This is a genomic window from Pseudomonas sp. Q12-87, from assembly GCF_001269755.1.
Lineage (GTDB): Bacteria > Pseudomonadota > Gammaproteobacteria > Pseudomonadales > Pseudomonadaceae > Aquipseudomonas > Aquipseudomonas fluorescens_S.
In genome coordinates, this window is the sequence record NZ_LHVI01000033.1 from 57,672 (window position 1) to 172,374 (window position 114,703).

Consider the following 114,703-nt stretch of genomic DNA (forward strand, 5'->3'; position numbering starts at 1 on the left):
CCGATTCAAGGTCAATTCCAGCCCGTGGAGGCTGGCGCCACGGTCAAATTGCATCGAGAGATGCCTACCGCTGCCCAATCCCAACAAATACCCACCAGCAAACCCCGAACCTGTCGTAATCTCGTCCACCAGAAGCGTTCACACCCGCAACCGGCCGAGACCTCATCCTGATGCCCTCCATTTACCAACTCAAACCCGCCTTCCAGAACCTGCTGCGTCCCACCGTCCAACGGCTTTACGACAAGGGCGTCACCGCCAACCAGGTCACGCTGCTGGCCGGTGTCATTTCGGTGTTGGTGGGAGCGGTGATCGCCTGGTTTGCCGGTCACCCGTGGGTGTTTGTGCTGGTGCCGATCTGGATGTTCCTGCGCATGGCATTGAACGCCGTGGATGGCATGCTGGCCCGGGAGTTCGGGCAACAATCGCATCTGGGCGCCTATCTCAATGAGCTATGCGATATCATCGCCGACGCCGCCTTGATCCTGCCTTTCGCCCTGATTCCCGATGCCAGTCTGTTGCTCGTGCTGTTGGTCACGCTGTTGGCGTTGTTCAGCGAATACGCCGGCGTGCTGGGGGCGATGGTCGGGGCTTCGCGGCGGTATGACGGGCCGATGGGCAAAAGCGACCGGGCCTTTGTGTTTGGCGTGTTGGCCACCGGTATTGCCCTGGGTTGGCTCGGGGCGCTCTGGGTCAATGGTGTGATGGCGGTGGTTGCCGCCCTGCTGGTTTATACCTTGGTCAATCGGGTGCGTCATGGCCTGGACCAAGTGAAGGAAAACGCTCCCTCAGCATAAAGGATCTTGCAATGCGCGAAGCCCAACACCGGACGTTCACCACCCATGATGGCGTGGAATTGTTCTACCAACACTGGCCAGCCGTTGACGCGGCAGCAGGTGAGCCCCGCCAGGCGGTGCTGTTGTTCCACCGCGGCCATGAACACTCCGGGCGTATTGCGCACCTGGTGGATGAGCTGGATTTGCCCGGCTTCGACTTCTTTGCCTGGGACGCACGCGGCCATGGCCAGTCCCCCGGCGCTCGCGGCGACAGCCCGAGCTTCGCCACCAGTGCGCGGGATGTGCAGACGTTCTGCGACCACATCGGCGCCACGCACCAGATCGACGAACAGAACATCGCGGTAGTCGCGCAAAGCGTCGGTGCGGTGATCGCGTCCACCTGGGTCCACGATTACGCGCCGCGCATTCGTTCCCTGGTGCTGGCGTCGCCGGCGTTCAAAGTGAAGCTCTACGTGCCCTTCGCCCGCCCGGGCCTGGCATTGATGCGCAAGTTTCGCGGCAATTTTTTCGTCAACAGCTACGTCAAGGCCAAATTCCTCAGCCATGACCCGGAGCGCGTGGCGTCCTACGACAGCGACCCGCTGATCACCAAGGCCATTTCGGTGAACGTGCTGCTGGGCCTGTACGAAGCGGCAGACCGCGTGGTCGCCGATGCCCAGGCGATCCAGGTGCCGACGCAGCTGTTGATCTCCGGTTCCGACTTCGTCGTGCACCGCAAACCCCAGGAGCAGTTCTTCGAACGCCTGGGCAGTTTGCACAAGGAAAAACACATCCTGCCGGGGTTCTTCCATGACACCCTGGGCGAGAAGAATCGGGCACCGGCCATCGCCAGTGCCCGGCGCTTCATCCTGCAAAACTTCGCACGGCCGCTGGACCGCCCCTCCCTGCTGGACGCCGATCGCCTGGGCGCGACCTGCGCCGAAGCGGAAACCCTGGCCACGCCGCTGCCGCACAACTCGTTGCGCGACCTTTATTGGCGCATGACCCGCGCCAGCATGCGCTTCGGCAGCTCCTTGTCCGCCGGGGTGAAGTTGGGCTTCGACACCGGTTTCGACTCCGGCAGTACCCTGGATTATGTCTACCGCAATCGCCCTACCGGCACTTCGGCGCTGGGCCGGATGATTGACCAGAACTACCTGAACTCCATCGGCTGGCGTGGTATTCGCCAGCGCAAATTGCACGTCGAAGAGCTGCTGCGCCTGGCCATGGGCAAATTGCGCGAAGAGGACCGCGAAGTACGCATCGTCGACATCGCCGCCGGCCATGGCCGCTACATTCTCGAAGCGTTGCAGGGCGTCAGCCCGTTGCCGGAGTCGATCCTGCTGCGCGACTACAGCGACATCAACGTGCGCGACGGTAGCGCGCTGATCGTCGAAAAAGGCTTGGGCGACATCGCCCAGTTCGTCAAAGGCGACGCCTTCGACCGTCAGGATCTGGCGGCGCTGGAACCGAAACCAACCCTCGCCGTGGTGTCGGGCCTGTACGAGTTGTTTGCCGACAACCAGATGGTCGGCGGCTCCCTCGCCGGCCTGGCCGAAGCGGTGGAGCCTGGCGGTTTCCTGGTCTACACCGGCCAGCCGTGGCACCCGCAATTGGAGCTGATCGCTCGCGCCCTCACCAGCCACCGTGCTGGGCAGGCCTGGGTGATGCGTCGACGCAGCCAGGCGGAAATGGATCAACTGGTCGAGGCGGCGGGCTTCCGCAAGATCACCCTGCGTGTGGATGAATGGGGCATTTTCAGCGTTTCGCTGGCTCAGCGAGTGCGTTGATGAGCGCCGTCATTGCCCCGGCCCGTGAGCCTGCGCTGCTGAAACCGGCGGTACTGTGGTTGCTGCTGTTGGCACCGCTGTTTTTCAGCACCTATGGCTTCGCCACCTGGGTAACGGCCCAGCGTGATGACGTCGGCACGCTGGTGTTCGACTGGGAACGCCACATGCCGTTCATGGCCTGGACCATCGTGCCGTACTGGTCGATCGATCTGCTTTATGGCCTGTCCCTGCTGCTGCCCACCAGCCGCCTGGAACTCAAGCGCCACGCCTTGCGCCTGCTCACGGCCCAGGTGATTGCGGTCAGTTGCTTTCTGCTCTGGCCGTTGCGCTTCACCTTTCCCCGGCCAGAAATGGACGGGGTGTTCGGCTGGTTGTTCGAGGTGCTGGCCGGTTTCGACAAGCCCTTCAACCAGGCGCCGTCGCTGCACATTGCGTTGCTGGTGATCCTTTGGGTTTGCTACCAGCGTCATCTGCAAGGCTTCTGGCGTTGGCTGATGCACGGCTGGTTCGCGCTGATTGGCGTGTCGGTGCTGACCACCTATCAGCACCACTTCATTGACCTGCCTACCGGAGCCTTGGCGGGTTGGCTGTGTGTCTGGTTATGGCCGCTGGACCGACCGAGTCCGCTGAAAAACCCACGCCTGACCTCGGACCCTGCCCGCCTGCGGCTGGGCCTGCGTTATGCCTTGGGTGCTGCGGCGCTGTTCATTCCGGCGTTTGCCTTGGGCGGCGCGTGGCTGTGGTTGATCTGGCCGGCGGTGGCGGTGCTGGTGGTGGCGCTCAATTACTTGGTGGTCGGTGCCGATGGCTTTCAAAAACGCGCCGATGGCCGGCTGAGCCCGGCGGCGCGTTGGTTGCTGGCGCCGTATCTGGCGGCGGCGTGGATCAATTCCCGCTGGTGGACGCGCAAGCATCCGCAGCCGGTTCAAGTGGCTGATGACGTCTGGCTGGGCCGCGTCCCTACGCCGATGGAATTAAAGGACAGCTCGTTCAGCGGCGTGGTCGATCTTTGCGCCGAGTTGTCAGTGGACAGCACCGCCGTTGCCTATCGTTCGTTGCCGGTGCTTGACCTGACGGCGCCCACTGCCGAGCAATGCCTGACGGCGGCCCGATTCGTCGAGAGCCTGCGCCAGCATGGCCCGGTATTGGTCTGCTGCGCACTGGGTTATTCGCGCAGCGCCACTGCGGTGGCAGCGTGGTTGCTGCACAGTGGGCGGGCCGCCAGCGTCGATGCGGCGATCGTGCAAATCCAGCGAGCCCAGCCACGCATCGTTTTGCATGCGGCGCACCGTCGCGCGCTGGAACACTTATCCACACCCCAGGGGACTGTCCATGATCAGTGATATGGAGCTTCACACCGTGGCGAGCCTGCTCCGGCGGGGTCATTCCCTGGATCAGCTCTCCACCGGGCTGACCCTGTTGGCGGCACTGCTGGGATTCGGGCAGTGGCTGGTAGGCGTGATCGATCCATGGTTGCTGCTGTTGAGCGCTGCACTGATCGTCCTCGGCGTACTGGAAAAGTACTGGGCGCTGCGCGTGGCGTTCGATGCCGATCTGTTCCAGCGCATGGCTGACAGCACCCAATCCCTGGCCGAACGAACCTACACCCTGGACCAAGCCCTCACCTCGCTTGGCCTGCAACCGGCCGCACGCGCCGGCCGTCTCTGGACCGAACGCCGGCATGGCGCGCTATTGCTGCTGCGCCGACAATCGCGGCTGCTGGCTGCACAAGTCGTCTTGACGCTGGGCTTCATCCTGGCCAGTCCCTGGCTAGCCTTTTCAGGATAAGGAATCCTCATGTTCGAACCCGTGGTCGCCAACCTCATCACCTCCGCCGCCCGCATGGTCACGGGTGCTCGCAGCCTGTGGCTCGGCTGTGCGCCGAAACCGGTGCAGCGAATCTACTTTGCCAACCACAGCAGCCACGGCGACTTCGTGTTGCTCTGGGCTTCGCTGCCACCAGCGCTGCGCAAGCTCACACGGCCAGTGGCGGGCGCCGATTACTGGCAGACCAGCCCGATGCGCCGCTACATCATCAACCGGGTGTTCAACGGCGTGCTGGTGGACCGCGAGCGCAAGGACCCGTCGTACAGCCCATTGCAACCGATGCTCGAGGCGCTGGAGAACGGCGATTCGCTGATCATCTTCCCCGAGGGCACGCGCAACCCCGACGAAGGCTTGCTGCCCTTCAAGAGCGGGATCTACCACTTGATGACGGCTCATCCCGAGGTCGAGGTGATCCCGGTGTGGATCGCCAACCTCAACCGCGTCATGCCCAAGGGCCGCGTATTGCCCCTGCCACTGTTATGCACCACCAGCTTCGGTGCGCCGCTGCGCATCGAAGAAGATGAAAGCAAAGCGCAATTTCTCGAACGCAGCCGCGCCGCGCTGCTGGCACTGGCCCCGGAGCACGTCTGACATGGATCGATATACCCTGATGTTGTTTGGCGGGATCGGCGCGATACTGCTGCTGGCTTCGCTGATCGGTTTCATTCTCAAGCTGCGGACCAAAGGCGCGCCGAATTCGGTCATCGACAACCTCAACGCGCGGATCAACGCCTGGTGGATCATGGTGCTGGTGATCGGCATCGCGTTCTGGCTTGGCAACGCAGCGGTTATCCTGCTGTTCTATGCCGTGTCGTTCTACGCCCTGCGGGAATTCCTGACCCTGACGCCGACCCGGCGCAGTGACTATCCCGCATTGGTCGCCGCGTTCTACCTGGCGCTGCCGCTGCAGTACCTGCTGATCTACTACGACTGGTACGGGCTGTTCTCGATCTTTATTCCGGTGTACGTGTTCCTGCTGCTGCCGATCCTGGCCTCGCTGGGCGGCGACAGTACGCACTTCCTGGAACGTGCTTCGAAGGTCCAGTGGGGGCTGATGATTGCGGTGTTCTGCATCTCGTTCGTGCCGGCGCTGCTGACGCTCGACATCGCCGGTTTCGAAGGACGGAACCTGTTGCTGATCGCCTACCTGGTGATCGTGGTGCAACTGTCGGATGTGCTGCAGTACGTGTGCGGCAAGTTGTTCGGCAAGCACAAGATCGCGCCGAACCTGTCGCCCTCAAAAACCGTGGAAGGTTTTGCCGGCGGTATTTTCCTCGCCTCGCTGATCGGCGGCGCGTTGTGGTGGATCACACCGTTCAACCCGTGGCAGTCGTTCCTCATCGCCCTGCTGATCAACCTGCTGGGGTTTGCCGGCGGCATCGTCATGTCGGCGATCAAGCGCGACCGCGGCGTCAAGGACTGGGGCCACATGATCGAAGGCCACGGCGGCATGCTCGATCGCCTGGACTCCGTGTGCTTCGCTGCGCCGATCTTCTTTCATTTGGTGCGGTACTGGTGGACCTGAGGTAGGTCAGCGCCCACTCAGTGCGCCAGCATATTGTGATGGACGCTGTACATGATCCACAGCGACAGCCCCACCAGCAGCGCAATGATCACCACGGAGAACACCAGCGCCGTCAGGTTCCAGCGTTGTTGCGGTGAGAAGTTGAGGTGCAGGAAATAGATCAGGTGCACGACGATCTGGATCACTGCGAATATCACCACGACCCCGGCCGTTATCGGCTTGGGCAGCGTGGGATACATCACCAGGGCGAACGGAATGACGGTGAGGATGACCGACAGAACGAACCCGGTAAGGTAGGACTTGGCGCTGCCATGGCTGGCCTCGACGCTGCTCTGAAGACTGCTCATTTACATCACTCCAAACAGATAGACCACGGTGAACACACAGATCCACACCACGTCGAGGAAGTGCCAGAACAGGCTCAGGCAGCCCATGCGCGTGGCGTTGACCGTGGTCAGGCCGTTGCGTTGAACCTGGAACATCACCACGGCCATCCATAGCAGCCCCGTGGTGACGTGCAGGCCGTGGGTGCCGACCAGCGTGAAGAAGCCGGTGAGGAATGCGCTGCGGTTGGGACCGTTGCCTTCGGCGATGAGCTTGTGGAACTCGTAGACCTCCATGCCGATGAAGGCCAGGCCGAGGACGAAAGTCAGGCCGAGCCAGGCCAGCACCTTTTGCTTCTGGCCGGCGCTCAACGCGAGCATGGCGAAGCCGTAGGTGATGCTGCTGAACAGCAGGATAAAAGTTTCCGTCAGGACGTAGGGCAATTCGAAGATGTCGGCGGCACCCGGGCCGCCGGCGACGCTCTGGCCGAGTACCGCATAGGTCGCAAACAACGTTGCGAACAGGATGCAGTCGGTCATCAAATAGACCCAGAATCCGAACAAGGTCATGGAGCCCGTGTCCGCGTGGCCGTGTTCTGATTCCGGTGCGGTGGCGTCTGGCTGAACGAGATTGGACATGGATCAGGCCTCCGCCAACGCCTTGATGCGTTGATTTTCGATCCGCGCCACCTCTTCGGCAGGGACGTAGTAATCGATATCGTCGTCGGCGCTGCGCCAGATGACGCCCGCGATGGTCGCGACCAGCCCCACGATGACCAGCCACCAGATATGCCAGACCAGGGCAAAGCACATGACCAGGCTGAACAGGCTGATGACCAGGCCCATGCTCGTGTTGCGCGGCATGTGGATGCTCTGGAAGTCGGCCTCGACGGCGGTCTTCTGGCCGCGCTCCTTCATGCCCCAGTAGGCATCGATGCCATCCACCACCGGTTGCTGGGCAAAGTTATAGAACGGCGGCGGCGAGGCGGTCGACCACTCCAGCGTCCGGCCGTCTCCCCACGAGTCGCCCGTCACGTCGCGGTTCTGATGACGATGGCGGATGCTGAAGAAGAACTGCAGGATCTGGCAGACGACGCCGCACAAGATGATGCCGACGCCGAGCAACTCCACTTCGAGCCAAGGCCGCCATTCTGGAACGTCGAAATGGTTCAGGCGCCGGGTCATGCCCATGAAGCCAAGGAAGTAGGACGGCATGAAGGCGAAGTAGAAGCCGGTGATCCAGCACCAGAACGCCGCCCGGCCCAGGCCGTCATGGAGCTTGAAGCCGAAGGCTTTCGGGAACCAGTAGGTCAGGCCGCACAGGTAGCCGAACACGGCGCCACCGATGATCACGTTATGGAAGTGGGCGATCAGGAACAAGCTGTTGTGCAACAGGAAATCCGCGCCCGGCACCGCCAGCAACACGCCGGTCATGCCGCCGATGCTGAAGGTGACGATAAAGCCGACCGTCCATAGCATCGGCGTTTCGAAGCGCACCCGCCCACGGTACATGGTGAACAGCCAGGTGAAGATTTTCACCCCGGTGGGCACGGCGATGATCATCGTCATGATGCCGAAGAACGCGTTGACGTTCGCCCCCGAGCCCATGGTGAAGAAGTGGTGCACCCAGACGATGAACGACAGGATGGTGATCACAATCGTCGCCCAGACCAGCGAGTGATAACCGAACAGGCGCTTGCGACTGAAGGTGGACGCCACCTCGGAGAAAACCCCGAACGCCGGCAGGATCAGGATGTACACCTCTGGATGGCCCCAGGCCCAGATGAGGTTGACGTACATCATCGGGTTGCCGCCCAGTTCGTTGGTGAAGAAGTGCATGTCCAGGTAGCGGTCGAGGCTGAGCATGAACAGCGTGGCGGTGAGGATCGGGAATGACGCGAGGATCAGCACCGACGTGCACAACACCGTCCAGGTGAACACCGGCATGCGGAACAGGGTCATGTCCGGGGTGCGCATCTTCAGGATGGTGACGAAGAAATTCACCCCCGTCAGCAAGGTGCCTACCCCTGATATCTGCAGTGACCATATGTAGTAATCCACCCCCACCCCGGGGCTATAGGACAATCCCGATAACGGCGGATAAGCGACCCAGCCGGTGCGGGCAAATTCACCGATCGCCAGGGAGACGTTGACCAGCATCGCACCGGCCACGAACAACCAGAAACTCAAGGCATTGAGAAACGGAAACGCCACGTCCCGCGCTCCGATCTGCAACGGCACGACGATGTTCATCAGCCCCACCACCAATGGCATCGCCATGAAAAAAATCATGATCACGCCGTGGGCGGTGAAGATCTGGTCGTAGTGTTCCGGTGGCAGATAACCGGCCGAACCGTCGGAGGCCATGGCCTGTTGGGTGCGCATCATGATCGCGTCGGAGAAGCCGCGCAGCAGCATCACCAGGGCGACGACGATGTACATCACGCCGATGCGCTTGTGATCCACCGAGGTAAACCACTCCGTCCACAGATAGGTCCACTTGCGGTAGTACGTAACGGCGCCGATGCCGGCCAGGGCGATCAACATCACGACCGCCAGGGTCCACATGATGATCGGCTCATCCGTCGGGATTGCCTCGAGGCTCAGTTTCCCAAACATGTCCTACTCCTTGCTCACTTGCTGCCCAGTCCCGACGGATGATTCGATGCGCCCTTGCATGTGCTCCATGCGATGCTCGACTTCACGGGAACGGTTCATGCCTTCGTATTTATCGATGATGCTTTGGAACAAGTCCGGCTGGATCGAGGCGTAGTGCTCCACTGGATGATTGAACGTGGGCCGGGCGAGTCGGGCATAACTGTCTTTGTCCAGGCGTGCCTGGCCCGCCCGGACGCCTGCGACCCACTTGTCGAAACCAGCGGCATCGGTGGCCAGTGTTTTGAAATGCATGTCGGAAAAACCCGGGCCGTTGTAGTTGGCGGCGATACCCCGGTATTCCCCGGCCTCGTTGGCGATCAGGTGCAGTTGAGTCTGCATGCCGGCCATGGCGTAGATCTGCCCACCCAAGGCTGGAATGAAAAACGAGGTCATGGCGCCGTCGGAGGTCACCCGGAAGTTCACCGGCGTGTCCAGCGGCATGGCCAATTCATTGACCGACGCGATGCCGAGTTCCGGGTAGATGAACAGCCACTTCCAGTCCGTCGCGATGACTTGGACCACCAGCGGCTTGACGTCCGAATCCAGCGGCCGGTAGGGGTCCAAGGCGTGGGTGGATTTCCAGGTGACCACACCCAGTACGATGATGATCAACAGCGGGACACCCCAGACCACCGTTTCTATCTTGCGCGAATGCGCCCACTCCGGCGTGTAGCGGGCTTTCTCGTTGGAGGCTCGGTACTTCACCGAAAAGACCAGGGCCATGACAATCACTGGCACCACCACCAGCAGCATCAATAACGTCGACAGGATGATCAAATTGCGCTGGTCCAGGCCGACTTGTCCCTTGGGATTGAATAACACCATGTCGCAACCACCCAGCAGCAATACTGCGGCGATCAGCAACGTCCTTGTCAGGTAACCAGGCAGTCTTGTACGCATAATCCGACGCTTCGCTTATGGTTGGTTTTCAAGTTGCCGGGCAATCAGATCTTTGATCGCCAGTCGTTGCGCCTTGAGTTTGCGAATGTCGTCATCTTCGACGTTACCTGCCGAGATCGACTCCGCCGCCAATACCTGGTTGTCCACATCCACGTATTGATCCAACAAGCGGTCGAGTTCCGGATCCTGTTGTCGACGCTCCTGAATGGCTTCTTTGCTGCAATTCAAATCCTGGTAAAGGTCGTGAGAAGCAGGCATGACGCTCTCCTTTAAGAAGGAATGATGGGTCCACGATTTTTTAGAATTACGCCCTTGCCCTTAGTTGAGAGAAACATCCGGATACGGTGACGAACGGCACTGCGCCCAAAAAAAGCCCACTTAACGTGGGCAAAAGGGAAGTCTTGGACGCAAGGTTGGATCAGCTTGACTGCCTGCCGGCGGCAGAAGGCATGACGGTGGAGTCGGCGCGCACCGTGGGAGCCTGGGCCACGGCCCGCTCCCATTCCCTGGCATCGTGGCTACAGAAAACCTGCACCTTGCGCTCGTGCGCCAATGCCAGTTCACGCAAGCGACTCTGGTTAAGCACGCGAGCCGAGCGGTCGGTGTCCATCATGAACTGATAGAAGCGCATCCCCGGCGGGCAATGGCGTTCGAGTTGATGGACTTCATCGTGGAAGAAGTACGCATCGCCGGCGTGGAGCATCCAGCCGTCGGTGGTACGCAGGGCAATGCCGGCGTGACCGGCGGTGTGGCCCTGCAACGGCACCAGGAAAATATCTTCTTCCTCGGCCCCCACCAGGGCACGCACCGAATCGAAGCCGAACCAGGTGTCGCCCTCGGTGGCATAGAACTCCCAGTTATCCACGCCCTGCCACTGACGCGCCTGGAACCGCCGACGCCCAATCCAACTGCTGGCGTCGCGCGCGGCGGCCATTTCATCGCGCATGACATGTACCCGTGCCTGGGGAAAATCCTGCAGCCCGCCGGCGTGATCGAAGTCCAGATGAGTGAGCAGGATGTGCCGCACATCATGGGCGTCGAAACCCAGGCGACGTATCTGATCCAGCGCGGTGAGGCGATGCTCGAACTTGATGTTGTTGAACACCCGGAAGAATCGACTCAGCCGCTCAGGGGTCTGGATATCCCGTTGGCCGAAACCGGTGTCCACCAGGATCAAGCCGTTGGTATCGGTTTCAATCAGCAGGCAATGACACACCAGGCAGGCCGTCAGCCCCCGGCTGTAACCATCGAACAACGCCCCGCCCACCGGGCACATGCAACCGCAGTTCAGATGGTGGACGCGCATGGGTGGCCTCCTTTGGCGGGCGAGCATTTGTTTCGGTTTGTTGATCGACTCTTTGAAATCGACTGGGAGGCACCGGGGGAATTCCGCAAAGGCGACGGGCGGCGAGGCACTGGTGTGGCGGGGAGCTTGCACCCGCTGGGGCGCCAAGCGCCCCTCTGAACCAGGCGCTGCGGTGTGTCAGTTAGACATATGAGGCTGCTGCGCAGCCCATCGGGGATAAATCCCCTCACCACAAAAGAGCAGCGGTCAGTCGAGGATCAGGTGCGGCAGGAACCGGCTTGAATCTTTGGTGATCAGGCTGTTGTCTTCCCGCACGCCGATGCCGGCGGCTTGGTCGCCGATGACCCACGAACCGATCAGCGTGTAGCTGTCGTCAAAGCGGGGCAATGGGGCGAATTCCTGAAGGATGAAAGGCGCGTCGGTGTAGGGGCCGTCTTCTTTTACGATCAGGCCGTCAGCGGTCTGGAGCTCGATGTTGGCGCCCTCGCGCGAAAAGAACGGCTTGCGCACCCAGCCCTTGGGCACGGCCTTGCCCGGGTCAGTGTCCAGGTGAGCGGCGAGCAGGTTCGGGTGGCCTTTGTTGAATTCCCACAGCAGCGGCAGGATGCCTTTGTTGGAGATGATCGACTTCCAGGCCGGCTCGAAAAACTGCGTGTCGCTCTGGGCAATCGCTGCGCCAAAAGGCTCATGGAAGATGAACTCCCAGGCATGCAATTTGAACAGGTGAGGAATCCAGCGCTCCTCCAGATCAACGAAACGCCCATCGCTGTTGAGGCCGATGTCTTCGACATCGATGTGCCGCGACTCGATGCCGACTTTTTCCGCGATCAGGCGCAAGTAGTCCGTGGTGCCCTTGTCTTCCACCGAGCCTTTCATCGAGGCGAAATAGAACGGTTCTTTGAGCTGCAACTGGGCAAAGGCCTGGTGCAGCTTGGTGTCGATGCTGTTGAACTGGTCGGCGTGGGCCGGCAACAAACCGCGCTCGATGCATTGTTCCAACCAGCCCCACTGGAACGCCGCCGCCTCGTAGAGGCTGGTCGGCGTGTCGTAGTTGAGCTCCAACAGCTTGGCGGGACCCGTGCCGTTGTAGGAGAAATCCATGCGCCCGTACAGATGCGGATGGCCTTCGAGCCATGAGGTACGCACCAGATCGAAGAACGGCGCGGGGATGCTCAGGCGCTCCAGCAACTCTTCGCTCTGGACCACCCGGGCCACCAGGTCCATGCACATCTCGTGGATCTCGGTGGTCGAGTCTTCCAGGTCGTCCTCGATCTGCCTGAGGGTGAATTGGTAGTACGCGCTTTCGTCCCAATAGGGTTCGTCGTCGATGGTGTGGAACAGAAAGCCGAGTTGCTCGGCCGTCTGTTTCCAGTCATGACGTTCTGCGCAATGGATCTTCTTCATGGCCCTGGTTCCTCAGCCGCCGGAGCTGCTCGAACCGCCCCAACCGCTGCGGGCGCTGGACTTGCTGCCGAAGCCACCGCGAGACGTGGAGGAAGCGACGGACATCGGCTTGCTGGTCTTGATGGAGTCGGTGTAGCTGCCGTAGCGCGCCTGGTTGGACTTGGTAAAGGTCGACCCCTGGGATACCCGCTGGCTCAGCGTCGAGGAGCCATAGTCACCGCGATCATCGCGATAGCGGTAGACCGGTTCGGAGTAATAGCTGTTGCGGTTGCCGCTGAGCATGTTGCCGATCAGCATGCCCGTCAGCAGGTTACCGAAGCCTGAACCCCCCACGTTCGCTTCCGACGCCGGCAATTGCGCCCTGGCGGCGTCCACCTGGGATTGGGTGACCTCGCCATCGGCGCTCAGCTCGAAACCACCCAGCTTGGGGATGAACTTGCCGGCCGAGTCCTGCTGGCACCAATCGGCGACGAAGTCGGCATCGCAATCGGCCTGATTGTCGTACACCGGTGCAATGCGGCGATGCTCAGTCATGGCGGTCATGTAGGCGTCGGCACAAATGTCCACCGGCAGCTTTTCATCGACACATTGCTGGACAGACTGGAAGTTGTATTTCTTCTGCAGCTTGTAGGTTTTTTCCGTTGGCCCGCAGCCGGATATCGCCAGGGCGACCGACGCGGCCAGCGAAAGCTGGACGTACTTGCTTCGTTTCATCGGGTTCTCCGTGGCGCAATCAGTTGGAGGAAGGCGTCATGCACGCGGCGTTCAACATGCCGACGCTGATGGCCACGGCGGCGATATAGATACCCGCCGCAAGCTCGCCCTTGCGGATGCGTTCGGAAGCGCCCTTGAGCACCAGGCTGGTGACCAGGAATGCCAACAATTGGACGAACGCGGCAATCACGGCCCAGACGATGAAATCCAGCATGTTGACCGAGTAGGCAATCACGTTGCTGGCCGGGATGGCGAAACCGATGATCGCGCCGCCCAGGGCCACAGCTGCGGCAACGTTGCCCGAACGGATCAGTTCAAACTCCTTGTGCGGGGTGATGCGCGTATAGATGAACTGGAACAGCGCAAACAGCACGGCGGCGCCAAGGATGTAGAGAACGAAGCCGAGCACGGCGGCTTTGTTCAGGGAAATGGAAAGCGCTTCAAGCATGACTTCTTCCTTTTTAAATGACGTTCAAATCGGTGGTGTACAGCGAAATGCCCAACGAAGTACTCAGGCTGACGCTGCCTTCGGCGTCTTCTTCGACCGAGAACAACAAGAACTCCCGGCGATCCGTCAGTCCGGTGTCGCGGGCATACAACATCGAGCGATGCTCGATGCTGTAGGACTCGTCCGGATTAGTCAGGCTTTCGCTCAACCCCACCAGTTCTGTCTGGCCAGGTTCGGTACCCCATTCGCGGGTGTATTCGACGCCGTTGTGGGTGTAGGTCGGCAGGCCGATCAAGCTGTCGGGGCCGGCCAGGCGACGCAGCTCCGCCTCGCTGTTGAGGGTGACGTAACTGAGGTAATTGAACAGGATCACCGACTCGACCTGCCCGGCGACGGCGCCGCTGGTGTGCACTTGCAGCCAGTAGTCCTCGTCGTTCATGTAGCAGCGGGTCAGCCAGTTCGACTGCCCGAGGTCGACGATGCCCAGGCTCCAGATTTCCTGGGCTCCCGGGATGATTACGGCGCTATTACCGTCGAGCAACAACTTCAACGTGGTATCGAACACCACGCCTTTGCCTGAGGCCAGGCCCAGCGGACCTTCGGCTGGCAGGTTTGCGCCGGCCGTCCGGTTGGAAGAGTTGTTCGCGTTCGGGGCCTCGAGCCCCATCAACTGTTTAAACCACCCCATGGGAAATTTCCTTGAGACGCGTGGAGGCGATGTAAAAGAGTTCGCCACCCTCGACGCGCGTGGCGCCGGGCGGATTGATCGAAGGTTGTCGGGCGCCTTTGGCGCGGTAGCCGATCAGCGTAGCGTTATGCTGTTCTTTCATCCGGGCGTACAGCTCGCCGAACGTTGCCTCAAAAGCCTCGGGCAGTTTCATCAAGTACTGGGTCGCGCCTTGGCCGACGCACAGCAATTCATTGATGACCACTGACGAACCCGGGTCTTGGGAAGAACGCACCAGCATTTCAATGGCCATGCTCGACGTGCATTCCAGGCTTGGCGCATAGGCGCTGGCGAGTGCGGCGATTTCGCTGTCGTTGAAGTGGGCGACCACATGCCCGGCCGGCCCCAGTTGATTGACCGCCAGCACGGTGGCCAGGGTCAAGTCGTCGGAGTGGGTTCGCACCAGCACGCGCTCGGCGCCCGGCACGCCGGCGCGCTGCAACAGGGCGACGGAGGACAGGCTGTCGCCCTTGATGAACGATGCCTTGCCGGGCATGGGGTTTTCTTCGAGGTCGCAATCGCAGATGACGATCAGGTTGTCGTTGGACGTTTCGTCCTGAAGCAACAACTCGATGACCCGCTCGCTCGAAGTATCTTCCCAGCCGATGAGGACGGTGTGGCCGGTCTGGCCGGTGAAATCGCCTTTGCCCTTCATGCCTTTTCTCCATACATCGATGACGCTGCTGGTGGTTTTACCGATGGCTGCCGTCAGCAGCGCAATACCCCCGAGCATGACCCAGGTCGCCACGAACACCCGTCCCGCCGCTGTCTGTGGCGCGAGATCGCCATAGCCGACGGTGAGTGTGGTGGTGAGATAGAAGTAGATAAACGTGGCGGCGGCGATGAGGTGTTGCTCGCCCAGCAGCACCAGCCCGATCCAGGCCGTGGAGAGGTGAACGCCCAGCGCAATGACCAGCCCCACCCAACCGAACCGATGGAAGAACGACGATGCGTAGGTGCGCAGCAAAAGGAAGATCGACATTCGTCCCTGACTCCGTGGGGCTTTGTTCCTGGGCGGGGTACTCGCTCTGCTGCCTGCTTGCTCGAGCGTAGTGGCCGGACAGCATTAAACCTGCTGCGGGGCTTGGATAGAAGTACCTGCACCGCAATTAAATTCGTCGGGCGGCGGACACTGATGTGGCGAGGGAGCTTGCTCCCGCTGGAGCGCGAAGCGGCCCCCATAAATGGGACTGCTGCGCAGTCCAGCGGGAGCAAGCTCCCTTTCCACAGGTCTTGTGTTCGGCCTGCCCTGATCAGCTCAACCAGCTCATTCAGCCGACTTTTTCTTCAGGCGCTCCAGGATCGCATTGGCGCTGCCTTCGTTCGGCGTGATGCCGGCGTCGCGCAGCTTGCGCTCAAGATCAGAGCCGGTCGAAGCTTCGGCCAGCTCGTCCTGGGCTTGCAGTTCTGCCGCGCGCTGTTGCTGCTTGGCCTGCAAGCGGTTGAGCGTACCGACAGCGGTTTCCAGCTTGCCATTGGCGCCGCCGCTGGCGATCGAGGCACTGACCTGGGCTTTCTGCACGCTCTCACGGGCCTTGGCCATGTCCACCTGCTGGCGCAGGCTTTTGATGCGGCTTTCGGCCTTGGTGATGTCCTTGCGCATGTTGTCAGCGTAACCGCCGAACTCAGTCGCGTGCTTTTGCTCGGCATCGAGTTCATTGGTCAGGGTCGAAATGGCTTCGGCCACTTCCAGCGCCAGGTCTTCGCGGTTGGCCTGGATCGCGGCCAAGGCCTTGGCTTCCAGATCCTTGATCTTGGCGTTGTATTCGCCGACGCGATCGGTCGCCAGCTTGTGCTTGGCCATGATGGTGACCAGCTCGCGTTTGGCGTTGGCCAGCGCACTGTCGGCGTCGCGGATTTCCTGGTCGAGGATGCGCAGGGCCTGTTGATCGACGATCGATTCGCCGACTTCGTTGGCACCGCCGCGCAGCGCGGTGAACAATTTGCTCCAGATGGACTGAGTCATTGGATAGTTCCTGTTCGGCGAATTAGATGAAGAAGCGTTCGAAGGCTTCGCTGGCGCGCTGGACGTTGTCGACGAGAGTTTTGACCTCGGTCACGACGTTGGTCAGGCTGGAATCGGAGCTCAGGGCACCGAACATGTTGTAGACGACTTGCCCGTTGGGCATGGACTCGATACCGATCGAGGACAGCGGGAACATCTCCCGGCTGCGCAAGACCGCATCATTGAACGCGGCGACGTCATTGATCGATTCCACGTCCACCAGAACGGTGTCGACGATGATCTGTTCGCCCACGACGGCGATGTAAATCGGCAAGCCGCCGAAATCGTTCATTTCCAGCTTGATGCTGGATTCCGAACCTTGAACGAGGGAAAGAGTGATGTCGTTCGCAACCACCTCGTCCAGGGCCTGGAGGGCGCTGTAGAGGCGATCGATGTTCCAGTTATTACCTGCGCTCATGAAATTCTCCGTCATGAATGAGCCAGCCAGGATCGGTTGGCGTAGCTGCTTCTCCATCTGCTTGAGCAGGCTTCGGTTTTCGGGAAGCACCCAAGCCTCGTGTTTCACATACCCGGCGCCACTCAATCCCGCCCGCATCTGCTTCATGTAGAAGCTGGATGGCTTTTTTGCGGAAGGTTTCGAGCGCTCTCCCTTGTGGCTCGCTGAATCGGTCACAGATCCGTCAGGCGGATCGGCTGGAGAGCTGCTTTGCATGGTGCGGACCTCACTGTGAAAAACTCACGCGTGAGCCACAGTACAGGCAAGTACTAAACCTCACAATAGCTCACGCGTGAGATTTTTTGTCACAAACAAAGGTAAACCTGTGGGAGCGGGCTTGCCCGCGAAGATGGCTGCACATTCAACATCAATGGAAGCTGACACACCGATTTCGCGAGCAAGCCCGCTCCCACAGGTTATAAATTTACCAACTGATACCCATCAGCCAGGGATTGCCGAGCACGGCTTTATGGGTAGCTAAAGCTCTTGACCAACGTCAGCTCACCCACCGCCCGCATCGGCACGACGAAGGTTTCCATCTTCTCGCTCGGCGTGCCCTCTTGCGTAATGATGGTGACCTGCGCCGTGGTCAGGGCTTGTTGTGCTTGCTCCACTTGCCCGCCGCCACCTTCGCCTTCTTCACCCTCTTCGCTGTCTTCTTGGTTGCGATAACCGCCGCCGTAGTAGTTCACGTACACCAGGTACTGGCCCTTGATCGGTGCGGGCATGGACGAGATTTCCGGGCCGTAGCCGGTGGTGACGTCGACATCGAGCGCTGCGCCGTTGGGGGCGACGCGGTCGCCGTACCAGATGTGCGCGCCGTCGGGGGTGATGAGGTGCAGGTCCAGGTCGGTCCCGTCGCTGTCCCAGGTCAGCAGGACCCGCAGCTTCGCCGGTGTCGCGCCGCCGCTGGTGTTGAGGAACTGCGTGCGGTGGCGCTGCTGGCCATCAGCGCTGCGCACCTCGACGCTGTTGCTGCCGTTGGGGAACGAGAACGGCCGGTCGAAGCGCCCTTCTTCATCCAGTTTCAACGGCAGGCTCACACCATTGACGATCAGTTTGCCCGGCTCGCCCGTGTCCTTGGGCGTGCCTTTGATCTGGCCGCTGATACGAGCGGTGCTGGCCTGGCCTGGGGGCGTATTGACCGACGAGGCCGGGTAGTTGACGGTCTGGCTGTAGTTCTCGCCTTCACCGCCCGGCGCACCACTGCGCCAGCCGCCGACCGGAGTGTCGAGCTTGAGGGTGTCGGCGGCCAGGGCCGGGGGCAACGCGGTCAGGGCGCAGAGCAACAGCAAGACCTGTGGATAACGGAGTGTCATGGTCTATTCCAGCAAAAGGTGACGGGCGAGCCCTTCGATATAGGTTTCGTCCTGGCCATTGGGATGAGCTTCGAAGGCCAGGTGCAGATATTCATGGGTCAGGTCGAGACGGTCTTGCAGCGACAACACGCCGCGCACATAGATGCGCTGGCGCTCGCGGTCGACATAGGGACGGCCAAAGGCGACGCGGCAGACGGCGAAAGCGCTGATTTCGTTGTAGCCCACTTCGTTTTCCAACCGCTCACGCCAGCCCCGCCGCTGCTTGAGCAGCCAATCCTGGGCGGCGGGCAGCGCTTCGCAGGACGCCACCGGATTGTCCCAGCGGCTGAGGCTGGCGCGCGGGTAGGCGTGCAGCAGGATGGCGTCGTAGCGTTGGCCGGCGTTGGCTTGCTCCACGGCTTGGGCCCAGGACAGCTTGTCCGGGCCAGGCTGGTCGGAGTGATAAGTGACATCGGTGCCGGCCAGGACCAGGTCGCTGGTCCAGGCCGCGACGGCACGGGTTTCAGGCGTCGCCGGGCGTGGCGCGACACGCTGGCGGTGGCTGCTGTCGTCGATGCTCAGGCAATCGCCGTTGCGCTGGGCGTTTTGCAGCAGGTAGGTGCGGATCGCCACGGCCAATGCCTTGGCCGCTTCGACAGGCTCGGCCTTGGCTTCACGCTGCAGGACCCGGGCGACGTATTCCTCCCGCTCCAGTCGCGCCACTAGTTTGCCGGGCGTGAGGAACAGCTCGCCGTCGCTGTGGATATCCAACTGGTTGCCGTTGGTGAATTCAACACGGTAGTCGCCGCGCAACTGACCCGGCGAGACCGGGCGATCGCCGGACATCACCCGCTGCAAGGGATAGCGGGCAAACAGGCCGACTTCCACGCAGCGTCCGGTTTCCGCCGGCCAGCGCGACGGCAGTGCCGCCGCCAAACCTTCGCCGTACCCCTTCAATACCTGCTGGCTGGTGCCGCGCCCACCGGCCCACACCGGGGTACCGTCGGCCAGCCAACCGGCGAAACCGCCCTGGCGGGACGAGGGACCTTGGTCCCCAAGCCAGCTCCAGGTCTTGACCCGCAGACGGCTGCCCAACTCGCCGGCCAGCCGGCCATCCGCGGCGCTGAGCACCACGTCCAGCAGCACCCGACGCGCCTGATCCTGGGCCGGCAATGTCGCCAGGGCCTGGAGCAGCTCGGTGACAGGCACCTGCGTCTGGGGTTGCAGGGCCTGCAAGTCAGAGAGCCATGCCGGCGCCTGTCGGGCTTGCCAATAGTCGCGCCAGTTCGAGGCTGAGAGGCCGAGGCGCTGCGGCTCGAAATACAAGCCGCAGGACTTCACCAACGCCTGGTCGCGAGCGATGCTCTGCCCGGCAGTGCAGCAGTAGACTTCTTCTTTGGATTCACCGCGGCATTCGTACACCGGTTCGTGGGCATTGGTGTCCACCAGCCAGGCATAGACGAACAGCTTCCATAGGCTGCCCAGCGGCGCCTGCAACGCGTCGGGCAGCGGCTGGCGGTCCAGCACCTGGGTCTGGCTGACCCGCAGCAATTGCCCGTCGAAGGCCAGGCGCAGCGGCTCGTCCTGCGCTGTCGCCAGCGCAGGGATCAAGCACAACAACCACCCAACCCACAGCCGACGCATATCAGTTGACCGTGACCTGACCAAGTGCCGGTTTCTGTTCCCGCGCCTGGTTCTGCGGAGCGTAGACCTGGGTGAAACGCGCCGGCGGCAAGGTGAACTGGCCCTTCTGGGAGAAGCGCACCAGGTGACGCAGGCGCAGCTCGCCACTGAGGGCATCGACCGGCACCGCATAGGCCATCTGGCCCGGCTCGAAACGAGCCTTTTCCAGGGACGTCGGCTCGCTGTCGGCTTTGCCCATCAACTGGATACCCCAGGTGGTGCGCTCCACATCCGCGCCCGGTGGCAGCGGCACTTCAAGCATGCCGTAGCGCATCGGCGTCGGCGCCTTGCTGTTGATGATCACTTCATCCAGGTAAAGGCTGTCGCTGGACAACGGTTTGTTGCCCACGGCTTCGAGCTTGAAGGTGAAGGCATCTTCGCCTGGCACCAGGCGCGACAGGCGACGGGTAATAGTCACCGGTATCGAGACCACGGATGGCTGTTGGCTCTGGAAGCTCAATGCAGCCTGCAGTGGGCGTTCCTGGGCGCCGTTGAGGGTCAGTTGGGTCGGCAACTGCGCGCCCTGCCACTGCCAGTAGGTTTCACCGGTAGGACCTTGCTGGGCTTTCCAGCCTTCGCCCGGAGCCAGGGCCACGGCCGGCGCAGCCTGTTCGATGCTGCGTTGCAGCCAGGTCAAGGCCAGGGCCCGTTCCAGGGTCGATTGTTGCGGCAGCACACGCTGCAGCAAGGCGCTGGCGCGGGCCTGATCGAAGGTTTGCAACGACATGAGCAAGGCTTCGACGAACGGCTGCGAGCTGACATTCAATTGCTGTTGCGCGGTCTCAGCCTGGCGACTGAAAGCGGCCGGCAGCGGCACTTTCGCCTGTTTGGCGAGGGAAGCTGTCAGTACGCGGGCGGTGGCCAAGCCAAGGGCTGAATCCGGTGCATTCATCACCAGGCTGTCTTCGCCGCTGTCGAGCACGCTTTCGCTGCTGTCTTCACTGGCTTTCGCCAGCTCGTCCATCAGGCCGCTGAGCAAGGTGTTCACCGGCAACTGCATCTGCTTGGCGAACGACAGGATCAGCGCCCGTTGCAACAGTGGCGTATCACCGGCCTGCTTGGCATAGACCTCCAGCACCCGCTGCCAGTGTTCCGGCGGCAGGCTCAGGTCCAAGGCCTTGCTGGCGTGCCAGTCGGCGTAATAGGCGTAGGCAGTGAGGAATGCATCCGGCTCACCGTCCTGGCCCCACCAGGTGAAGCTTGCCGATGGCCCGGCCATTTGCACCAGGCGCAAGCGGCTGTTCTGCATGATCAGCCGCAAACGGTCGCGGGACTGCGAATTCGACGCCAGGGTCGGGTACGCGATGCTCAATGGCAGCAGGCGACTGGCGGTCTGCTCGACGCCACCGTAGGGGTAACTCAACAGATCATCCAGGGCGGAGCGGAACAGCGCTTGCGGACTGTCGTCCAGGCGCAGGCGGATATCGCTGGCGTCAGCCGGCAGCGTCAACGGCGTGTCACCGGCGGCCACGTCGATGCGCTGGCTCTGGGTCACCAGCCAGCCATTGCCGCTGGCGTTCAAGTGCACGGCCAGGGCGTCCTGGGTTTCACCGTTCAACTGCAGCTGCACGGTCAGGTCGCCATTGCTCAGCTCAAGGGCCGGCAGCGCGACATAATTGATGCCATTTTTCAGGTCCGCCACCACCCGTTGCTCGGCACCGGCGTAACGGATCAACAGCTCGGCCTTCAGCGGTTTTTCAGACTGGCTGAACGCGAACAGGCCCAGTTGCGGTTTGTCGCCGGCACGGAAGCGGGTCGGGCCGCTCCACTTCAGGTACAGCGGTTTTTCCGAAGCGATGAACTGCTTCTTCTGCCCCACTTGACCGTCGTCGGCAATGGCCCGGGCCGTGATGCGCCAGCGGGTCAACGAGTCCGGCATCTTGAAGGTGAAGCGGGCCTTGCCGCTGGCGTCGGTGACCAGCTCCGGTTGCCATGCGGCGGTGTCCACGTCTTCGCGACGAGGCCGCTCCAGGACCTTGACGCCGCGTTCACTGCGGTTGGCCTTGCCCGGCGCGCCGGGGCTGCCTGGTAACGCCACGTCGTAGCTGATGAACGACAGGCTGGCGCTGGTGCGCACGTTGTTGCGACGCGGGTGATAGAAGAACTGGTCGATGGTCGGCGCCACTTCCGGTTGCAGGGCGTAGACCATTTCGTCGACGACGCTGACGGTCAGGTGCGCCGGAATCGCCTTGCCGGCGAACTGGGTGCTCAGGTCCACGGTCACCGTGTCGCCCGGCCGATAAGTCGGTTTGTCGGTGACGACGGCCACATCGATCTGCGGTGTCACCACTTTGATGCCGGCGTTCTGGAAGCTGTATTGGCCACCCTTGGTGTACAGCACCGAGAAGGTCAGGTTCGGCGCGAAGTTATCTTTCACCGGGATGCGCGCGCGATATTGGGTGTCGCTGAGTCTCTCCATTTTCAGCCAGTCGCCGCCCTTGGACAGCAGCGCGGTGGACTCGACCTTGTCGCGTTCCAATGACAGCAACGCATCGCTGATCGGCTCCGGAAAGGTGATCAGGGCGAGCGCTTCGTCGCCGGCCTTGTATTCGGCTTTATCGAGGACGATCTCGACGGTGCCGGGCACGGCCTTGATGCCTTCGCCGGTCACCGCGTGGGCGGCGGCGCCAATCACCCGGCCGTGGTCGTCCTTGAGCGTCAGGTTATAGGTACCGGGACGGTCGAAGGTCAGGCTGAAGCCTTTATCCTTGGCCGCCAGTTTGCCTTCGCCGGTGCTCTGGTCTTCCAGCCGCACCCACGCGTAGCTGCCCGGCGTCACGGCTTTGGCTTGTTCGTTGCCGCCTTCGTTGGCGTAGCTGAACGCTACCTTCTGGCCGACGGCGCTGAAACGCTGGGGCGCGCCGAGGCGGAAATTCGCCGCGCCACGGTCGATGAGGATTTCCTTGGTGGTCTTGACCCGGTACGCCGCGCCATCGCTGGCGAACACGGTGAGGGTATAACGGCTTGGTTTGTCGGCGGCCGGCAGGTCGAGGGTCGCGTTGCCCTTGGCATCGGTGGTCACTTCGCTGCTGGTCAGCTCGACCGGGAATTGCCCCAGGTATTGCAGCTCGTTATCGACCATCGACAATTGCTGCGCCCGCAGGCTCAGGCTCACCGTAGCGTTGACCACGGGTTTGCCATCCGGGTACAGCAGCACCAGATTGCCCTTGACCGGCTCGCCGGTGCGGTAGTCCTGCTTGGCCAGGTTCAGGGCGATTTCGAAGTGCGGCTTGATGTATTCGGCCACACGGAAAGCGCTGCTGTAGAGCTGGTCCTTGTAGCTGAAGCGCAGTTCATAGCCGCCGGCCACGGCGTTTTCCGGCAGTTGGAAACGGCCTTGGGTGCCGGCCTTGGAGTCCAGCTTCAGGGACAGGGTCTGCAACGCGGTGCCGGTGGCGTCCAGCACGCTGACGTTGACGTCGGCGGCGGTCGGTTGCACCGAATCGCGGGCATTCTTGAATTCACGCCCGACGATCTTCAGCGAGACCCAATCCCCCGGCCGATACAGCGGACGGTCGGTGAAGGCAAAAAGCTTGGTGTCGTAGATTTCGCTGTCGTAGTAGAAGTTTTCGGAGACGAATACACCGCCCTCCTCGTCTTCGCCAATGACGAACGAACGCTCCGGGCTGACGTGCTTGAGGCGCAGCAAGCCATCTTCATCGGTGGCACCGCTGCTCATCACGCCCAGCCCGTCGGTCCACAGCACGTTGACCTTGGGCACCGAACGCCCTTCATGCTTGCGCGCGGCCCAGACCAGCAACTCGTCGCCGGCAATCTTGCTCACCGCCACGGTGTTGGAGACAAAGACCATGGTCGTCGCGCGGTATTTGCCGATCAGTGCTTCCACCAGGTACAGGCCCGGTTTCAACTGGCCCAGCGGCACGTAGACGTTGCCCGGCGCGACACTGACGAATTCACTGGAGGAACCGGCCAGGTTGACGCCAGCCGGCGGCTGGATCGGCTTGGCCTGCCACAGCGGATAACGGAACTGGCTGACCACCGGCAAACCCGGGATCAAGGCAAATTGTGCCGGCGCGTCGTACGGGGTCGGCGCCACCAGGGCATCGCCGATCTTCAGCTCGGGCACTTCCTCGGTCACCTGTTGGCGGGACTCGTAGGAGAACGCCCGCTGCATCACCCGACGGGACTTGCGATACCAGTTGTCCCACAGGTACGCGAGGGTGTTCGACAGGCCTTCACCCTTGAACTGGCCGTCGCTGACTACACGATGGAGGTTTTTCTGGCGCTTGAGGAAATCCAGTGGCTTGTCGATGCGATAGACGCGGATATCGGCGCCGCCGTAGGGCTCCATGCGGAACCGGCGGTAATCGCGGCCCGGCGCTTCAAGGCGAACCATGGCCTGCTCGTCGCTGGCAAAGCTGCTGTCGGCCAGCAGGAAGAAGCTTTCACCGGCCACTGGCGTGTAGCCGCTGGGCTCCACGGTGTCTTCGGCGTTGACGACAGGCGCCAGCAACAGGGCAAACAACAGTGGCAATTTTGAACACAAGCGCAGCATGCGGGCACCGGTCATTGGGAGAGAAAGTTGAGTCGATAGACGCCGATGAAGTTGGGGTTGGCTGCGTCGGGTATCCATCGGGTGTCCTTCCAGTTCATGAGTTGTTGCAGGCTTGCGGAGCGCATGCCGTTGTCGGTAGGGGTTGTGGTGCCGGTGTGATAGGCGATGTAGCGACCCATCCAGATCATCAGGTGCTGGTCGTCGCCCTGGTCGAAGAACATCAGGTCGCCGGGGCGGGCCTGGGCGACATCGCGGCCCACCAGGCGACTGTTGAACTGGATCAGCTTGATGGCGTTGACGTAGGGCCCGACCTTGCCGCCGCCCTGCTGCCATTGCTGGGCGAGGCGCCGTTGCGCATCGCTCAGTGGCAATTCCGGCGGCAGGTAGCGATTGGACAGGCCATTGCTGCGCAGCCACTTGTCGTCGTGGATCTTCAGCGCTTCGTTGGCAGCAAAGCGCACCAGCCCGGCACAATCCTGTTGGTACCAGCGCGGGCTCGGGCCTTTGCTCAGTTGTTCCTGGGCAATGCGCACGAACCAGGCGCGAAACACCTGGGATTGCTCCACGTCCAGTGACGGCGCCTCGATGGCAAGCGCAGGCCTGCCCAGCAGCAACGCCAGCATCAGCAGCCATCGGGCGCTGCGAATCAGTCCTGTCACAGCGCTTTCCATTCCAGCGGCAGCCACTGCCAGTGGCCATCCGGCTCACTGCCTGCCGGCAAGGTCAGGGCGTACTTGCCGTAGCCGCCGAGGGTGCGCAGCTTCGGGATCAGGTAGGTTTGCGCGGCGTTGTAGAACACCGGCTCCATGTCCTGGGGCAGGCTGTCGAGGGTCTCGCGCTGCATCAGTTGCGCCATGGAATCCGGGCCGAAATAGATCGGCATCAGCAGATCCTTCGGCACCACGTCGGCCATCGGCGGGAAGCGCTTGTCGAGGGTGCCGAGGGCCTTGTCCACCAGCTTGTCATCGAGGGAGAACAGCAAGGTCGAACCGTGGCGCGCCAGGCTGACGCGCAAGAATGCCTTGCCAGTGATCGCGTCGGGTTGCTCCGCTTCCTTGGCCAGGTAAGGGCCGAAGTTGGAGCTGACCTGACGCAGCCACTGGTGCGTCGGGCCTTGCTGTTTCTCAACGACCGGGAACGCGTGCTCGGCGACATTGTTTTCGTAGGCGCCCACCATCGAACCGAACAGGCTGCCCAAGTCGCCATCGAGCTTGCCATCGTCTTCATTCAGGCTCGCCACCAGCAGCGGCGTGTACAACCGCGAGTCGGCGTACCAGCACAGGCCGGCGGCGCCAGCCATATGGTCGACCATGGCCTGGGCGGTTTTTTCATCGGCGCCGAGTTTCACCAACAGCGGTTTCTGCGGCTCGGCGGCCAGGGGCAAGGCAACGCAAGCGCTGGCGCCCATGGGCATGGCCTGCCAGATCGGCTTGAAGTCGAAATCCGCTTGGTTTTCCAGTTCGTCCATGGCCAGGAAGCTGTGCCAGCCCTTGTCATCCATGTCGAAGCGCAACCCGGCGAAATTCGGGATGAAACGTTGGTAACCCATGGCGAGCACGCTGGAGTTGACCGAAATGCGCTGCTTGAGCTCCGGCGCCTTGGGCGGCAGACCGAAGGCTTCGGGAAACAGTTTGTCGCCGTTGAGCAAGGCGGCCAATGCGGTGGTCGAGACACTGCCCGGCTCAACCGCTTGGCCGGCGGACGGGTCATACAGCTTCGTCGGGTTGGACAGCACGACCAGCTTGTCGCCATGGGACGCGAAGAGCAGGGATTTGCTGGCGTTGTAGCTCAGTTGATAGAGCGCGACGTCATCGCCGCCGACTTTCAGGTCGGTGAACTTGCTCAACTGCGTGTCGTCCAGGGCGACCTTCGCCAGCGGTTCGAGCATCTTGGCCAGGCCGCCGCGATCCATCACCAGCAGGAAATCCTTGAGGCGACCGTCGGCCCCGCGCCACAGCGCCACATCGGCCGGCTGATCGAAAAGCGCCTCGATCAGGCTGTCCTGCAACTTGAGGTCATGCTCGTAGATGATCCGGCGCAGGCTGCCGATCAACCCGAGGCGATCGGCATGGGCCTCGTAATAGAAGACGAAGTCTTCAGTGAGGGTGGCCTTGAGGAACGGCACCGCCAGCAGATCCTTGGGCAACTGGCTCAGGGAATGGGTCTCGAGCAGGCCGTCGGGGCGACTCAGGCCGAGCTTGTCCAACGCCAGCTCCATGGGCGGCGCCTTGGGCTTGAGCATGAACCAGCCCAACCCGGCGGCGACACCGACCACCAGGCACAGCCCGATCAGCAGCGCCGGCCAGCGGCGAACAGGTTTGGCGACAGGTGTCGGCGTGGTCGGGGAAGCAGTGTTGTCGCTCATATTCACTAGGGCCTGTTCATCCGTGGAGCGGATACTTAGTAGTTGAAAGTCTTGACCAGCAACAGATCGCCAATGGCGCGCAGGGGCACGACAAAGGTCTCGCGTTTTTCATTGACGGTGTTTTCGTTGAGCACCAGGTTGATCTGCGAGGTGATCACCTCGTTCTCGTTGCTGGTTTCCTCGAAGTTATAACCGCCGCTGCCGTAGTTGCCCCAATAGTTCACGTAGACCAGGTACGTGCCGTGCATCGGCGCGGTCATGGTGAACATTTCCGGGCCGGGCCCATCGACGCCATCGGGATCGAGGCCACCGCCGTTGGTCAATGCAGGCTGGCCGAAGAAGGCGTGCTGGCCGTCGGGCGTAATGATGTGCAGGTCCAGTTCGGCCTTCGGGTCGTCCCAGCCCAGCACCACACGAATCTGCGCCGGGGTGCGCAGGCTGTTGGCCTCATAGAACTGCACCCGCTTGAGGGATTGACCCTCGGAGCTGCGCACTTCGACGCTGTTGGAGCCGGCACCGAACGCATACGGCCGGGCGAAACGCCCCTCGTCGTCGGTGTAGAGATTCAGTGGATTGCCGTTGACCGCCAGGCTGTGGGGACCGCGGGCGGTGCCGATGTCCTTGAGGCGGCCTTCGATCATCGTGCGGTTGCGCTGCACGCCGCGGTCGATGGGCGGCGTGGGGTAGGCAACCTGTGGGTTTTCCGTGCGGTCGAGCAAGCCGCTGTAGCGCCACCCGCCGACCGGCTCCGAAAGCTCGGCCGAAGGCTGCGCCCAGGCCAGCGGCGCGCCCAACAGCACGATCAATAATGAAAGAAAACGCACGTATGCCTCCTGCCATGCACGACGCAACCCGGCGCCAATCCTCAGCGCTGCTTGTCATTATTCGGGTTTCGTCTGAAGGCCCCGTCGCAAGGGAGCCGTAGATGGCGCGAAGGTTAGCGATTCGGCGGGTTATTAACAATCGGGGAACACGCGATTCTGTGTGGGAAATCACGTACTGAGGGTGCCGTGAGCCGAATAGAGGATTTATTCGGCTCACCAAATGAGCCGAATACGGAAACTGACGTCACTTCTGACGCAATACCGTGGCGAGGGAGCTTGCTCCCGCTGGACTGCGAAGCAGGCCCCAAGCATTTGCGACCGCTGCGCGCTCGAGCGGGAGCAAGCTCCCTCGCCACAAAAGCAATGAATCATGGCAGGCGTTTACCCCGTCCTGATTTGCCCCAAAACCCCATGTCTGCTAGTGTCGCGCCGGTTTAACAGTCAACCGGAATAGCCGCCATGGCCCGCAAAAAAGCTGCACTGGACTTCGAACAATCCCTGGCCGACCTGCAAACGCTGGTCGAACGGCTGGAGAACGGCGAATTGTCGCTGGAAGACTCGCTGACCGCCTTCGAGCAAGGCATCGGCTTGACTCGCGACTGTCAGGCGGCGCTGGCCCAGGCCGAACAGAAGGTGCAATTGTTGCTCGAACGTGATGGCGAGCTGACCGAAGAACCTTTCGACGCGGAACAGCCTGAATGATCGGCGCGTATCAGGCCAGCAGTCAGGCCCGGGTCAATGCTGCGCTGGATACGTTGTTCACCGCCCCGAGCCCTGAGCTTTCGCGCCTGTACGAAGCCATGCGCTACAGCGTGATGAACGGCGGCAAGCGTGTGCGCCCGCTGCTCGCCTATGCCGCGTGCGAAGCCCTGGGCAGCCAGCCTGAACAGGCCAACGGTGCAGCCTGCGCGGTGGAGCTGATCCACGCGTATTCGCTGGTCCACGATGACTTGCCGGCCATGGACGACGACGATCTGCGTCGCGGCCAGCCCACCACCCATAAAAAATTCGACGAAGCCTGCGCGATCCTCGCCGGCGATGGCTTGCAGAGCCTGGCCTTCAGCGCGCTGCTGGATCCGGCCCTGAGCGATTGCCCGGTGCAGATCCGCCTGGAGATGGTCAGTGCCCTGGCGCTGGCGGCCGGCCCCGCCGGGATGGTCGGTGGCCAAGCCATCGACCTCGGTTCGGTAGGCCTGAAGCTGGATCAGAGCGCCCTGGAATACATGCATCGGCACAAGACCGGCGCCCTGATCGAAGCCAGCGTCAAACTCGGCGCCCTGGCCAGCGGCCGGGCCACGCCCGAACAGCTGCAAGCCTTGCAAACCTACGCCCGGGCCATCGGCCTGGCGTTCCAGGTGCAGGACGACATCCTCGACGTGGAAAGCGATACCCAGACCCTGGGCAAGCGCCAGGGCGCCGACATCGCCCGCGACAAGCCGACCTACCCGGCCCTGCTCGGCCTCGACGCGGCCAAGGCCTACGCCCTGGAGTTGCGTGACCAAGCGCTCGCGGTACTGCGACCCTTTGACGCGGCGGCCGAGCCGTTGCGCGACCTGGCACGCTATATCGTCGAACGACGCAGTTGATACGGGGTCAACCCTTCAGACAGCGTATCGGCCAAGTTCCGGCCAACGCGTGGGCAGCTTGCGATGCATAAGGTAAACTGCCGCCTCTTTCTATACCTATAACGATTCGCCTGATGCCCACGACGTTTCAAGAGATTCCCCGCAACCGCCCGACCACGCCCCTGCTGGACCGCGCCAACACGCCGGACGGCCTGCGTCGGTTGGGTGAAGCCGAGCTGGAAACCCTGGCCGATGAGCTGCGCCTGGAACTGCTCTACACAGTAGGCCAGACCGGCGGGCACTTCGGTGCCGGCCTGGGCGTCATCGAGCTGACGATCGCGTTGCACTACGTGTTCGACACCCCGGATGACCGGCTGGTGTGGGACGTCGGGCACCAGGCCTATCCGCACAAGATCCTCACCGGCCGCCGCGAACAGATGGGCACGCTGCGCCAGAAGGGCGGCGTGGCTGCGTTCCCGCGCCGTTCCGAGAGCGAATACGACACCTTCGGCGTCGGCCATTCCAGCACCTCCATCAGCGCCGCCCTGGGCATGGCGATTGCCGCTCGCCTGCAAAACAGCGAGCGCAAGGCCATTGCCGTGATCGGCGACGGCGCACTGACCGCAGGCATGGCCTTCGAGGCGCTGAACCATGCGCCGGAAGTCGACGCCAACATGCTGGTGATCCTCAACGATAACGACATGTCGATCTCGCGCAACGTCGGCGGACTGTCCAATTACCTGGCGAAGATCCTTTCCAGCCGCACCTACGCCAGCATGCGCGAAGGCAGCAAGAAGGTCCTTTCGCGCTTGCCCGGCGCCTGGGAAATCGCCCGGCGCACCGAAGAATACGCCAAGGGCATGCTGGTCCCCGGCACGCTGTTCGAGGAACTGGGCTGGAACTATATCGGCCCGATCGACGGCCATGACCTGCCCACGCTGATCGCCACCCTGCGCAACATGCGCGACCTCAAGGGCCCGCAGTTCCTGCACGTGGTCACCAAGAAAGGCAAGGGGTTCGCCCCGGCCGAAGTCGACCCGATCGGCTACCACGCCATCACCAAGCTCGAGCCCCTGGATGCTCCGGCCAGCGCGCCGAAAAAGGCCGGCGGCCCGAAATATTCCGGCGTCTTCGGCCAATGGCTGTGCGACATGGCCGCCGCCGACCCGCGCCTGGTGGGCATCACCCCGGCGATGAAGGAAGGCTCGGACCTGGTGGCCTTCAGCGAACGTTATCCGCAGCGCTACTTCGACGTGGCGATTGCCGAGCAGCACGCCGTGACCCTCGCCGCCGGCATGGCCTGCGAAGGTGCAAAACCGGTGGTGGCGATCTATTCGACCTTCCTCCAGCGCGGCTACGATCAGTTGATTCATGACGTCGCGGTGCAGAACCTCGACGTGCTGTTCGCCATCGACCGCGCCGGCCTGGTGGGCGAAGACGGCCCGACCCATGCCGGGAGTTTCGACCTGTCGTTCCTGCGCTGCATTCCCGGCATGCTGGTCATGACGCCGAGCGACGAAAACGAGCTGCGCAAGATGCTCACCACCGGCCACCTGTTCAACGGCCCAGCGGCGGTGCGCTACCCACGGGGCACCGGCCCGAATGCGACCATAGAGCCCGACCTCGAACCGATCGAGATCGGCAAGGGCGTGATCCGCCGCCAGGGCAAGCAAACCGCCCTGCTGGTGTTTGGCGTGCAACTGGCCGAGGCCTTGAAAGTCGCCGAAACCCTGGACGCCTCTGTGGTGGACATGCGCTTCGTCAAACCCCTGGACGAAGCCCTGCTGCGCGAGATGGCCGACGGCCATGAGCTGCTGGTGACCATCGAGGAAAACGCCATCATGGGCGGCGCCGGCGCGGCGGTCAGCGAATTCCTGGCTCGGGAAAACATCCTCAAGTCGGTGCTGCACCTGGGCCTGCCGGATATCTACGTCGAACACGCCAAGCCTGCGCAGATGCTGGCTGAATGCGGGCTGGATGAGGCCGGGATCGAAGCAGCGGTGCGCCAGCGGTTGCAGGTGTTGGGCCGGTAATTTTCAAACAACACCAGAAACCTGTGGGAGCGGGCTTGCTCGCGAAAGCGGTGAATCAGTCAATATCGCAGTCGACTGACACACCGCTTTCGCGAGCAAGCCCGCTCCCACATTGGTTAGCGTGAAGCACACATGATCGGAACACCCATGAAACTGCGCCTCGCCCTCACCCTTTCCTTACTGCCCACCCCCGAACTGCTGGCCGACACCTTCGAACGCGACCGCGCCTTGACACTCCCAGACGTGGTCATCAGCGCCAACCGCCAGGTCGGAGCCCGTAACGACAGCAGCGCCGCCAATACCGTGTTCACCCGCGACGATATCGAGCGCTTGCAACCGGCCAGCGTCACGGACCTGCTCAGCCGCGTGCCGGGCGTTCAGGTTGCGCCACTGGGCGGACGCGGCAGCCTGCCAGGGATTTACATACGCGGCACCAAGTCGGCCCAGAGCTTGGTGCTGGTGGACGGCCAGCGCATCGGCAATGCCACCTCCGGCGACAGCAATCTGCAGCGCCTGAACATCAACCAGATCGAACGGGTGGAAGTGCTGCGCGGTTCACGCTCGGTGATCTACGGCGCCGACGCGGTGGGCGGTGTGATTCAGATTTTCACGCGACGCGGCAATGAACAAGGCCTGCAACCGCGCCTGCACCTGGGCTTCGGCAGCCACCAGAGCTGGGAGCGCAGCCTCGGCCTGTCCGGCGGCGACGAGCAGACGCGCTTCAACCTTGGCGCCAGCCTGGATGATTCCCACGGAACCAACCGCACCCACGAATCCTACGCCAGCGACCGCGACGACGATGCCAATCGCAACCGCTCCTTCAGCCTGAGCCTGAGCCACATCGTCAACGATGAGCTGGAAGTCGGCATGAACGTGTTGGATAACCGCGGCAAAAACGAGTTCGACAACCCATTCGGCCGCTTCGACCCGACCACCTTCGAATCACTGCCCCAGCAGCCCTACAGCGAGTTTGCGGTGAGCAGTTTCAGCAGTTACGTGGACGGACGAATCAACGACGCCTGGAAATCCCGTCTTGAACTGGGCCACAGCGAGAACCGCGAAAAAACCTTCGACAAGCTCAGTGACGTGCGCGAAGTGTTCAACACTTATCGCGATTCGCTGACCTGGCAGAACGACGTCACCCTGGACGAGCGCAACAGCCTGATCGTCGGCGGCGACTGGTATCAGGACAGGGTCAACAGCAGCACGCCGTTCGACGAAGACAGCCGCTGGAACCGTGCGGCGTTTATCCAGCACCGCTTCCGGGCCGAAACGTTCTCCACCGAACTGGGCTTGCGTCGCGACCAGAACCAGCAATTTGGCGGCCAGAACAGCTGGAGCGGCACGTTTACGCTACCGGTGAACCCGGCCAACGACCTGTTGCTGACCTACAGCGAAAGCTTTCGCGCACCAACCTTCAATGATCTGTATTACCCGGACTACAGCAACCCTGATCTCAGCCCCGAGACCGCCAAGAGCTACGAGCTGCAATGGCGCAGCCAACTGAGCGGTAACGCCCGCCTGGAAGCCTCGTTGTATCGCACCGACCTGGAAGACGCGATCATCTTTGGCAGCAACTCGCGCCCGCAAAACGTCGCCTCGGCGCGGATCAACGGGTTCGAAGCGGCCCTGATGCAGGATCTGTTCGGCTGGCAGAGCAACCTGGGCCTGGCCATCATCGACCCTCGGGATCGCGACAGCGGCCACACCCTCGCCCGCCGCGCGCGCCGGACCATGAGCCTGGACCTGGACCGACAATTCGACCGACTGGGCCTGGGCGCCACCTGGCAAGCGGTGAGCGGCAGCTACGACGACGAGAACAACCGCAACGCCCTGGGCGGCTACGCCTTGCTCGGGTTGCGCAGCAGTTGGGCACTGACGCGGGAAGTGAAGCTGGAGATGAAGGTCGATAACCTGCTGGACAAGGGTTATAGCCGGGCGTTGTACAGCCATGACGGCGCGCAGTATGGCTATCGGGAAGAGGGGCGGTGCTGGTTGTTCGGGGTGACTTGGACGCCGTCGCTCTGATCTGGAGTTTGTGGTGCAAGAACTGGCCTCTTCGCGGGCAAGCCCGCTCCCACAGGTCATCTGTGGTGGACCGATCCTCTGTGGGAGCGGGCTTGCTCGCGAAGCAGTCACTGCGGTCTATCGATCTGGCGCGATCAGCCCGCACAACCCCGCCGTTGCCTCGATCATCTGGCCACTGGGTCGCTCAAGCCCCTTGTTATTGACCAGCAACAACCGCCCCTGCGCCACCGCGGCCAACTGCGGCCAGGCTTTCCAAGCGTCGAGTTGGGCCTGGTCTGTCGCCAGGATGACTTGCGGATTACGCTGCAACACCGACTCCACGCTCACTTGCGGTGCCGGCAGGCTCAGGTCGGCGAAGACGCTACGGGCGCCGCATACGGCCAATGCATCACTGATGATCTGCCCGCCCCCGACGGTGTACAGCGGTCGGTCCCAGACTTGATAGAACACCGGCACCGGTGTGTCACGCCGATAACGTTGACGCAACGCCTCAAGACGCTCGCGCAACTGCGCCGCCCGCTGCACACCGCGCTCAGGACGGCCGAGCTGCGCGGCAATTTCTTCGATTTGCTGGATGAGTTGATCGAGGCCGTGGGGCTCGGCGATATAAACCGGGATATGCAGGCCCTTGAGCTGCTCACGCTGGGCCGGGCCGATACTGCCGGGCCAGAGCAGGAGCAGATCGGGCCGGAGACTGAGCAGACGCTCCATGTCCAGTTGCCCATAACGCCCGACCGAAGGCAGATCCTTCAGCGCCGATGGACGCTCACCGCCATCCAGCACGCCAACGAGCAGATCGGCGGAGTCCAGCTCAACGACGATTTCAGAGAGTGACGGCGCCAGGCTGACAACCCGAGGCGCCGCCACCGTCGAGGCACTGACGGCCAGCAGCAGGAGCGCCAGCCAGCGCCCCATCAGCCGAGCTGTCGCGGGATACGATAGAGGTAGAACAACACAGCGGTGGACAACGCCAGCAGCATCAACGGTACCGCTTCGAGGCCGACGAACACCGCCAGCGCACCGACCCAGGCAGGCAGGCCGGCGGCCAGGAAGGCAGCGCGACGGCGGGCCGCCAGGGCAATCCAGGCCTGGGGTTCTTCCGGTGTGTCGAGGGCTTTCTGGGTGGCGACCAAGGCATGTTTGTAAGGCCCGAAGAAGCGCAGGCTGACAAACATCGACGCCACGCCCGCGATGAACAGCGGCATCGCCAGCACCGGCAAAATCGCTTCGCCCTGGCCGAACACCGCGTTGATCACGAACAGCGGCAGCAAGGCCAGCGCCAGGTATTGCCACCAACTGACGGACAGCCGCCGCCGGACCTGACTGCGCGTCACGCCCGGTCGACCTCGCCCTGGTGCTCGTTGCCCATCATGTGGTCGAGCTTGCTGGCCTTGGTCGCCAGGTAGAGTTTGTTGTGCGGGTTATGGCCGGTGTGCAGCGGTACACGCTCGGCGACGACGATGCCCATGTCGGTCAGTGCCTTGACCTTGCGCGGGTTGTTGGTCATCAAGCGCAAGGATTTCACGCCCAGATGTTCCAGCATGGGCAAGCAGATGCTGTAGTCACGCAGGTCGGCAGCGAAGCCGAGGCGTTCATTGGCTTCCACGGTGTCGGCGCCGCCGTCCTGCAGCTCGTAGGCGCGGATCTTGTTCAACAGGCCAATACCGCGACCTTCCTGGCGCAGGTACAGCAGCACGCCACGGCCCTCGCGGGCGATGGCCTGCAGCGCGGCCTCGAGCTGGGAACCGCAATCGCAACGCTGGCTGAACAGGGCATCGCCCGTCAGGCACTCGGAGTGCAGGCGGCCGAGCACCGGGGTACCGTCGGCGAAATCACCCAGGCTCAGCACAACGTGCTCGCGGCCGGTGGCTTCATCGAGAAAACCATGCATGGTGAATTGCGCAAACGGCGTTGGCAGCTTGGAAGCGGCAACAAAAACGACAGGCACCGGTGTGCTCCTGATCTAGTACTGGAGATTCGCAGAGGCGGGCATTGTAACAGCACGACCCGACCGGCGCTTAGGCTGAATTGTCGGCCATAACCATCGAAAAGTTTGATCAGGGCTTGGGTGGCTTGCCGTCTTCGTCGAAGGGATAGGGTTGCTTCCAGCGTTCGAAAATCGGTTTCAACTGCCCGGTTTTCACCAGATCGGCCATGCGCTTGTCAAACAGCTCGCTCAACGCACGCCCACTCTCGGTGTTGGCGAAGCCCAGGTAGAGGGGCAGGTTGATCAGCGGCGAGAGCTTGTATTGCTGGGGATTGTCCGCCTTGGCGAGCACTTGCTGGATTTCCATCAACGCATCGATATAAAAATCGGCGCGGTCATGGGCCAGCATCGGCAGGATGCCCACGGCACGGTGGATTTCATTGAAGCGCCGGATATTGGGCAGGTAGCTGTTGTATTCGTAGCCGCGCATCCATACCAGCCGATAATTGCCGATGGTCGCCAAGGTCGGCGATGGCTTGGACGCCAGCCCCAGGGCATAGATATGGTCGACGTCGTAGTGCCATTTAGGGTAGATCAGCCCCTCGGTCTCATCGCGATAGGCGCCCACCTGCGCGTCGACCTCCCCGCGCTGTACCAGCCCGATCGAGCGGGTATACGGCACGCTGCGGGTCTCCAGCTTGACGCCTTCTGGTTCGAACACCTCGCGCAGGATGTCCCACGCCATGCCCTTGCCATCAGCCTGGGTGTAGTCGGCCCACTCCTCGCTGGCCGCGCGAATCTTGGTCGGCAGCGGCGCCGACTCAGCCACTCCGGCGCCAAGGTAGCCCCCGAGACATAGCAATAACAGTAGTGCGCGGCTTACGCCCATGCCTGGTTCCCTCAGGTGAAACACCACACCAATCCTTGCATTGCCAGCCAGGCGAAGACCCCGGCCAATACATCATCGAGCATGATGCCCACACCTCCGTGCACATGCCGGTCGATCCAGCGGATCGGCCATGGCTTGAGGATATCGAAGAAGCGGAACACCAGAAAGCCCGCCAATAGCCAGTACCAGCCTTCCGGCACCAGCCACAGGGTGATCCACATGCCGACCATCTCGTCCCAGACGATACCTTCATGGTCGTGCACCCGCAGGTCATCCGCCACTTTGCCGCACAGCCAGAAGCCGAACAGCATGGTGATGCCCAGCATCAGCCAATAGCCCCAATCTGGCAACATCTGCCACAACGGTATGAAGGGTAGCGCAACCAGCGAACCCCAGGTACCCGGTGCTTTAGGCAAGGTGCCCGAGCCGAAGCCGAAGGCCATGAAATGCCAGGGATTGCGCCAGACCGAGGGCGGAACGAATTCCGCCGGGACCTGATTGGGATGATCTGTCACGGTGTCTCCCGAAAATGTTGATAACCCCGTACTTGCGGGGTGATGCCGCGCCCGACGCTGTCGACCAGCGTGACGCCGTGCCCGGCCAGTACGTTGCCGATCATGTGGATTGGCCAGCCTTCGGCCTGCAACACTGACAGCCGGGTCGGCGGCATGGCGAATAACAACACATAATCGTCACCGCCGCTCAGGGCGGCATGCTGTGCGCCCGGCCGGCCCAGGAACGTCAGTAAAGCGTTGGACAGCGGTAGCCGGTCCCGTTCAACCTTTATCGCCACACCGGAGGCCTGGGCGATATGTCCGCAATCGGCCAGCAGGCCATCGGAGATATCCATCGCCGCTGTGGCTTTGCCCCGCAACGCCAGGCCCAGGTCAAGTTGTGGCCGGGGTGACCAGTAATGGGCCAGCAAGGGCTCGGCGATGGCGGGTTCGGCGTTACGCTCGCCCAGCACCAGCGGCAACGCACCGGCGGCATTACCCAGTTCGCCGCCGACGCACAGCACATCGCCGGGCTGCGCACCGCTACGGGTCAAGGCCTGGCCGGACGGCACGCGGCCGAATACGGTCAAAGTCAGACTCAGCGGCCCGCGCGTGGTGTCCCCTCCCACCAGCGTCACGCCACAGGCCTGGGCCATCTGGTTCAAACCACGGGCATAGGCTTGCAGCCAATCGGCGGTCACCGTCGGCAAGGTCAGGGCAAGGGTAAAGGCCAAAGGGCTGGCCCCCATGGCGGCCAGGTCACTGACCGCCACGGCCAGCGAGCGCTGGCCGAGCAGAAACGGGTCGCACGGGTCTGGAAAATGCACACCCGCCACCAGCGTGTCGGTGGACACCGCCAGCTGTTCCCCAACGGGAACGGCCAGCAAGGCACAGTCGTCGCCAATTCCCAGTGCAACGCCCTCGCCGCCCTGCGCACACGGCGCGGCAGCGAAGTAGTTGCGGATCAGCTCAAACTCACCCATTGGGATAACAAGCGCCGATCAGCGCTTGAACGCCTTCACTTCAGCTTCACGCAGGCGCGGGGCCAGTTTGTCGAGCACGCCGTTGACGAACTTGTGGCCATCGGTGGAACCGAAGACTTTCGCCAGCTCGATCCCTTCGTTGATTACCACGCGGTACGGCACGTCGACGCGCTTGAGCAGTTCCCAGGTGGAAAGACGCAGGACCGCCAATTCGACCGGGTCCAGCTCTTCGATGGTCAGGTCCAGGCAAGGCGTGAGCGCGGTGTCGATTTCGGTCTTGAACTGCGGAACCCCGTGCAGGATCTCGCGGAAATACGCCCCATCGACATCACTGAAATCGTTGTCGACCCGAAATTGCGCTTCGATCTCGTTCAGCGATTGCTTGGCCATGTGCCATTGATACAGCGCCTGGGTCGCGAGCTGACGGGCTTCGCGACGCTTGACGCTTTTCGAAGGCTTGCCGGCATCGGCTGGCTTGGGATCGCGCGGGTTGAAACGATCGCTTTCGTCGCTAATCACTTGGCCTCCAACTGCGCCAGCAGGCTGACCATTTCCAGGGCGGACAGGGCAGCTTCGGCACCTTTGTTACCGGCCTTGGTGCCGGAACGTTCGATGGCTTGCTCGATGGAATCAACGGTCAGCACGCCGAAAGCGACCGGCACGCCGAATTCCATGGAGACCTGGGCCAGGCCCTTGGTGCATTCGCCGGCCACGTATTCGAAGTGCGGAGTACCGCCACGAATGACCGCACCCAAGGCGATGATCGCCGCATATTCGCCCTTTTGAGCGACTTTCTGCGCAACCAGCGGAATTTCGAAGGCGCCAGGCGCACGGATGATGGTGATGTCGCTTTCGCTCACGCCATGGCGAACCAGGGCATCGACCGCACCGCTGACCAGGCTCTCAACCACGAAGCTGTTGAAACGGCCCACTACCAGAGCGTAGCGGCCTTTGGGGGCGATGAAGGTACCTTCGATGGTCTTCAGGGTCATTCGTCAGATCTCTTAAAGAGCCAGAGCGCGTTCTATACGCGCTCCTACAGTGATATTAGCCACGAATACAGGGCCGGAAAATCCCGGGCAATTATTCGGAGGGCACGTATTCTACAACTTCCAGATCGAAACCGGATATCGCATTAAATTTCATCGGTGCGCTCATCAGGCGCATTTTCCGCACGCCCAGGTCCCGCAGGATCTGCGAGCCCGCACCGACAATGCTGTAGGTGGTCGGTTTTTTCACGGCGGCCTGGTCGGCGGTTTCACGGATATGCGCCAGCAACACGTCGCCATCGAGCGGGTGGCCGAGCAGCAAAACCACGCCGCTGCCAGCCTCGGCCACCGCGACCATGGCGGCCCGCAGGCTCCAGCGGCCGGGCTGCTTGACCATCAGCAGGTCGCGCAGCGGGTCCATGTTGTGCACGCGCACCAGGGTCGGTTCTTCGGCGCAAACGGTACCCAGGGTCAGGGCCATGTGCACGTCGCCTTCCACCGAATCGCGGTAGGTCACCAGATTGAACTGGCCCAGTTCGCTGTCCAGCGGCTGCTCGGCAATCCGCTGAACGGTACGTTCGTGGATCATCCGGTAGTGGATCAGGTCGGCGATGGTGCCGATCTTGATGTTGTGTTCGGCGGCGAAGGTTTCCAACTCAGCGCGACGGGACATGGTGCCGTCGTCGTTCATCACTTCGCAAATCACGCCGCTTGGCTCGAAACCGGCCATGCGCGCCAGGTCGCAAGCCGCCTCGGTGTGGCCGGCGCGAGCCAGGGTGCCGCCAGCCTGGGCCATCAGCGGGAAGATGTGGCCGGGGCTGACGATGTCTTCAGCCTTGGCGTCCTTCGCGGCAGCCGCCTGTACGGTGCGCGCGCGGTCAGCGGCGGAGATACCCGTGGTGACGCCCTCGGCGGCCTCGATGGACACGGTGAACTTGGTGCCGAACCCGGAACCGTTGCGCGGCGCCATCAGTGGCAGCTTCAGCAGCTCGCAGCGCTCGCGGGTCATCGGCATGCAGATCAGGCCACGGGCGTGCTTGGCCATGAAGTTGATGTGTTCGGCCTTGCAGCATTCGGCGGCCATGATCAGGTCGCCTTCGTTCTCGCGGTCTTCGTCATCCATGAGGATGACCATCTTGCCTTGGCGGATGTCTTCAACCAGTTCTTCGATGCTATTGAGCGCCACGCGGCACCCCCTTGGGTCAGGATTTGAGGTAGCCGTTGGCGGCCAGAAAACTTTCAGTGATGTTACCGGCCCGCTTTTGTGAAGGGTCAGACTCTGCGGCCTTGTCTCCCAACAGCAGGCGCTCCAGGTAACGGGCAAGCAAGTCGACTTCCAGGTTGACCCGGCGGCCGGGCTGGTACGAAGCCATGATGGTTTCGCTCAGGGTGTGGGGAATGATCGTCAGCAGGAACTCGGCCCCGTCCACGGCGTTGACCGTCAGGCTGGTGCCATCGACGGTGATCGAGCCTTTATGGGCGATGTACTTGGCCAGTTCCTTCGGCGCGCGAATACGAAACTCCACGGCTCGGGCGTTATCGCTGCGCGAGACCACTTCGCCGACACCGTCGACATGGCCACTGACCAAGTGCCCGCCCAACCGCGTGGTGGGGGTCAGGGCTTTTTCCAGGTTGACCGGGCTGCCGCTCTTGAGATCGTTCATGGCGGTGCAGTCGAGGGTTTCGCGGCTGACGTCCGCCAGGAAACCGTTGCCCGGCAGTTCGACGGCAGTCAGGCACACGCCATTGACCGCGATGCTGTCGCCCAGCTTGACGTCGCTCAGGTCGAGCTTGCCGGTTTCGACGTGGACCCGTACATCGCCGCCCTTGGGGGTGAGTGCACGGATGCTGCCGATGGATTCGATGATGCCGGTAAACATGGAGTCCTCCTCGAGAACGGACCGCCGCTTGCGCGAAAGCCGGGAATTATACGCTCGCCAGCGGAACGGGAACGGCGATGACTCGCCAGTCATCGCCCACGGCGCGGATTTCGGTGATTTTCAGTTCCGGGGCGTCTTTCATCTGCGCCAGCGGCCAATCCAGCAACGGTCGCGCCGAAGAGCCAAGGAACTTGCCGGCGATGAAAATCTGGAATTCGTCCACCAGCCCTTGCCGGGCGAAAGCCCCCGCCAGGCGCGGACCGGCTTCCACCAGCACTTCATTGACATCCCGGGCAGCCAACGCCACCAGCAGCCGACGCAGATCGACCTGACCGTCATCGCCTGCCACGATCATGCATTCGGGACCGTTGGCGTATTGTTCTTCCACCGCCATGCACGTGGCGACCAGCGCCGGGCCAGCCTTGAAGAACGGCGCATCCAGCGGCACCCGCAGGCGACCGTCCACCAGCACCCGCAGCGGCGGACGACTCATGATCAGCGCGGTCTGCTCGGCATCCAGCCCGAGTTCATCGGCGCGTACGGTCAGCCGGGCGTTGTCCGCCAGCACCGTATCGGCGCCGGTCAGCACCACACTGGCCTGGGCCCGCAAGCGTTGCACCGCCGAACGTGCGGCGGGGCCGGTGATCCACTGGCTTTCGCCGCTTTCCATGGCGGTACGGCCATCCAGGCTCATGGCGAGCTTGACCCGCACGAACGGCAGGCCGTGTTCCATGCGTTTGAGAAAACCTTCATTGAGCTTGCGCGCTTCGCCTTCCAGCACGCCACTTTCAGTGGCAATGCCGGCCTGGGCCAGCCGCTGCAGGCCGCGCCCGGCAACTTCCGGGTTCGGGTCCTGCATCGCTGCCACCACTCGCGCCACGCCAGCATTGACCAGCGCATCGGCACACGGCGGCGTGCGCCCGTGGTGGCTGCAAGGCTCAAGGGTTACGTAGGCGGTGGCGCCCCGGGCCTTCACGCCGGCGGCGCGCAAGGCATGGACTTCGGCATGGGGCTCGCCGGCGCGGATGTGCCAGCCTTCACCCACCACCTCGCCGTCACGCACGATCACGCAGCCGACCCGGGGATTGGGGTGGGTGGTGTAGTGACCGCGCCGCGCCAACTCCAGGGCGCGGGCCATGTAGTGAGCATCGAGGATGGCCTGTTGCGCCGAAACGGTCATTCTTTCACCGGTTCGCGGGCCAGGCGGTCGATTTCTTCGCGAAATTCGTTCAGGTCCTGGAAGCGCCGGTACACCGAAGCGAAACGGATGTAGGCGACTTCATCGAGCTTCTGCAGCTCGGCCATCACCAGCTCTCCGACCACCAGGGATTTGACCTCGCGTTCGCCGGTCGCCCGCAGCTTGTGCTTGATGTGCACCAGTGCCGCCTCCAGGCGCTCGACGCTCACCGGGCGTTTTTCCAGGGCGCGCTGCATGCCGGCGCGCAGTTTTTCTTCGTCGAACGGCTGGCGGCTGCCGTCGGTTTTGATCAGGCGCGGCAACACCAGTTCGGCGGTCTCGAACGTCGTGAAACGCTCGCCGCAGGCCAGGCATTCGCGCCGGCGGCGGACTTGTTCGCCCTCGGCGACCAGTCGCGAGTCGATGACCTTGGTGTCGTTGGCACCGCAGAAGGGACAGTGCATGGTGGCAGGCAACAAAAAAAGGGAGGGCCATGGTAGCGCATCCCACTGGCAAGACAAGCCATAGGGTTTACGGTATACAGACGGGCTTACCGTCAGATCCATGGAATTTACCTTGCTGGAGCCACACATGCCGCTACGAACGCTCGTTTTGCTCAGTCTTTTCAGCCTGCTGATGGCGTGCAGCAGCGACGCCCCCAAACCCGCCGCACCGGCGCCAGCGCCAGCCCCGAAGCAGGCCCAGGAAAAAGCCCGCCAGGCTGCGGAGCTGGGACCATTGCCAGCGTACCAGCGTGAATTGAGCGGCACACTGCAAGGTGTACCGGCTGGGGCCGAAGTGGAACTGGCGTTGCTGGTGATCGATGACAAGGACCGTCCGCAGCAACTGCTCGCCAGCTCCAGCCTGATCGGCACCAACCAGGCCCTGCCCTTTCGCCTGCGCTTCAATCCGGAAGCCTTCCCGGTCGGTGCCCGGGTGGAACTGCGCGGCCGCGCCAGCCAGTCCGGCCAATTGATCCTGCACTTGCCGGAGCAACGCATCACGCAACCGACCACCCAGGCGTTGGGCGCCCTGCAATTTGTCAAAGCGCCATGAAGGCACCGCAGGACCTGCAACACGCGTTGAGTGAGTTGTTGGGCGATGCGCGCCTGGTGACCTGCCCGCTGCCCGAAACCGACTTGCAGTTGTGGCTGATCGATGGCGACAACATGGACCGCGCCTTCAGCCCGGAAGAGACTCGACGCATCCTTCATGAGCCGCCCTATTGGAGCTTCTGCTGGGCCAGCGGCCTGGCGATGGTGCGCTATCTGGCCGAACAGCCGCAGTGGGTCGCGGGCAAGCGGGTGCTGGATTTTGGCGCCGGCTCCGGGGTGGCGGGCATTGCCGCGGTCAAGGCTGGGGCGCTGGAGGTGGTGGCCTGCGACCTGGACCCGCTGGCGATCGCCGCGTGCCGGGCCAACGCCGCGCTCAATGGCGTGGAGCTGGGTTATTCGACGGACTTTTTCGCCGAGGCCGATCGTTTCGACCTGATCCTGGTGGCCGATGTGCTCTATGACCGGGCCAACCTGCCGCTGCTCGACCACTTTCTCAGCCGCGGCCGCGAGGCCCTGGTGGCCGATTCCCGGGTGCGGGATTTCCAGCATCCGCTGTACCGGCGCGTCGACATGCTTGAAGCCATGACCTTACCGGACCTGGCCGAACCCGAGGAGTTTCGGCATGTGAGCCTGTACCACGCGAGCCGAACCTAAAAGCTTCGCGAGCAAGCCCGCTCCCACATTCGATCTCCGTGGATACAAAATTAGCGTTCAGGCGCAGGTCCCGTGTGGGAGCGGGCTTGCTCGCGAAGGCGTCCTATCAAACACCACAAGACGAAAACCTCACCGCTTTCAGCCACCCCCCACCAAGCCGTATAGTTGCCCCATTCAAGCGTTCTACGAGATTCCCATGACCCAGGACACGCCTTACATCTTCGACGCGACCACCGCCGATTTCGACCAGTCGGTGATCGCGAACTCCTTCCACAAACCGGTGCTGGTGGATTTCTGGGCCGAGTGGTGTGCGCCGTGCAAAGCCTTGATGCCGATGCTGCAAACCATCGCCGAGAGCTATCAGGGCGAACTGCTGCTGGCCAAGGTGAACTGCGACATCGAACAGGACATCGTCGCCCGCTTCGGCATTCGTAGCCTGCCCACGGTGGTGTTGTTCAAGGACGGCCAGCCCGTCGACGGTTTTGCCGGGGCCCAGCCGGAATCGGCGGTACGCACGATGCTCGAACCCCACGTGCAGATGCCACCGCCTGCCGCCGCCGACCCGTTCGAACAGGCCCAGGCGATGTTCGACGACGGCCGTTTCGCCGACGCCGAAGCGTTGCTCACGGTGTTGCTCGGTGAAGACAACACTAATGCCAAGGCCTTGATCCTGTATGCCCGCTGCCTGACCGAACGCGGCGAACTGGACGAAGCGCAGACCGTGCTCGACGCGGTCAAGAGCGATGAGCATAAAGCCGCACTGGCAGGCGCCAAGGCGCAGATCCAGTTCCTCGGCCTGGCCAAGCACTTGCCGGACGCCGCCGACCTCAAGGCGCGCCTGGCCAAAGATCCACAGGACGACGAAGCGGTGTATCAACTGGCGATCCAGCAACTGGCGCGCCAGCAATACGAAGCGGCTCTCGATGCGTTGCTCAAACTGTTCGTGCGCAACCGCAGCTACAGCGAAGGCCTGCCCCACAAGACGCTGCTGCAAGTATTCGAACTGCTGGGCAACGATCATCCGCTGGTGACGACCTATCGCCGCAAGCTGTTCGCGGCGTTGTACTAGAGGAGCAGCTGCAAGCGGCAAGCTTCGAGCGGCAAGACGGCTTTAACTTGAAGCTTGCGGCTTGTAGCTTGCAGCTTCTTCTCCCACCCAACTATAGAGCGGCGTATCGCCGCCGCTCAACACCTTGACCTCGGCGCTGTGGCGCAGGCGCACCAATAAGCGTTTGCCCGCCGATGCGCTGCCGGTCAGGCCTTCGAGCTGTTCCAGCAGGTCCGGGCCGCTCAACTGCCCGGCCTTGCGCAGCAGTTCCTTGGCGATCTGCCACACCGCGTCGTCCTGACTCCCTGGCCTGGCCGCAGGGGCTGTCGTGGCGTCGGGCTTGACCGCCTGCAACTGCGCGCCAAGCTGCGCCCAGTCGCCTTCATCCATTTCGATCGACAAGTCCACCGGCCACTCGCCGATGGTTCCGCGTATCCGCAACATCACCGTGCTCCTGAATATTTCATGTGCGCATGCTCCCATGGGCCTTGCGCGACGCCAAGCAGGCGGTCAAACTCTCCGCACTTTCGTTATAAGATTACATAACACATTATTCATTTCCGGAGACTTGTCATGCGTCGTCTGCTTCTTGCCCTGCCGTTCGCCCTGCTGCCCCTGGCTGTCGCCCATGCGGCCGTCGAGCATGACCATGATCACGAGCATGGCAGCCTCGGCGCCCACGAACACGGCGTCGGACGGTTGAACGCCGCCCTGGACGGCCAGACCCTGGAGCTGGAACTGGAGAGCCCGGCAATGAACCTGGTGGGCTTCGAACACGCCGCCACCAGCGATGCCGACAAGGCCAAGGTCGCCGCCGTCCGTGCGCAGTTGGACAAGCCATTGGCATTGTTCAACCTGCCCGCTGCCGCCAACTGCACCGTGGCCCAGCAGGAATTGGAAAGCCCGTTGTTTGGCGATGAACCGGAACACGACGACCACGATGAAGATGCCGATGGCGACGAACATCACGAACACAGTGAAATCCACGCCCACTACCAGTTCACCTGCGCCGCCCCTGGTGCCTTGAAGAACCTGGACCTGGCGACACTGTTCAAGACCTTCCCGGCCACCCAGAAAATCCAGGTACAACTGATCAGCCCGAGCGGCCAGCAAGGTGTTGAAGTGACGGCCAAGGCACCCACACTGAAATTCTGATCTACTGCAAAACCCATGTGGGAGCCTGCTCCTACAGCTGATCTGCTGTGGATGCAAAATCAAGGTTCGCCACACATCCATGTGGGAGCGGGCTTGCTCGCGAAGGCGATGGAACATTCAACATTGAATGTCGACGGATATACCGCTTTCGCGAGCAAGCCCGCTCCCACAGGTATTCAATCTGTGAAATCGGCAAACATGACCCAAGTACTCATCGAACTGTCCGACCTGGGCTTCAGTTGGCCCGGGCATCCACCGCTACTGGATATCCCGGCGTTTCGCCTGGAAGCCGGCGAAACCTTGTTCCTCAAGGGCCCGAGCGGCAGCGGCAAGACCACGCTGCTGGGGCTTCTGGGCGGTGTGCAGACACCGGACCGTGGCAGCATCCGCCTGCTCGGCCAGGAACTCAGCAAACTGAGTGCCGGCAGTCGCGACCGCTTTCGTGTGGACCACACCGGCTACATCTTCCAGCAGTTCAACCTGCTGCCGTTTCTCTCGGTGCGCGAGAACGTCGAGCTGCCCTGTCACTTTTCCAAGCTGCGTGCGCAACGGGCCGTGCAGCGTCACGGCAGCGTCGATCAAGCCGCCGCGATCTTGCTGGCTCACCTGGGGCTGACCGATCCGAACCTGCTGGAACGCCGCGCCGACTCGCTGTCCATCGGCCAACAGCAACGGGTCGCGGCCGCTCGGGCGCTGATCGGCCAACCGGAACTGGTGATCGCCGACGAACCGACCTCGGCCCTGGACTACGACGCCCGGGAAAACTTCCTGCGGCTGTTGTTCGCCGAATGCCGCGAAGCCGGGTCGAGCCTGCTGTTCGTCAGCCATGACCAGAGCCTGGCGCCGCTGTTCGACCGCAACCTGTCGCTGGCCGATCTCAATCGCGCCGCCACGCCACTCGAGGTTTGAGATGTATTTGCTCCGTCTAGCCATGGCCAGCCTGGCGAACCGCCGCTTCACCGCCATTCTCACCGCATTCGCGATCGCCCTTTCGGTGTGTCTGCTGCTGGCGGTGGAGCGCGTGCGCACCGAGGCGCGGGCCAGTTTCGCCAGCACCATCAGCGGCACCGACCTGATCGTCGGCGCGCGCTCAGGTTCGGTTAACCTGCTGCTGTACTCGGTGTTCCGTATCGGCAACGCCACCAACAACATCCGCTGGGACAGCTTCGAACATTTCGCCAGCAACCCGAAGGTGAAGTGGGCGATCCCCATGTCTCTCGGCGACTCCCATCGCGGCTACCGGGTGATGGGCACCACCGAGGCTTATTTCGAGCACTACCAGTACGGTCGCCAGCAACACTTGGTACTGGCCGAAGGCCGGGCTTTCGCCACTGACCCGTTCGAAGTGGTGCTCGGCGCCGAAGTGGCCGAGGCGCTGCACTACAAGCTCGGCGACAAACTGGTGCTGGCTCATGGCGTCGCCGTGGTCAGCCTGGTCAAGCATGACGACAAGCCTTTCACCGTGGTCGGCATCCTCAAGCGCACCGGCACCCCGGTGGACCGCACGTTGCACATCAGCCTCGGCGGCATGGAGGCGATCCACATCGACTGGAAGAACGGCGTGCCAGCCCAGGGCAACGGTCGCATCAGCGCTGATCAAGCTCGCAACATGGACCTCACGCCCCAGGCCATCACCGCGTTCATGCTCGGCCTCAACAGCAAGATTTCCACGTTCGCCCTGCAACGCGAGATCAATGAGTTCAGGGGTGAACCGCTGCTGGCGATCCTGCCCGGCGTGGCGCTGCAAGAGTTGTGGAGCCTGATGGGCACGGCGGAAAAAGCCTTGTTCGTGATTTCGCTGTTCGTGGTGCTGACGGGGTTGATCGGCATGCTCACGGCGATTCTTACCAGCCTCAACGAGCGCCGCCGGGAAATGGCCATCTTGCGTTCAGTGGGTGCGCGGCCCTGGCACATCGCAACCCTGCTGGTGCTGGAAGCCTTCGCCCTGGCCTTGGCTGGAGTGGTCGCCGGGCTGGCCTTGCTGTACATCGGCATCGCCGCCGCCCAGGGTTACGTGCAGTCGGCCTATGGCTTGTACTTGCCGCTGGGTTGGCCGAGCGAATATGAATGGACGCTGATGGCTGGCATTCTGGTCGCCGCCCTGCTGATGGGCAGCGTGCCGGCCTGGCGCGCCTATCGCCAATCGTTGGCCGACGGCCTGTCGATCCGCTTATGAGGACGTTGAAAATGCCCCGCGCCCTGCTTGCGCTGTTACTAATGGTCGCCTTGCCGCTGTGGGCGGCCGAGCCGAGGGACTTGGCCTGGTCGGAAATGATCCCCCCGGACGCGCCGCCGGAAGTGCCGAACATGACGCCGCTGCACGACCTGTCGAAAATGAGCGATGCCCTGGCCGCCGAAGCCGCACCGGCAGCCAAGCAGGATTTACCCAACGCCCCGGTGGTCAAGGCCCTCGACGGCCAGCAGATCCGTTTGCCGGGCTACATCGTGCCGCTGGAAGTCAGCGAGGAAGGTCGCACCACGGATTTCTTGCTGGTGCCATATTTCGGCGCCTGCATCCATGTGCCGCCGCCGCCCTCGAATCAGATCGTGCATGTGAAAAGCGAGGTGGGGGTCAAGCTCGACGAGTTGTACCAACCGTATTGGGTCGAAGGGGCAATGCAGGTCAAGCCGTCCACCAGCGAACTGGCCGATGCCGGGTATCAGATGGAAGCCGAGAAGATTTATGTGTATGAGTTGCCGGAGTGAATCCGGCTATTGTTTATTGCCTGTCACATAGCTTTCGCGAGCAAGCCCGCTCCCACAGTCGACCGCGTTTTTTCAGTAGGAATGCGGCCAAACTGTGGGAGCGGGCTTGCTCGCGAAAGGGCCCTCAAAGTTTACTCATCAATGATTTATTGAGCTGAGTCAATTAATCGGCCAAGACTCATTGAGCTGAGTCAAAAGACCGGGGCAGACGGCTTCGTACGATGGGACATCAAATTTAGATGCCCTTTGGAGCCCCCATGCACAAGTTCTTGCTCAGCGCTTCCCTCGTCGCCCTCGCGCTCGCCGCCCCGATCGCCCAGGCCCATACCGCTGGCGATATCATCGTTCGCGCCGGTGCCATTACCGTCAATCCTGAAGCCGACAGCTCCAGCGTCAAGGTCGACCGTGGCCCGCTGGCCGGCGCCGACCTGGGCGGCAAGGCCACCATGAGCAGCGACACGCAATTGGGCCTGAACTTCGCCTACATGATCACCAACAACTGGGGCATCGAGTTGCTGGCGGCCTCGCCGTTCGAGCATGACGTGAAAATCAAAGGCACCGCCCTGGGCGCGGCCAACAACAAGCTCGGCACCCTCAAGCACCTGCCGCCGACCCTGAGCCTGGTCTACTACCCACTGGACGCCAAATCGGCCTTCCAGCCTTATGTCGGCGCCGGTATCAACTACACCTGGATCTACGACGAACACGTCGGCAGCGAAGCCAGTGCCAACGGTTTCAGCAACTTTCGCGCAAGCAACAGCTGGGGCATGGCGTGGCAAGTGGGCGCTGACTACATGCTGACCGACAACATCATGATCAACGGCCAGATTCGCTACATCGACATCGACACCACCGCGTATGTGGATAACAACGCCGTGGCCGGCGGTACCCGGGCCAAGGTGAATGTCGATGTCGACCCGTGGATCTACATGGTGGGGTTGGGTTACAAGTTCTGACCGCGACTCGATAGCGACACAATCCATGTGGGAGCGGGCTTGCTCGCGAATGCGGTGGGTCAGTCACTTAACAGGTGACTGACAGAACGCATTCGCGAGCAAGCCCGCTCCCACAGTGGGTTTTGTGGCTGCTGGAAACTCAGCGGCCCAGCAACCGCGCCAACCCCACGTTCAGCGGCGTCTGCTGGGGGAAGCTGAAGCGCTGCACCAGCCGACGATTGTCAGCCCGCGAATGGCGAATATCCCCAGAGCGCGCCGGGCCGTAGCTGATCGGCGGCAAGTCACCCACCACTTCGGCCAGGGCCTTGAGCATTTGCTTGAGCGTCGTGGCCTGGTTCCAGCCGACGTTCACCGCACCGACTTCCACCTCAGGCTTTTCGATGGCCTGCACCAGCAAGTCCACCAGGTCTTCGACGTAGACGAAATCCCGGGTCTGCTCGCCGTCACCGAACACAGTGATCGGCAAGCCTTTCTGTGCCCGCTCGCTGAAGATGCTGATGACCCCGGAATACGGCGAGGACGGATCCTGGCGCGGGCCGTAGATGTTGAAGAAGCGGAACACCACCGGTTCCAGGGCGTGCTGGCGGCGATAGAAATCCAGGTAGAACTCGCTGGCCAGCTTGTCCGAGGCATACGGCGTGAGCGGCGCCTTCGGGGTTTCTTCGTCGATGGACTGGCCTTCGCCATTGTTGCCGTAGACCGCTGCGCTGGAAGCGAACAGCACCCGCTTCACACCGACCTGGCGCATGGCTTCGCAGACATTCAGCGTACCAATGAAGTTGCTTTGGTGCGTGCGCACCGGGTCGTCCACCGAGGCTTGTACCGAGGCCACCGCGGCCAGGTGCGCCACGGCGCTGCAACCGGACATGACCCGGGCCACCAGCGCGGCATCGGCGACGTCGCCTTCGATCAGTTCGACAGCGGGGTTATCCAGCGGCAGGTTGCTGCGCTTGCCGGTGGACAGGTCATCGAGGATGCGTACCGAATGTCCCTTGGCAAGCAGGGCGTCGGTCAGGTGCGATCCAATGAAACCCGCACCGCCGGTGATTAAAACAGGGCCTTCAGCCATGGCGATAAAACCTATCCAGTAAGCCTGGGAGTGCCGCGCGCCAGGCGCGGGGCTTGATCCCGAAAGTGTGCAGAATTTTCTTGCAGGCCAGCACCGCGTGCTGCGGTTCTTCCGCTGCGTCCGGCCGTGCGGCGTGGGCCTGGGGCGTAGGCGCTTCTACCGCCAGGGGATGCAGCGCACGGGCTTCGGTGAGAATCGCCTGCCCCAGCGCCAGCGGCGTGGTCGCCTCGTGGCCGGCGTAATGATAAGTGCCCCACAGCGGCGCCGCGCAATCGAGTTGTTTGAGCACCGAGATGATGACCCGCGCCGCATCGTCCACCGGCGTCGGATTGCCCCGCCGGTCGTCGGCCAGCAGCAGCGCTTCGGGCAGTTCGGCCCGGGCCAGGAAACGCCCGAGGATGCCATCGGCGCTGTCGTCCAGCAGCCAGCCGAAACGCAGCAGCACATGTTGCGGACAGGTGGAGCGTACGCTCTGTTCGATCCGCCACAGCGCCTGGCCACGCAGGCCCAGGGGCACGGGTTCGTCCTTTTCGCTGTAGGCGGTGGCGCGGGAACCGTCGAACACGCGATAGCTCGACGGCTGCAACAGGACGATGTTGTGGTGCTGGCACAGTTCGGCCAGACGCTCGACCGCGCGCTCCTGGCCGGCCAGGCGCTGTTCGCTCACCGCTTCGGCCTGGAACCAGTCGAAGTAGTACGCCAGGTTGATCAAGGCGTCCGGCCGGGTGTCGTCGAGCAGTTGCGTCAGGCTCGCGGCATCCCAACCGTCTTCGGGCGGGCGGGGGGCAAGAAAACCGATGTCTTCTTCTGCACCGAGGCGAATCAGCGCCTGCCCAAGGGCATTTCCGCCGCCCAGTAACATAAGGCGCATTCGCATAAAGTCAGCAGGCCCAGTCTATTGGCACAAGAATTTGGTCGACAACGCCCGCAGGCGTAGCCGGAATCGTTGCATTTTGCGGGTTTAGTGCGCAACCGTCACCCGTAAAGTGTGGATCCCGTAGTTTCGTTGTTCCTGATGGCCTCTTCGCGAGCAAGCCCGCTCCCACAGAGATCGCATGCACATTCAAGATCCTTTGTGGGAGCGGGCTTGCTCGCGAAAGGGCCCTTCCAGGCAATGGAGATCAGCCAACACTTGCATCCTCCCCACCCCGCCCGCATACACTGCCTCATGAATTTGCCCCTTGCAGCCGACCACGCCATGGCAGGCTTTCACCTCGCCGTCCGCGCCTGGTTCAGCCAGACATTCCCGGCGGTCACGGCCGCGCAGGCCCAGGCGTGGCCGTTGATCGGCCAGCGCCGTTCGACCCTGGTGGCGGCGCCCACCGGCTCGGGCAAGACCCTGACGGCGTTTCTCGCCGTGCTCGACGACCTGGTGCACCGCGGCCTGGAACAGGGCGGGTTGCCGGACCAGACCCTGGTGGTCTACGTCTCGCCGCTCAAGGCGCTGAGCAACGACATCCGGATCAACCTGCAAAACCCGCTGGCCGGCATCACCGAACAGCTGCGACAAATGCACCTGCCGCCCCTGCACATCACCACCGCGGTGCGCACCGGCGACACGCCGCAGAAAGAACGCACGGCGATGCGCAAGACCGCGCCGCACATCCTGGTGACCACGCCCGAATCGCTCTACGTGCTGCTGGGTTCGGATTCTGGCCGGCAGATGCTCGCCAGCACCCGCACGGTGATCGTCGACGAGATCCACGCCATCGCCGCCAGCAAACGCGGCAGTCACTTGGCATTGAGCCTGGAACGCCTGCAAGCGCTGTGCGCCGAACCGCTGGTACGCATCGGCCTGTCCGCCACGCAAAAACCCATCGAAGCGGTGTCACGCTTTCTTGTGGGACAAGGGCGAACCTGCGAAATCGTCGACATTGGCCATGCCCGCCCTCGGGACCTGGACATTGAGGTGCCGCCGGTGCCGCTCTCGGCGGTGATGGCCAATGACGTCTGGGAGCTGGTGTATAACCGCCTCGCCGAGCTGGCCCGGGAACATCGCACTACCTTGGTATTCGTCAACACCCGGCGCCTGGCCGAACGCCTGAGCCGGCATTTGAGCGAGCGCCTGGGCAAGGATGCCGTCGCAGCCCACCACGGCAGCCTGGCGAAGGAGTTTCGCCTCGACGCCGAGCAACGCCTCAAGCGCGGCGAGTTGCAGGTGTTGATCGCCACCGCCTCCCTGGAGCTGGGCATCGATATCGGCGACGTCGACCTGGTGTGCCAGATCGCCTCGCCCCGTTCGATCTCGGCGTTCCTGCAACGGGTCGGCCGCTCCGGGCACCAGGTCGGCGGCACGCCCAAGGGCCGCCTGTTCGCCACCACCCGCGACGATCTGATCGAGTGCGCCGCCCTGCTCGACTGCGTGCGCCGTGGCGAGCTGGACATCTTGCACATCCCCAAGGCGCCGCTGGACGTGCTGGCCCAGCAGATTGTCGCCGAGGTCAGTTGCCAGGAATGGCAGGAACAGGCGCTGCTGGAAACCTTCCGCCGCGCGTCGCCCTACGCGGAATTGGATGAAGGGCATTACCAGGCGTTGTTGCAGATGCTCGCAGAAGGTCTCAATGGCCGTCAGGGCGTGCGCAGTGCCTACCTGCACCGGGACGCCGTGACCCGCACCTTGCGCGGGCGCCGGGGCAGCAAGCTGACGGCGGTGACCAGCGGCGGCACCATCCCGGACAACGCCGACTACAGCGTGCTGCTCGAACCCCAGGGCCTGAACATCGGCAGCGTCAACGAAGACTTCGCGGTGGAGAGCATTGCCGGCGACGTGTTCCAGTTGGGCAATACCTCGTATCGCATCATTCGCGTCGAGACCGGTCGCGTGCGGGTCGAGGACGCCCAAGGGCAGCCGCCGACCATCCCGTTCTGGCTCGGTGAAGCCCCGGGACGCAGCGCCGAATTGTCCCTGGCCGTGGCGCGCCTGCAAGCCCAGCTCGATCAACTGCTCGGCGCCACGCCAGGCAATCTGCAACCGGCCCTGGATTGGCTGACCGGCACCTTGCAACTGAACCTGGCCAGTGCCGAACAACTGGTGGATTACCTCGCGCCAGCACGCCTGTCCTTTGGCGCCTTGCCGTCCCAGGACACGTTGTTGATGGAGCGGTTTTTCGACGAGTCCGGCGGCACGCAACTGATCATCCACACGCCCTTCGGCAGCCGCATCAACCGCGCCTGGGGCCTGGCCTTGCGCAAGCGCTTCTGCCGCACCTTCAATTTCGAATTGCAGGCCGCCGCCAGCGAAGACGCCATCGTGTTGTCACTGTCCACCAGCCACAGCTTCGAGCTGGACGAAGTCTGGCGTTACCTCAACAGCCACAGCGCCGAGCAGATCCTGGTCCAGGCGGTGCTGGATGCGCCGCTTTTTGGCGTGCGCTGGCGCTGGAACGCCGGCGTAGCCCTGGCGTTGCCGCGTTATACCGGCGGGCGCAAAGTGGCGCCGCAGATCCAACGGATGAAAAGCGAAGACCTGATCGCCAGCGTGTTTCCCGATCAGATCGCCTGCCTGGAAAACCTCGCCGGCGAACGCGAGATTCCCGAGCATCCCTTAGTGGAGCAGACCCTCGACGACTGCCTGCACGAGGCCATGGACAGCGAGGGCTGGCTGGCGCTGTTGCGGCGCATGGAAGCGGGCGAGATCCGCCTGATCAGCCGCGACCTGCCGGCACCCTCGCCGCTGGCGGCAGAAATCCTCAGCGCCCGGCCCTATACCTTTCTCGACGACGCACCGCTGGAAGAACGCCGCACCCAGGCAGTGATCAACCGGCGCTGGAGCGATCCACAGTCCACCGATGACCTGGGTGCACTGGACGCCGAAGCCATCCAGTCGGTTCGCGATGAGGCCTGGCCGAGCCCCACCAATCTCGATGAAATGCACGAAGCGCTGATGAGCCTGGCGTGCATCGCCGACAGCGAGGCCAGCGCCCACGAGCCGTGGCTCGATTGGTTACAGACCCTGGCCGAGGGCGGTCGCGCCAGCCATGTGCAAATCAGCGCCGAGCGTGGCCTGTGGGTAGCACTGGAGCGCCTGACCTGCCTGCAAGGGATTTATCCACAAGCCCAATGGCAGCCGCCCTTGACGCCTTTGGCCGGTTTCGATGAAACCTGGAGCAGCGACGAAGCTGTGGTGGAAGTGCTGCGCGCACGGCTCAGTGCCTTTGGCCCGCTGCCGTTGATGGCCATCGCCTATCCGCTGGGGTTATCGACGTCACAAGTGACCCAGGCCTTGGCGCAACTCGAACAGCAAGGCTACGTGCTGCGCGGCCGCTTCACGCCAGGTACCGGCCAGGAAGAGTGGTGCGAGCGGCATTTGCTGGCGCGTATCCATCGCTACACGGTCAAGCGCCTGCGTCGAGAGATCGAGCCGGTGATGTTGCAGGACTTCATGCGTTTCCTGTTCGACTGGCAGCATCTGTCGCCCTCCTCCCAAGGCCGAGGCAACGCCGTGCTGCCGTCGATCATCAGCCAGTTCGAGGGCTATCCCGCCGCCGCTTCGGCCTGGGACAGCGACTTGCTACCCGCACGGATCAAGGATTATTCGTCAAGCTGGCTCGATGAGTTGTGTCGCAGCGGCAAGTGGGTCTGGACACGCCTGAGCGCCCGGCAGAAGCTTTCGGCCAGCGCCCTGCGCAGCACGCCGGTGGTGTTGCTGCCGCGCAACCAGGTTGCGCTGTGGAGCAGCCTGGCCGAGCAAGTGCCGGTTAGCGAACTCTCGCCCAAGACGCAAAAAGTCCACCTGGCCCTCAGCGAGCACGGGGCGCTGTTTTTCGATGAGCTGTTGCACGAAGCCCATCTGCTGCGCAGCGAACTGGAAATCGCCTTGCAGGAACTGGTGGGCGCCGGCTTGGTGAATGCCGACAGTTTCGCCGGCCTGCGGGCGCTGATCACGCCCGCCAGCAAACGCCAGGCCCGCAGCAGCCGGCGCGGGCGCGGGGCGTTTGTCGGTGGCATGGACGACGCCGGGCGCTGGGCCTTGCTACGCCGCAGCCAACCTGCGCCCATGGAAGGCAACCGCCCCGCGCCGACACCGCCCGAGACTCTGGAACACATTGCCATGACCCTGCTGCGCCGTTACGGCGTGGTGTTCTGGCGCTTGCTGGAACGCGAAGCCGATTGGCTGCCGAGCTGGCGCGAGTTGCTGCGCACCTTTCATCGTTTGGAGGCCCGGGGCGAAATTCGTGGCGGGCGTTTTGTCAGCGGGCTCGCAGGCGAGCAATTCGCCCTGCCCGAAGCCATCCCGGTGCTGCGCGAAGTACGTCGCCGCCCCACCGATGGCAGCCTGGTCGTGGTGTGCGGCGTCGATCCGCTGAACCTGGCCGGCACCCTGTTGCCGGGGGCGAAGGTGCCGGCGTTGGCGAGCAATCGGCTGGTTTATCGGGATGGGTTGCCGGTGGCGGCGCAGATTGCTGGCAAGCAGCATTTCTGGATGGAGTTGGATGCTCAAGGGATGGCTGAGGTCCGGAACAAGCTGATCCAGAAAGGTTGAGGGTGTCTGGGCTGGCCCTTTCGCGAGCAAGCCCGCTCCCACAATTGATTTGCGGTGGATGGAGTTCCAGTGTGGGAGCGGGCTTGCTCGCGAAGGGGACATAAGCCTCACTACTAAGCTCAGCAACTATTAAGGTTGCTCAGGCACCTCTCCTCCTTCTTCTTTTGGCTCTTCCACTAACCGCTTGGGCAACACCACCTGCTGTGGATAAGTCTGCGCGAAGTGCACCGCCGGATGGTTATCCACAAGCTTTTTCAAACGCTGGTTGAACGCCCGGCTCACCGCATATTGGCCACCGGACACGGTGCGGAACTGGGCGGTGAGCACCACGCCATTGAGGTCCATGCGGTCCACGCCAAACACATCCAACGGCCCTTGCAGGTTGAACTTGAGGAACGGGTCTTCGGAAATCGAGCGGCCGGCTTCGCGGATCAGCTCGATGGCCTGGTCCACGTCAGTTTCGTAGGTGAACTGCACGGAGAAGAACGCAAAGGCAAATTGCCGCGACTGGTTGGTCACGGCTTTGATCTGGCCGAACGGCACCGAATGCACGAAGCCCTTGCCGTCACGCAGGCGCAAGGTGCGGATGGTCAGCCCCTCGACGGTGCCGGCGTGGCCGGAGTCGAGCACCACCCAGTCGCCGATCGACAGCGTGTCTTCGATGATGATGAACAGCCCGGTAATCACGTCTTGCACCAATTGCTGCGAGCCGAAACCGATCGCCAGCCCCACCACCCCGGCGCCGGCCAGCAACGGCGCGACGTTGATGCCGAGGTTGGCCATGGTGGTGATCGCACAAATCACCACCAGGATGATTTTTGCCGCGTTACGTAAAAGCGGCAGGATGGTCTTGATCCGGGTACTGGGCTGACGGGCGCCGCGCTTGTTCAGCGGCGGCTTCAAGGCTTCCTGGATGGCCGTGTCGAGCACCACCCAGGTGAGCCAGGTCATCAGGAAGATCAGGCCGATGCGGCTCAGGGAATCACTGATCGCCCGGCCCACGGCATTGCGCGAGGCAAATTCGAACAGCGAAATCCCCCAGATCCGTCCGAGGATCTCGATGAACGCCACCGCCATGACAATCCGCAGCAAGGCATGCAAAAGGCTTAACAGACGCCCCTTGTAGGCGCTGTTGCGCTGGATCTTCTCAGCCTTGGGCGACTTGAATATGTGCTGGAACACCGTGCTCAGGAACACCATGGCAATCAGCAGGATCGTGGTGAACAACGCGCAACGCAGGGCCTTCTGGTTGTCTTCGCCGACGCCAATCAGGCTCACCGCCGAAACCAGCACCATCAACAGGATCGGCCAGTACCAGAGCCCGGAGAAAATTCGCAGCGACTCTTGCAGGGCCGGCTGCTTCAAGCGCTGGGCCAGCGGTCGGTTGCGGATCAGGTGGGCCACAGGCCGGCGCAAGCGAATCACCAGCCAGCCGAAAATCACCGAAGCGAACAAACCGGTGAACACGGCGATGCTGCTGGTGATGTTGCCGCCCAGTTGCCGGGCAATCTGTGGGCTGGTCAGCGCATCGCTGAGGGCGGCGAGGAAGCCGATCAGGAATAGCGGCCGTGGGCTCAAGCGACGAATCATCGCCACGGCCCGGCGCTTGTGGCCGGCGTTGAACATCACGATCACGCAGAGCAGCACTGACGTGGAGAAAATACCGCTGCTGGTGGCATAGGCGAAGCACAGCGCCAGCGCTCGGCCCACCGAGACCTGCAGGAAGTGGCTGATGTACAGGGTCAACGGCAGGCAGACCAGCGCCGGCACGGTATAGGGCAGCAGGTAACCGAGCAGGTCCCGCACGCGCTGGCGGGTACGCAGCCAGCGACGACGGTTCAAATGTCGGATCAACAGCCGGGCCGTCGTCCACATCACCGCAAATGCCCCGATCCATACGCCGGACAGCAGCAGGAAATCCCCCGCCACGCGCCAGGACGAACGGGACGTCTGGTCCACCAGCCGATCCACTTCATCCGCCGCCCGGTCCGCCCGCAGGCGCCAGGCATCTACCAGGCTCTGGTTCAGGTCGAGTTTGTCCTGGACGTCGTCGATGCTCGAACTGATGGCGCCCAGCAACCCGCCCTGCACCAGCGGCTCGGGCTCGGCGGGGGCCTCGCTGGGTTTCGAGGTGCCGGGGACGGCGGCGGTCCCGTAGGCGCCAGTGCCGCTCAATGTCAGCAAGATCAGCAGCAATACGGTGGTCAATCGAGACAAAACACGGGGCTCCTCTACACAGGATCGGTAAGGAACTGATCAATAACGGGCGGGCAAGTTCGCTCGAAAGGTCAATACACCCCCCTGTGGCGAGGGAGCTTGCTCCCGCTGGGGCGCGCAGCGGCCCTGTTTTTGAGGTTGATGCTTTGGCGCTACTTTGGGGCTACTGCGCAGCCCAGCGGGAGCAAGCTCCCTCGCCACGGCGAAGTGCAGCTGGTCTCCCCACCACCGGTAAGACCATCGAAACTTTCCAGCTCGCCCGACAGTCATCACAAGACACAGGCAGTACGAGGTCATTGGCACGGGAGGACACATGACGGCGATCCACATTGGCATTTCCGGTTGGCGCTACACGCCCTGGCGGGGGGATTTCTACCCCAAGGGGCTGACCCAGAAACGGGAATTGCAATTTGCTTCGCGAGCGGTCAACAGCATCGAAATCAATGGATCGTTCTACGCCCTGCAACGCCCCGAACGGTATGCCCAGTGGTATGCCGAGACGCCGCCCGGCTTTGTGTTCAGCGTCAAGGCCCCGCGTTTCATCACCCACATCAAGCGCCTGCGGGACATCCACAAGCCGCTGGCCAATTTCTTTGCCTCCGGCGTGCTGGAGCTCAAGGAAAAACTCGGCGTGATCCTCTGGCAGTTTCCCCCCAGTTTCAAATTCGACCCCGAACTGTTCGAAGACTTCCTCAAGCAATTGCCCCACGACACCAAAAATGCCGCGGCCTTGGCCCGGGAGCATGAGCCGCGCCTGGACGGCCATGCCAGCACCGAGACCGATAAAAAACGGCCGCTGCGCCACGCCGTCGAGATCCGCCATGAGAGCTTCATCGACCCGCGCTTTGTCACCCTGCTCAAGCGCTACGATGTCGCCTTGGTGATCGCCGACACGGCCGGCAAATGGCCTTATCGCGAAGACGTCACCAGCGATTTCGTCTACCTGCGCCTGCACGGTGCCGAAGAGCTGTATGCCAGCGGCTACACCGACGAGGCGTTGAAACGCTGGGGTGACCGGATCGAAGCCTGGAGCCACGGCACGCAGCCGGGTGATGCGCACCTGATCGACCCGAAAAAGAAACCCCGGGCCCGCAAGAGCCGCGAGGTGTTCTGCTACTTCGACAATGACATCAAAGTCCGCGCGCCCTATGACGCACGCCACCTGCTGGAGCGCTTCGAGCTGGACAAAGGCCTCGCCACCGCACCTGGTGTGCGCCCGGCCGAGGGAGTCTTGCCATGAGCATTCCAGAATCCACCGAAGCCGCCCGCGACCCGACCCAACGCCCGGCCCAGAGTCTTGAGCGGGTCAGCCGTTTCACCGTTCTGACGGTCAACACCCATAAAGGCTTCACTGCCCTGAATCGGCGTTTCATCCTGCCGGAACTGCGCGAAGCGGTGCGCAGCGTGTCCGCCGACGTGGTGTTTTTGCAGGAGGTCCACGGTACCCACGAGCAGCATCCCCAGCGCTACAGCAACTGGCCGAGCATGCCGCAATACGAATTTTTAGCCGACACCCTCTGGCCGCAATTCGCCTACGGGCGCAACGCCGTGTACCCGGCGGGCGACCACGGCAACGCGCTGCTGTCGAAATTCCAGATCATTCGCCACGACAACCTGGACGTGTCCATCAGCGGCCATGAAAGCCGCGGCATGCTCCACAGCGTCCTGCGCCTGCCGGGTGAAGAAGGGCTGCAAGTCCACGCCATTTGCGTCCACCTGGGGCTGCGCGAAGTCCATCGCGTCGAGCAACTCAAGTTGCTTTGCCAACGCCTGAGCGAGTTACCGCCCGAGGCGCCGGTGATCGTTGCCGGCGACTTCAACGACTGGCTCGGCAAGGCCAGCGCCCTGCTCGAACCTTGCGGCTTGCGCGAGGTGTTCGCCGAGCACGGGGGCAAACCGGCCCGCAGCTTTCCGGCACGCCTGCCGATCCTGCGCCTGGACCGCATCTACGTGCGCAACCTCAAGGCCCATCACCCCAAAGTATTAAGTGTCAGGCCTTGGTCGCACCTTTCCGACCACGCCCCGTTGTCGGTGGAGATCGAATTATGAGCGCGACGATGAACAAGGCGACCGTGGAGCAGGTCGAGGTGCCGCCCTCCGAGCGCAATCCAGCGCTGGCTGATATTGAATATGGCTGGCACGGCAACAACCGCGTCACGCTCCTGGAAAACGGCGAGGAATATTTCCCCCGGGTATTCGAGGCCATTCGCCGGGCAGAAACAGAAATTCTGCTGGAGACTTTCATTCTGTTCGAGGACAAGGTCGGCTACGAACTGCGGGATCTGTTGGTGGACGCCGCCCACCGAGGCGTGCGCATCACCGTGAGCCTCGACGGTTTTGGCTGCGGCGAGCTGACCACCGAATTCCTGGAATCCCTGAGCGAAGCCGGGGTGCGCCTGCAAATGTTCGACCCCGCGCCCCGGCACTTGGGGATCCGAACCAACTGGTTCCGTCGCCTGCACCGCAAGATCGTGGTAGTGGACGGGGTGATTGCGTTCATCGGCGGGATCAACTTTTCCGCTGACCACCTGGGCGATTTCGGCCCCGAGGCCAAGCAGGATTATTCAGTAGAGGTCAAAGGCCCGGCGGTGGTCGACATCCACCATTTCGCGCTGTTGCAAAGCGGTCGCCCCGCCCGGGCCAAGTATTGGTGGCAACGGCGCCGCAGCCGACGCTCCGAGTTGGCCTTCAATGATCACGACGGCCAGGTGCGCCTGGTCTATCGGGACAATCACGAACATCAGACCGACATCGAAGAGGTCTACCTGCAAGTGCTGCGCAGCGCCCAGCGGCGGGTGGTGATTGCCAACGCCTACTTTTTCCCTGGTTATCGGCTGCTGCGCGAGATCCGCAATGCAGCGCGGCGCGGCGTGGAGGTGCGGCTGATCCTGCAAGGCCAGCCGGACATGATGATCGCCAAGCTCGCGGCGCGGATGCTCTACAGCTATCTGCTCAAGGCCGGTGTGGTGATTTACGAATATTGCGAGCGACCGTTGCACGGCAAAGTCGCGCTGGTGGACGAGGACTGGAGCACCGTCGGTTCGAGCAATCTCGACCCGCTGAGTTTGTCCCTGAACCTGGAAGCCAACGTGCTGATCCGTGACCGGGCGTTCAACCGTGAGCTGTTCGAACGCCTCGACTACCTGGGCCGCAACCATTGCACCGTCATGCCCGAAAACCATGCCCCGCGGGGCCTGCTGTGGCGCATGACCATCGGGTTCATGGTGTTCCACTTCTTGCGCCACTTCCCCTCATGGGCCGGTTGGCTGCCGGCCCATAAACCACGTTTGAAACCTTTTTCGCCGCCAACGGCGGTGCGGAGCGAATCCCATGAACCACTCTGACGCGCGCACCGCGCCGAGAGACGCCCACGCGCCGGAGCAGACCAAGCCCGCGTCGCGCTGGAGCCGTTGGAAACGACCGCTGACCCTGGCTTTCTTCCTCCTGCTGATCGCGCTGTTCACCACCCTGGCCCGGCGCATCGACTGGTCCGAAGTGTTCGCCACCCTCGCCGATTTCAAGCTGCGCACCCTGATCATCGCTGCGGCGCTGACCCTCGCCAGCTTCATCACTTACGCCGGTTTCGACCTGATTGGCCGTACCTACATCCGTCAGAAACTGGGCTGGCGGCAGATCTTGCCGGTGGGGGTGATCAGTTATGCCTTCAACCTCAACCTCAGTGCCTGGGTCGGCGGCATCGCCATGCGCTATCGGCTGTATTCGCGATTGGGGGTCAGCACCGGAAATATCGCCAAGATCCTCGGGCTGAGCCTGGCCACGAACTGGTTCGGCTACATGACCCTGGCGGGTGTAGTGTTCAGCAGCGGCCTGGTGACGATGCCGCCGGGCTGGAAGTTGAGCAGCAATGCGCTGCAAGGCGTGGGCGTGCTGTTGCTGCTGGTGAGTGCCGGGTATCTGTTGGCGTGCCGGTTCTCCAAGCGTCGGGCCTGGACGGTTCGCGGCATGGAAATCAACCTGCCGTCGCTGCGCATGGCCGTGCTGCAACTGGCGCTGGGGGCGCTGAACTGGTCGCTGATGGCCGCAGTGATTTTCACTTTGCTGCCAAGCAAGCTGGATTATCCGGTGGTGCTCGGGGTGTTGCTGATCAGCAGTATCGCCGGGGTCATCACCCACATTCCGGCGGGGCTTGGGGTATTGGAAGCGGTGTTCATCGCCCTGCTGCAGCATGAGGTGTCGCGGGGCAGCCTGCTGGCGGGGCTGATTGCCTACCGGGCGATCTATTTCATCCTGCCGTTGCTGATCACAGTGGTGATATATCTGGTGATCGAGGCGAAGGCGAAGGCGTTGCGGGTCAAGCCGGGGCTCAAGCGGTGAATACTTGAGAGACAAATTGCCAGTGCCGCCCTCTTCGCGAGCAAGCCCGCTCCCACACACGATCGCCGGTTAACGCACTTTTATGGCACTTGCACAAAATTTGTGGGAGCGGGCTTGCTCGCGAAGGGGCCGGCACGGACGACACAAAATTTCGGATCACCGCGCCTGGATGATACTCAACCGCTCTCCCACCACCATTTCCGTGATCCAGTCCACGAGGATCGAGGTGTAGGCCTGTTGTGACACGGGGTCACTCAAGGCATGGTCGGCGCCGTCGATGATCCGGTGAGTCAGCGAATGGGTCTGCTGGCAGGCGGCCCGGTAGCTCATGATGGTGGCGTGGGGCACATGATCGTCGGTCTCCGACTCCACCAGCAGCACATCCCCGGTAAATTGCGAGCAGGCATGCAAGGCGCGGTTGGTGTCGGCGTGCACCAAGGTGCTGCGGTAATCCAGCAGATCGCTTTTATCCAGGTCGCGCTTGGCCGTGTGCCATTGCTCGTCGCGGTACAGCGCCGGCACGCGCAGCGCCAGCCAGCGCACCGGTCGCAGCGATGTCAGGATCGAGGCCAGGTAGCCGCCGTAGCTGGTGCCCACCACGGCGATTGCCGAAGTGTCCAGGGCTGGATGGGCCAGCAGCCGATCATAGGCCGCCAGCAGGTCGCGCAAATTGTCTTCCCGGGTGACCCGGGACAAGGGAATTCCCGCCCCGCCCGTGTGCCCGCGTAAGTCGAACGTCAGGCACACGCAGCCCAGGCCGGCGATGCCCTTGGCCCGCTCCAGGTCGCGCTGTTGGCTGCCGCCCCAGCCGTGCACGAACAACACGCCGGGGACCTTGGATTTGGGACTCAGGAAAGTCCCGTTCATGTGCTCGTCATCAATGGGAATCTGAATGGTCTCGCTTCTAGCCGTCATGGGAATGAACCGTTACGTATTTGAGTAAAAAGTCACCGTGTTCCGCTGGGCCTCGATACACCTCCTTGGCCCCGGCCGGCAGCGGCTGGTCGAGGTAGGTTTCCACTGAAGAGACGCGTACCGCGCCGATGGAGGGGTCCTCGACAAACGCTTGCAGAGCCGCCAGCTCAGCACTGCTGGCCCCGCCCATGCGCCACGATTGTTCCAGCACACCGCCACGGGGCTGCCCGCCGGCATCGATGCCTTGGGCGATGTCGTAATTGCGCCGGGAAGCAAAAAAACCCGGGTAGGCCTGGCTGGCGGCGTCGTCGAACACTTGGGCCAGGCGCACCGCCTCGCGCACATCGTCTGGCAGCTCAAGCCTGAGCAACTCGATGTAGCCGCCCTGCGCCACCAACAGGTCCGAACCGCCGTATACCTCCAACCCTTCGTTGTCGTGGGTCAGATGCTGCACACCGCAATAGCTCAGGACCTGGCCATTGATGAAGCTCTGGCCGACGCTCTGGGTCTTGACCTCGCTGAGGTTCTGCTCCAGCACCACACCCTCGCGAAACAGCGCCTGGGCATCAGGCCGGGCGGCAACTTCGTCGAACTGCCCCAGGCTCTTGATCACGCGTTGGTCGCGTCCGGCGCTGGCATGGATCGGCTTGAGACGGATCGGCCCGGTGTAGAGCAAATGCTCGGCGGCCGGGCGCGCATCCTTGAGGGAAAAAACCGTCACACCATCCAGCACCGCGCCCCGGATCAACTTGGAAAACAACGGCGACCAGCCGATCGGCGCGACCGCCTGCTTATTCAGCAGACCGTGGGCGATTGCCTTGGTGCAAATGAAATCATGCTCGACGAAACCGCCCCACAGGTCCTCCGGTCCCTTGATCCCCAACCGTCGCGCGGCCTCGGCGCCGATCAGGGTCTGGGTGGGCAGCAGATACACATCCTGCCCGGCAGGTTGTTGCCCGTCATGGCTGCCGCCGTACTCCAGTCCCAGGATCTGCGCCAGCCAACGGGCCAGCGCACGATTGGTTTCGACTTCATGGAGCGGCGCGTGAGGGTTGACCGAATAGGCCATTACCGTTTTGCTGCGATTGACTGGCGTCATGCGTTGCCTATCTCCTGCTCTCGATGGCTGTAGAGAAAGGGGTGCAGAGATCAGGCCAACGGTGGATCGGACCGGGACGGTCCAGCAAGCGGGCGTTATCGCGGAAATTGATAGCCAGTGGCCTGCGACATTCTGCACGACCTGGCCTGAACATCTGGCAAATTGCACGATGGGATGGGCGCCCAACCATCACAGGGCCCAAATCGTACCTCAGACTTTGGACACGCTCGGTGGACTCACCCCAAACCTCGTCCGGTAATCACTTGGCGCCAGCCCGGTGATTTTCTTGAACAGAGCCCGAAAAGCGCTGGGGTCCTGATAACCGACGGTCCAGGCGATATGGTCAATGGTGCCATTGGTGAATTCGAGCATTTCCCGGGCCTTGCCGACGCGCAGGTGCTGGCAATACTCGGTGGGCTTGAGCCCGGTGGCGGCGCGGAATCGACGCAGGAACGTGCGCTCCTCCAACCCGGCACGCTCGGCCATCGTACTCAAGGATACGTCCACCGCACCGCTGCCTTGCAGCCAGTGCTGGACCTTGAGGATGGCTGAATCGCCGTGCCCGAGGATCGGCGCGAAATTGCTGCCGCACTGGCTCGCGCTGTCGCTGTGCTCGATCACCAGAAAACGCGCCGTAAGCGTAGCAATGCTCGGGCCGAGCAGGCGGTCCACCAACCGCAGCCCAAGCTCCGACCAGGCCATCAGCCCGGCAGTGGTGATCAGGTCACCGTCGTCGACGATGGGTTTGTCGGCGTTGAGCTTGATCCTTGGATAACGCGCGGCGAAGCTCTTGGCCGAAGTCCAGTGGGTGGTGGCGCTGCGTCCGTCGAGCAAGCCGCTTTCGGCCAGCAGAATCGAACCTACGCAGACCCCGCCCAACACGGTGCCACCGGCGTGCTGCGCGCGCAGCCAATCCATCAAGCCCCGGGAGGCCTGGCCTTCGTTAAAACCGCCCAGGGAAGGTGGAATGAGCAACGCGACCAGCTTGCCCGCCGGGCCGGTTTCGCTGTCGAACACCCGCTGCGGGGCCTCGCCGTTTTCCGCCCGCCAGTGACTCACCCGCAGCCTCGGCAACTGGGCGCTGGCCTGCTCGGCGGCGATCCTCTGCGCCACGGCAAACAGGTCGGTCAAGCCGTGCACTGCCGCCAATTGCACGCCGGGATAAAGCAGCACCCCAAGTTCGGCAATTGCCCTTTCCTGCGTCATTGTCAGTTTTCCCTCGCTTATTGTCGTTGCGGCCAATCCTCGAACGGCCGGCAAAAGCCAATACTGGCTCCACTCCAACCTGATCAAGGAAGCCCCCATGTCCAAGCAAGCGCTCATCGTAGTCGATATCCAGAACGACTACTTCCCTAACGGAAAATGGCCACTGGTCGGTGCCGAAACCGCCGCCGACAACGCTGCGAAGCTGATCGAAGCCTTTCGGCAGGCCGGGGATCACGTGGTGCATATCCGCCACGAATTCACATCCGATTCCGCGCCATTCTTCACACCGGGTTCCGAAGGCGCCAAGTTGCATCCCAAGGTGCTCAACCGCGCCGAAGAACCGGTGGTGCTCAAACATTTCGTCAATTCGTTTCGCGAGACCGAGCTGCAAGCCATCCTCGACCAGCACGGCATCGAGCAATTGGTAATCGTCGGCAGCATGAGCCACATGTGCGTCGATGGCGTCACCCGGGCCGCAGCTGACCTGGGCTATAGCGTCACGGTCATTCATGACGCCTGCGCCACCCTCGATCTGGAATTCAACGGTGTCGTTGTCCCGGCCGCCCAGGTGCACGCGGCGTTCATGGCGGCGCTGGGGTTTGCTTATGCGAGTGTGGTGAGCACGGAGGCGTTTTTGGCTGGCACTCTATAAATACCCGGAAAATCCAATAAACCGCGCTTCGTCGCCGAAGTGCGGTTTTGTCTCAAGCAATAGCGGTGTGCCTGGAAGCGATCAAATCTCCAGTATTGGCAACAACCTCGGCATGGTCGCTACGAACCCCATCTGCTGCGCTCCGCGCACAAGCCCTTTCAATTTCTCGCCGCTCGCCTGGTCAGCGTCCCGCAGCCACTGCCCCGCCACACCGATCAACCGCACATGATGATAGATCCAGGCACACGAGGCCGACTCGGGCAATGCCGCCATTTGCTGGCCATGCCAGATCGCCTGTTCGATATTGCCCGCCAACAAGCAGGTTTCAGCGGCGGCCACGCGAAAGCGCAAGGCATTGTGGGCCAGACAGGCTTGAGCGAGCTGGGCTTCGCCCTTCGACAAGGCCTGCTGGCTGAGCTGCTCGTCTTCGCTGATCATCGCCAGGCTGCCGTAGACCCAGGGTCCGATGTAACGCTGAATCTCGAAGCGTTCCACCAGGCTCACCGCTTCCATGATCAATGTCTGTGCCAGCCCACGCTCGCCCTGGCGCAACGCCACCCGCGCCAACCCTTCCAGCAGGATCGCCTCGAAACGGTTGGCGCCAAGGCTGCGCGCCAGCACCAGGGCGCAGCTCAGCTCTTGCTCTGCCAACGAATCCTGGCCGCCCGCCACCAGTACCCAGGCCGCAGTCAATCGCGAAAATATCTGCGCTCGATGATTGCCCTGCCGGGCGCTGTGTTCGATGGCCTCCATGGCATCACGCAAGGCTGGTTCCGGCTGGCCCAAGTAGAATCGCGCCGATCCCCGGGCACTGCGATTGCCCGCTTCCACGAGTGCCAGCCCATTGCGCTCGCACAGGCGCACGCACTGGTCGAAGACTTCATAGGCGGTCTGCATGCGTCCTTGCGCGTAGTAGGAATCGCCAATGCCACTCAAGGCCTTGGCCTCGGTCTCCAGATCTCGGCCGATGCGGGCGAAGGACAAGGCCTGTTCATGAAGCCGGCGACATTCGACGTAATCGCCCCGTGGAAAGTAGATGTTTCCACGCAAGTGGTTCAACCGGGCCAATGCTGTATGGGCCTGCATGGCCCGGGCGATGGGCAGCATGTCCTCGATCAGGCGCTCCTCCTCGTCCAGGCAATCGAGGGTATTGAGGGCTGCCGCCAGCCCCAGCGCGGAGTCGATCTGATCCTGCGGCTGGTTGGCCAATCTCAATGCCCGCTGAAAATGCGCCCGGGCATCCACGGTCTGGCCCAGGCCCGAACATGCCTGGCCGCACAACAACGCGAAGGTAAAATCGTTCTGCGCGCGTTCGGCAAACACCGAACATTGCCGCGCCAGCGCAAGAACGCTGTCGTACTGGCAGGCCAGCCGTTTTTCGCCCATGGCGACCAACAGCGCATCGAACGCCGCCGGATCGCTGGCCCGTAACAGATGCTGGGCATAAAGCATGCGGTCGCGCGTGCGGTAGAGATTCGCCACCTCACCGTGCAACTGCTCGCGGAGCAACGTTGGCATTGCATCGTAGAGGCAGTGCATGACCAGATCGTGGACAAACAGAAAGCTGCCTGGCTCGACCTCCCGCAGCAGGCCCAGGCGCATGTCCGCCGTTGGCAGATAAGCGGGCTGCCCCAGCGCTTGGCGCCACAGCGTCAGTTCGAAGCGACTCCCCAGCACGGCGGCGTAATGCAGGGCGCGACGCTGCTCGGCGGCCAGTTTGTCAACGCGGGTCTGGACCAGATGTCGCAGGCTGTCGGGGAAAACACCCTGCGGGCTCGACAGCAGTTGCGTCAGATACAGCGGATTGCCTTGGGCACGAGCGACGCATTCAGACCGGTAGCGCGGATCGACTTCGGTGAATTGCTCCGCCAGGACCGTGGCCTCCCGCACCCGGATCGGCGCAATGTCGAGCAGACTCATCGGGCGGGAAGAATGCGCACGGATTTCGCCCTCCAGCGGGTCACCTTCGGGACGGGACGTCAGCAGCCAGACGACCGGCGCTTCGTCAGTGGCATCGAGCAGCCTGCCGAGCAACGTAAACAGCGTGGCATCGCCCCAATGCAGGTCTTCGAGGCAGATCAACAAAGGCTGCTGCACCGCAATGCGCAGCAACACGTCGAGCAAGGCCTGGAAAAGCCCTTGGGTACGGGCCTGGTTGCTCATCTCGCCATAAAGGATGGGGGGGTCGATAGACGCCACGCCCGCCAGCACTTGCAAGAACATTCGATGCTCGGCAGCCACTTTCAGGAGAGACATCGCGGCGTCCAACTGCGACACGCTAACGGGCGACGCTTCACCCAGCGCGAGCAGACTGGTCACCAGTTGTCCCAAGGGCCAGAGACTGTTGTCCATGCCGAAATCCAGCACATCGCCGCGATGGCAGGCAAAGCCACGCTGCCGGGCCATTTCAGAAAACTCGCTGACCAGCCGGGTCTTACCGATGCCCGCCGTGCCACGCAAATAAACGATGTGTCCGTCCTGGCACTCCTGGGTGGCCTCGATCACCGCCTTGAACTGCAGTAGCTCGATAGCCCGCCCCACCAACGGACGTGATGCATTTTCATCAAGGCTGCGCGGACGCAGGCATTTGCGATAGGCCTGAAACTCATCATCGGTAGAGGAAAATTCAAACCGTGCAGTGAGCTGTTCCAGCAGGTTCTGCGCAACATACACCGGCGCATGCCCATGACGATCCAGCAGTGACTTTTGCGCAAACAAGACAGGCTCGGCCTCCTGCCCCGTGGTTTCGACACTCAGTCGCACAAGCCGCAGCAACAAGGCATGCCCGGGCGCTACGAACTGTTCCCGACTCAGCGCCAGCGCACAAAGCAGCCCCCGCTCACTATCGCTGCGATACGCCTGTGGAGAACCGAACTGGGCGATCACCACATCCTGGGTCAACCCCACTGGCACTCCGCCGAACTGACGCACCAGTCGCTCGATTTCATCCAAGAACGCCTTGGCTGGCAGCCCATCGATCCGAAAGGACAGCTCAAGCACGTAGCGGATGACGCTGTCATCGACCTGTTTGCGCGCCTGTTGCACAAAAGCCGTCTGGTGCAGCTCGCTCATCGTTTGTTGGATATGCACCAAAGCCGCCGAGGCGGGATCGCCCAACAGCGCACTCACATCGACCCCGAAGGCCGTCGCCAGGTGCCGAGCGGTACGGTAAAGCACCGGCTTGCCGGTTTCGGCGCGCTTGATGGAGGCGATCGAGACGCATAAATGCCGGTTCAGGCAGGCTTCTGCCAGGGTTTCCTGGCTCAGGCCATGCTGTTTACGCAGCCCTTTCAACGACACAGCGTCCAGCAGAACACGACCGTCGGATATCGAGGCATCGCGCTTGGGCAGGACCGCAAAGGTGTTGTGTCGCAAGTCCATGGCGATAGCCCTTCCATCCTGGGACGACGGCAGCCGATCGAGTGTACTCCTGCGGCTCTCTCCGGGTTACTGAAAGATGGCATTTGGCCTGATACCAAACTGATACCGGACTGACACCGCTCTGGACTGTCCGGTTATCACGAGCCTCCAGATACTCAATCCCATCAATTGGCACCCAATTGATACAACCTGAGTATGGGAGAAAGGCGATGAGCGATGGACTGATGGGCAACTCGAGCAACGACCCGCGAGACATCGGCGGCTCGCAACTACTGGGGCGAGGGCTGAATCGGCTCGATTGGGCCCATGAAAGCAAGGAATGCCAAAAGGTCGGTGATACCGAGTCGGGCAAACGGGCCGTGGCGTACAAACAGACGTCTTATAACGTGGGCAAGAACGTCACCATGAGCACCGTGGTCGCCCAGGACAACTTCGTGACGGAGACGTTTACCTCCCGCGACGAGTACGAACGTCACACCCAGTCGAGTGTCGAGGCGGCCGGCAAGTACGGTGCCTTTTCCGCCGGTTTCAAGGTCACCTTCGGCAGCGACATCAAAACCTTCGAAGAACGTGAGGCAGCGCTGTACAGCCACACAGCACGGTTGTGGAAACTGACTCTAGCGGTCAACCCAGAGAATGCCACCGACACCTTCAAGGCACGCATTACTGATCTGCCCAAAACCTTTGAGGCAAGCGCTCCGAAGCCATTCTTCGATTTCTTCGTTGATTTCGGTGTCGATATTGTCAGCGAGGTGACCGTCGGTGGCTCGCTGAACTATGCAATGACTGCACTCAAGACCTACCTCAGCCAGACCAACACCCTCGATGCGATGGTCAAGGCTGAGTACGGCGCATTCGTCAGCGGCAGCGCATCGACCTCGATTTCGGAAACGGTCAAGAAAAACCTGGCCCATCGCAACGCGAACCTGACCACCCAGGGCGGTGCGCATTCGATCCGTTTCAATGGGGTTGACCCTAGCAACTGCAACGCAGATTTCGCCAAATGGCGTGAGTCGCTGGCCGATGATCCCAAGGTCGTGGAGTTGAAACTTTCACCGGTCTACCTCTTCGCCAAGGGCGGCGAGACGCGTACGGCGCTGGAGCAGGCCTACCAGTGGTACACCAGCTATAAGGCGGAAATCGACGCGAACTGGCAGGAGTCGGTGATCGTTCTAGGCCGCTCCGACCAACTCATGACCTCCGTCGCCACGGCGACCGGCCCCGCCCTGCGGATGGTATTCGTCAATAACAAGAGCAAGGAAACCAGCGAAACGTTTCACACCCCACCGGCAACAACTGCATCCACCGAGGACTTTGAAAAGTTCTGGGATGCGCTGGCTCTGATGCTGAAACAGAAAACCGGACACAAATTGTTGATGGCCACTGAACGCTGGCCCCGCGACAACCGCTACTACCCGACACGTGCCATGCGTGAGGCCCTGCGGCTCAACGGTGCCAGCGACCAGGCGCTCAAGCGCTGGGAGTCCCTGACCAAGCACATGCAGCCTAACCCTTTGGCCGGCCTCACTTACGTGTTGGCGGGGAATAACCTGGAAGTGCCGGGCGTCGACGGGCTCATCGCCGGTTTCGGCCAGGCGGGCAAGGACCTCAACCCGACGGTGAGAGTCAAGGCGCGCCTTTCCCATGACTCCTTCGGCAACGTCAAGCTGGTGCAAACGGAGAAGACCGATGAAGACCCCTGCACCGTGCTGTACATCGTGCGCAACAACACCGACACCAAACCGGCGCTGGCCTGCGACCCGCAGAACAAGACCCGCATTGCCATGCAAACGCCAGACAGGCACAACCCGGGGCAATTCTGGTACATCCCCGAACTGGAAAAACCTTATCCGGAAATCAACCATCCGGTCCTGTTGATCAATTATGAGACCGGAACGTGTCTGCAAGGCATGCACGACCGGAGCGACTGCCGTCTCAAGCCCATTGAACCGGGTCGCCAGCAAGACGACGTGATCTGGGACCGGCGCGGCGATGAGGTGTTCCATCTGTTGATGGTCTACTACTGGATGGACGCCTTGTGCCTGACCCAGGTGGAAAAGCGCGCCGCAGTCCGGCCTTGGCGCGAACCGCACGGCATGGATTGGTTGCGCGAGCAGCATCGTCCGTACAGTTGATACCCAATAGCTACATCCCTGTGGGAGCGAGCTTGCTCCCGCAGGTTCGTTGGGCGATTGAACACCCTCCCTTTAGCCCTCTTGCGTGCGTGGTCCCATACGATGCAAGTCTTCAACAGCGTTCCCTTTATCGGCGACGGCGTGGAAACAGCGCTCGATCCCCGTCGATTCCCCTACCTATTCAACGACCATGGCTTGGCGCAGCCGAGTGCCCAAGTGCGCGGCAACCTGATTCCGCTCAGCCCCGAGAACCCGGCCCTGTCCCTGGGCACTCGCTACACCGGCATCAGTTGGAGCGACCGTGAGGTTCCCACGAGCGCCGGCCCCTACTGGATCAAGACGTTCGATTTCCACGCCGGCGAAGTGCATTACGCACCGATCCGGGCAACCAAGGAAACGGCGCAAGCCTTCGGCATGACTCTGCTCGGCAACGGCGAATGCCTGCGTTTCGAGTATGACCAGTTGATCCTCGGCCAATATACCTACGGCAAATGGGCAGGCCATCAATCGCCCTACCTGGGCCCTGCGCACCAACGCGAGTTGCTGACCTACAACCCGACCGACCTTGAATACCACAACTTTCCCCACGCGTTTTTTTCCCGCTACGGGCGCTTGCCGCTGGTAATCAGCGTCGCCCGCTGGCGGCCTGGGTCGAGGGAGATTTATCTGGCTGACCTGTGGGTCCAGCCGGGCGATGCATTGGTCTTGCCGCCCAAGCATTACCCCGACATTGCCCCCAGTGACGCCCACGGCATCGAAAACTGGCCGGTCGTCGTGGACATGCATGGCAACCGAAACTCGGCGCTGGCCTGCTGGTTCGGGGAAGGTGAGGACTGCTTGCTGACGGAGACGATCCTGGCCAATTCGACCTTGATGGCCTCTCCGCAAGGCAAACCGCACTACCACGAGGAGACGACGCCGACGCGGCATGAAATACTAGCCAATTATCGGCCGTGAGGCGACTGCACGGCAGGCAGGCAGGCACGAAAAATCTGGATGATGTAGCCCAGGAAGAACCGCTGGACCGGGTCTGTGCCAAAAAAAAACCCAAGCGCAAGACGCTTGGGTTTTTAGAGAGACTAGCTGAGGCAGGTATCAGAACGGAATATCGTCATCAAAGCTGTCGAAATCCGGAGCCGGTTGCGGCGCGGCCTGCTGCGGAGCTGGGCGTTCGCGTTGTGGCTGTGGAGCCGACGACTGCTGCGGACGTGGCGCCTGCTGGCGTGGAGCCGACTGCTGGTAGTTGTTGCCACCTTGCTGCTGGTCACCCTGTGGACGGCCGCCCAGCAGTTGCATGGTGCCTTGCATGTCGACCACGATTTCAGTGGTGTAGCGCTTGATGCCGTCTTTTTCCCATTCGCGGGTCTGCAGTTTGCCCTCGATGTACACCTGCGAACCCTTGCGCAGGTATTCGCCAGCGATCTCGGCCACCTTGCCGAACATCGACACGCGGTGCCATTCGGTCTTCTCGACCTTCTGGCCGGTCTGCTTGTCGGTCCACTGTTCGCTGGTCGCCAGACTCAGGTTGGTCACGGCGTTGCCGTTCGGCAGGTAGCGAACTTCGGGATCCTGGCCGCAAGTACCGACCAATATGACTTTGTTAACCCCACGGGCCATAACGTTCTCCTAGGCTTCGCACGCGTTCGGGGCCGGGTTGTTCACCAGGCGCTCAAGCGTCGCACGATCCAATAATTCGGTGTCCAGTTTGATATATACGGCCGCCTCGTCGGCGACCACCACTGCATCGGTTACTCCAACGACGGCCTTCAGGCGCTCGGTCAGGCCAGCCTCACGAATCGCCTCGGGCGATAAGGGCAAGCGCAGGCTCGTCACATAGGGAGGTTCGCGCATGGTAACAGCAAAGAGCAGCCAAAGTGCAGCCAGCGCGGCGCAACCCAGGAACACAACCGACAAACCGCCATGCTGGAACAGCCAACCGCCGAGGATCCCGCCCAACGCCGAGCCCAGGAATTGGCTGGTGGAATAAACCCCCATTGCCGTGCCCTTGCCGCCCGCCGGAGAAACCTTGCTGATCAGCGACGGCAGCGATGCCTCCAGGAGATTGAACGCGGTGAAGAACACCACCGTGCCGATCACCAAGGCTCGCAAGCTATCGCCGAACTGCCAGAAGAATAGCTCAGTGAGCATCAGCGTCACGACGGCGCCGAGCAAAACTCGTTTCATTTTGCGTCGTTTCTCGCCATAGATGATGAACGGGATCATCGCGAAAAACGAAATCAGCAATGCGGTCAGATAGACCCACCAGTGCTGTTCCTTGGGCAGGCCGGCCTTCTCCACCAGCGCCAGCGGCAAGGCCACGAAGCTGGACATCAGCATGGCGTGGAGCACGAAAATGCCCAGGTCCAGGCGCAACAGGTCCGGGTGCTTGAGCGTCGGGATCAGCGCCTGGCGAGCCACCCCGGATTCACGGTGCTGCAACGGCCCGGTGGAGCGCGGCACCATGAATGCGACGATCAGGATGCCTACGAGCGCCATCGCACCCGTCGCCAAGAACAATCCTGACAAGCCAAAGGCACGGGTCAGCAGCGGTCCTACGACCATGGCGACAGCGAACGACAGACCGATCGTCATGCCGATCATGGCCATGGCCTTGGTCCGATGCTGTTCGCGGGTCAGGTCCGACAGCAACGCCATGACCGCTGCGGAAATAGCGCCCGCGCCTTGCAGGACGCGTCCGGCGATCACGCCCCAGATCGAGTCGGCATTGGCCGCCAGCATGCTGCCCAGGGCGAAGACGATCAGCCCCAGGTAAATCACGGGACGCCGCCCGATACGGTCGGAAATGACCCCGAACGGAATCTGGAAAATCGCCTGGGTCAGGCCATAGGCGCCAATCGCCAGCCCGATCAGGGCCGGGGTCGCACCCGCCAGGTCCATGCCATAGGTCGCCAGCACCGGCAACACCATGAACATGCCCAGCATACGGAAGGCGAACACCAGGGCCAGACCGCTTGCCGCGCGTGTCTCGCCACTACTCATGCGTTCGCTGTGGGGATCGTGCATGGAAAAACCTCATGTGAACCGGCGGCGATTCTACCAGTCCCATCGATTGAGGGGGTATATGGCGACCGTTTGCCGCGCAGTCTTCATGTATGGCTGCAATCGCACCTTCAATAGTGTGCATCCATCCAGTATTTGCCCGTATACTCCTACGTTTTCGACGCCCGCCGAGCGAGGCCACTTTGGACAAGATCCTGATTCGTGGGGCCCGTACCCACAACCTGAAGAACATCGACCTGACCCTGCCACGGGACAAACTGATCGTCATCACCGGCCTGTCCGGATCCGGCAAATCATCGCTGGCTTTCGACACCTTGTACGCCGAAGGCCAGCGACGCTATGTCGAGTCGCTGTCGGCCTACGCCCGGCAGTTCCTGTCGATGATGGAAAAACCCGACGTCGACACCATCGAAGGCCTGTCGCCGGCGATCTCTATCGAACAGAAGTCCACGTCCCACAACCCACGGTCGACGGTCGGCACCATCACCGAGATCTACGACTACCTGCGTCTGCTGTATGCGCGAGTCGGCATCCCTCGTTGCCCCGATCACGACATCCCCCTGGAAGCCCAGACCGTCAGCCAGATGGTCGACCTGGTGCTGGCCCAGCCGGAAGGCAGCAAGCTGATGTTGCTGGCGCCGGTGATTCGCGAGCGCAAGGGCGAGCACCTGATGGTTTTCGAGGAGCTGCGCGCCCAAGGCTTCGTCCGGGCCCGGGTCAACGGCAAGCTCTGCGAGCTGGACGAACTGCCGAAGCTGGACAAACAGAAGAAGCATTCGATCGATGTGGTGGTCGACCGTTTCAAGGTTCGCGCCGACCTGCAGCAGCGACTGGCCGAGTCCTTCGAGACGGCGCTGAAACTGGCCGACGGCATCGCCCTGGTGGCGCCGATGGACGACGAACCTGGCGAAGAGATCATCTTCTCCGCGCGCTTCGCCTGCCCGATCTGCGGCCACGCCATCAGCGAACTCGAACCCAAGCTGTTCTCCTTCAACAACCCGGCCGGCGCCTGCCCGACCTGCGATGGCCTGGGGGTCAAGCAGTTCTTCGACACCAAGCGCCTGGTGAACGGGGAACTCACCCTGGCCGAAGGCGCGATTCGCGGCTGGGACAGGCGCAACGTCTATTACTTCCAGATGCTTGGCTCCCTGGCAGCCCACTACAAGTTCAGCCTGGACAAGCCGTTCAACGAGTTGCCCGCCGACCAGCAGAAGTCCATCCTGCATGGCAGCGGCTCGCAGAATGTCGACTTCAAATACCTGAACGACCGCGGCGATATCGTCAAGCGCTCCCACCCGTTCGAAGGCATCGTGCCGAACCTGGAACGGCGTTACCGTGAGACCGAATCTGCCAGCGTGCGCGAAGAATTGGCCAAGTTCCTCAGCACCCAGCCTTGCCCCGATTGCCGTGGCACGCGCTTGCGTCGCGAGGCGCGGCACGTATGGGTCGGTGAGAAAACCCTGCCGGCGGTGACCAACCTGCCGATCGGCGATGCCACCGATTATTTCGGCGGACTGAAGCTCACCGGTCGTCGTGGCGAAATTGCCGACAAGATCCTCAAGGAAATCCGCGAGCGCCTGCAGTTCCTGGTGAATGTCGGCCTGGATTACCTGACCCTCGACCGCAGCGCAGACACCCTGTCCGGCGGCGAAGCCCAGCGTATCCGCCTGGCCAGCCAGATCGGCGCCGGCCTGGTGGGCGTGATGTACATCCTCGACGAGCCGTCCATCGGCCTGCACCAGCGCGACAACGATCGGCTGCTCGGAACCCTGAAGCACCTGCGGGACATCGGCAACACGGTGATCGTGGTCGAGCACGACGAAGACGCGATTCGCCTGGCAGATTACGTGGTGGACATCGGCCCGGGCGCGGGCGTGCACGGCGGGCATATCGTTGCCCAAGGCACCGCCGCCGAAGTCATGGCCCACCCTGACTCCCTGACCGGCAAATACTTGTCGGGCCGGGTGAAAATCAAGGTTCCGGCCAAGCGCACACCGCGCAACAAGAAATTATCCCTGACCCTCAAGGGTGCCCGCGGCAACAACCTGCGCAACGTCGACCTGGAAATCCCCATCGGCCTGCTGACCTGCGTCACCGGCGTATCCGGCTCCGGCAAGTCGACGCTGATCAACAACACCTTGTTCCCCCTCAGCGCCACGGCCCTGAACGGTGCCACGACCCTGGAAGCTGCCGCCCACGACAGCATCAAGGGCCTGGAGCACCTGGACAAGGTCGTTGACATCGACCAGAGCCCGATCGGCCGCACACCGCGCTCCAACCCGGCGACCTACACCGGTTTGTTCACGCCGATCCGCGAATTGTTCGCCGGCGTGCCGGAGTCTCGCTCCCGGGGTTACGGCCCGGGGCGGTTCTCCTTCAACGTCAAGGGCGGGCGCTGCGAGGCCTGCCAGGGCGACGGCCTGATCAAGGTGGAAATGCACTTCCTGCCGGACATTTATGTGCCCTGCGACGTGTGCAAGAGCAAGCGTTACAACCGCGAAACCCTGGAGATCAAGTACAAGGGCAAGAACATCCATGAGACCCTCGAGATGACCATCGAGGAAGCCCGGGTGTTCTTCGACGCGGTGCCGGCACTGGCGCGCAAGCTCCAGACGCTCATGGATGTGGGTTTGTCGTATATCAAGCTCGGGCAGTCGGCGACGACCTTGTCCGGCGGTGAAGCCCAGCGGGTCAAATTGTCCCGCGAGCTGTCCAAGCGCGACACCGGCAAGACCCTGTACATCCTCGACGAGCCGACCACGGGCCTCCATTTCGCCGATATCCAGCAATTGCTCGACGTGCTGCATCGCCTGCGCGACCACGGCAACACCGTGGTAGTGATCGAGCACAACCTGGACGTCATCAAGACCGCTGACTGGCTGGTGGACCTGGGACCGGAAGGCGGGTCCAAAGGGGGCCAGATCATCGCCGTAGGGACGCCTGAGCAAGTGGCCGACATGAAGCAGTCCTACACCGGTCATTACCTCAAGCCATTGCTGGAGCGTGATCGGGACTGATTCCACCTGCACATAAAAAAGCCCCTGCCATCTCATCAATGGCAGGGGCTTTTTTTGTTTTGTGGTCGCAGGTCAGAACTGCGATTGCAGGTAATTCTCCAAGCCGATCAGTTTGATCAGACCTAGTTGCTTCTCCAGCCAGTAGGTGTGGTCTTCTTCGGTGTCGTTGAGCTGGATGCGCAATATCTCGCGAGTCACGTAGTCGTTATGCTGCTCGCAGAGCTCGATGCCTTTGCACAGCGCCGCGCGGACTTTGTACTCCAGGCGCAAATCGGCGGCGAGCATGTCAGGGACCGTGGTGCCGACGTCCAAATCGTCCGGACGCATGCGCGGTGTGCCTTCGAGCATCAGAATCCGACGCATCAGTGCATCGGCATGCTGCGCCTCTTCTTCCATTTCATGGTTGATTCGCTCGTAGAGCTCGGTGAAACCCCAGTCCTCATACATCCGCGAATGGATGAAATATTGATCACGGGCCGCCAGCTCGCCGGTCAGCAACGTGTTGAGGTAATCGATTACGTCTGGGTGGCCTTGCATCGCCCTGCACCTTCACAAGCTTTCAAAGGTTGTAGTTTGAACCATGAAGCCCGCAAGGTCACTCGCCCATCGCAACAAAAGCGAAGAAAATCAGAGAAAACCAGCCTAAATAACGCAAAAACCGCCCTAATGAGGGCGGTTCTGCTTCTCGTTTAGACTTAGTTAAGCTGTACGCCCAACGCCTTTGCAATGCCTTCCCCATACGCGGCGTCTGCCTTGAAGAAGTGCTGCAATTGACGGTCGACGACATCCGGCGATACACCGCCCATCGCACCGGCAATGTTGCTGATCAACAGCGCCTTCTGCTCATCGTTCATCAAACGGAAGAGCGCACCGGCGTGACTGTAATAATCGGTGTCTTCGCGATGATCGTAACGATCCGCCGCGCCACTGAGGGCCAACGCCGGCTCGGCATAACGTGGAGCCTGTTTCGGTGCTTCCACGTAACTGTTGGGCTCATAGTTCGGCGCAGCGCCACCATTGCTGCCGAACGCCATGGCTCCGTCACGCTGGTAGGAGTTGACCGGGCTAAGCGGCGCATTCACCGGCAACTTCTGGTGATTGGTGCCAACACGGTAGCGATGCGCATCGGCGTAGGCGAATACGCGACCCTGTAGCATACGGTCTGGAGAGAGGCCGACGCCGGGAACCATATTGCTCGGTCCGAAGGCTGCCTGCTCGACTTCAGCAAAGTAGTTCAGCGGGTTACGGTTGAGCTCGAGCTCGCCCACTTCGATCAACGGAAACTCTTTCTGCGACCAGGTCTTGGTTACGTCGAAGGGGTTTTCGTAATGCGCAGCAGCCTGGGCCTCGGTCATGATCTGGATGCAGACGCTCCATTTCGGAAAGTCACCGCCCTCAATGGCATTGAACAGATCCCGTTGGGCGTAATCCGGATCGGTACCCGCCAGCCGTGCAGCCTCGGCCGGTGCAAGATTCTTGATCCCTTGCTTGGTCTTGTAGTGCCACTTCACCCAGTGACGCTCACCCTGGGCATTGATCAGACTGTAGGTATGGCTGCCGAAACCGTGCATATGACGGTAGCCGTCAGGAATACCACGGTCAGAGAACAGGATGGTGATCTGGTGCAGCGCCTCGGGCGAGTGCGACCAGAAATCCCACATCATCTGGGCGCTCTTCAGATTGCTTTGAGGCAGACGCTTCTGGGTGTGGATGAAATCCGGAAATTTCAGCGGGTCGCGAATGAAGAATACAGGGGTGTTGTTGCCAACAATGTCCCAGTTGCCTTCTTCGGTGTAGAACTTCAAGGCGAAACCGCGCGGATCACGCTCAGTGTCTGCAGAACCACGCTCGCCACCCACGGTAGAGAACCGCAGAAAGGTTGGCGTCTGCTTGCCGACCGACTCGAACAGCTTGGCACTGGTGAATCGGGTAATGTCTTGGGTTACGGTGAATGTGCCGTAGGCACCCGACCCTTTGGCGTGCACGCGACGTTCAGGAATGTTTTCGCGGTTGAAGTGAGCCAGCTTCTCGATCAGATGAAAATCGTCGAGCAAAAGCGGCCCCCGCGGGCCAGCGGAGCGAGAGTTCTGGTTATCGGCGACTGGAGCGCCGCTGGCGGTCGTAAGCGTTTTGGTCTGGCTCATGCTCAATCTTCCTGGGTCGGGTCTTCGAACTGCCGGCTAATCGGCTGGAAAGGAGTATTGACCATGTTAGTGACAGTATCCAAATTCATTAAATCATGGACATCGATAGTCATTATCTAACGCTTAGGACTTGCCCATAGCGGAGCCAGCCGAAACGCCTTTTCCGCTTTTCTATCGGGCACAAAAAACCGGGCACATGGCCCGGTTCTTTGTATGTTGCCGACTTACTCAGCGGATACAGCTTCACCGCTGGTAGCACGATCAACCAACTCGACGTACGCCATAGGCGCGTTGTCGCCAGCACGGAAACCGCACTTGAGGATGCGCAGGTAGCCACCCTCACGGGTAGCGTAACGCTTGCCCAGGTCGTTGAAGAGCTTACCAACGATAGCTTTCGAACGAGTACGGTCGAAAGCCAGACGGCGGTTAGCCAGGCTATCTGTCTTGGCCAGAGTGATCAGCGGCTCAGCAACGCGGCGCAGTTCTTTGGCTTTCGGCAGTGTAGTTTTGATCAGCTCGTGCTCGAACAGCGACACCGCCATGTTTTGGAACATGGCCTTGCGGTGCGAGCTGGTGCGGCTCAGGTGACGACCACTTTTACGATGACGCATGGTTCATTCCTTACCAAACACAACGTTCGGTGATTACGACGATCAGGCAGTCGCCTTGTCGTCCTTCTTAAGACTTGCAGGCGGCCAGTTGTCGAGGCGCATGCCGAGGGACAGACCGCGGGAGGCCAGAACGTCCTTGATTTCAGTCAAGGATTTCTTGCCAAGGTTCGGAGTCTTCAACAGCTCTACTTCGGTGCGCTGGATCAGGTCACCAATGTAGTAGATGTTTTCCGCCTTAAGGCAGTTAGCCGAACGTACAGTCAGTTCCAGATCGTCAACCGGGCGAAGCAGGATCGGATCGATCTCGTCTTCCTGCTCAACAACCACTGGCTCACTGTCACCTTTGAGGTCGACGAACGCAGCCAACTGCTGTTGCAGGATGGTTGCAGCGCGGCGGATAGCCTCTTCAGGATCCAGGGTACCGTTGGTTTCCAGATCAATAACCAGCTTGTCCAGGTTGGTACGCTGCTCGACACGGGCGTTTTCCACCACGTATGCGATACGGCGAACCGGGCTGAACGAAGAGTCAAGCTGCAAGCGACCGATGCTGCGGCTTTCGTCTTCATCGCTCTGACGCGAGTCTGCCGGTTCATAACCACGACCACGAGCTACGGTGAGCTTCATGTTCAGGGCGCCGTTAGACGCCAGGTTAGCGATTACGTGATCGGGGTTAACGATCTCGACATCATGATCCAGCTGAATATCGGCAGCGGTAACCACCCCCGAACCCTTCTTCGACAAGGTCAGCGTAACTTCGTCACGACCGTGCAGCTTGATAGCCAGGCCTTTAAGGTTCAACAGGATTTCAATTACGTCTTCCTGTACACCTTCGATGGCGCTGTACTCATGGAGCACACCGTCAATCTCGGCCTCGACTACTGCACAGCCGGGCATTGAGGACAACAAGATGCGGCGCAGCGCGTTGCCCAGGGTGTGGCCGAAACCACGCTCGAGAGGCTCGAGTGTGATCTTGGCGCGGGTTGGACTGACAACCTGCACATCAATATGGCGGGGTGTCAGGAACTCATTTACCGAAATCTGCATGGATGCACCTATTTTCTAGCCCTTACTTGGAGTAGAGCTCGACAATCAGGCTTTCGTTGATGTCGGCGGACAGATCACTGCGAGCAGGAACGTTCTTGAAAACGCCCGACTTCTTCTCAGTGTCTACTTCTACCCATTCTACGCGGCCACGTTGGGCACACAGATCGAGAGCTTGGACAATGCGAAGTTGGTTCTTTGCTTTCTCGCGAACAGCAACCACGTCACCAGCACGAACCTGGTAGGACGGAACGTTTACGGTTTGACCGTTAACGCTGATCGACTTGTGCGATACCAGCTGACGGGATTCGGCACGAGTAGAACCGAAACCCATACGGTATACAACGTTGTCCAGACGGCATTCGAGCAGCTGCAACAGGTTTTCGCCAGTTGCGCCTTTCTTGCCAGCAGCTTCTTTGTAGTAGCCGCTGAATTGACGCTCGAGAACGCCGTAGATACGACGGACCTTCTGCTTTTCACGCAGTTGGGTGCCGTAGTCGGACTGGCGACCGCGGCGTTGGCCGTGGATACCAGGTGCTGCTTCAATGTTGCACTTCGATTCGATCGCGCGCACGCCGCTCTTCAGAAAAAGATCGGTGCCTTCGCGACGAGCGAGTTTGCATTTTGGACCAATGTAACGAGCCATTCTTTACAATCTCCTGGATTACACGCGGCGCTTCTTCGGCGGACGGCACCCGTTGTGCGGGATTGGCGTCACGTCGGTGATGCTGGCGATCTTGTAGCCACAGCCGTTCAAAGCGCGGACTGCGGATTCACGACCTGGACCTGGACCTTTGACGTTGACGTCGAGGTTTTTCAGGCCGTATTCCAGCGCAGCTTGACCAGCACGCTCAGCAGCTACTTGAGCAGCGAACGGGGTGGACTTGCGGGAACCGCGGAAACCCGAACCACCGGAGGTAGCCCAGGAAAGAGCGTTACCTTGACGGTCGGTAATGGTCACGATGGTGTTGTTAAAAGAAGCATGGATGTGGGCGATGCCATCAACCACTGTCTTTTTAACTTTTTTACGAGGACGAGCAGCAGGTTTTGCCATGATTAAATTCCTGTCGATTCGCTGGGGCGATTACTTGCGGATCGGCTTACGCGGACCTTTACGGGTACGCGCGTTGGTCTTGGTACGCTGACCGCGCACTGGAAGACCACGACGATGACGCAGACCGCGATAGCAACCGAGGTCCATCAAGCGCTTGATTTTCATGTTGATTTCGCGACGCAGGTCACCTTCAGTGGTGAACTTCGCCACTTCGCCACGCAGCTGTTCAATCTGCTCGTCGCTCAGATCTTTGATCTTTGCCGCTGGGTTGACCCCAGTCACTGCACAAATTTTCTGTGCAGTAGTGCGACCAACACCATAGATGTAGGTCAGCGAGATAACAGTATGCTTGTTATCTGGAATGTTGACGCCTGCAATACGGGCCATTCAGTGGGACTCCAATTGACAGCTACCTACGCCCCGGAAGCCAAGAAATAGGGCGCGAGATAATATCGCTGTAATAACAAATAATCAACCCGGCAGCGCACTAGCTGCCGGGCTTAAAGCACAATCACACTCAGCCTTGGCGCTGTTTGTGACGCGGTTCCGCGCTGCAAATTACCCGAACAACACCTTCGCGGCGAATAATCTTGCAGTTACGGCACAGCTTTTTCACCGATGCACGAACTTTCATCACCAACTCCTCGAACCTTATGGACGCTACTCAGCGCAACATGCCGCTGCCGTAGCCCTTCAGGTTGGCTTTCTTCATCAGGGATTCGTACTGGTGCGAAACGAGGTGCGATTGTACTTGGGACATGAAGTCCATCACAACCACGACCACGATCAGCAACGAGGTCCCGCCAAGGTAGAACGGTACGTTTGCCGCAACCACCAGGAACTGGGGCAACAGACAGACGGCCGTCATGTAAAGAGCACCGAACATGGTCAAGCGAGTCAGAACGCCATCAATGTAGCGCGCAGACTGCTCACCTGGACGGATGCCCGGAATAAAGGCACCGGACTTCTTCAGGTTTTCCGCTACGTCTTTCGGATTGAACATCAACGCCGTATAGAAGAAGCAGAAGAAAATAATCCCTGCACTAAACAGCAGAATATTCAACGGCTGACCAGGAGCGATCGACTGCGAGATGTCCTGCAACCAGCCCATACCTTCAGACTGGCCGAACCAGGCACCCAACGAAGCCGGGAACAGCAGGATGCTGCTCGCGAAAATAGCCGGAATAACGCCGGCCATGTTCACCTTCAACGGCAAGTGGCTGGTCTGCGCAGCAAATACCTTGCGGCCCTGCTGACGCTTGGCGTAGTGAACAGCGATACGCCGCTGACCACGCTCAATGAACACCACGAAACCGATAATCGCTACTGCCAGCAGACCGATGGCAACCAGGGCGAAAATGTTGATATCACCCTGACGCGCAGACTCGAAAGACTGCCCGATCGCTCTCGGAAGACCGGCGACGATACCTGCGAAGATCAACATCGAGATACCGTTGCCAACACCACGCTCAGTGATCTGCTCACCCAGCCACATCATGAACATCGCGCCCGCCACAAAAGTGGTTACCGCAACGAAATGAAAGCTGAAGTCAGCAGTGAACGAAACGCCCTGCCCCGCCAGGCCAATGGACATGCCAATGGCCTGAACGAGAGCGAGAACGACAGTGCCGTAGCGGGTGTACTGGCTGATCTTGCGACGGCCAGCTTCACCTTCCTTCTTCAACTGCTCCAGCTGCGGGCTGACGGCGCTCATCAGCTGCATGATGATCGATGCCGAAATGTACGGCATGATCCCCAGTGCAAAGATGCTCATCCGCTCCAGCGCGCCGCCGGAAAACATGTTGAACAAGCTAAGAATGGTCCCCTCATTCTGTCGAAACAGGTCCGCGAGTCGGTCCGGGTTGATACCTGGAACCGGGATGTGTGCGCCTATTCGGTAGACGATAATCGCCAAGAACAGAAAACGCAGACGAGCCCAGAGTTCAGACATACCGCCTTTGCCGAGCGCAGAGAGAGCACCTTGCTTAGCCATTTATTCCTCGAACTTGCCGCCAGCTGCTTCGATAGCCGCACGCGCACCTTTGGTGGCGCCGATTCCCTTTCCGATGGTGACAGCACGAGCAACTTCGCCCGACAGCATGATTTTCACACGCTGAACGTTCTGGTTGATCACGTTGGCATCCTTCAGGGACTGCACGGTGACGATGTCGCCATCCACTTTGGCCAACTCGGACAGACGCACTTCTGCGCGATCCATGGCTTTCAGGGACACGAAACCGAACTTCGGCAGGCGACGATGCAGCGGCTGTTGACCGCCTTCAAAGCCTGGAGCAATGGTGCCACCGGAGCGGGAGGTCTGACCTTTGTGGCCACGGCCACCGGTCTTGCCCAAACCACTACCGATACCACGGCCCGGACGATGCTTTTCGCGACGGGAACCCGGCGCTGGACTCAGATCATTGAGTTTCATCGATTAACCCTCGACACGCAGCATGTAGTAAGCCTTGTTGATCATCCCGCGATTCTCGGGAGTATCCAGGACTTCTACAGTGTGACCGATGCGACGCAGACCCAGACCCTTAACGCACAGTTTGTGGTTAGGGATGCGGCCGGTCATGCTTTTGATCAGCGTAACTTTAACGGTAGCCATGATCAGAAGATCTCCTTGACGCTTTTGCCACGCTTGGCGGCAATGGATTCAGGAGACTGCATTGCTTTCAAACCCTTGAAAGTGGCGTGAACCACGTTTACTGGGTTAGTCGAGCCGTAGCACTTGGCCAGAACGTTCTGAACGCCAGCAACTTCGAGGACAGCACGCATAGCGCCGCCAGCGATGATACCGGTACCTTCAGAAGCAGGCTGCATGTACACCTTCGAAGCGCCATGGGCAGACTTCATTGCGTACTGCAGGGTAGTGCCGTTCAGATCAACCTGGATCATGTTGCGGCGAGCAGCTTCCATTGCCTTCTGGATCGCAGCAGGCACTTCACGCGACTTGCCACGGCCGAAGCCAACACGGCCTTTACCATCACCAACCACGGTCAACGCGGTGAAAGTGAAGATACGGCCGCCTTTAACGGTTTTGGCTACGCGGTTAACTTGAACCAGCTTCTCGATGTAGCCTTCGTCGCGCTTTTGGTCGTTATTTGACATAACTTAGAACTCCAGCCCAGCTTCACGAGCAGCATCAGCCAGCGCCTTGACGCGGCCGTGATACTTGAAGCCAGAGCGGTCGAAAGCCACCTGCGAGACGCCAGCGGCTTTAGCACGCGTAGCGACCAGCTGGCCAACCTTAGTGGCCGCGTCGATGTTGCCAGTGGCGCCATCACGCAGTTCTTTATCCAAAGTCGAGGCACTTGCCAGGACTTTGTTGCCGTCGGCCGAAATGACCTGGGCGTAGATGTGCTGCGACGAGCGGAACACGCAGAGACGCACGACTTCGAGTTCGTGCATTTTCAGGCGTGCTTTGCGAGCGCGACGCAGTCGAGTAACTTTTTTGTCGGTCATTTGCTATGCCCTACTTCTTCTTGGCTTCTTTACGACGGACGACTTCGTCCGCGTAGCGCACACCTTTGCCTTTGTACGGCTCTGGTGGACGGAAGTCGCGGATCTCGGCGGCCACTTGACCTACCAGCTGCTTGTCGATGCCCTTGATCAGGATATCGGTCTGGCTAGGAGTCTCAGCGGTGATGCCTTCCGGCAGTTCATAATCCACTGGGTGCGAGAAGCCAAGAGCCAGGTTCAGCACTGTGCCTTTTGCTTGCGCTTTGTAACCAACACCGACCAGCTGGAGCTTGCGCTCGAAGCCTTGGCTTACGCCTTGGACCATATTGTTTACCAACGCACGAGTGGTACCAGCCATTGCGCGAGTTTGTTGATCGCCATTGCGAGCAGCGAAACGCAGCTCACCAGCTTCTTCAACGATCTCAACGGACGAATGGATGTTCAGTTGCAGAGTGCCCTTGGCACCCTTCACCGAAAGCTGTTGGCCTGCGAATTTGACTTCGACACCGGCTGGCAGCTTAACGGGGTTCTTAGCGACGCGTGACATGCTTATCCCCCCTTAGAACACAGTGCAAAGAACTTCGCCGCCGACACCGGCAGCGCGCGCAGCACGATCCGTCATCACACCTTTGTTGGTGGAGACGATAGACACACCGAGACCGCCACGAACTTTTGGCAGATCATCGACGGACTTGTACTGACGCAGGCCTGGACGGCTAACGCGCTTCACTTCCTCGATGACCGGACGGCCTTCGAAGTACTTCAGCTCGATGGACAGCAGAGGCTTGATTTCGCTGCTGATCTGATAACCCGCAATGTAACCTTCGTCCTTCAGGACTTTGGCAACAGCTACCTTCAAAGTAGAAGATGGCATGCTTACGACGGACTTTTCAGCCATCTGGGCATTACGGATACGAGTTAGCATGTCCGCTAACGGGTCCTGCATACTCATGGGCTAGACGCTCCTAATACACAAAAAATTAGCCTTGCGGCTAGTACGTGTCGCCGAGCGCATCCATGCAAAAAAAGCACGGGCTCAGGCGAGCCGGGTATTCTAGACACACCCCACAAATGAATCAAGCCCCATGAGGGGCTTGATTCAAGTTCTAGGTCACCGGTGGTCAGGATCTTGCGACCCCGAGCACCAAGACTTAGATCGTGCTTACCAGCTGGCTTTGACCAGACCTGGAACGTCACCACGCATTGCAGCTTGACGCAGCATGTTACGGCCGAGGCCGAACTTGCGGTACACGCCGTGCGGACGACCAGTCAGGCGGCAGCGGTTACGCATGCGCGAGGCGCTTGCGTCACGTGGCTGCTTCTGCAGTGCTACGGTAGCTTCCCAACGCGCTTCTGGACTTGCGTTCAGATCCACGATGATAGCTTTCAGCGCTGCACGCTTGGTGGCGTACTTGGCAACGGTGAGCTGACGCTTCAGCTCACGGTTTTTCATGCTCTTCTTGGCCATTTTCCTACTCCAATCAGTTGCGGAACGGGAATTTGAAAGCGCGCAGCAGTGCGCGACCTTCGTCATCCGTCCGAGCAGTGGTGGTCAGGGTAATGTCCAGACCGCGGAGAGCGTCGATCTTGTCGTAATCGATTTCCGGGAAAATGATCTGCTCTTTCACGCCCATGCTGTAGTTGCCACGACCATCGAAGGACTTGGCATTCAGGCCGCGGAAGTCGCGAACCCGAGGCAGGGAGATCGACAGCAGACGATCCAGGAATTCATACATACGCTCACGGCGCAGAGTCACTTTGACGCCGATCGGCCAACCTTCACGGACTTTGAAGCCAGCGATGGATTTCCGAGCGTAAGTCACAACGACTTTCTGACCGGTGATCTTTTCCAGGTCAGCAACAGCGTGCTCGATGACTTTTTTGTCGCCGATCGCTTCGCCCAGACCCATGTTCAGGGTGATTTTGGTAACGCGCGGAACTTCCATCACGTTCGAAAGCTTAAGTTCTTCCTTAAGTTTCGGTGCGATTTCCTTCCGGTAAATCTCTTTTAGTCGTGCCATGGTCTTCTACCTAGCAGTGTTCAAGCATCAACCGCTTTTTGGGTCGACTTGAAGACACGAATTTTCTTACCGTCTTCTACTTTGAAACCAACGCGGTCAGCCTTGTTGGTTTCGCCGTTGAAGATGGCGACGTTGGAAGCGTGCAGTGGCGCTTCTTTCTCGACGATACCGCCCTGTACGCCCGACATCGGGTTAGGCTTGGTATGACGCTTGACCAGGTTCAGACCGCCTACAACCAAACGGTTGTCAGCAAGAACCTTCAGCACCTTACCGCGCTTACCTTTGTCTTTGCCGGCGATCACGATGATCTCGTCGTCACGACGAATCTTTTGCATGTCGGATCTCCTTACAGCACTTCTGGGGCGAGCGAGACGATCTTCATGAACTTCTCAGTACGAAGTTCACGGGTCACTGGCCCAAAGATACGGGTGCCGATCGGCTCTTGCTTGTTGTTCAACAGAACAGCAGCGTTGCCATCAAAGCGGATGATGGAGCCGTCAGCACGACGGACGCCATGGCGAGTGCGGACTACGACAGCAGTCATCACTTGGCCTTTTTTCACCTTACCGCGAGGAATTGCTTCCTTGACGGTAACTTTGATGATGTCACCGATACCAGCGTAACGACGATGGGAGCCACCCAGCACCTTGATGCACATAACGCGGCGAGCGCCGCTGTTATCGGCCACATCGAGCATGGATTGAGTCTGAATCATATAATTTCTCCGACCCCTAGTCCTTAGACTTCCACAGCGCGTTCGAGAACATCAACCAGCGCCCAAGACTTGGTCTTGGCCAAAGGACGAGTTTCACGAATAGTGACTTTGTCGCCGATGTGGCACTGATTGGTTTCGTCGTGCGCGTGCAGCTTAGTCGAACGCTTAACGTATTTACCGTAGATCGGGTGCTTAACGCGACGCTCGATCAGAACGGTGATGGTTTTGTCCATCTTGTCGCTGACAACACGGCCAGTCAGCGTACGGACAGTTTTTTCGGCTTCAGCCATGATTACTTACCTGCCTGCTGGTTGAGCACAGTTTTCACGCGAGCGATGTCACGCTTAACTTGCGAGAGCAGATGAGACTGCCCCAACTGGCCAGTTGCTTTCTGCATACGCAGATTGAACTGGTCGCGCAGCAGGCCGAGCAGTTGCTCGTTCAGCTGCTGTGCTGATTTTTCACGAAGTTCATTCGCTTTCATCACATCACCGTCCGTTTAACAAAGGAGGTGGCGAGCGGCAGCTTTGCAGCAGCCAGGGCGAAAGCCTCACGCGCCAGCTCTTCAGAAACACCCTCGATTTCATACAGGACTTTACCTGGCTGAATCTGGGCAACCCAGTACTCCACGTTACCCTTACCTTTACCCATCCGAACTTCGAGTGGCTTCTTGGTGACAGGCTTGTCCGGGAATACACGGATCCAGATCTTGCCGCCACGTTTTACGTGACGGGTCAGCGCACGACGCGCTGATTCGATCTGACGAGCGGTGAGACGACCACGAGCAACAGACTTCAGCGCGAACTCGCCGAAGCTGACTTTGCTACCGCGCAATGCCAGGCCACGGTTGTGACCGGTCATCTGCTTGCGGAACTTCGTACGCTTTGGTTGCAACATTTGGCGTACCCCTTACTTAGCAGCTTTTTTACGAGGCGCTGGTGCTTGTGGTTTCAGTTCTTCTTGGCGACCACCAATTACTTCGCCTTTGAAGATCCAAACCTTTACACCGATCACACCGTAAGTGGTGTGAGCTTCGTAGTTGGCATAGTCGATGTCGGCACGCAGGGTGTGCAGTGGCACACGACCTTCGCGATACCATTCAGTACGTGCGATTTCAGCACCGCCGAGACGACCGCTCACTTGGATTTTGATGCCTTTGGCACCAATGCGCATTGCGTTCTGTACAGCGCGCTTCATAGCGCGACGGAACATTACGCGACGCTCCAGCTGCTGAGCTACGCTCTGCGCAACCAGCATACCGTCGAGCTCCGGCTTGCGGATCTCTTCGATATTGATGTGCACAGGCACACCCATTTGCTTGGTCAGGTCCTGACGCAGTTTCTCAACATCTTCACCTTTCTTCCCGATAACGATACCTGGACGAGCGGTGTGGATGGTGATACGTGCAGTCTGAGCCGGACGATGGATATCGATACGGCTTACGGACGCGCTTTTTAGTTTGTCTTGGAGATACTCACGCACCTTCAGATCAGCGAACAAGTAGTCCGCATAAGTCCGACCGTCTGCGTACCAGACGGAGGTGTGCTCCTTGACGATTCCCAGGCGAATGCCAATGGGATGTACTTTCTGACCCATCTCTTCGACTCCGTTACTTGTCAGCAACCTTGACAGTGATATGGCAAGACCGCTTGACGATGCGATCAGCACGGCCTTTGGCACGTGGCATGATGCGCTTCAGCGAACGCCCTTCGTTGACGAAAACGGTGCTGACCTTCAGGTCATCAACGTCTGCGCCTTCGTTATGCTCGGCGTTGGCTACGGCCGACTCCAGCACTTTCTTCATGATCTCGGCGGCTTTCTTACTGCTGAAAGCCAACAGGTTGAGCGCTTCGCCCACCTTCTTCCCGCGGATCTGGTCGGCGACCAAGCGGGCTTTCTGGGCGGAGATTCGAGCGCCCGACAACTTAGCGGCTACTTCCATTTCCTTACCCCTTAACGCTTGGCTTTCTTGTCAGCCACGTGCCCACGGTATGTGCGGGTACCGGCGAACTCGCCCAGTTTGTGGCCGACCATGTCTTCGTTCACGAGAACTGGGACGTGCTGGCGACCGTTGTGTACTGCGATGGTCAAACCGACCATTTGTGGCAGGATCATCGAACGACGCGACCAGGTCTTAACTGGTTTGCGATCGTTCTTTTCCGCCGCCACTTCGATCTTCTTCAGTAGGTGAAGATCAATAAAAGGACCTTTTTTCAGAGAACGTGGCACTGTCGTATCCCTCTATTTACTTGCGACGACGGACGATCATTTTGTCGGTACGCTTATTACCACGAGTCTTCGCGCCCTTAGTCGGGAAGCCCCAAGGCGATACCGGATGACGACCACCAGAGGTACGACCTTCACCACCACCATGTGGGTGGTCAACCGGGTTCATGGCAACACCACGAACGGTTGGGCGAACGCCACGCCAGCGCTTGGCACCAGCTTTACCCAACGAACGCAGGCTGTGCTCGGAGTTCGAGACTTCACCCAGGGTCGCACGGCATTCAGCCAGGACTTTACGCATCTCACCAGAACGCAGACGCAGGGTCACGTAGACACCTTCACGAGCGATCAGCTGAGCCGAAGCACCAGCGGAACGAGCGATTTGCGCGCCTTTACCTGGCTTCAATTCGATGCCGTGTACGGTGCTACCAACTGGAATGTTGCGCAGTTGCAGAGCGTTGCCCGGCTTGATCGGTGCCAAAGCACCTGCGATCAGCTGGTCGCCAGCGCTCACGCCTTTAGGGGCGATGATGTAGCGACGCTCGCCATCTGCGTACAGCAGCAGAGCGATGTGAGCAGTACGGTTTGGATCGTATTCGATACGCTCGACGGTGGCAGCGATGCCATCCTTGTCGTTGCGACGGAAGTCGACCAGACGATAATGCTGCTTATGACCACCACCGATGTGACGAGTGGTAATACGGCCATTGTTGTTACGACCACCAGACTTCGATTTTTTCTCGAGCAGCGGTGCGTGAGGAGCGCCTTTATGCAGCTCCTGGTTGACCACCTTGACCACAAAACGGCGGCCAGGGGAAGTCGGTTTGCATTTAACGATTGCCATGATGCACCCCTTCCTTACTCAGCACTGCTGCTGAAATCGAGATCTTGGCCTGGCTGAAGGGAGATAACTGCCTTCTTCCAGTCATTACGCTTGCCCAGACCGCGAGCAGTGCGCTTGCTTTTACCCAGAACGTTCAGGGTAGTCACGCGCTCCACTTTCACGCTGAACAGGCTTTCGACGGCCTTCTTGATTTCCAGCTTGGTTGCGTCAGTCGCAACCTTGAAAACGAACTGGCCTTTCTTGTCTGCCAGAACCGTAGCCTTCTCGGAAACGTGCGGGCCAAGCAGAACTTTAAATACGCGTTCCTGGTTCATCCCAGCAGCTCCTCGAATTTCTTCACGGCCGACACGGTGATCAACACCTTGTCGTATGCGATCAGACTGACCGGATCGGAACCTTGCACGTCACGTACATCAACGTGTGGCAGGTTACGAGCAGCCAGGTACAGGTTCTGATCAACAGCGTCAGACACGATCAGGACGTCAGTCAGGCCCATGCCGTTCAGCTTGTTCAGCAGATCTTTGGTTTTCGGTGCTTCAACAGCGAAGTCCTGAACCACGACCAGACGATCAGTACGCACCAGCTCAGCAAGGATGGAACGCATTGCTGCGCGATACATCTTCTTGTTCAGCTTCTGGGAGTGATCCTGAGGACGAGCTGCGAAAGTGGTACCGCCGCCACGCCAGATTGGGCTACGGATAGTACCGGCACGAGCACGGCCAGTACCTTTCTGACGCCATGGGCGCTTGCCGCCACCGGAAACGTCGGAACGGGTCTTTTGCTGCTTGCTACCTTGACGGCCGCCGGCCATGTAGGCCACGACTGCTTGGTGAACCAGCGTCTCGTTGAATTCGCCGCCAAATGTCAGTTCGGAAACTTCGATCGCTTGAGCGTCATTTACATTTAATTGCATGTCAGCTTCCCCTTAACCGCGAGCCTTGGCTGCTGGACGTACAACCAAGTTGCCGCCAGTAGCGCCAGGAACAGCGCCCTTGACCAACAACAGATTGCGTTCAGCGTCCACGCGCACTACTTCGAGGGACTGCACGGTCACGCGCTCGGCGCCCATATGACCGGACATTTTTTTGCCCTTGAATACACGACCAGGAGTCTGGCACTGGCCGATAGAGCCTGGAACGCGGTGGGATACGGAGTTACCGTGGGTGTTATCTTGCCCGCGGAAGTTCCAACGCTTGATCGTACCCTGGAAGCCTTTACCTTTGGACTGACCGGTTACATCAACCAGTTGACCAGCAGCGAAGATTTCAGCGTTGATCAGATCGCCGGCCTGGTACTCGCCTTCTTCAAGACGGAATTCCATTACGGTACGACCAGCGGCAACGTTCGCCTTGGCGAAGTGGCCAGCCTGAGCAGCTGTTACACGCGAAGCACGACGCTCGCCGACAGTGACTTGCACTGCACGATAGCCATCGGTCTCTTCAGTTTTGAACTGGGTGACGCGATTCGGCTCGATCTCAATGACCGTGACCGGAATGGAGACACCTTCTTCGGTGAAAATACGGGTCATACCGCATTTACGACCGACTACACCAATAGTCATGTTGTAAACCTCATGAGTGTACGGGGCTTTCACCCGCTATGGCCGCCCATTTCAGAGCGTTACACGACTAAGACCGAGTCTTAGCCGAGGCTGATCTGCACTTCCACACCGGCCGCAAGATCAAGCTTCATAAGTGCATCAACGGTTTTATCCGTTGGCTGGACGATGTCCAGAACGCGCTTATGAGTACGGATCTCGTACTGGTCACGCGCGTCTTTGTTGACGTGCGGGGAGACCAGAACGGTGAACCGCTCTTTACGGGTAGGCAGTGGAATTGGACCACGCACTTGAGCACCAGTACGTTTCGCGGTTTCCACGATTTCCTGGGTGGATTGGTCGATCAGGCGATGGTCAAAAGCCTTCAACCTGATACGGATTTGCTGATTTTGCATTGGATTTCAGACTCCGGCTGCTATTCCCACCGGGCGCAATACGCCCGTTAAAAGGAGGCGCAATTCTATAGACGCCCCTGATAGGTGTCAACCCAATAAAAAAGCCCCCGCTAGGCGGGGGCTCTTTCAATTCATCAAAGCTTACTCAAAAAGAGCTTACTCGATGATTTTGGCTACGACGCCAGCGCCGACGGTACGACCGCCTTCACGGATAGCGAAACGCAGACCGTCTTCCATTGCGATGGTCTTGATCAGGGTGACAACCATTTTGATGTTGTCGCCTGGCATTACCATTTCAACGCCTTCCGGCAGCTCGCAGTTACCGGTCACGTCAGTGGTCCGGAAGTAGAACTGTGGACGGTAGCCTTTGAAGAACGGAGTGTGACGACCGCCTTCTTCTTTGCTCAGGACGTACACTTCAGCTTCGAACTTGGTGTGCGGCTTAACCGAACCTGGCTTGACCAGAACCTGGCCACGCTCAACGTCGTCACGCTTGGTACCACGCAGCAGGACGCCGCAGTTCTCGCCAGCACGACCTTCGTCGAGCAGCTTACGGAACATTTCAACACCGGTGCAGGTGGTGACGGTAGTGTCACGCAGACCAACGATTTCCAGTGGATCCTGAACCTTGACGATACCGCGCTCGATACGACCGGTTACAACAGTACCGCGACCCGAGATCGAGAATACGTCTTCGATTGGCATCAGGAATGGCTTGTCGATAACACGAACTGGCTCTGGGATGTAGCTGTCCAGAGTTTCTACCAGACGCTTGACAGCGGTGGTACCCATTTCGTTGTCGTCTTGGCCGTTCAGGGCCATCAGAGCCGAACCGATGATGATCGGAGTGTCGTCACCTGGGAAGTCGTAAGTGCTCAGCAGATCGCGCACTTCCATCTCAACCAGTTCCAGCAGCTCAGCGTCGTCAACCATGTCAGCCTTGTTCAGGAAGACAACGATGTACGGAACGCCTACCTGACGGGACAGCAGGATGTGTTCACGGGTCTGAGGCATCGGACCATCGGCAGCCGAGCAAACCAGGATAGCGCCGTCCATCTGGGCAGCACCAGTGATCATGTTCTTCACATAGTCAGCGTGACCTGGGCAGTCAACGTGAGCGTAGTGACGAATCGAAGAGTTGTACTCAACGTGCGCGGTGTTGATGGTGATACCACGAGCCTTTTCTTCCGGAGCGCTGTCGATTTTGTCGAAAGCAACAACGGCCGAACCGAAAACTTCGGAGCAGACGCGAGTCAGAGCAGCGGTCAGAGTGGTTTTACCGTGGTCAACGTGACCAATGGTGCCAACGTTGACGTGCGGTAGGGAACGATCAAATTTTTCTTTAGCCACGACAATTAACTCCTTGCCTAAAGGACTGAATCAGCCTTGTTTTTTGGTAACAGTTTCGACGATATGCGACGGAGCTGTATTGTATTTTTTGAATTCCATAGAGTAGCTCGCGCGACCCTGAGACATGGAACGAACGTCGGTTGCGTAACCGAACATTTCACCCAACGGAACCTCGGCACGAATGACCTTGCCGGAAACCGTATCTTCCATACCCAGAATCATGCCACGACGACGGTTAAGGTCGCCCATGACATCACCCATGTAGTCTTCAGGCGTAACGACTTCTACTGCCATGATCGGCTCCAGCAACTCACCACCGCCCTTCTGGGCCAGTTGCTTGGTCGCCATGGAAGCAGCCACCTTGAACGCCATCTCGTTGGAGTCGACGTCGTGGTAAGAACCATCGAACACAGTAGCCTTCAGGCCGATCAGCGGATAACCGGCAACAACGCCGTTCTTCATCTGCTCTTCGATACCCTTCTGGATCGCCGGGATGTATTCCTTCGGAACCACACCACCCACGACCTCGTTCACGAATTGCAGACCTTCCTGACCTTCGTCAGCCGGTGCAAAACGGATCCAGCAGTGACCGAACTGGCCACGACCGCCGGATTGACGAACGAACTTACCTTCGATTTCACAGCTCTTCGTGATGCGCTCACGATAGGAAACCTGAGGCTTACCGATGTTGGCTTCGACGTTGAACTCACGGCGCATCCGGTCAACCAGGATGTCCAGGTGCAATTCGCCCATGCCGGAGATGATCGTCTGACCAGTCTCTTCATCAGTCTTGACGCGGAAAGATGGATCTTCCTGAGCAAGCTTGCCCAGAGCGATACCCATTTTTTCCTGGTCATCCTTGGTCTTTGGCTCAACGGCAACCGAAATAACCGGCTCCGGGAAGTCCATGCGAACCAGGATGATCGGCTTGTCGCCGTTGCACAAAGTCTCACCCGTGGTGACGTCCTTCATGCCGATCAAGGCCGCGATGTCACCAGCGCGTACTTCCTTGATCTCTTCGCGGGCGTTTGCGTGCATTTGCACCATACGACCCACGCGCTCTTTCTTGCCTTTTACCGAGTTGATAACACCGTCGCCGGAGTTCAACACGCCCGAATAAACACGGACAAAGGTCAAGGTACCCACGAATGGGTCGGTAGCGATCTTGAACGCCAGAGCCGAGAACGGCTCGTTGTCGTCTGCATGACGCTCCAGCTCGACGCTCTCGTCATCCGGGTCGGTACCCTTGATGGCCGGAATGTCGGTTGGCGCAGGCAGGAAGTCGATAACGGCGTCGAGAACCAGGGGAACACCCTTGTTCTTGAAGGAAGAACCGCAAACAGCCAGAACGATTTCGCCAGCGATAGTACGCTGACGCAGAGCGGCCTTGATTTCCTCGTTGGTGAGTTCTTCACCCTCGAGATACTTGTTCATCAGCTCTTCGTTGGCTTCAGCTGCTGCTTCAACCATGTTACCGCGCCATTTTTCGGCTTCTTCCAGCAACTCAGCAGGAATGTCCTTGCGAACAGGGACCATGCCCTTGTCGGCATCGTTCCAGTAGACAGCTTGCATGTTGATCAGATCGATCTGACCCTGGAAGTTGTCTTCGGAACCGATGGCCAACTGGATTGGCACCGGAGTGTGACCCAGACGCTGCTTGATCTGACCGATCACGCGCAGGAAGTTGGCACCAGCACGGTCCATCTTGTTTACGTAAACAAGACGTGGAACACCGTATTTGTTGGCCTGACGCCATACGGTTTCCGACTGAGGCTCAACACCCGAGGTGCCGCAGAACACAACGACCGCGCCGTCGAGTACGCGCAGGGAACGCTCTACTTCAATGGTGAAGTCCACGTGACCTGGGGTATCGATGACGTTGAAGCGGTGCTCATCCTTGTACTGCTTCTCAGAACCCTTCCAGAAGGCGGTAATGGCAGCGGAAGTAATGGTGATACCACGCTCCTGCTCCTGCACCATCCAGTCGGTGGTCGCGGCGCCATCATGCACCTCGCCCATCTTGTGACTTTTGCCGGTGTAAAAAAGGACGCGCTCAGTGGTGGTGGTTTTACCAGCATCCACGTGAGCAACGATACCGATGTTACGGTAGCGGTTAATCGGTGTAGTACGAGCCATAAAGCCCTCGCAAATTGAGTGACGCTAAAATTAGAAGCGGTAGTGCGAGAAAGCCTTGTTGGCTTCAGCCATACGGTGCACGTCTTCACGCTTCTTAACTGCAGCACCTTTACCTTCAGCAGCGTCCAACAGTTCGCCAGCCAAACGCAGAGCCATGGACTTCTCGCCGCGCTTGCGGGCGAAGTCTACCAACCAGCGCATTGCCAGGGCGTTACGACGGGACGGACGAACTTCGACCGGAACCTGGTAAGTAGCACCGCCTACACGGCGCGACTTCACTTCGACCAGCGGAGCGATGGCGTCGAGAGCTTTCTCGAAGATTTCCAGGGGATCGCTGTTCTTGCGTTCCTTAACTTTGTCCAGTGCGCCATAAACGATACGCTCGGCAACGGCTTTCTTGCCGCTTTCCATTACGTGGTTCATGAACTTGGCGAGAATCTGGCTTCCGTATTTCGGATCGTCCAGAATCTCACGTTTGGCTGCTACGCGACGTCTTGGCATTGATAAGCCCTCAAACGGTCTTCAGGTTAGCCCGGGACAGCAAATGCGTGCCCGACCTTACTCTTATCGACTCAATAAAATTAAAATCTGCTAAACGGCCGATTATTTCGGACGCTTGGTACCGTACTTCGAACGACCTTGGTTACGACCTTTAACGCCGGAAGTATCCAAAGAGCCGCGAACGGTGTGATAACGAACACCTGGCAAGTCTTTTACACGACCGCCGCGGATCAGTACCACGCTGTGCTCTTGCAGGTTGTGGCCTTCACCGCCGATGTACGAGGAAACCTCGAAACCGTTGGTCAGACGCACACGGCATACTTTACGCAGTGCCGAGTTAGGTTTTTTCGGCGTGGTGGTATACACACGGGTGCATACGCCACGACGTTGCGGGCAGTTCTGCAGCGCAGGCACGTCGGATTTCTCGACGATACGCTTACGCGGCTGACGTACCAGCTGGTTGATAGTTGCCATCTACTAGCTCCACTGTTGTCTTGCGACGCTATTGTCTTACAAGAAAAGCAAAATGGCAGGAACGAATTCCCGCCAAATTTAGGGGATCAAGAGTCTAAAGAGGATCTTGTCCCCAGTCAAGGCAAGGCCCCGACCTCCCCGCCCGCCGTATCTCGACAATTTGTCTCGATCCGCCGGACGGAGTGACCAGGGCCAGGCACTTATCTACCGCAGAACTCAGTTACCGCTCGAGTTCAGTGCTTCGGTCAGTGCAGCTTCCACTTCACTGGCGCTTACGCGCAACGGCTTGTCTGCATCACGACGGCGCTTACGCTCGCTGTGATAGGCCAAACCGGTACCGGCCGGGATCAGACGACCCACGACCACGTTTTCTTTCAGGCCGCGCAGGTAATCGCGCTTGCCGGTTACCGCCGCCTCGGTCAGTACACGGGTGGTTTCCTGGAAGGAAGCCGCCGAGATGAACGATTCGGTGGACAAGGACGCCTTGGTGATACCCAGCAGCACGCGAGTGAACTTGGAGACGAACTTGTCTTCGGTCGCCAGGCGCTCGTTTTCCACCAGCACGTGAGTCAGTTCCATCTGGTCGCCCTTGATGAAACTCGAGTCGCCGGATTCAGCGATCTCGACCTTACGCAGCATCTGACGCAGGATGGTCTCGATGTGCTTGTCGTTGATCTTCACGCCTTGCAGGCGGTAAACGTCCTGGATTTCGTTCACGATGTACTTGGCCAGCGCACTCACACCCAGCAGACGCAGGATGTCGTGTGGATCGCTTGGACCGTCGGAGATAACTTCGCCGCGATTTACCTGTTCGCCTTCGAAGACGTTCAGGTGACGCCACTTCGGAATCAGCTCTTCGTACGGATCGCTACCGTCGTTCGGGGTGATGACCAGACGGCGCTTGCCCTTGGTCTCTTTACCGAACGCGATGGTGCCGCTGACTTCAGCCAGAATCGAGGCTTCTTTCGGACGACGGGCTTCGAACAAGTCGGCAACACGCGGCAGACCACCGGTGATGTCGCGGGTTTTCGAAGTTTCCTGCGGGATCCGGGCGATAACATCACCGATCGCGATCCGCGCACCGTCCGCAACACCGACCAAGGCGTTGGCTGGCAGGAAGTACTGAGCGATTACGTCAGTGCCTGGCAGCAACAGGTCCTTGCCGTTGTCGTCGACCATCTTAACGGCTGGACGAATGTCCTTGCCGGCAGCTGGACGATCTTTGGCGTCGAGTACTTCAATGTTGGTCATACCGGTCAATTCGTCAGTCTGACGCTTGATCGTGATGCCTTCTTCCATGCCCACGTAGGTCACGGTACCTTTCATTTCGGTCACGATCGGGTGGGTGTGCGGATCCCACTTGGCCACGATGGCACCAGCGTCGACCTTGTCACCTTCCTTGACCGAAATCACAGCACCGTAAGGCAGCTTGTAGCGCTCGCGCTCACGACCGAAGTCATCAGCGATCGCCAGCTCACCGGAACGGGATACAGCCACCAGGTGACCGTCCACGCGTTCTACGTGCTTGAGGTTGTGCAGACGGACAGTACCGCCGTTCTTCACCTGGACGCTGTCGGCTGCCGAGGTCCGGCTTGCCGCACCACCGATGTGGAACGTACGCATCGTCAGCTGGGTACCCGGCTCACCGATGGACTGGGCAGCGATAACGCCGACCGCTTCACCGATGTTCACCTGGTGACCACGAGCCAGGTCGCGACCGTAACACTTGGCGCAGATGCCGTAGCGGGTTTCGCAGCTGATCGGCGAGCGTACGATCACTTCGTCGATGCTGTTGAGTTCGATGAACTCGACCCACTTCTCGTCAACCAAGGTGCCAGCAGGAACGATCACGTCCTCGGTACCTGGCTTGAATACATCACGGGCAATGACACGACCCAATACGCGCTCACCCAGTGGCTCTACAACGTCACCGCCTTCAATGTGCGGAGTCATCAGCAGGCCATGCTCGGTGCCGCAATCGATCTCGGTCACGACCAGATCCTGGGCAACGTCTACCAGACGACGAGTCAGGTAACCGGAGTTCGCGGTTTTCAACGCGGTATCCGCAAGACCCTTACGAGCACCGTGAGTGGAGATGAAGTACTGAAGTACGCTCAAGCCTTCACGGAAGTTCGCAGTAATCGGGGTCTCGATGATGGAGCCGTCCGGCTTGGCCATCAGGCCACGCATACCGGCGAGCTGACGGATCTGCGCAGCAGAACCCCGTGCGCCCGAGTCGGCCATCATGTACATCGAGTTGAAGGATTCCTGGTCGACTTCATTGCCATGACGGTCGATGACTTTCTCTTTCGAGAGGTTGGCCATCATCGCCTTGGAAACTTCGTCGTTCGCCTTGGACCAGAGGTCGATCACCTTGTTGTACTTCTCGCCCTGGGTTACCAGGCCGGAAGCGTATTGGCTTTCGATCTCTTTCACTTCTTCGGTGGCAGCACCGATGATGCGGGCTTTTTCATCCGGGATAACGAAGTCGTTAACGCCGATGGAAACGCCGGAGATGGTCGAATAGGCAAAACCGGTGTACATCAACTGGTCAGCGAAGATAACGGTCTCTTTCAGACCCACCACGCGGTAGCACTGGTTGATCAGCTTGGAGATCGCCTTTTTCTTCATCGGCAGGTTGACGACGTCGTAGGACAGGCCTTTTGGCACAACCTGGAACAACAGCGCACGGCCGACGGTGGTGTCGACGATACGGGTGTTGGTCACGCTGCCACCATCACGATCGTTAACGGTTTCGTTGATCCGCACCTTGACCTTGGCGTGCAGTGCGGCTTCGCCGGCACGGAACACACGGTCAACTTCTTGCAGATCCGCGAACACACGACCTTCGCCCTTGGCGTTGATCGCTTCACGAGTCATGTAGTACAGACCCAATACAACGTCCTGCGACGGAACGATGATTGGCTCACCGTTGGCTGGCGACAGGATGTTGTTGGTCGACATCATCAACGCACGCGCTTCGAGCTGGGCTTCCAGCGTCAGCGGTACGTGCACGGCCATTTGGTCGCCGTCGAAGTCGGCGTTGTACGCAGCACAGACCAACGGGTGCAGCTGGATAGCCTTACCTTCGATCAGTACCGGTTCAAACGCCTGGATACCCAGACGGTGAAGGGTCGGTGCACGGTTGAGCAATACGGGGTGTTCGCGAATCACTTCAGCGAGAACGTCCCAGACCTCTGGCAGCTCGCGCTCGACCATCTTCTTGGCGGCTTTGATGGTGGTAGCGAGACCACGCATTTCCAGCTTGCCGAAAATGAACGGCTTGAACAGCTCCAAGGCCATTTTCTTAGGCAGACCGCACTGATGCAGACGCAGGGTCGGGCCTACGGTAATTACCGAACGACCAGAGTAGTCAACACGCTTACCGAGCAAGTTCTGACGGAAACGACCCTGCTTACCCTTGATCATGTCAGCCAGGGATTTCAGAGGACGCTTGTTGGAACCGGTGATAGCGCGGCCACGACGACCGTTGTCGAGCAGTGCATCGACAGCTTCCTGCAACATACGCTTTTCGTTGCGCACGATGATGTCCGGAGCGGACAAGTCGAGCAGGCGCTTCAAGCGGTTGTTACGGTTGATCACCCGACGATACAGATCGTTGAGGTCGGAGGTCGCAAAACGACCGCCATCAAGCGGAACCAGTGGACGCAGGTCTGGCGGCAGAACCGGCAGAACGGTCAGCACCATCCACTCTGGCAGGTTGCCGGAACCCTGGAAGGCTTCCATCAACTTCAGACGCTTGGACAGCTTCTTGATCTTGGTTTCGGAGTTGGTTTGCGGAATCTCTTCGCGCAGACGGCCAATCTCGTGCTCCAGGTCGATCGCGTGCAGCAGCTCGCGGACAGCTTCGGCACCCATGCGGGCATCGAAATCGTCGCCGAACTCTTCCAGCGCTTCGAAGTACTGCTCGTCGTTCAGCAGCTGACCTTTTTCAAGGGTGGTCATGCCTGGATCGATAACGACATAGCTCTCGAAGTAGAGAACGCGTTCGATATCACGCAGGGTCATATCCATCAGCAGGCCGATACGGGACGGCAGCGATTTCAGGAACCAGATGTGGGCAACTGGCGAGGCCAGTTCGATGTGCGCCATGCGCTCACGACGAACTTTTGCCAGCGCGACTTCAACGCCGCACTTCTCGCAGATCACACCACGGTGCTTCAAGCGCTTGTACTTACCGCACAGGCACTCGTAATCCTTGACCGGGCCAAAGATCTTGGCGCAGAACAGGCCGTCACGCTCAGGTTTGAACGTACGGTAGTTGATGGTTTCCGGCTTTTTAACTTCACCGAACGACCACGAACGGATCATCTCAGGCGAGGCCAATCCGATACGGATGGCGTCGAACTCTTCGACTTGACCCTGGTTTTTCAGCAAATTCAGTAGGTCTTTCAAGGCCTTTCCTCCTGGCGGAGCAGAGAGCGGGCCAAACAGCCCCGCTCTCGATTCGCGTCACGTGTTATTCGGTTTCCAGATCGATATCGATGCCGAGGGAACGAATTTCCTTGATCAACACGTTGAAGGACTCGGGCATGCCCGGCTCCATACGGTGATCGCCATCCACGATGTTCTTGTACATCTTGGTCCGGCCGTTCACATCGTCCGACTTCACTGTGAGCATTTCTTGCAGAGTGTATGCAGCACCGTACGCTTCCAGTGCCCAGACCTCCATCTCCCCGAAACGCTGACCACCGAACTGCGCCTTACCACCCAGCGGCTGCTGGGTAACCAGGCTGTAAGAACCGGTAGAACGAGCGTGCATCTTGTCGTCTACCAAGTGGTTCAGCTTCAGCATGTACATGTAGCCAACGGTAACCGGACGCTCGAACTTGTTGCCGGTACGGCCGTCGAACAGCTGCATCTGGCCGCTTTCCGGCAGGTCTGCCAGTTTCAGCATGGCCTTGATTTCGCTTTCCTTGGCACCGTCGAACACCGGAGTAGCCATTGGAACGCCACCGCGCAGGTTCTTCGCCAGATCCAGGATTTCCTGGTCGGAGAAGGTGTCCAGCTCTTCGTTGCGTCCGCCGATCTCGTTGTAGATCTCGTGCAGGAACTTACGCAGGTCAGCAACCTTGCGCTGCTCTTCGATCATACGGTTGATCTTCTCGCCCAGCCCCTTGGCCGCGAGGCCCAGGTGGGTTTCAAGGATCTGACCGACGTTCATACGCGAAGGTACGCCCAACGGGTTGAGGACTACATCGACCGGGGTGCCATTGGCATCGTGCGGCATGTCTTCAACCGGCATGATCACGGAGACCACACCCTTGTTACCGTGACGACCGGCCATCTTGTCGCCCGGCTGGATGCGACGACGGATTGCCAGGTAAACCTTGACGATTTTCAGCACGCCTGGAGCCAGGTCATCGCCCTGCTGCAGTTTGCGCTTCTTATCTTCGAACTTGTCGTCCAGCAGACGGCGGCGATCAACGATATAGGCCTGCGCCTTCTCGAGCTGCTCGTTGAGAGCATCTTCAGCCATGCGCAGTTTGAACCACTGACCATGCTCAAGACCGTCGAGAACTTCGTCGGTGATTTCCTGACCTTTCTTAAGGCCGGCGCCGCCTTCGGCTTTGTGGCCGACCAGAGCGGAGCGCAGACGCTCGAAAGTTGCGCCTTCGACGATACGGAACTCTTCGTTCAGGTCCTTGCGGATCTCGTCGAGTTGAGTCTTCTCGATGGACAGTGCACGAGCGTCACGCTCTACGCCGTCACGGGTGAAGACTTGTACGTCGATGACAGTACCCTTGGTGCCGGTAGGCACGCGCAGGGAGGTGTCTTTAACGTCGCTGGCTTTTTCACCGAAGATGGCACGCAGCAGTTTTTCTTCCGGAGTCAGCTGGGTCTCGCCTTTCGGAGTGACCTTGCCCACCAGGATGTCGCCTGCGCCTACTTCAGCACCTACGTAAACGATACCGGCTTCGTCCAGCTTGTTCAGTGCGGCTTCGCCCACGTTCGGGATGTCCGCAGTGATTTCTTCTGGGCCAAGCTTGGTGTCACGGGCCACACAGGTCAGTTCCTGGATGTGGATCGTGGTGAAGCGGTCTTCCTGAACCACACGCTCGGACAGGCAGATGGAGTCTTCGAAGTTGAAGCCGTTCCATGCCATGAACGCGATGCGCATGTTCTGACCCAGCGCCAGTTCACCCATATCGGTGGACGGGCCGTCGGCCATGATGTCGCTGCGCTGAACCCGATCACCCTTGCTTACCAGCGGACGCTGGTTGATGCAGGTGTTCTGGTTGGAGCGGGTGTATTTGGTCAGGTTGTAGATGTCGACACCGGCTTCGCCAGTTTCAACTTCGTCATCGGCAACACGAACCACGATACGGCTGGCGTCGACGGAATCGATCACACCACCACGACGAGCCACGACGCAAACGCCGGAGTCACGGGCAACGTTACGCTCCATGCCGGTACCTACCAGCGGCTTGTCGGCACGCAGGGTCGGTACAGCTTGACGCTGCATGTTCGAACCCATCAAGGCACGGTTGGCGTCGTCGTGTTCGAGGAACGGGATCAACGACGCTGCAACCGAAACTACCTGCTTCGGCGATACGTCCATCAAGGTGACGTCTTCCGGCGCCTTGACGGTGAACTCGTTCAAGTGACGAACAGCCACCAACTCGTCGATCAGGACTTTCTTGTCGTTCATCGTGGCCGAAGCCTGGGCGATCACGTGATCAGCTTCTTCGATGGCAGACAGGAATACGATCTCGTCGGTGACCAAGGCGTCTTTCACCACGCGGTACGGGCTTTCGAGGAAGCCGTACTGGTTGGTGCGCGCATAGGCAGCCAGGGAGTTGATCAGACCGATGTTCGGACCTTCCGGCGTTTCAATCGGGCATACACGACCGTAGTGAGTCGGGTGTACGTCACGGACTTCGAAGCCTGCACGCTCACGGGTCAAACCACCTGGGCCGAGTGCGGAGACACGACGCTTGTGGGTGATCTCGGACAACGGGTTGTTCTGGTCCATGAACTGGGACAGCTGGCTCGAACCGAAGAACTCCTTCACCGCCGCAGCCACAGGCTTGGCGTTGATCAAGTCTTGCGGCATCAGGCCTTCGCTTTCAGCCATCGACAGACGTTCCTTGACCGCACGCTCTACGCGCACCAGACCAACACGGAACTGGTTCTCGGCCATTTCGCCTACGCAACGAACACGACGGTTACCAAGGTGGTCGATGTCATCGACGATGCCCTTGCCGTTACGGATGTCGACCAGGGTCTTGAGGACCGCAACGATGTCATCCTTGTTCAGTACGCCCGAACCTTCGATCTCGGTACGACCGATACGACGGTTGAACTTCATCCGGCCGACCGCAGACAGGTCATAGCGCTCAGGGCTGAAGAACAGGTTGTTGAACAGCGTCTCGGCTGCATCCTTGGTTGGCGGCTCGCCAGGACGCATCATGCGATAGATTTCGACCAAGGCTTCCAGTTGGTTGCCGGTGGAGTCGATCTTCAGCGTGTCGGAGATGAACGGACCGCAGTCGATATCATTGGTGTACAGGGTTTCAATACGCACAACCTGAGCCTTGACGATTTTCGCCAGGATCTCGGTGGTCAGTTCGGTATTGCACTCTGCAAGGATTTCACCGGTGGCTGGGTGCACGATGACCTTCGCGGTGGTACGACCCAACACGTAGTCAATCGGTACCTGCAGTTCCTTGATACCGGCTTTTTCCAGCTGGTTGATATGGCGGGCAGTGATACGACGACCCTGCTCGACAATAACCTTGCCTTTGTCATCCTGGATATCGAGGACAGCGATTTCACCGCGCAGGCGCTGAGGCACCAGCTCCAGGCTGAGGCTCTCGCCCTGCACATGGAATACGTTGGTGGTGTAGAACGCGTCCAGCACTTCCTCGGTGGTATAGCCGAGCGCGCGAAGCAGTACCGATGCTGGCAGCTTGCGGCGACGGTCGATACGCACGAACACGCAGTCTTTCGGGTCGAACTCGAAGTCCAACCACGAACCGCGGTAAGGAATGATGCGCGCGGAGTAAAGCAGTTTGCCGGAGCTGTGCGTCTTGCCACGGTCGTGGTCGAAGAACACGCCCGGAGAACGGTGCAGCTGGGAAACGATTACACGCTCGGTACCGTTGATTACGAAGGTACCGTTTTCAGTCATCAGGGGGATTTCACCCATGTAGACTTCTTGCTCTTTGATGTCCTTGATCGCTTTGTTCGACGATTCTTTGTCGAAAATGATCAGGCGCACTTTCACCCGCAAAGGTACGGCGTAAGTTACACCGCGCAATACGCATTCTTTGACATCAAATGCCGGCTCGCCCAGGCGATAACCGACGTACTCCAGCGCAGCATTGCCGGAGTAGCTGATGATCGGGAAAACGGATTTGAAGGCCGCATGCAGGCCCACGTCGCGGAACTGATCTTTAGTCGCTCCCGCTTGCAAGAATTCACGATACGAATCCAGCTGGATGGCCAGGAGGTACGGCACATCCATGACGTCCGGCAACTTGCTAAAGTCCTTGCGGATACGTTTTTTCTCAGTATATGAGTAAGCCATCAGCGTTCCCCAGCTTGGTCACCTGCTTGTTTGGCCCCTCCCGACGGGAGCAGCCAGAAAATCGTGCAAACCCCATGGTTTGCGCCACCGCATCGGGTGGTTACAGCTCGTTATCGGCACCGACCCAGTCGGCTGGCAATAACGGAAAAAGGCCGGTGGCAAGAGCCACCAGCCATCAGCCTTTCGCTTAACGCTCGGGCTGGAGACGCAAAGTCGATGCTTACTTCAGCTCGACTTTAGCGCCTGCTTCTTCCAGAACAGCTTTGGCTTTGTCAGCTGCGTCTTTGGCAACAGCTTCCAGAACCATGGCAGGAGCGCCGTCAACTACAGCCTTGGCTTCTTTCAGGCCCAGACCGGTCAGTTCACGTACTGCCTTGATCACGTTAACTTTCTTCTCGCCAGCTTCGGTCAGCATGACGTTGAATTCAGTTTGCTCTTCAGCAACGGCAGCAACAGCAGCTGGACCAGCGGAAGCGGCAGCAGCGGTAACACCGAATTTTTCTTCGAAAGCTTTGATCAGCTCAACAACTTCCATTACGGACATGTTGCCAACGGCTTCGAGGATATCGTTTTGAGAGATAGACATGACTCTAAATTCCTGGATTGGGGGACGGCCTACGCGACCATCGAAATAAACAAAAAACGCGAAAAGGAGTGACGAGCCTTAGGCTGCGGCAGCTTCTTTCTGGTCGCGCAGTGCCGCCAGAGTACGAGCCAATTTGCTGGTTGCGCCTTGAATCACGCTCATCAGCTGAGAAATTGCTTCGTCACGGGTCGGCAGAGTTGCCAATACGTCGATCTGGTTAGCTGCGAGGTACTTGCCCTCGAACGCAGCTGCCTTAATCTCGAACTTGTCCTGACCTTTGGCGAATTCCTTGAACAAACGGGCAGCAGCGCCAGGATGTTGGGTGGAGAACGCGATCAAGGTCGGGCCGGTGAACACGTCGTTGAGGACACTGTATTCAGTGTCAGCAACAGCGCGCTTGAGCAAGGTGTTACGTACAACACGTACGTAAACGCCAGCTTCACGAGCCTCTTTACGGAGTCCGGTCATTGCGCCTACTGTTACGCCACGGGCATCAGCCACGACAGCGGACAGAGCAGCTTTGGCAGCCTCGTTGACTTCAGCGACGATGGCCTTCTTGTCTTCGAGTTTAATTGCCACGGGTTTAACTCCTGCTTGTTACCGTTTCATCCGGTCGAAACCGAATGTCGTTTTGGTGTCTGATTCGGTAAGGAACCGGGAGCACCATCTGCGTAGGCTTGTGGTTTAAGACTTGCGTCGCCTACGGTCTTGGACAGCCCCCGCCAGGCAGGGACCCCAATTTTTCGATTGGCACAATTGCTTGCGCCAACCTGAGTCTTACGCGTCGAGCGAGCTCTGATCGATGACCAGACCTGGGCCCATAGTGGTGCTCAGGGTAACGCGCTTGACGTAGATGCCTTTCGAAGAAGCTGGTTTGATACGCTTCAGATCAGCGATCAGGGCTTCAACGTTTTCTTTCAGCTTGACGGCGTCGAAGCCAATCTTGCCTACGGAAGTGTGGATGATGCCGTTTTTGTCGGTGCGATAACGAACCTGACCAGCTTTGGCGTTTTTAACCGCGGTAGCTACGTCTGGCGTTACGGTGCCAACCTTAGGGTTAGGCATCAGGCCACGTGGACCGAGGATCTGACCCAACTGACCCACAACGCGCATGGCATCCGGGGATGCGATTACTACGTCATAGTTCAGGTCGCCGCCTTTCATTTCAGCAGCCAGGTCGTCCATGCCTACGCGGTCAGCGCCGGCAGCCAAAGCTGCTTCAGCAGCCGGGCCTTGGGTGAAGACGGCAACACGTACGGTCTTGCCAGTGCCGTGAGGCAGCACGGTGGCGCTACGAACGACCTGGTCGGATTTACGTGGGTCAACGCCCAGGTTTACAGCAACGTCGAACGACTCGCTGAACTTGACAGTCGACAGCTCAGCCAGCAGAGCGGCGGCGTCTACAAAGTTGTAGGCCTTGCCTGCTTCGATTTTGCCGGCGATAGCCTTTTGACGCTTGGTCAGCTTAGCCATTACACACCCTCCACGTTAAGGCCCATGCTACGAGCAGAACCGGCGATAGTACGCACGGCTGCATCCATATCAGCTGCAGTCAGATCCGCGTTTTTGGTTTTCGCGATTTCTTCCAGCTGAGCACGGGTAACGGTGCCAACCTTAACGGTGTTTGGACGAGCGGAACCGCTGGTCAAACCTGCAGCCTTCTTCAGCAGAACCGAAGCAGGGGTGCTTTTTGTTTCGAAGGTGAAGCTACGGTCGCTGTAGACAGTGATGATCACTGGAGTCGGCAGACCTGGCTCAAGACCCTGAGTACGGGCGTTGAAGGCCTTGCAGAATTCCATGATGTTCACGCCGTGCTGACCCAGTGCAGGACCAACGGGTGGGCTTGGGTTAGCCTGAGCGGCCTTCACTTGCAGCTTGATGTAAGCGGTAATTTTCTTGGCCATGAGGCACTCCAATTACGGGTTCGAACGCCTCGAAAGGCTCCCCGGTTACTTGCGCGTTTATCCCAGTGACGACAAAACCCCACAGCCTAGGGCTGCGGGGTTGGGATGCCTGCTCAATCAGACCTTTTCGACCTGACTGAACTCTAGCTCTACCGGAGTAGAGCGACCGAAAATGAGCACTGCCACTTGGATCCGGCTCTTTTCGTAGTTAACTTCTTCAACCGTGCCATTGAAATCAGCGAATGGACCGTCGGTGACACGTACCACTTCACCCGGCTCAAACAATGTCTTAGGCTTCGGCTTGTCGCTACCATCAGCAACACGACGCAGAATCGCTTCTGCCTCTTTATCCGTAATCGGCGCAGGCTTATCGGCGGTACCGCCAATGAAACCCATCACCCGAGGGGTATCCTTGACCAAGTGCCAAGTCCCTTCGTTCATGTCCATCTGTACCAGCACGTAGCCCGGAAAGAACTTGCGTTCACTTTTGCGCTTCTGGCCATTACGCATCTCAACCACTTCTTCAGTGGGGACCAGAATCTCGCCAAAGCCATCTTCCATGCCAGCCAGCTTTACGCGCTCTACCAGCGAGCGCATGACATGCTTCTCGTAACCCGAGTAAGCATGCACAACGTACCAACGCTTAGCCACGGGACACCCTTAGCCAACAATCAAGGAAACAAGCCAGCCGAGCAGGGAATCGAGCCCCCACAACAGCAACGCCATTACCAGAACAACAGCCACAACGATCAACGTGGTCTGCGTGGTTTCTTGGCGAGTCGGCCATACGACTTTACGAATCTCGGTGCGAGCTTCCTTAGCGAGTACAAAGAAAGACTTGCCCTTCGCCGTTTGCAAGCCTACAAAGGCAGCAACGGCAGCAATGGCGAGCAATGCAAGCACGCGGTACAGGATCGGCGAAGCAGAGTAATACTGATTGCCAACAACGCCAACAACCACCAAAGCGACTACCACTAGCCACTTGAGCAGATCGAAGCGAGAGCCTTGAGCTTCAGCTTTAGGAGTCATCTATGAAGATCCTGTGAAAAGAAAGCCAGACACACCGAGTGAATCTGGCAGGTCAGGAGGGAATCGAACCCCCAACCTACGGTTTTGGAGACCGTCGCTCTGCCAATTGAGCTACTGACCTAAAACAAAATCAGGCCGACCATTATGCCGGCCCGAAAAAGACATTACAACTGTTTACTCGATGACTTTGGCCACGACGCCAGCGCCGACGGTACGACCGCCTTCACGGATAGCGAAACGCAGGCCATCTTCCATCGCAATAGTCTTGATCAGGGTAACAGTCATCTGAATGTTATCACCTGGCATTACCATTTCTACGCCTTCTGGCAACTCGCAGTTACCGGTCACGTCAGTCGTACGGAAGTAGAACTGTGGACGGTAGCCTTTGAAGAACGGAGTGTGACGACCGCCCTCTTCCTTGCTCAGAACGTAAACTTCTGCGGTGAACTTGGTGTGCGGCTTGACAGTGCCCGGCTTGACCAGGACCTGACCACGCTCAACATCGTCACGCTTGGTACCACGCAGCAACACGCCGCAGTTCTCGCCAGCACGACCTTCGTCGAGCAGCTTGCGGAACATCTCAACGCCAGTGCAGGTCGTTTTCTGAGTATCACGCAGGCCAACGATTTCAACTTCTTCCTGGATACGAACGATGCCACGCTCAACACGACCAGTCACAACAGTCCCACGACCAGAGATCGAGAATACATCTTCGATTGGCATCAGGAACGGCTTGTCGATAGCACGCTCCGGCTCTGGAATGTAGCTATCCAGAGTTTCCACCAACTTTTTGACAGCAGTGGTACCCATCTCGTTGTCGTCTTGGCCATTCAGAGCCATCAGAGCCGAACCGATGATGATCGGAGTGTCGTCACCTGGGAAGTCGTAAGTGCTCAGCAGATCGCGCACTTCCATCTCAACCAGCTCCAGCAGCTCGGCGTCATCAACCATGTCAGCCTTGTTCAGGAAGACAACGATGTACGGAACGCCTACCTGACGGGACAGCAGGATGTGTTCACGGGTCTGAGGCATCGGACCATCGGCAGCCGAGCAAACCAGGATAGCGCCGTCCATCTGGGCAGCACCGGTAATCATGTTCTTCACGTAGTCAGCGTGACCCGGGCAGTCAACGTGTGCGTAGTGACGCACGGCCGAATCATACTCAACGTGAGCTGTGTTAATGGTGATACCGCGAGCTTTCTCTTCCGGGGCGCTGTCGATCTTGTCGAAGTCAACCTTGGCCGAACCGAACACCTCGGAGCAGACGCGGGTCAGAGCAGCAGTCAGCGTGGTTTTACCATGATCTACGTGACCAATGGTGCCTACGTTGACGTGCGGCTTGTTACGTTCGAACTTTTCCTTAGCCATCGAAATCACCCCCAGGAGAAGAATTTAGCGAGTCATATCAGCCATTAAAACAAAGGCAGATATTTGCATATCTGCCTTGTTATATGGAGCTCTTGAGCGGATTTGAACCGCTGACCTCACCCTTACCAAGGGTGTGCTCTACCAACTGAGCTACAAGAGCGAAACACCTTGCACAACCTGCAAACTTGGAGCGGGTAGCGGGAATCGAACCCGCATCATCAGCTTGGAAGGCTGAGGTTCTACCACTAAACTATACCCGCGGAGCTTGCAGCTCACGCTAAAAATGGTGGAGGGGGAAGGATTCGAACCTTCGAAGTCGTAGACGTCAGATTTACAGTCTGATCCCTTTGGCCGCTCGGGAACCCCTCCTAAGCGAGCCGGCATTCTATATTATGCCAGCCTTCTGTCAAGCATTTTCTCATTAAAAACCTGAGGTTAGCTGCGTTGACTACGCTTTGCACCGTTAGCCCTTTAAGGCCTTCGCTGCGAAGCGGGCGCCATTCTATGCAAACTACCCCGTAGGCGCAACCCCTTCACACGGCATTATTTTATGTTTTAACTCATTGAATTCTTTAGAAAGGTTTTGAAGCAGTGTTTCACTCACCTTTCCTGCGCTATCGGGGGATATCTGCAACCAGAATCCTCCAGCATCTGAAGAACCCGAGGAGCTCGATGGAGCGGCACGACTCACAACACCCGAAGCAGCAAGTCGCTGCTCCAACTGCCGAGCCACCTCCAGACGAGTGAAGCCGCCGACATAAAGACAGCCTTTTTGCGCATCACTAGACGTACCGGAATCGCGCCTGACAAGTGCGTCTGCTGTTTCGCTCAACAGATGGATGTCCTGCTGGGAGCCGCGATACAAGTTCAGTGGAGTGACATCCTTGGCTCGAAGCGGAGCCTCCTGCTGATGCCAGACGTAATAGAAGACATTCAAGACCAGCAACAACAGGAACAGCCAGCGCATAAAAAACCTCAAGACAAAGGACAGGCCATCGCCAGACCGACAAAAACCAGGTCAGGCACTACCCTGGCATCCGGAACGACGCCTGATACCAGGTCAGCATCCCCTCCCGTGAGAAACACCACGAAATCCTTTCCCCAGTATTGCTGCGCCAATTCAAGCTGAGTCAGTACAAATCCCCTGAGCATCAGCATGCAACCGCGCTCCACCGCCTCGACGGTGGTACGACCAGGAGCGAGACTCTCATGAGCCCGCTCAGCCGCCGTATCGTCATAGCGAATCCGTCGGGTGTGGGTACGTAGCTGATTTCGCATCAAAGGCATGCCTGGGCATATGAACCCTCCGAGGTGATCACCATTGGCAGCCACAAAATCGGCCGTAATGGCAGTACCGAAATCGAGCACCAGGCACGCACCCGAAGCAAGATGAAAGCCACCGAGCAGAGCCAACCAACGGTCCAGACCCAATCGTTCATACTCTTCGTACCCGTTCTTCACCCCAGCCATTTCCCGCATGGGTAGGGCACGAGTTACGGAGACGCCAAACACCTCAACCAATGAGGCGACTAATGAATCCGTTTCTTCAGCCGTTCTGACACTGACGAGCCGACATTTTTTCAGCTGAAACTTGCCGGCATCGTCCAGACACGTCAACAGATCATCATCGGAACCGACAATCCCCCCCTGGACAGGTGTTACACCATCGGAGCGAAGAACCCGCCACTTGATGAAGCTATTGCCGCAATCGAGCTCAAGAATCATCGCGCAACCTCAAACTGAGCTCACCACCGCTAAAGACTTTTTCCACTCCATCCACCTTCAACCGCAGCGCACCCTGCAGATCAACGCCCATCACAACGCCGTGAATTTGGTTGGCGCCCGCAATCAGCGAAACAGATTGCCCCTGCCACAGATGGTATTTTTCCCACTCTGACTGAATTGCGGCAAAACCAGATGCATGATGAAGCTTCAAATACTGCTGAAGCTTCGCACTCATTCTGGCCACAAGCTCATTTCGATCAAAACCCTTGCCCGCCTCCAGGCACATCGACGTCCACTCCTGGTCGACCTCATCATTCATTTGCATATTCACGTTAATCCCTACGCCCAGGACAACATGGCAAACATCCGCCGGATCTCCCACCAACTCAAGCAGAATGCCTGCAATTTTTTTCGCACCCACCAAAACATCGTTAGGCCATTTCAGCCCCGCCTCCGAAATCCCCATGTCACGCAACGTATGCATGACAGCAAGCCCGACGACAAGGCTGAGCCCCTCGATCTGTCGCATGCCGCCCTCAATGCGCAATACCAAGCTGTAATAGAGATTGTCGGCAAATGGACTGACCCATTTACGACCGCGCCGTCCTCGACCCGCCACCTGCCGCTCAGACAAGACCACAAATGGTGCTTGCGCGCCACGCTCTATGGCGCGCAACGCTTCAGCATTTGTGGAATCAATAGAGTCAAATATATGGACGGGCCACTCATGGAGACCCTTCGCGCAGATATCCGTCGCATCCAGAAGCAACAGGGGCTTGGCCAACTGGTAGCCTTTGCCGCGAACCTTATGCACAGACAAACCCAGCTCCGCTTCCAGGTGTTGCAACTGCTTCCATACAGCGCTGCGACTGATACCCAGCGCGACACCCAGCGCTTGGCCCGAGTGAAAGCGACCATCCTTCAGAAGTTTTAGCAACGTGAGCATGCGGAGTGCGCCCTGATAATGAGGCCCGCATGATAGCCATGCGTAAGGCGATTGCATAGAAACGCAAAATGACTTTCCCGCGGGCAAAACAAAACCCCTACCTGCGTCAGCAGATAGGGGTTTCGGAATTTAATCTTGACGATGACCTACTCTCACATGGGGAAACCCCACACTACCATCGGCGATGCATCGTTTCACTGCTGAGTTCGGGATGGGATCAGGTGGTTCCAATGCTCTATGGTCGTCAAGAAATTCGGTAGCCAGCGCGTGCCTTGCGGTCACGTTCCAGCGAATGGGTATGTGATAGCTTTTCGGTGTTTTGTGACGTTCGAACTTTCGGTTCGTTTCGTCTTCACACACCGCAATCTGGTGCTCGTTTGCTTTTCAGCTTGAAGCAAGCAAATTGCTTGGGTGTTATATGGTCAAGCCTCACGGGCAATTAGTA

114 protein-coding genes, 4 tRNA genes, 2 rRNA genes and 1 pseudogene (1 of these 121 running past the window's edge) are annotated in these 114,703 nt (G+C 60.1%); 28 read left to right on the forward strand and 93 right to left on the reverse strand.

The window, feature by feature from the left end:
- Positions 1–170 precede the first annotated feature (170 nt).
- From AD663_RS23890 to AD663_RS23915, 6 genes are read left to right on the forward strand one after another with little or no spacing between them, the layout of a single operon-like run.
- Positions 171–794, forward strand: coding sequence for a CDP-alcohol phosphatidyltransferase family protein (locus AD663_RS23890; protein WP_003185867.1), 624 nt, complete (start codon positions 171–173; stop codon positions 792–794).
- Positions 795–805: 11 nt separating this feature from the next.
- Positions 806–2,563, forward strand: coding sequence for a bifunctional alpha/beta hydrolase/class I SAM-dependent methyltransferase (locus AD663_RS23895; protein ID WP_003185869.1), 1,758 nt, complete (start codon positions 806–808; stop codon positions 2,561–2,563).
- Positions 2,563–3,906, forward strand: coding sequence for a phosphatase PAP2/dual specificity phosphatase family protein (locus tag AD663_RS23900; RefSeq protein WP_053214660.1), 1,344 nt, complete (start codon positions 2,563–2,565; stop codon positions 3,904–3,906). The genes AD663_RS23895 and AD663_RS23900 overlap by 1 nt, the downstream gene beginning before the upstream one ends.
- Positions 3,896–4,351 (forward strand): hypothetical protein, encoded by a 456-nt coding sequence (locus AD663_RS23905; protein WP_053214661.1) that lies wholly within the window; start codon positions 3,896–3,898, stop codon positions 4,349–4,351. The genes AD663_RS23900 and AD663_RS23905 overlap by 11 nt, the downstream gene beginning before the upstream one ends.
- A 9-nt stretch (positions 4,352–4,360) precedes the next feature.
- Positions 4,361–4,981, forward strand: a complete 621-nt coding sequence (locus AD663_RS23910) for a 1-acyl-sn-glycerol-3-phosphate acyltransferase (RefSeq protein ID WP_053214662.1) — start codon at positions 4,361–4,363, stop codon at positions 4,979–4,981.
- 1 nt (position 4,982) lies between these two features.
- Positions 4,983–5,915, forward strand: coding sequence for a phosphatidate cytidylyltransferase (locus AD663_RS23915; RefSeq protein WP_003185876.1), 933 nt, complete (start codon positions 4,983–4,985; stop codon positions 5,913–5,915).
- A gap of 17 nt (positions 5,916–5,932) precedes the next feature.
- On the opposite strand, the gene cyoD is transcribed toward AD663_RS23915, so the two are convergent.
- The 19 genes from cyoD to AD663_RS24010 all read right to left on the reverse strand — a co-directional run bounded on the left by cyoD (position 5,933) and on the right by AD663_RS24010 (position 27,543).
- Positions 5,933–6,262, reverse strand: a complete 330-nt coding sequence (gene cyoD / locus AD663_RS29140; RefSeq protein WP_053214663.1) for a cytochrome o ubiquinol oxidase subunit IV — start codon at positions 6,260–6,262, stop codon at positions 5,933–5,935.
- Positions 6,263–6,877, reverse strand: coding sequence for a cytochrome o ubiquinol oxidase subunit III (gene cyoC, locus AD663_RS29145; protein ID WP_003185880.1), 615 nt, complete (start codon positions 6,875–6,877; stop codon positions 6,263–6,265).
- A gap of 3 nt (positions 6,878–6,880) precedes the next feature.
- Complete coding sequence (gene cyoB, locus AD663_RS23930) at positions 6,881–8,857, reverse strand: cytochrome o ubiquinol oxidase subunit I (RefSeq protein ID WP_053214664.1); 1,977 nt, start codon at positions 8,855–8,857, stop codon at positions 6,881–6,883.
- A 3-nt stretch (positions 8,858–8,860) separates the two neighbouring features.
- Positions 8,861–9,799, reverse strand: a complete 939-nt coding sequence (gene cyoA / locus AD663_RS23935; RefSeq protein ID WP_371261241.1) for a ubiquinol oxidase subunit II — start codon at positions 9,797–9,799, stop codon at positions 8,861–8,863.
- Positions 9,800–9,811: 12 nt separating this feature from the next.
- Complete coding sequence (locus tag AD663_RS23940) at positions 9,812–10,054, reverse strand: YdcH family protein (RefSeq protein ID WP_003185887.1); 243 nt, start codon at positions 10,052–10,054, stop codon at positions 9,812–9,814.
- A 160-nt stretch (positions 10,055–10,214) separates the two neighbouring features.
- Positions 10,215–11,102, reverse strand: coding sequence for an MBL fold metallo-hydrolase (locus AD663_RS23945; RefSeq protein ID WP_003185889.1), 888 nt, complete (start codon positions 11,100–11,102; stop codon positions 10,215–10,217).
- Between the two features lie 246 nt (positions 11,103–11,348).
- The gene (locus AD663_RS23950; RefSeq protein ID WP_053214666.1) at positions 11,349–12,506 is read right to left on the reverse strand and encodes a glutathionylspermidine synthase family protein; all 1,158 of its coding nucleotides are present in this window, start codon (positions 12,504–12,506) and stop codon (positions 11,349–11,351) included.
- 12 nt (positions 12,507–12,518) lie between these two features.
- Positions 12,519–13,220 carry a DUF1190 domain-containing protein gene (locus AD663_RS23955; RefSeq protein WP_053214667.1) on the reverse strand — a complete coding sequence of 234 codons (702 nt, stop codon included), beginning with the start codon at positions 13,218–13,220 and terminating at the stop codon, positions 12,519–12,521.
- A 19-nt stretch (positions 13,221–13,239) separates the two neighbouring features.
- Positions 13,240–13,668 carry a DUF350 domain-containing protein gene (locus AD663_RS23960; RefSeq protein ID WP_003185894.1) on the reverse strand — a complete coding sequence of 143 codons (429 nt, stop codon included), beginning with the start codon at positions 13,666–13,668 and terminating at the stop codon, positions 13,240–13,242.
- A 13-nt stretch (positions 13,669–13,681) separates the two neighbouring features.
- Positions 13,682–14,356: a DUF2491 family protein gene (locus AD663_RS23965; RefSeq protein ID WP_003185896.1), complete on the reverse strand. Its 675-nt coding sequence runs from the start codon at positions 14,354–14,356 to the stop codon at positions 13,682–13,684.
- The gene (locus AD663_RS23970) at positions 14,343–15,377 is read right to left on the reverse strand and encodes an ion channel (RefSeq protein ID WP_053214668.1); all 1,035 of its coding nucleotides are present in this window, start codon (positions 15,375–15,377) and stop codon (positions 14,343–14,345) included. Before AD663_RS23970 ends, AD663_RS23965 begins: the two co-directional genes overlap by 14 nt.
- Positions 15,378–15,662: 285 nt before the next feature.
- Positions 15,663–16,361 carry a PspA/IM30 family protein gene (locus AD663_RS23975; protein ID WP_003185899.1) on the reverse strand — a complete coding sequence of 233 codons (699 nt, stop codon included), beginning with the start codon at positions 16,359–16,361 and terminating at the stop codon, positions 15,663–15,665.
- Positions 16,362–16,383: 22 nt separating this feature from the next.
- The gene (locus tag AD663_RS23980; protein WP_088021799.1) at positions 16,384–16,965 is read right to left on the reverse strand and encodes a YjfI family protein; all 582 of its coding nucleotides are present in this window, start codon (positions 16,963–16,965) and stop codon (positions 16,384–16,386) included.
- Positions 16,966–17,324: 359 nt separating this feature from the next.
- On the reverse strand, positions 17,325–18,176 hold the full coding sequence (locus AD663_RS23985; protein WP_003185903.1) for a YfaP family protein: 852 nt from the start codon (positions 18,174–18,176) through the stop codon (positions 17,325–17,327).
- A 3-nt stretch (positions 18,177–18,179) separates the two neighbouring features.
- The gene (locus AD663_RS23990; protein WP_003185906.1) at positions 18,180–19,799 is read right to left on the reverse strand and encodes a DUF2300 domain-containing protein; all 1,620 of its coding nucleotides are present in this window, start codon (positions 19,797–19,799) and stop codon (positions 18,180–18,182) included.
- A gap of 1 nt (position 19,800) precedes the next feature.
- Positions 19,801–24,369, reverse strand: coding sequence for an alpha-2-macroglobulin (locus AD663_RS23995; protein WP_003185908.1), 4,569 nt, complete (start codon positions 24,367–24,369; stop codon positions 19,801–19,803).
- Positions 24,366–24,977, reverse strand: a complete 612-nt coding sequence (locus AD663_RS24000; protein WP_225970886.1) for a DUF1175 domain-containing protein — start codon at positions 24,975–24,977, stop codon at positions 24,366–24,368. Before AD663_RS24000 ends, AD663_RS23995 begins: the two co-directional genes overlap by 4 nt.
- A 32-nt stretch (positions 24,978–25,009) precedes the next feature.
- On the reverse strand, positions 25,010–26,719 hold the full coding sequence (locus tag AD663_RS24005; protein WP_003185912.1) for a DUF2138 domain-containing protein: 1,710 nt from the start codon (positions 26,717–26,719) through the stop codon (positions 25,010–25,012).
- A 35-nt stretch (positions 26,720–26,754) separates the two neighbouring features.
- Entirely contained in the window at positions 26,755–27,543 is a 789-nt protein-coding gene (locus AD663_RS24010; protein ID WP_003185915.1) for a YfaP family protein, read from the reverse strand.
- Between the two features lie 459 nt (positions 27,544–28,002).
- On the opposite strand from AD663_RS24010, the gene AD663_RS24015 reads away from it, so the two are divergent.
- From AD663_RS24015 to AD663_RS24030, 5 genes and pseudogenes are all read left to right on the forward strand, one after another.
- Positions 28,003–28,245 carry an exodeoxyribonuclease VII small subunit gene (locus tag AD663_RS24015; protein WP_003185917.1) on the forward strand — a complete coding sequence of 81 codons (243 nt, stop codon included), beginning with the start codon at positions 28,003–28,005 and terminating at the stop codon, positions 28,243–28,245.
- Positions 28,242–29,129 (forward strand): (2E,6E)-farnesyl diphosphate synthase, encoded by an 888-nt coding sequence (ispA, locus tag AD663_RS24020; RefSeq protein WP_003185919.1) that lies wholly within the window; start codon positions 28,242–28,244, stop codon positions 29,127–29,129. Before AD663_RS24015 ends, ispA begins: the two co-directional genes overlap by 4 nt.
- A 113-nt stretch (positions 29,130–29,242) precedes the next feature.
- Positions 29,243–31,141 carry a 1-deoxy-D-xylulose-5-phosphate synthase gene (gene dxs, locus AD663_RS24025; protein WP_053214669.1) on the forward strand — a complete coding sequence of 633 codons (1,899 nt, stop codon included), beginning with the start codon at positions 29,243–29,245 and terminating at the stop codon, positions 31,139–31,141.
- A pseudogene (locus AD663_RS29720) lies at positions 31,141–31,251 on the forward strand (DUF4381 domain-containing protein); the annotation flags it as partial. The gene dxs and the pseudogene AD663_RS29720, both read left to right, overlap by 1 nt.
- A 37-nt stretch (positions 31,252–31,288) precedes the next feature.
- Complete coding sequence (locus AD663_RS24030) at positions 31,289–33,169, forward strand: TonB-dependent receptor domain-containing protein (protein WP_053214670.1); 1,881 nt, start codon at positions 31,289–31,291, stop codon at positions 33,167–33,169.
- Positions 33,170–33,286: 117 nt separating this feature from the next.
- Here the strand turns inward: AD663_RS24030 and AD663_RS24035 are convergent, their stop codons facing one another.
- The 12 genes from AD663_RS24035 to nrdR form a co-directional block, all read right to left on the reverse strand.
- Entirely contained in the window at positions 33,287–34,084 is a 798-nt protein-coding gene (locus AD663_RS24035) for a cobalamin-binding protein (RefSeq protein WP_053214671.1), read from the reverse strand.
- Complete coding sequence (locus AD663_RS24040) at positions 34,084–34,503, reverse strand: hypothetical protein (RefSeq protein WP_003185926.1); 420 nt, start codon at positions 34,501–34,503, stop codon at positions 34,084–34,086. Before AD663_RS24040 ends, AD663_RS24035 begins: the two co-directional genes overlap by 1 nt.
- Positions 34,500–35,117 (reverse strand): GTP cyclohydrolase II, encoded by a 618-nt coding sequence (ribA, locus tag AD663_RS24045; RefSeq protein WP_003185928.1) that lies wholly within the window; start codon positions 35,115–35,117, stop codon positions 34,500–34,502. Before ribA ends, AD663_RS24040 begins: the two co-directional genes overlap by 4 nt.
- 109 nt (positions 35,118–35,226) lie before the next feature.
- A complete protein-coding gene (locus AD663_RS24050) occupies positions 35,227–35,985 on the reverse strand; it encodes an ABC transporter substrate-binding protein (protein ID WP_033046307.1) in 759 nt (252 codons plus the stop codon).
- A gap of 11 nt (positions 35,986–35,996) precedes the next feature.
- A complete protein-coding gene (locus AD663_RS24055) occupies positions 35,997–36,500 on the reverse strand; it encodes a phosphatidylglycerophosphatase A (protein ID WP_003185932.1) in 504 nt (167 codons plus the stop codon).
- Complete coding sequence (gene thiL / locus AD663_RS24060; protein WP_003185934.1) at positions 36,497–37,462, reverse strand: thiamine-phosphate kinase; 966 nt, start codon at positions 37,460–37,462, stop codon at positions 36,497–36,499. Before thiL ends, AD663_RS24055 begins: the two co-directional genes overlap by 4 nt.
- A gap of 18 nt (positions 37,463–37,480) precedes the next feature.
- Positions 37,481–37,981, reverse strand: coding sequence for a transcription antitermination factor NusB (gene nusB / locus AD663_RS24065; RefSeq protein ID WP_003185935.1), 501 nt, complete (start codon positions 37,979–37,981; stop codon positions 37,481–37,483).
- Positions 37,978–38,454 (reverse strand): 6,7-dimethyl-8-ribityllumazine synthase, encoded by a 477-nt coding sequence (gene ribE, locus AD663_RS24070; RefSeq protein ID WP_003185938.1) that lies wholly within the window; start codon positions 38,452–38,454, stop codon positions 37,978–37,980. Before ribE ends, nusB begins: the two co-directional genes overlap by 4 nt.
- 91 nt (positions 38,455–38,545) lie before the next feature.
- Positions 38,546–39,637 (reverse strand): bifunctional 3,4-dihydroxy-2-butanone-4-phosphate synthase/GTP cyclohydrolase II, encoded by a 1,092-nt coding sequence (ribBA, locus tag AD663_RS24075; protein ID WP_003185940.1) that lies wholly within the window; start codon positions 39,635–39,637, stop codon positions 38,546–38,548.
- 16 nt (positions 39,638–39,653) lie between these two features.
- Entirely contained in the window at positions 39,654–40,331 is a 678-nt protein-coding gene (locus AD663_RS24080) for a riboflavin synthase (RefSeq protein ID WP_003185942.1), read from the reverse strand.
- Positions 40,332–40,377: 46 nt separating this feature from the next.
- The gene (gene ribD, locus AD663_RS24085) at positions 40,378–41,511 is read right to left on the reverse strand and encodes a bifunctional diaminohydroxyphosphoribosylaminopyrimidine deaminase/5-amino-6-(5-phosphoribosylamino)uracil reductase RibD (protein WP_003185945.1); all 1,134 of its coding nucleotides are present in this window, start codon (positions 41,509–41,511) and stop codon (positions 40,378–40,380) included.
- Positions 41,508–41,972, reverse strand: coding sequence for a transcriptional regulator NrdR (nrdR, locus tag AD663_RS24090; RefSeq protein WP_013694316.1), 465 nt, complete (start codon positions 41,970–41,972; stop codon positions 41,508–41,510). The genes ribD and nrdR overlap by 4 nt, the downstream gene beginning before the upstream one ends.
- 127 nt (positions 41,973–42,099) lie before the next feature.
- Here nrdR and AD663_RS24095 point away from each other — a divergent pair, with 127 nt between their 5' ends.
- The 3 genes from AD663_RS24095 (at position 42,100) to trxA (ending at position 44,286) form a co-directional block, all read left to right on the forward strand.
- Complete coding sequence (locus AD663_RS24095; protein ID WP_033046308.1) at positions 42,100–42,564, forward strand: YbaY family lipoprotein; 465 nt, start codon at positions 42,100–42,102, stop codon at positions 42,562–42,564.
- Entirely contained in the window at positions 42,561–43,217 is a 657-nt protein-coding gene (locus AD663_RS24100; protein ID WP_003185950.1) for a methyltransferase, read from the forward strand. Before AD663_RS24095 ends, AD663_RS24100 begins: the two co-directional genes overlap by 4 nt.
- A gap of 196 nt (positions 43,218–43,413) precedes the next feature.
- Positions 43,414–44,286: a thioredoxin gene (gene trxA, locus AD663_RS24105; RefSeq protein WP_003185953.1), complete on the forward strand. Its 873-nt coding sequence runs from the start codon at positions 43,414–43,416 to the stop codon at positions 44,284–44,286.
- Positions 44,287–44,328: 42 nt separating this feature from the next.
- Here trxA and AD663_RS24110 read toward each other — a convergent pair whose 3' ends face one another.
- Positions 44,329–44,709 (reverse strand): hypothetical protein, encoded by a 381-nt coding sequence (locus AD663_RS24110; RefSeq protein WP_053214672.1) that lies wholly within the window; start codon positions 44,707–44,709, stop codon positions 44,329–44,331.
- Between the two features lie 129 nt (positions 44,710–44,838).
- On the opposite strand from AD663_RS24110, the gene AD663_RS24115 reads away from it, so the two are divergent.
- The 5 genes from AD663_RS24115 to AD663_RS24135 all read left to right on the forward strand — a co-directional run bounded on the left by AD663_RS24115 (position 44,839) and on the right by AD663_RS24135 (position 49,082).
- Positions 44,839–45,420, forward strand: coding sequence for a DUF2796 domain-containing protein (locus tag AD663_RS24115; RefSeq protein ID WP_053214673.1), 582 nt, complete (start codon positions 44,839–44,841; stop codon positions 45,418–45,420).
- A gap of 198 nt (positions 45,421–45,618) precedes the next feature.
- Positions 45,619–46,329 carry an ABC transporter ATP-binding protein gene (locus tag AD663_RS24120; protein ID WP_053214674.1) on the forward strand — a complete coding sequence of 237 codons (711 nt, stop codon included), beginning with the start codon at positions 45,619–45,621 and terminating at the stop codon, positions 46,327–46,329.
- Between the two features lies 1 nt (position 46,330).
- Positions 46,331–47,596 (forward strand): ABC transporter permease, encoded by a 1,266-nt coding sequence (locus AD663_RS24125; RefSeq protein ID WP_053214675.1) that lies wholly within the window; start codon positions 46,331–46,333, stop codon positions 47,594–47,596.
- Positions 47,597–47,607: 11 nt separating this feature from the next.
- Positions 47,608–48,126, forward strand: coding sequence for a DUF3299 domain-containing protein (locus tag AD663_RS24130; RefSeq protein ID WP_033046312.1), 519 nt, complete (start codon positions 47,608–47,610; stop codon positions 48,124–48,126).
- Between the two features lie 257 nt (positions 48,127–48,383).
- Positions 48,384–49,082 (forward strand): OmpW family protein, encoded by a 699-nt coding sequence (locus AD663_RS24135; RefSeq protein WP_003185965.1) that lies wholly within the window; start codon positions 48,384–48,386, stop codon positions 49,080–49,082.
- Between the two features lie 139 nt (positions 49,083–49,221).
- Here the strand turns inward: AD663_RS24135 and AD663_RS24140 are convergent, their stop codons facing one another.
- Positions 49,222–50,151 (reverse strand): NAD-dependent epimerase/dehydratase family protein, encoded by a 930-nt coding sequence (locus AD663_RS24140; protein ID WP_053214676.1) that lies wholly within the window; start codon positions 50,149–50,151, stop codon positions 49,222–49,224.
- A complete protein-coding gene (locus AD663_RS24145) occupies positions 50,144–51,028 on the reverse strand; it encodes a sugar nucleotide-binding protein (RefSeq protein WP_003185968.1) in 885 nt (294 codons plus the stop codon). Before AD663_RS24145 ends, AD663_RS24140 begins: the two co-directional genes overlap by 8 nt.
- A 291-nt stretch (positions 51,029–51,319) precedes the next feature.
- On the opposite strand from AD663_RS24145, the gene AD663_RS24150 reads away from it, so the two are divergent.
- Positions 51,320–55,633 carry a DEAD/DEAH box helicase gene (locus tag AD663_RS24150; protein WP_053214677.1) on the forward strand — a complete coding sequence of 1,438 codons (4,314 nt, stop codon included), beginning with the start codon at positions 51,320–51,322 and terminating at the stop codon, positions 55,631–55,633.
- A 129-nt stretch (positions 55,634–55,762) separates the two neighbouring features.
- Here AD663_RS24150 and AD663_RS24155 read toward each other — a convergent pair whose 3' ends face one another.
- Positions 55,763–57,850 carry a mechanosensitive ion channel family protein gene (locus AD663_RS24155; RefSeq protein ID WP_053214678.1) on the reverse strand — a complete coding sequence of 696 codons (2,088 nt, stop codon included), beginning with the start codon at positions 57,848–57,850 and terminating at the stop codon, positions 55,763–55,765.
- A 313-nt stretch (positions 57,851–58,163) separates the two neighbouring features.
- On the opposite strand from AD663_RS24155, the gene AD663_RS24160 reads away from it, so the two are divergent.
- The 4 genes from AD663_RS24160 to AD663_RS24175 are packed head-to-tail and all read left to right on the forward strand — an operon-like array spanning position 58,164 to position 62,185.
- Entirely contained in the window at positions 58,164–59,090 is a 927-nt protein-coding gene (locus AD663_RS24160) for a DUF72 domain-containing protein (RefSeq protein WP_003185974.1), read from the forward strand.
- Positions 59,087–59,899, forward strand: a complete 813-nt coding sequence (locus AD663_RS24165; protein ID WP_003185977.1) for an endonuclease/exonuclease/phosphatase family protein — start codon at positions 59,087–59,089, stop codon at positions 59,897–59,899. The genes AD663_RS24160 and AD663_RS24165 overlap by 4 nt, the downstream gene beginning before the upstream one ends.
- Complete coding sequence (gene clsB, locus AD663_RS24170) at positions 59,896–61,194, forward strand: cardiolipin synthase ClsB (protein ID WP_053214679.1); 1,299 nt, start codon at positions 59,896–59,898, stop codon at positions 61,192–61,194. The genes AD663_RS24165 and clsB overlap by 4 nt, the downstream gene beginning before the upstream one ends.
- A complete protein-coding gene (locus tag AD663_RS24175; protein WP_003185981.1) occupies positions 61,181–62,185 on the forward strand; it encodes a lysylphosphatidylglycerol synthase domain-containing protein in 1,005 nt (334 codons plus the stop codon). The genes clsB and AD663_RS24175 overlap by 14 nt, the downstream gene beginning before the upstream one ends.
- A gap of 156 nt (positions 62,186–62,341) precedes the next feature.
- Here AD663_RS24175 and AD663_RS24180 read toward each other — a convergent pair whose 3' ends face one another.
- The 3 genes from AD663_RS24180 to AD663_RS24190 form a co-directional block, all read right to left on the reverse strand.
- Positions 62,342–63,100 (reverse strand): S9 family peptidase, encoded by a 759-nt coding sequence (locus AD663_RS24180; RefSeq protein WP_003185984.1) that lies wholly within the window; start codon positions 63,098–63,100, stop codon positions 62,342–62,344.
- On the reverse strand, positions 63,090–64,199 hold the full coding sequence (locus AD663_RS24185) for a DUF3182 family protein (protein ID WP_003185986.1): 1,110 nt from the start codon (positions 64,197–64,199) through the stop codon (positions 63,090–63,092). Before AD663_RS24185 ends, AD663_RS24180 begins: the two co-directional genes overlap by 11 nt.
- Before the next feature lie 210 nt (positions 64,200–64,409).
- The gene (locus AD663_RS24190) at positions 64,410–65,405 is read right to left on the reverse strand and encodes a GlxA family transcriptional regulator (protein ID WP_003185988.1); all 996 of its coding nucleotides are present in this window, start codon (positions 65,403–65,405) and stop codon (positions 64,410–64,412) included.
- Between the two features lie 97 nt (positions 65,406–65,502).
- On the opposite strand from AD663_RS24190, the gene AD663_RS24195 reads away from it, so the two are divergent.
- Positions 65,503–66,057, forward strand: a complete 555-nt coding sequence (locus AD663_RS24195) for a cysteine hydrolase family protein (RefSeq protein WP_003185990.1) — start codon at positions 65,503–65,505, stop codon at positions 66,055–66,057.
- 81 nt (positions 66,058–66,138) lie between these two features.
- Here AD663_RS24195 and AD663_RS24200 read toward each other — a convergent pair whose 3' ends face one another.
- Positions 66,139–69,438, reverse strand: coding sequence for an AAA family ATPase (locus tag AD663_RS24200; RefSeq protein WP_053214680.1), 3,300 nt, complete (start codon positions 69,436–69,438; stop codon positions 66,139–66,141).
- A gap of 209 nt (positions 69,439–69,647) precedes the next feature.
- On the opposite strand from AD663_RS24200, the gene AD663_RS24205 reads away from it, so the two are divergent.
- Positions 69,648–71,573, forward strand: a complete 1,926-nt coding sequence (locus AD663_RS24205; RefSeq protein WP_053214681.1) for an MAC/perforin domain-containing protein — start codon at positions 69,648–69,650, stop codon at positions 71,571–71,573.
- Between the two features lie 102 nt (positions 71,574–71,675).
- Positions 71,676–72,530 (forward strand): hypothetical protein, encoded by an 855-nt coding sequence (locus AD663_RS24210; protein ID WP_053214682.1) that lies wholly within the window; start codon positions 71,676–71,678, stop codon positions 72,528–72,530.
- Between the two features lie 138 nt (positions 72,531–72,668).
- On the opposite strand, the gene AD663_RS24215 is transcribed toward AD663_RS24210, so the two are convergent.
- Entirely contained in the window at positions 72,669–73,190 is a 522-nt protein-coding gene (locus tag AD663_RS24215) for a single-stranded DNA-binding protein (RefSeq protein ID WP_003186000.1), read from the reverse strand.
- Positions 73,191–73,199: 9 nt separating this feature from the next.
- On the reverse strand, positions 73,200–74,597 hold the full coding sequence (locus tag AD663_RS24220; protein ID WP_003186002.1) for an MFS transporter: 1,398 nt from the start codon (positions 74,595–74,597) through the stop codon (positions 73,200–73,202).
- 179 nt (positions 74,598–74,776) lie between these two features.
- Between AD663_RS24220 and uvrA the strand changes: the two genes are divergently transcribed.
- Positions 74,777–77,611, forward strand: a complete 2,835-nt coding sequence (gene uvrA, locus AD663_RS24225) for an excinuclease ABC subunit UvrA (RefSeq protein ID WP_053214683.1) — start codon at positions 74,777–74,779, stop codon at positions 77,609–77,611.
- A gap of 72 nt (positions 77,612–77,683) precedes the next feature.
- Here uvrA and bfr read toward each other — a convergent pair whose 3' ends face one another.
- The 52 genes from bfr to AD663_RS24480 form a co-directional block, all read right to left on the reverse strand.
- Positions 77,684–78,148, reverse strand: a complete 465-nt coding sequence (bfr, locus tag AD663_RS24230) for a bacterioferritin (RefSeq protein ID WP_003186005.1) — start codon at positions 78,146–78,148, stop codon at positions 77,684–77,686.
- Between the two features lie 158 nt (positions 78,149–78,306).
- Positions 78,307–79,755 carry a catalase gene (locus AD663_RS24235; RefSeq protein WP_053214684.1) on the reverse strand — a complete coding sequence of 483 codons (1,449 nt, stop codon included), beginning with the start codon at positions 79,753–79,755 and terminating at the stop codon, positions 78,307–78,309.
- A 224-nt stretch (positions 79,756–79,979) separates the two neighbouring features.
- Positions 79,980–80,366: a 50S ribosomal protein L17 gene (gene rplQ, locus AD663_RS24240; protein WP_003186009.1), complete on the reverse strand. Its 387-nt coding sequence runs from the start codon at positions 80,364–80,366 to the stop codon at positions 79,980–79,982.
- Between the two features lie 42 nt (positions 80,367–80,408).
- Complete coding sequence (gene rpoA / locus AD663_RS24245; protein ID WP_003186012.1) at positions 80,409–81,410, reverse strand: DNA-directed RNA polymerase subunit alpha; 1,002 nt, start codon at positions 81,408–81,410, stop codon at positions 80,409–80,411.
- 22 nt (positions 81,411–81,432) lie between these two features.
- Positions 81,433–82,053 carry a 30S ribosomal protein S4 gene (gene rpsD / locus AD663_RS24250; protein ID WP_003176404.1) on the reverse strand — a complete coding sequence of 207 codons (621 nt, stop codon included), beginning with the start codon at positions 82,051–82,053 and terminating at the stop codon, positions 81,433–81,435.
- 18 nt (positions 82,054–82,071) lie between these two features.
- On the reverse strand, positions 82,072–82,461 hold the full coding sequence (gene rpsK / locus AD663_RS24255) for a 30S ribosomal protein S11 (protein ID WP_002555466.1): 390 nt from the start codon (positions 82,459–82,461) through the stop codon (positions 82,072–82,074).
- Between the two features lie 30 nt (positions 82,462–82,491).
- Positions 82,492–82,848, reverse strand: coding sequence for a 30S ribosomal protein S13 (gene rpsM, locus AD663_RS24260; RefSeq protein ID WP_003186020.1), 357 nt, complete (start codon positions 82,846–82,848; stop codon positions 82,492–82,494).
- Between the two features lie 130 nt (positions 82,849–82,978).
- A complete protein-coding gene (gene rpmJ / locus AD663_RS28690) occupies positions 82,979–83,095 on the reverse strand; it encodes a 50S ribosomal protein L36 (RefSeq protein WP_002555468.1) in 117 nt (38 codons plus the stop codon).
- Positions 83,096–83,125: 30 nt separating this feature from the next.
- Positions 83,126–84,454 (reverse strand): preprotein translocase subunit SecY, encoded by a 1,329-nt coding sequence (gene secY, locus AD663_RS24265; protein ID WP_003186029.1) that lies wholly within the window; start codon positions 84,452–84,454, stop codon positions 83,126–83,128.
- On the reverse strand, positions 84,455–84,892 hold the full coding sequence (gene rplO / locus AD663_RS24270) for a 50S ribosomal protein L15 (protein ID WP_003186032.1): 438 nt from the start codon (positions 84,890–84,892) through the stop codon (positions 84,455–84,457).
- 3 nt (positions 84,893–84,895) lie between these two features.
- A complete protein-coding gene (rpmD, locus tag AD663_RS24275; RefSeq protein WP_003186033.1) occupies positions 84,896–85,072 on the reverse strand; it encodes a 50S ribosomal protein L30 in 177 nt (58 codons plus the stop codon).
- Positions 85,073–85,074: 2 nt separating this feature from the next.
- Complete coding sequence (rpsE, locus tag AD663_RS24280) at positions 85,075–85,575, reverse strand: 30S ribosomal protein S5 (protein WP_003186035.1); 501 nt, start codon at positions 85,573–85,575, stop codon at positions 85,075–85,077.
- 3 nt (positions 85,576–85,578) lie between these two features.
- Positions 85,579–85,929 (reverse strand): 50S ribosomal protein L18, encoded by a 351-nt coding sequence (gene rplR / locus AD663_RS24285; protein WP_003186037.1) that lies wholly within the window; start codon positions 85,927–85,929, stop codon positions 85,579–85,581.
- 10 nt (positions 85,930–85,939) lie between these two features.
- Complete coding sequence (gene rplF / locus AD663_RS24290) at positions 85,940–86,473, reverse strand: 50S ribosomal protein L6 (RefSeq protein WP_003186039.1); 534 nt, start codon at positions 86,471–86,473, stop codon at positions 85,940–85,942.
- A gap of 12 nt (positions 86,474–86,485) precedes the next feature.
- Positions 86,486–86,878: a 30S ribosomal protein S8 gene (gene rpsH / locus AD663_RS24295; protein WP_003186040.1), complete on the reverse strand. Its 393-nt coding sequence runs from the start codon at positions 86,876–86,878 to the stop codon at positions 86,486–86,488.
- Between the two features lie 210 nt (positions 86,879–87,088).
- Complete coding sequence (gene rpsN / locus AD663_RS24300; RefSeq protein WP_003186042.1) at positions 87,089–87,394, reverse strand: 30S ribosomal protein S14; 306 nt, start codon at positions 87,392–87,394, stop codon at positions 87,089–87,091.
- Positions 87,395–87,407: 13 nt separating this feature from the next.
- Positions 87,408–87,947 carry a 50S ribosomal protein L5 gene (rplE, locus tag AD663_RS24305; protein WP_003186044.1) on the reverse strand — a complete coding sequence of 180 codons (540 nt, stop codon included), beginning with the start codon at positions 87,945–87,947 and terminating at the stop codon, positions 87,408–87,410.
- 20 nt (positions 87,948–87,967) lie between these two features.
- Positions 87,968–88,282, reverse strand: coding sequence for a 50S ribosomal protein L24 (rplX, locus tag AD663_RS24310; RefSeq protein ID WP_003186046.1), 315 nt, complete (start codon positions 88,280–88,282; stop codon positions 87,968–87,970).
- A gap of 11 nt (positions 88,283–88,293) precedes the next feature.
- A complete protein-coding gene (rplN, locus tag AD663_RS24315; protein ID WP_002555479.1) occupies positions 88,294–88,662 on the reverse strand; it encodes a 50S ribosomal protein L14 in 369 nt (122 codons plus the stop codon).
- 23 nt (positions 88,663–88,685) lie between these two features.
- Positions 88,686–88,952: a 30S ribosomal protein S17 gene (rpsQ, locus tag AD663_RS24320; protein ID WP_003176419.1), complete on the reverse strand. Its 267-nt coding sequence runs from the start codon at positions 88,950–88,952 to the stop codon at positions 88,686–88,688.
- 2 nt (positions 88,953–88,954) lie between these two features.
- Positions 88,955–89,146 carry a 50S ribosomal protein L29 gene (gene rpmC, locus AD663_RS24325; RefSeq protein ID WP_002555481.1) on the reverse strand — a complete coding sequence of 64 codons (192 nt, stop codon included), beginning with the start codon at positions 89,144–89,146 and terminating at the stop codon, positions 88,955–88,957.
- Complete coding sequence (gene rplP, locus AD663_RS24330) at positions 89,146–89,559, reverse strand: 50S ribosomal protein L16 (protein ID WP_003186052.1); 414 nt, start codon at positions 89,557–89,559, stop codon at positions 89,146–89,148. Before rplP ends, rpmC begins: the two co-directional genes overlap by 1 nt.
- Positions 89,560–89,571: 12 nt before the next feature.
- Entirely contained in the window at positions 89,572–90,258 is a 687-nt protein-coding gene (gene rpsC / locus AD663_RS24335; protein WP_003176422.1) for a 30S ribosomal protein S3, read from the reverse strand.
- A gap of 13 nt (positions 90,259–90,271) precedes the next feature.
- Entirely contained in the window at positions 90,272–90,604 is a 333-nt protein-coding gene (gene rplV / locus AD663_RS24340; protein WP_003103908.1) for a 50S ribosomal protein L22, read from the reverse strand.
- Positions 90,605–90,615: 11 nt separating this feature from the next.
- Complete coding sequence (gene rpsS, locus AD663_RS24345; RefSeq protein WP_002555486.1) at positions 90,616–90,891, reverse strand: 30S ribosomal protein S19; 276 nt, start codon at positions 90,889–90,891, stop codon at positions 90,616–90,618.
- A gap of 16 nt (positions 90,892–90,907) precedes the next feature.
- Entirely contained in the window at positions 90,908–91,732 is an 825-nt protein-coding gene (gene rplB, locus AD663_RS24350) for a 50S ribosomal protein L2 (protein WP_003186055.1), read from the reverse strand.
- 14 nt (positions 91,733–91,746) lie between these two features.
- Positions 91,747–92,046 (reverse strand): 50S ribosomal protein L23, encoded by a 300-nt coding sequence (gene rplW, locus AD663_RS24355; RefSeq protein ID WP_002555488.1) that lies wholly within the window; start codon positions 92,044–92,046, stop codon positions 91,747–91,749.
- Entirely contained in the window at positions 92,043–92,645 is a 603-nt protein-coding gene (gene rplD / locus AD663_RS24360; RefSeq protein WP_003186057.1) for a 50S ribosomal protein L4, read from the reverse strand. The genes rplW and rplD overlap by 4 nt, the downstream gene beginning before the upstream one ends.
- A gap of 12 nt (positions 92,646–92,657) precedes the next feature.
- Positions 92,658–93,293 carry a 50S ribosomal protein L3 gene (rplC, locus tag AD663_RS24365; protein WP_003186059.1) on the reverse strand — a complete coding sequence of 212 codons (636 nt, stop codon included), beginning with the start codon at positions 93,291–93,293 and terminating at the stop codon, positions 92,658–92,660.
- 80 nt (positions 93,294–93,373) lie between these two features.
- Positions 93,374–93,685, reverse strand: coding sequence for a 30S ribosomal protein S10 (gene rpsJ / locus AD663_RS24370; protein ID WP_003186070.1), 312 nt, complete (start codon positions 93,683–93,685; stop codon positions 93,374–93,376).
- 156 nt (positions 93,686–93,841) lie between these two features.
- On the reverse strand, positions 93,842–95,035 hold the full coding sequence (gene tuf / locus AD663_RS24375) for an elongation factor Tu (protein WP_003186071.1): 1,194 nt from the start codon (positions 95,033–95,035) through the stop codon (positions 93,842–93,844).
- A gap of 30 nt (positions 95,036–95,065) precedes the next feature.
- Positions 95,066–97,171: an elongation factor G gene (gene fusA, locus AD663_RS24380; RefSeq protein WP_003186073.1), complete on the reverse strand. Its 2,106-nt coding sequence runs from the start codon at positions 97,169–97,171 to the stop codon at positions 95,066–95,068.
- A gap of 30 nt (positions 97,172–97,201) precedes the next feature.
- On the reverse strand, positions 97,202–97,672 hold the full coding sequence (rpsG, locus tag AD663_RS24385; protein WP_003186074.1) for a 30S ribosomal protein S7: 471 nt from the start codon (positions 97,670–97,672) through the stop codon (positions 97,202–97,204).
- Positions 97,673–97,774: 102 nt separating this feature from the next.
- The gene (rpsL, locus tag AD663_RS24390; RefSeq protein ID WP_003186084.1) at positions 97,775–98,146 is read right to left on the reverse strand and encodes a 30S ribosomal protein S12; all 372 of its coding nucleotides are present in this window, start codon (positions 98,144–98,146) and stop codon (positions 97,775–97,777) included.
- Between the two features lie 216 nt (positions 98,147–98,362).
- Entirely contained in the window at positions 98,363–102,562 is a 4,200-nt protein-coding gene (gene rpoC, locus AD663_RS24395; RefSeq protein ID WP_003186086.1) for a DNA-directed RNA polymerase subunit beta', read from the reverse strand.
- 64 nt (positions 102,563–102,626) lie between these two features.
- The gene (gene rpoB, locus AD663_RS24400) at positions 102,627–106,700 is read right to left on the reverse strand and encodes a DNA-directed RNA polymerase subunit beta (protein WP_003186088.1); all 4,074 of its coding nucleotides are present in this window, start codon (positions 106,698–106,700) and stop codon (positions 102,627–102,629) included.
- Between the two features lie 220 nt (positions 106,701–106,920).
- Entirely contained in the window at positions 106,921–107,286 is a 366-nt protein-coding gene (gene rplL / locus AD663_RS24405) for a 50S ribosomal protein L7/L12 (RefSeq protein WP_003186090.1), read from the reverse strand.
- Between the two features lie 78 nt (positions 107,287–107,364).
- Positions 107,365–107,865 carry a 50S ribosomal protein L10 gene (gene rplJ, locus AD663_RS24410; RefSeq protein WP_003186092.1) on the reverse strand — a complete coding sequence of 167 codons (501 nt, stop codon included), beginning with the start codon at positions 107,863–107,865 and terminating at the stop codon, positions 107,365–107,367.
- 198 nt (positions 107,866–108,063) lie between these two features.
- The gene (gene rplA, locus AD663_RS24415) at positions 108,064–108,759 is read right to left on the reverse strand and encodes a 50S ribosomal protein L1 (RefSeq protein WP_003186095.1); all 696 of its coding nucleotides are present in this window, start codon (positions 108,757–108,759) and stop codon (positions 108,064–108,066) included.
- Entirely contained in the window at positions 108,759–109,190 is a 432-nt protein-coding gene (rplK, locus tag AD663_RS24420) for a 50S ribosomal protein L11 (RefSeq protein WP_003176435.1), read from the reverse strand. The genes rplA and rplK overlap by 1 nt, the downstream gene beginning before the upstream one ends.
- A 117-nt stretch (positions 109,191–109,307) precedes the next feature.
- The gene (gene nusG / locus AD663_RS24425; RefSeq protein ID WP_003186097.1) at positions 109,308–109,841 is read right to left on the reverse strand and encodes a transcription termination/antitermination protein NusG; all 534 of its coding nucleotides are present in this window, start codon (positions 109,839–109,841) and stop codon (positions 109,308–109,310) included.
- Positions 109,842–109,850: 9 nt separating this feature from the next.
- Positions 109,851–110,219, reverse strand: coding sequence for a preprotein translocase subunit SecE (gene secE / locus AD663_RS24430; protein ID WP_003186101.1), 369 nt, complete (start codon positions 110,217–110,219; stop codon positions 109,851–109,853).
- 45 nt (positions 110,220–110,264) lie between these two features.
- Positions 110,265–110,340 (reverse strand) — tRNA-Trp (locus AD663_RS24435).
- A gap of 53 nt (positions 110,341–110,393) precedes the next feature.
- Positions 110,394–111,587 (reverse strand): elongation factor Tu, encoded by a 1,194-nt coding sequence (gene tuf / locus AD663_RS24440; RefSeq protein ID WP_003186103.1) that lies wholly within the window; start codon positions 111,585–111,587, stop codon positions 110,394–110,396.
- An 84-nt stretch (positions 111,588–111,671) separates the two neighbouring features.
- Positions 111,672–111,747, reverse strand: a tRNA-Thr gene (locus AD663_RS24445).
- 26 nt (positions 111,748–111,773) lie between these two features.
- A tRNA-Gly gene (locus AD663_RS24450) sits at positions 111,774–111,847 on the reverse strand.
- 24 nt (positions 111,848–111,871) lie between these two features.
- Positions 111,872–111,956, reverse strand: a tRNA-Tyr gene (locus tag AD663_RS24455).
- Between the two features lie 142 nt (positions 111,957–112,098).
- Positions 112,099–112,554: a hypothetical protein gene (locus AD663_RS24460; protein WP_003186105.1), complete on the reverse strand. Its 456-nt coding sequence runs from the start codon at positions 112,552–112,554 to the stop codon at positions 112,099–112,101.
- Positions 112,555–112,562: 8 nt separating this feature from the next.
- Entirely contained in the window at positions 112,563–113,312 is a 750-nt protein-coding gene (locus AD663_RS24465) for a pantothenate kinase (protein ID WP_003186108.1), read from the reverse strand.
- Positions 113,302–114,258, reverse strand: coding sequence for a bifunctional biotin--[acetyl-CoA-carboxylase] ligase/biotin operon repressor BirA (gene birA / locus AD663_RS24470; RefSeq protein WP_003186111.1), 957 nt, complete (start codon positions 114,256–114,258; stop codon positions 113,302–113,304). Before birA ends, AD663_RS24465 begins: the two co-directional genes overlap by 11 nt.
- 133 nt (positions 114,259–114,391) lie before the next feature.
- Positions 114,392–114,507, reverse strand: a 5S ribosomal RNA gene (gene rrf / locus AD663_RS24475).
- Positions 114,508–114,676: 169 nt separating this feature from the next.
- Positions 114,677–114,703 (reverse strand): 23S ribosomal RNA (locus AD663_RS24480) (its annotated part continues 784 nt past the right edge of the window); the annotation flags it as partial.

Coding starts and splice junctions, on each gene's coding strand:
- AD663_RS23890 (WP_003185867.1), top strand. CDS start 171: ATGCCCTCCATTTACCAACTCAAACCCGCCTTCCAGAACCTGCTGCGT.
- AD663_RS23895 (WP_003185869.1), top strand. CDS start 806: ATGCGCGAAGCCCAACACCGGACGTTCACCACCCATGATGGCGTGGAA.
- AD663_RS23900 (WP_053214660.1), top strand. CDS start 2,563: ATGAGCGCCGTCATTGCCCCGGCCCGTGAGCCTGCGCTGCTGAAACCG.
- AD663_RS23905 (WP_053214661.1), top strand. CDS start 3,896: ATGATCAGTGATATGGAGCTTCACACCGTGGCGAGCCTGCTCCGGCGG.
- AD663_RS23910 (WP_053214662.1), top strand. CDS start 4,361: ATGTTCGAACCCGTGGTCGCCAACCTCATCACCTCCGCCGCCCGCATG.
- AD663_RS23915 (WP_003185876.1), top strand. CDS start 4,983: ATGGATCGATATACCCTGATGTTGTTTGGCGGGATCGGCGCGATACTG.
- cyoD (WP_053214663.1), bottom strand. CDS start 6,262: ATGAGCAGTCTTCAGAGCAGCGTCGAGGCCAGCCATGGCAGCGCCAAG.
- cyoC (WP_003185880.1), bottom strand. CDS start 6,877: ATGTCCAATCTCGTTCAGCCAGACGCCACCGCACCGGAATCAGAACAC.
- cyoB (WP_053214664.1), bottom strand. CDS start 8,857: ATGTTTGGGAAACTGAGCCTCGAGGCAATCCCGACGGATGAGCCGATC.
- AD663_RS23940 (WP_003185887.1), bottom strand. CDS start 10,054: ATGCCTGCTTCTCACGACCTTTACCAGGATTTGAATTGCAGCAAAGAA.
- AD663_RS23945 (WP_003185889.1), bottom strand. CDS start 11,102: ATGCGCGTCCACCATCTGAACTGCGGTTGCATGTGCCCGGTGGGCGGG.
- AD663_RS23950 (WP_053214666.1), bottom strand. CDS start 12,506: ATGAAGAAGATCCATTGCGCAGAACGTCATGACTGGAAACAGACGGCC.
- AD663_RS23955 (WP_053214667.1), bottom strand. CDS start 13,220: ATGAAACGAAGCAAGTACGTCCAGCTTTCGCTGGCCGCGTCGGTCGCC.
- AD663_RS23960 (WP_003185894.1), bottom strand. CDS start 13,668: ATGCTTGAAGCGCTTTCCATTTCCCTGAACAAAGCCGCCGTGCTCGGC.
- AD663_RS23965 (WP_003185896.1), bottom strand. CDS start 14,356: ATGGGGTGGTTTAAACAGTTGATGGGGCTCGAGGCCCCGAACGCGAAC.
- AD663_RS23970 (WP_053214668.1), bottom strand. CDS start 15,377: ATGTCGATCTTCCTTTTGCTGCGCACCTACGCATCGTCGTTCTTCCAT.
- AD663_RS23975 (WP_003185899.1), bottom strand. CDS start 16,361: ATGACTCAGTCCATCTGGAGCAAATTGTTCACCGCGCTGCGCGGCGGT.
- AD663_RS23980 (WP_088021799.1), bottom strand. CDS start 16,965: ATGAAGCAGATGCGGGCGGGATTGAGTGGCGCCGGGTATGTGAAACAC.
- AD663_RS23985 (WP_003185903.1), bottom strand. CDS start 18,176: ATGACACTCCGTTATCCACAGGTCTTGCTGTTGCTCTGCGCCCTGACC.
- AD663_RS23990 (WP_003185906.1), bottom strand. CDS start 19,799: ATGCGTCGGCTGTGGGTTGGGTGGTTGTTGTGCTTGATCCCTGCGCTG.
- AD663_RS23995 (WP_003185908.1), bottom strand. CDS start 24,369: ATGACCGGTGCCCGCATGCTGCGCTTGTGTTCAAAATTGCCACTGTTG.
- AD663_RS24000 (WP_225970886.1), bottom strand. CDS start 24,977: ATGCTGGCGTTGCTGCTGGGCAGGCCTGCGCTTGCCATCGAGGCGCCG.
- AD663_RS24005 (WP_003185912.1), bottom strand. CDS start 26,719: ATGAGCGACAACACTGCTTCCCCGACCACGCCGACACCTGTCGCCAAA.
- AD663_RS24015 (WP_003185917.1), top strand. CDS start 28,003: ATGGCCCGCAAAAAAGCTGCACTGGACTTCGAACAATCCCTGGCCGAC.
- ispA (WP_003185919.1), top strand. CDS start 28,242: ATGATCGGCGCGTATCAGGCCAGCAGTCAGGCCCGGGTCAATGCTGCG.
- dxs (WP_053214669.1), top strand. CDS start 29,243: ATGCCCACGACGTTTCAAGAGATTCCCCGCAACCGCCCGACCACGCCC.
- AD663_RS24030 (WP_053214670.1), top strand. CDS start 31,289: ATGAAACTGCGCCTCGCCCTCACCCTTTCCTTACTGCCCACCCCCGAA.
- AD663_RS24035 (WP_053214671.1), bottom strand. CDS start 34,084: ATGGGGCGCTGGCTGGCGCTCCTGCTGCTGGCCGTCAGTGCCTCGACG.
- AD663_RS24050 (WP_033046307.1), bottom strand. CDS start 35,985: ATGGGCGTAAGCCGCGCACTACTGTTATTGCTATGTCTCGGGGGCTAC.
- thiL (WP_003185934.1), bottom strand. CDS start 37,462: ATGGGTGAGTTTGAGCTGATCCGCAACTACTTCGCTGCCGCGCCGTGT.
- ribE (WP_003185938.1), bottom strand. CDS start 38,454: ATGACCCTGAAGACCATCGAAGGTACCTTCATCGCCCCCAAAGGCCGC.
- AD663_RS24080 (WP_003185942.1), bottom strand. CDS start 40,331: ATGTTTACCGGCATCATCGAATCCATCGGCAGCATCCGTGCACTCACC.
- ribD (WP_003185945.1), bottom strand. CDS start 41,511: ATGACCGTTTCGGCGCAACAGGCCATCCTCGATGCTCACTACATGGCC.
- nrdR (WP_013694316.1), bottom strand. CDS start 41,972: ATGCACTGTCCCTTCTGCGGTGCCAACGACACCAAGGTCATCGACTCG.
- AD663_RS24095 (WP_033046308.1), top strand. CDS start 42,100: ATGCCGCTACGAACGCTCGTTTTGCTCAGTCTTTTCAGCCTGCTGATG.
- AD663_RS24100 (WP_003185950.1), top strand. CDS start 42,561: ATGAAGGCACCGCAGGACCTGCAACACGCGTTGAGTGAGTTGTTGGGC.
- trxA (WP_003185953.1), top strand. CDS start 43,414: ATGACCCAGGACACGCCTTACATCTTCGACGCGACCACCGCCGATTTC.
- AD663_RS24110 (WP_053214672.1), bottom strand. CDS start 44,709: ATGTTGCGGATACGCGGAACCATCGGCGAGTGGCCGGTGGACTTGTCG.
- AD663_RS24115 (WP_053214673.1), top strand. CDS start 44,839: ATGCGTCGTCTGCTTCTTGCCCTGCCGTTCGCCCTGCTGCCCCTGGCT.
- AD663_RS24120 (WP_053214674.1), top strand. CDS start 45,619: ATGACCCAAGTACTCATCGAACTGTCCGACCTGGGCTTCAGTTGGCCC.
- AD663_RS24125 (WP_053214675.1), top strand. CDS start 46,331: ATGTATTTGCTCCGTCTAGCCATGGCCAGCCTGGCGAACCGCCGCTTC.
- AD663_RS24130 (WP_033046312.1), top strand. CDS start 47,608: ATGCCCCGCGCCCTGCTTGCGCTGTTACTAATGGTCGCCTTGCCGCTG.
- AD663_RS24135 (WP_003185965.1), top strand. CDS start 48,384: ATGCACAAGTTCTTGCTCAGCGCTTCCCTCGTCGCCCTCGCGCTCGCC.
- AD663_RS24140 (WP_053214676.1), bottom strand. CDS start 50,151: ATGGCTGAAGGCCCTGTTTTAATCACCGGCGGTGCGGGTTTCATTGGA.
- AD663_RS24145 (WP_003185968.1), bottom strand. CDS start 51,028: ATGCGAATGCGCCTTATGTTACTGGGCGGCGGAAATGCCCTTGGGCAG.
- AD663_RS24150 (WP_053214677.1), top strand. CDS start 51,320: ATGAATTTGCCCCTTGCAGCCGACCACGCCATGGCAGGCTTTCACCTC.
- AD663_RS24160 (WP_003185974.1), top strand. CDS start 58,164: ATGACGGCGATCCACATTGGCATTTCCGGTTGGCGCTACACGCCCTGG.
- AD663_RS24165 (WP_003185977.1), top strand. CDS start 59,087: ATGAGCATTCCAGAATCCACCGAAGCCGCCCGCGACCCGACCCAACGC.
- clsB (WP_053214679.1), top strand. CDS start 59,896: ATGAGCGCGACGATGAACAAGGCGACCGTGGAGCAGGTCGAGGTGCCG.
- AD663_RS24175 (WP_003185981.1), top strand. CDS start 61,181: ATGAACCACTCTGACGCGCGCACCGCGCCGAGAGACGCCCACGCGCCG.
- AD663_RS24180 (WP_003185984.1), bottom strand. CDS start 63,100: ATGACGGCTAGAAGCGAGACCATTCAGATTCCCATTGATGACGAGCAC.
- AD663_RS24185 (WP_003185986.1), bottom strand. CDS start 64,199: ATGACGCCAGTCAATCGCAGCAAAACGGTAATGGCCTATTCGGTCAAC.
- AD663_RS24190 (WP_003185988.1), bottom strand. CDS start 65,405: ATGACGCAGGAAAGGGCAATTGCCGAACTTGGGGTGCTGCTTTATCCC.
- AD663_RS24195 (WP_003185990.1), top strand. CDS start 65,503: ATGTCCAAGCAAGCGCTCATCGTAGTCGATATCCAGAACGACTACTTC.
- AD663_RS24200 (WP_053214680.1), bottom strand. CDS start 69,438: ATGGACTTGCGACACAACACCTTTGCGGTCCTGCCCAAGCGCGATGCC.
- AD663_RS24205 (WP_053214681.1), top strand. CDS start 69,648: ATGAGCGATGGACTGATGGGCAACTCGAGCAACGACCCGCGAGACATC.
- AD663_RS24210 (WP_053214682.1), top strand. CDS start 71,676: ATGCAAGTCTTCAACAGCGTTCCCTTTATCGGCGACGGCGTGGAAACA.
- AD663_RS24215 (WP_003186000.1), bottom strand. CDS start 73,190: ATGGCCCGTGGGGTTAACAAAGTCATATTGGTCGGTACTTGCGGCCAG.
- AD663_RS24220 (WP_003186002.1), bottom strand. CDS start 74,597: ATGCACGATCCCCACAGCGAACGCATGAGTAGTGGCGAGACACGCGCG.
- bfr (WP_003186005.1), bottom strand. CDS start 78,148: ATGCAAGGCCACCCAGACGTAATCGATTACCTCAACACGTTGCTGACC.
- AD663_RS24235 (WP_053214684.1), bottom strand. CDS start 79,755: ATGAGCCAGACCAAAACGCTTACGACCGCCAGCGGCGCTCCAGTCGCC.
- rplQ (WP_003186009.1), bottom strand. CDS start 80,366: ATGCGTCATCGTAAAAGTGGTCGTCACCTGAGCCGCACCAGCTCGCAC.
- rpoA (WP_003186012.1), bottom strand. CDS start 81,410: ATGCAGATTTCGGTAAATGAGTTCCTGACACCCCGCCATATTGATGTG.
- rpsD (WP_003176404.1), bottom strand. CDS start 82,053: ATGGCTCGTTACATTGGTCCAAAATGCAAACTCGCTCGTCGCGAAGGC.
- rpsK (WP_002555466.1), bottom strand. CDS start 82,461: ATGGCAAAACCTGCTGCTCGTCCTCGTAAAAAAGTTAAAAAGACAGTG.
- rpsM (WP_003186020.1), bottom strand. CDS start 82,848: ATGGCCCGTATTGCAGGCGTCAACATTCCAGATAACAAGCATACTGTT.
- rpmJ (WP_002555468.1), bottom strand. CDS start 83,095: ATGAAAGTTCGTGCATCGGTGAAAAAGCTGTGCCGTAACTGCAAGATT.
- secY (WP_003186029.1), bottom strand. CDS start 84,454: ATGGCTAAGCAAGGTGCTCTCTCTGCGCTCGGCAAAGGCGGTATGTCT.
- rplO (WP_003186032.1), bottom strand. CDS start 84,892: ATGAAACTCAATGATCTGAGTCCAGCGCCGGGTTCCCGTCGCGAAAAG.
- rpmD (WP_003186033.1), bottom strand. CDS start 85,072: ATGGCTACCGTTAAAGTTACGCTGATCAAAAGCATGACCGGCCGCATC.
- rpsE (WP_003186035.1), bottom strand. CDS start 85,575: ATGTCAAATAACGACCAAAAGCGCGACGAAGGCTACATCGAGAAGCTG.
- rplR (WP_003186037.1), bottom strand. CDS start 85,929: ATGACCGACAAAAAAGTTACTCGACTGCGTCGCGCTCGCAAAGCACGC.
- rplF (WP_003186039.1), bottom strand. CDS start 86,473: ATGTCACGCGTCGCTAAGAACCCCGTTAAGCTGCCAGCCGGTGTCGAA.
- rpsH (WP_003186040.1), bottom strand. CDS start 86,878: ATGAGTATGCAGGACCCGTTAGCGGACATGCTAACTCGTATCCGTAAT.
- rpsN (WP_003186042.1), bottom strand. CDS start 87,394: ATGGCCAAGAAGAGCATGAAAAACCGTGAGCTGAAGCGTCAGCTCACC.
- rplE (WP_003186044.1), bottom strand. CDS start 87,947: ATGGCACGACTAAAAGAGATTTACCGGAAGGAAATCGCACCGAAACTT.
- rplX (WP_003186046.1), bottom strand. CDS start 88,282: ATGCAAAAGATTCGTCGTGACGACGAGATCATCGTGATCGCCGGCAAA.
- rplN (WP_002555479.1), bottom strand. CDS start 88,662: ATGATTCAGACTCAATCCATGCTCGATGTGGCCGATAACAGCGGCGCT.
- rpsQ (WP_003176419.1), bottom strand. CDS start 88,952: ATGGCTGAAGCCGAAAAAACTGTCCGTACGCTGACTGGCCGTGTTGTC.
- rpmC (WP_002555481.1), bottom strand. CDS start 89,146: ATGAAAGCGAATGAACTTCGTGAAAAATCAGCACAGCAGCTGAACGAG.
- rplP (WP_003186052.1), bottom strand. CDS start 89,559: ATGTTGCAACCAAAGCGTACGAAGTTCCGCAAGCAGATGACCGGTCAC.
- rpsC (WP_003176422.1), bottom strand. CDS start 90,258: ATGGGTCAGAAAGTACATCCCATTGGCATTCGCCTGGGAATCGTCAAG.
- rplV (WP_003103908.1), bottom strand. CDS start 90,604: ATGGAAGTAGCCGCTAAGTTGTCGGGCGCTCGAATCTCCGCCCAGAAA.
- rplB (WP_003186055.1), bottom strand. CDS start 91,732: ATGGCAATCGTTAAATGCAAACCGACTTCCCCTGGCCGCCGTTTTGTG.
- rplW (WP_002555488.1), bottom strand. CDS start 92,046: ATGAACCAGGAACGCGTATTTAAAGTTCTGCTTGGCCCGCACGTTTCC.
- rplD (WP_003186057.1), bottom strand. CDS start 92,645: ATGCAATTAAATGTAAATGACGCTCAAGCGATCGAAGTTTCCGAACTG.
- rplC (WP_003186059.1), bottom strand. CDS start 93,293: ATGACTATTGGTGTAGTCGGTCGTAAATGCGGTATGACCCGTATTTTC.
- rpsJ (WP_003186070.1), bottom strand. CDS start 93,685: ATGCAAAATCAGCAAATCCGTATCAGGTTGAAGGCTTTTGACCATCGC.
- fusA (WP_003186073.1), bottom strand. CDS start 97,171: ATGGCTCGTACTACACCGATTAACCGCTACCGTAACATCGGTATCGTT.
- rpsG (WP_003186074.1), bottom strand. CDS start 97,672: ATGCCAAGACGTCGCGTAGCAGCCAAACGTGAGATTCTGGACGATCCG.
- rpsL (WP_003186084.1), bottom strand. CDS start 98,146: ATGGCAACTATCAACCAGCTGGTACGTCAGCCGCGTAAGCGTATCGTC.
- rpoB (WP_003186088.1), bottom strand. CDS start 106,700: ATGGCTTACTCATATACTGAGAAAAAACGTATCCGCAAGGACTTTAGC.
- rplL (WP_003186090.1), bottom strand. CDS start 107,286: ATGTCTATCTCTCAAAACGATATCCTCGAAGCCGTTGGCAACATGTCC.
- rplA (WP_003186095.1), bottom strand. CDS start 108,759: ATGGCTAAGCTGACCAAGCGTCAAAAGGCTATCGCCGGCAAAATCGAA.
- rplK (WP_003176435.1), bottom strand. CDS start 109,190: ATGGCCAAGAAAATTACCGCTTACATCAAGCTGCAAGTGAAGGCCGCT.
- secE (WP_003186101.1), bottom strand. CDS start 110,219: ATGACTCCTAAAGCTGAAGCTCAAGGCTCTCGCTTCGATCTGCTCAAG.
- tuf (WP_003186103.1), bottom strand. CDS start 111,587: ATGGCTAAGGAAAAGTTCGAACGTAACAAGCCGCACGTCAACGTAGGC.
- AD663_RS24460 (WP_003186105.1), bottom strand. CDS start 112,554: ATGCGCTGGCTGTTCCTGTTGTTGCTGGTCTTGAATGTCTTCTATTAC.
- AD663_RS24465 (WP_003186108.1), bottom strand. CDS start 113,312: ATGATTCTTGAGCTCGATTGCGGCAATAGCTTCATCAAGTGGCGGGTT.
- birA (WP_003186111.1), bottom strand. CDS start 114,258: ATGCTCACGTTGCTAAAACTTCTGAAGGATGGTCGCTTTCACTCGGGC.